The sequence below is a fragment of the Pseudomonas sp. Hz4 genome, assembly GCF_054898165.1.
On sequence record NZ_CM142719.1, the window covers coordinates 5444248 to 5557294 of the forward strand.

Consider the following 113047-nt stretch of genomic DNA (forward strand, 5'->3'; position numbering starts at 1 on the left):
CCGCGATATGGGTCCGACGAAACAGCGACGGATCCTTGGCCCGCCTGATGACGTAGTCGACCTCGGTCAGCGCGTCGATGTAAAAGTCGGCGCGGTCGTGGGTCAGCATCGACAAAATCCCGGTACGCCGCATGACTTCGTTATAGCGGCGTACGTTGGGCAGGTAATCCTGATAGTCGTAGCCGCGGACCCAGGCCAGTCGATAGTTGCCCAGGGTTTGCGGGGTCGGTGCGGGGGTGCTGGCCAGCCCTAGGGCATAGATGTGATCGGTATCGAAGTTCCAGCGCGGATAGAGCAGGTCGCTGGACTCATCATGATAGGAGCCGACACAGGCGTCGACTTCGCCGCGCTGGGCCAAGCCCATGGAGCGGACGTAGGGTTCGCTGCGGATATCCAGTTTGACCCCCGCTGGCTCAAAGACTTTGCGCAACACGTCCCAACCCAGACCGTGGCCATCGGCGGCGGTGTAGTCTTCCCAGTCTTCGCTGGCCAGATAAATCACCGACGGCGTTGTCGCCCCGTCACCCGCCTGGGCGAGCGAGCAAAACATCGTGAAAACCATCACCGCCAACCAGCGTCGAGCCATCCTTACCCCTGCTTCGCCCTTCAGGCGAAAATCCATACCAGCCCCTGCATCGCCAGCCACGCAAACACCCCGGCCAATACGTCATCGAGCATGATCCCGACGCCGCCATGCACATGCCGGTCGATCCAGCGGATCGGCCACGGCTTGAGTATGTCGAAGAAGCGGAACATCAAAAACCCAGCCAGCAACCAGTACCAACCTTGCGGCACCAGCCACAGGGTGATCCACATCCCGACCATTTCGTCCCAGACGATGCCTTCGTGGTCGTGCACTCGCAAATCGTCGGCCACTTTGCCACACAGCCAGAAACCGAACAGCATGGTGATGCCAAGCATCAGCCAGTAACCCCAGTCGGGCAACATCTGCCACAACGGGATAAAGGGTAGCGCAACTAACGAACCCCAGGTGCCCGGTGCTTTTGGCAGGGTGCCCGAGCCGAAGCCGAACGCCAGGAAATGCCACGGATTGCGCCAGACCGACGGCGGTACGAATTCCGCAGGGACCTGTTTGGGATGATCTGTCACGGTGTCTCCCGAAAATGTTGATAGCCCCGGGCTTGCGGGGTGATGTCTTGCCCAACGGCGTCCAGCAGCACCACGCCCTGCCCCGTCACAACACGCCCGACCACATGGATCGGCCAGCCGTCGCTCAACAATTGCGCTAACTCGACGCAAGGCAAGGTAAAGGCCAGCACGTAATCATCACCGCCGCTCAGGGCCGCTACTTCTGCACCCGATTGACCGAGGAAGGCGACTAAAGCCTTCGACAATGGCAGCGTGTCCCGTTCAATCTGAATGCCGACCTTCGACGCGAGGGCAATATGCCCGCAGTCCGCGAGCAGGCCGTCGGAGATGTCCAGCGCCGAGGTGGCTTTCCCGCGCAGTGCCATTCCCAGCTCAAGCTGCGGCTGCGGCGACCAGTAATGCGCCAGCAGCGGATCGGCGATGGCAGCTTCAGCCGTTCGCTGGCCGAGCACCAACGGCAATGCCCCCGCCGCGTTGCCAAGCTCACCGCCAACGCACAGCAAGTCGCCTGGCTGCGCGCCGCTGCGGGTCAACGCCTTGCCCGCCGGCACACGACCGAACACGGTCATGGTCAGGCTCAACGGCCCACGGCTGGTATCACCGCCCACCAGCGCCACACCGCAACTCTGCGCCATGGTGTTCAAACCACGGGCATAGGCATCCAGCCAATCGGCAGTCACCGTCGGCAACGTCAGGGCAAGGGTAAAGGCAACGGGGGTGGCGCCCATGGCAGCCAGATCACTGACGGCCACCGCCAGCGAGCGCTGACCGAGCAGAAAGGGGTCGCAAGGGTCTGCGAAATGCACACCGGCCACGAGTGTGTCGGTGGAAATCGCCAACTGCTCCCCGGGGGGAACAGCCAGCAAGGCGCAGTCATCGCCGATTCCGAGGGCAACACCTTCGCCGCCCTGCGCACAAGGCGCGGCGGCGAAGAAGTTGCGGATCAGCTCAAACTCGCCCATCGCAGATTCAAGCGCGAATCAGCGCTTGAACGCCTTCACTTCAGCTTCACGCAGACGCGGGGCCAGCTTGTCGAGCACACCGTTGACGAACTTGTGGCCGTCGGTGGACCCGAAGACTTTCGCCAGCTCGATACCTTCGTTGATCACAACGCGGTACGGCACGTCGACGCGCTTGAGCAGTTCCCAGGTCGACAGGCGCAGAACGGCCAGTTCAACCGGGTCCAGCTCTTCGATCGTGATGTCCAGGCACGGCGTCAGTGCCGCGTCGATCTCAGGCTTGTGAGCCGGAACGCCGTGCAGGATGTCGTGAAAGTAAGCGGCATCGACATCGCTGAAATCGTTATCGACCCGGAACTGCGCTTCGATCTCGTTCAGCGACTGCTTGGCCATGTGCCATTGGTACAGCGCCTGAGTCGCGAGCTGACGGGCTTCGCGACGCTTGACGCTTTTCGATGGCTTGCCGGCATCCGCAGGCTTTGGATCGCGCGGGTTGAAACGATCACTTTCGTCGCTAATCACTTGGCCTCCAACTGCGCCAGCAGGCTGACCATTTCCAGAGCGGACAGGGCAGCTTCAGCACCTTTGTTGCCGGCCTTGGTGCCGGAACGTTCGATGGCTTGCTCGATGGAATCAACGGTCAGCACGCCGAAAGCGACCGGTACGCCGAACTCCATGGACACCTGGGCCAGGCCCTTGGTGCATTCGCCAGCCACGTATTCGAAATGCGGAGTGCCGCCACGAATGACCGCGCCCAAGGCGATGATTGCTGCGTATTCGCCCTTCTGAGCGACTTTCTGCGCAACCAGCGGGATTTCGAAGGCGCCAGGCGCGCGGATGATGGTGATGTCGCTTTCGCTCACGCCGTGGCGAACCAGGGCATCAACTGCACCGCTGACCAGGCTTTCAACAACGAAGCTGTTGAAACGGCCTACTACCAAAGCGTAGCGGCCTTTAGGGGCGATGAAGGTACCTTCGATGGTCTTCAGGGTCATTCGTTAGATCTCTTAAAGAGCCGGGACGCGTTTTCTACGCGTCCCTCAGTGATGTGTTAACCGCGAATCAAAGACTGGAAACAACCGGTCATTATTCGGAGGGCACGTATTCTACAACTTCCAGATCGAAACCGGATATCGCATTAAATTTCATTGGCGCACTCATCAGGCGCATTTTGCGCACGCCCAGGTCCCGGAGGATCTGCGAACCGGCACCGACGATGCTGTAAGTGGTCGGTTTTTTCGCCGGTACGTGCTCCGCGGTTTCGCGGAGGTGCGCCAGCAACACGTCGCCATCGAGCGGGTGACCGAGCAACAGCACCACGCCGCTGCCAGCCTCGGCCACCGCGGCCATGGCGGCGCGCAGGCTCCAGCGGCCAGGCTGCTTGACCATCAACAGGTCGCGCAGCGGATCCATGTTGTGCACCCGAACCAGGGTCGGCTCCTCCGCGCACACAGTGCCCAGGGTCAGGGCCATGTGCACGTCGCCTTCCACGGAATCACGATAGGTCACCAGGTTGAATTGGCCCAGTTCGCTGTCCAGCGGCTGCTCGGCAATCCGCTGAACGGTACGTTCGTGGATCATCCGGTAGTGAATCAGGTCGGCGATGGTGCCGATCTTGATGTTGTGCTCGGCAGCAAAAGCTTCCAGTTCCGTGCGGCGGGACATGGTGCCGTCATCGTTCATCACTTCGCAGATCACGCCGCTCGGCTCGAAACCGGCCATGCGCGCCAGGTCGCACGCCGCTTCGGTGTGGCCGGCGCGAGCCAGCGTACCGCCAGCCTGGGCCATCAGCGGAAAGATGTGGCCGGGGCTGACGATGTCTTCAGCCTTGGCGTCTTTCGCGGCAGCGGCTTGCACGGTGCGCGCACGGTCGGCAGCGGAGATACCGGTGGTCACGCCGGTGGCCGCTTCGATGGACACGGTGAACTTAGTGCCGAAACCGGAACCGTTGCGCGGTGCCATCAAGGGCAGCTTCAGCAGTTCGCAGCGCTCGCGGCTCATCGGCATGCAGATCAGGCCACGGGCGTGCTTGGCCATGAAATTGATGTGTTCTGGCTGGCAGCACTCGGCGGCCATGATCAGGTCGCCTTCGTTCTCGCGGTCTTCGTCATCCATGAGGATGACCATCTTGCCTTGGCGGATGTCTTCAACCAGTTCTTCGATGCTATTGAGCGCCACAAGGCACCCCCCTTCTTTCATAAATTGAGTTTCAGGAATTGAGGTAGCCGTTCTCGGCCAGAAAGCTTTCAGTGATGTTTCCGGACGGCCTTTGAGAAGCGTCAGACTCTGCGGCCTTGTCGCCTAGTAACAGGCGTTCCAGATAACGTGCCAGCAAGTCAACTTCGAGGTTCACCCGGCGACCTGGCTGATAAGACGCCATGATGGTTTCGCTCAGGGTGTGCGGAATGATCGTCAGCAAGAACTCGGCGCCATCGACCGCGTTCACGGTCAGGCTGGTGCCGTCGACGGTGATCGAGCCTTTATGGGCGATGTATTTGGCCAGCTCTTTCGGCGCGCGGATGCGGAACTCCACAGCGCGAGCATTCTCGGTACGGGCAACCACTTCGCCCACGCCATCGACGTGCCCGCTGACCAGATGCCCGCCGAGGCGAGTGGTCGGGGTCAAGGCTTTTTCCAGGTTGACCGGGCTGCCGCTTTTCAGATCATTCATGGCGGTGCAGTCGAGGGTTTCGCGACTGACGTCCGCCGCAAAGCCGTTGCCTGGCAGCTCCACCGCGGTCAGGCACACGCCGTTGACCGCGATGCTATCGCCCAGTTTGACGTCGCTCAGGTCGAGCTTGCCGGTTTCTACGTGTACCCGCACATCTCCGCCTTTTGGGGTCAATGCACGAATACTGCCGATGGATTCGATGATGCCGGTAAACATGGAGTCCTCCTCGAGAACAGGGCCGTCGCGTGGCGCAGGCCCGCAATTATACGCTCGCCGCTGGCGAAGGAATGGCGATGACTCGCCAGTCATCGCCAACCGCGCGGATTTCAGTGATTTTGAGCTCGGGCGCGTCTTTCATCTGCGCCAGCGGCCAGTCCAGCAGCGGCCGTGCCGAGGACCCGAGAAACTTGCCGGCGATGAAAATCTGGAACTCGTCCACCAGCCCTTGCTGAGCAAAAGCCCCAGCCAGACGCGGGCCAGCCTCGACCAACACTTCGTTGACCCCACGATTGGCAAGTTCGACCAGCAGTTTGCGCAGGTCGACCAAACCATCCTCGCCCGCCACGATCAAGCACTCCGGGCCATTGGCGTATTGCTCTTCGATCGCCATACACGTGGCGACCAGCGCCGGGCCGGCCTTGAAGAATGGCGCATCCAGCGGCACTCGCAGACGGCCGTCGATCAGCACACGCAGCGGCAGGCGGCTCATGGCCAGGGCCGTTTGTTCAGGGTCCAGGTTTAGCTCATCGGCACGCACGGTCAAACGGGCATTGTCCGCCAGCACCGTGTCGGCGCCGGTCAGCACCACGCTGGCCTGTGCACGCAGGCGTTGTACCGCCGAACGCGCCGCCGGACCGGTGATCCATTGGCTCTCGCCGCTTTCCATCGCCGTGCGACCGTCGAGGCTCATGGCCAATTTGACCCGCACAAACGGCAAGCCGTGTTCCATGCGTTTCAGGAAGCCTTCATTGAGCTTGCGCGCTTCGCCTTCCAGCACACCGCTTTCGGTAGCGATGCCGGCCTGGGCCAGACGCTGCATGCCACGACCGGCAACCGACGGGTTCGGGTCTTGCATCGCCGCGACTACCCGAGCCACACCCGCATGTACCAGCGCATCGGCGCAGGGCGGCGTACGCCCGTGGTGACTGCAAGGTTCGAGGGTCACGTAAGCGGTGGCGCCTCGAGCCTGATCGCCGGCGGCGCGCAGGGCGTGGACTTCGGCGTGGGGTTCGCCGGTGCGCACGTGCCAGCCTTCGCCGACAATCTGCCCGTCCCGCACGATCACGCAGCCCACCCGAGGGTTGGGGTGTGTCGTGTAATGACCTTTGCGCGCCAGTTCCAGGGCGCGAGCCATGTAATGGGCGTCGAGGATGGCTTGTTCTACGGAGGTGGTCATTCTTTCACCGGCTCACGGGCCAGGCGATCGATCTCTTCGCGGAACTCATTGAGGTCCTGGAAGCGGCGATACACCGAAGCAAAGCGAATGTAGGCGACTTCGTCGAGCTTTTGCAGCTCGGCCATCACCAGTTCACCGACGACAAGGGATTTAACCTCTCGCTCACCGGTGGCGCGCAGTTTGTGTTTGATGTGCACCAACGACGATTCCAGGCGCTCGACACTCACCGGGCGCTTCTCCAGCGCACGCTGCATGCCGGCGCGGAGTTTTTCTTCGTCGAACGGCTGACGGCTGCCGTCGGTTTTGATCAGGCGCGGCAACACCAGTTCGGCAGTCTCGAACGTCGTGAAACGCTCGCCGCAGGCCAGGCATTCACGCCGGCGGCGTACCTGTTCGCCCTCGGCGACCAGACGCGAGTCGATGACCTTGGTGTCGTTGGCACCGCAGAAGGGACAGTGCATGGTGGCAGGCAACAAAAAAAGGGAGGGCCATGGTAGCGCATCCCGGTGGCAAGACAAGCCATAGGGTTTACGGTATACAGACGGGTTATAGAGCTAGATCCATGGATTTCACCTTGCTGGAGCCGAAAATGTCCCTAAGACCGCTCGTTTTGCTCAGTCTTTTCAGCCTGCTGGTGGCCTGCAGCAGCGATGCGCCCAAGTCCCAGCCACCGACGCCAGGCCCCGCGCCGCAACAGGCGCAGAAGAAAGCCAAGGAGTCAGCCAACCTCGGCCCGCTGCCCGCTTATCAGCGTGAATTGAGCGGCACCTTGCAAGGCGTGCCGGCCGGCGCCGAAGTCGAACTGGCGCTGCTGGTGATCGACGACAAGGATCGTCCGCAACAATTGCTGGCCAGTTCCAGCCTGATCGGCACCAACCAAATTCTGCCGTTTCACTTGCGTTTCAACCCGGAATCCTTTCCGGCCGGTGCCCGAGTTGAACTGCGTGGCCGCGCCAGCCAGTCCGGCCAACTGATTCTGCATCTGCCGTCACAGGTCATCACGCAGCCAACCACGCAAGTAATGGGTCAGCTGCAATTCGTCAAAGCGCCATGATTGCACCGCTCGACCTGCAACAGGCGCTAGGTGAACTGCTCGGTGACGCACAACTGGTTGCCTGTGAATTGCCGGAGACCGACCTGAAGCTGTGGCTGATCGACGGCGACAACATGGACCGCGTGTTCAGCCCCGAAGAAACCCGGCGCATTCTCCATGAGCCGCCCTATTGGAGTTTCTGCTGGGCCAGTGGTCTGGCAATCGCCCGCTACCTCGCCGAATTCCCTGAGTGGGTCAAAGGCAAACGGGTGCTGGATTTCGGCGCCGGTTCCGGGGTGGCGGGGATTGCGGCAGTCAAGGCCGGAGCGCTGGAGGTGGTGGCGTGTGACCTGGACCCGCTGGCGATTGCCGCGTGTCGGGCGAATGCCGAACTCAATGACGTACACCTCAGCTACTCGATGGACTTTTTCGCCGAGGTGGACCGGTTTGATCTGATTCTGGTTGCCGACGTGCTGTACGACCGGGCGAATCTGCCGTTGCTCGACGAATTCCTCAGTCGCGGCCGGGAAGCGTTGGTGGCGGATTCACGGGTTCGGGATTTTCGTCATCCGTTGTATCGGCGCATTGAAGTGCTCGAGGCCATGACCTTGCCCGATCTGGCCGAGCCCGAAGAGTTTCGGCACGTGAGCCTCTACCACGCCACACGGACATGACCGTTCCCACGCGCAGCAAAGGAATGCAGCCCGGGACGCTCCGCGTCCCAAAGCGGACGCAGAGCGTCCATTGAGGCATTCCCACGCAGAGCGTGGGAACGATCGGTACTCTGGCTTCCGGCCACCCCCGCCACGCCGTATAGTTGCTCCATTCACGTTTTTACGAGATCCCCCATGAGTCAGCAAACGCCGTACATCTTCGACGCCACGACTGCCGATTTCGAGCAGTCGGTGATCGAGAACTCTTTCCACAAACCGGTGCTGGTGGATTTCTGGGCCGAATGGTGTGCGCCGTGCAAGGCGTTGATGCCGATGCTGCAAACCATCGCCGAGAGTTATCAGGGCGAGTTGCTGCTGGCCAAGGTCAACTGCGACGTCGAGCCGGACATCGTCTCGCGCTTCGGCATTCGCAGCCTGCCGACTGTTGTGCTGTTCAAGGACGGTCAACCGGTGGATGGTTTCGCCGATGCACAGCCAGAATCCGCTGTGCGCGCGATGCTTGAGCCCCACGTGCAAATGCCGCCGCCAGCCGCTGCCGACCCGTTCGAACAGGCTCAGGCGCTGTTTGATGACAATCGCTTCGCCGACGCCGAAGCCTCACTGAAAGTGCTGCTGGGCGAAGACAACACCCATGCCAAGGCGCTAATTCTCTACGCCCGCTGCCTCACCGAACGCGGCGAGCTGGGCGAAGCGCAAACCGTGCTCGACGCGGTCAAGAGCGATGAGCACAAGGCCTCCCTGGCCGGCGCCAAGGCGCAGATCCAGTTTCTCGGCCAAGCCAAGGATTTGCCGGATGCGGCAGACCTGAAAGCGCGCCTGGCGAAAAATCCGCAGGACGATGAAGCGGTTTATCAATTGGCGATCCAGCAATTGGCGCGTCAACAGTACGATGCGGCGCTGGATGCGTTGCTCAAGCTGTTCGTGCGCAATCGCAGCTACAGCGAAGGCTTGCCGCACAAGACCTTGCTGCAGGTGTTCGAACTGTTGGGCAACGATCACCCGCTGGTGACCACTTATCGTCGCAAGTTGTTTGCTGCGCTTTACTAAGCGTTTTCGATCCAGCTATAGAGCGGCGTATCTGCGCCGCTCGTCACCTTCACATCAGAGCAGTGGCGCAAACGCACCAGTAACCGCTTGCCTGACGCCGCGCTGCCGGTCAATCCTTCTAACTGATCGAGCAAATCCGGACCGCTCAATTGCCCGGCCTTGCGCAGCAAATCCTTCGCGATCTGCCACAGCGCATCATCCTGATTGATAGGTTTTGCCGGCGCCGCACTGGCCTCGGTCTGCTCCACTTTTAACTGCGCGCCGAGCCGTGCCCAATCACCGTCATCCATCTCCAGCGTCAAATCCACCGGCCAGTCGCCGATGCTTCCGCGAATTCGCAACATAAGTTTGCTCCTGCACAATTCTTCACTTGCATGCTCCCATGGGACTTGTGCAACGCCAAGTAGCCGGTCAAACTCTCCGCACTTACGTTATAAGATTACATAACAAACTATTCATTTTACTTTTGGAGACCCGCCATGCGCCGCCTGCTTCTCGCTCTGCCGTTTGCCTTGTTGCCGCTGGCCGTCGCCCACGCCGCAGATGAACATGATCATGAGCACGGCAGCCTCGGTGCCCACGAACATGGCGTCGGTCGCCTGAACGCAGCGCTGGACGGTCAGACCCTGGAGCTGGAACTGGAAAGCCCGGCGATGAACCTGGTGGGCTTTGAACACGTCGCCACCACCGACGCCGACAAAGCCAAGGTTGCCGCCGTCCGCGCACAGCTTGAAAAACCGCTGGTGCTGTTCAACCTGCCGAAAGCCGCCGGTTGCGTGGTCGCGACACAGGAACTGGAAAGCCCGCTGTTCGGCGACAAGCCGGATGCCGATGATGATCACGACGAAGAGGCCAAGGATGGTCACCACGACCACAGCGAAATCCACGCCCATTATCAATTCAGCTGCTCGGCACCCGGCGCGTTGAAGACGCTGGACCTGGCGAACATCTTCAACACGTTCCCGGCGACCCAGAAAATTCAGCTACAACTGATCAGCCCGAGCGGCCAGCAAGGCGTAGAGGTGACGGCCAAGGCGGCCGCCCTGAAATTCTAAATTCATCCCACAGGGTTCACCTATCACCTGACCGGTTTCACATGACCCAAGCACTCATCGAACTGTCCGACCTGAGCTTCAGCTGGCCCGGTCATCCGCCGCTGCTGGATATCCCGGCGTTTCGCCTTATGCCTGGTGAAACCCTGTTCCTCAAAGGCCCCAGCGGCAGTGGCAAGACCACCCTGCTCGGCCTGCTTGGCGGTGTGCAGAAGCCCGATCGCGGCAGCATTCGGCTGCTCGGCCAGGAACTGACCGAGTTCGGTGCGGGTGCCCGCGATCGCTTGCGCGTCGATCACACCGGCTACATCTTCCAGCAGTTCAACCTGCTGCCGTTTCTCTCGGTGCGCGAGAACGTTAAGTTGCCCTGCCACTTTTCCAAACTGCGCGCTGAACGGGCGATCCAGCGCCACGGCAGCGTCGATCAGGCGGCGGCCACCCTCCTCGCCCACTTGGGTTTGAAGGATCAAAACCTGCTCGGCCGCCGCGCCGATTCGCTTTCCATCGGCCAGCAACAACGGGTGGCCGCTGCGCGTGCGTTGATCGGTCAGCCGGAATTGGTCATCGCCGACGAACCGACTTCGGCCCTGGATTACGACGCTCGCGAGAATTTCATTCGTTTGCTGTTCGCCGAATGCCGCGAAGCCGGGTCAAGCCTGCTGTTCGTCAGCCATGACCAGAGCCTCGCGCCGCTGTTCGATCGCCACCTGTCGCTGGCCGATCTCAATCGCGCCGCCACGCCGCTGGAGGTTTGAGATGTATCTGTTTCGTCTAGCCATGGCCAGCCTGGCTAACCGTCGCTTCACCGCGATCCTCACCGCGTTTGCCATCGCCCTGTCGGTCTGCCTGCTGCTAGCCGTGGAGCGCGTGCGCACCGAAGCCAAGGCCAGTTTCGCCAGCACCATTAGCGGCACCGACCTGATTGTCGGCGCCCGCTCCGGCTCGGTGAACCTACTGCTGTACTCGGTGTTTCGCATCGGCAATGCCACCAACAACATTCGTTGGGACAGCTTCGAGCACTTCGCCAACCACCCGAAAGTGAAGTGGGCGATCCCGATGTCCCTCGGCGACTCCCATCGCGGTTATCGGGTGATGGGTACCACCGAGGCGTACTTCGAGCACTATCAATACGGCCATCAACAGCACCTGGAACTGGCCGACGGCCGGGCCTTCGCCACCGACCCATTTGAAGTGGTACTCGGCGCCGAAGTGGCCGACGCGCTGCACTACAAACTCGGTGACAAACTGGTGCTGGCCCACGGCGTGGCGGTGATCAGCCTGGTCAAGCACGACGACAAGCCGTTCACTGTGGTCGGTATTCTCAAACGCACCGGCACCCCGGTGGACCGCACGTTGCACATCAGTCTGGGTGGGATGGAAGCCATCCACGTCGATTGGCACAACGGTGTGCCGGCGCGCGGCAACGGTCGGATCAGGGCCGATCAGGCACGCAACATGGACCTGACGCCGCAAGCGATCACGGCGTTCATGCTCGGCCTCAACAGCAAGATTTCGACCTTCGCGCTACAGCGTGAGATCAATGAATTCCGTGGCGAGCCGATGCTGGCGATCCTGCCGGGCGTGGCGCTGCAAGAACTGTGGAGTTTGATGAGCACCGCGGAAAAAGCCTTGTTCGTGGTCTCGCTGTTCGTGGTGCTGACCGGGTTGATCGGCATGCTCACGGCGATCCTCACCAGCCTCAACGAACGACGTCGGGAGATGGCGATTCTGCGTTCGGTGGGTGCCAGGCCATGGCACATCGCGACCTTGCTGGTGCTGGAGGCGTTTGCCTTGGCGCTGTCCGGGGTAATCGCCGGTGTAGCGCTGCTTTACGTGTGCATTGCCGTGGCTCAGGGCTACGTGCAGGCGAATTACGGCTTGTACTTGCCGCTGGCCTGGCCGAGCGAATATGAATGGACGCTGCTCGGTGGCATCCTGATCGCCGCGTTGCTGATGGGCAGCGTGCCGGCCTGGCGCGCGTACCGCCAATCCTTGGCCGATGGCCTGTCGATCCGTTTATGAGGACGTTGAACATGCCCCGCGCTGTGCTTGCGCTGTTGATGCTGGTCGCCTTGCCCTTATGGGCGGGCGAGCCGAAGGACCTGACCTGGTCGGAAATGATCCCGCCGGACGCCGCGCCGGAAGTGCCGAACATGACGCCGCTGCACGACCTGTCGCAGATGGGCAGCGCATTGGCCGCCGAGTCGGCACCCGCGGCCAAGCAAGACATGCCGAATGCACCGGTGGTGAACAATCTCGACGGCCAGAACATTCGGTTGCCGGGTTACATCGTGCCGCTGGAAGTGAGTGAAGAAGGTCGCACCACGGAATTTCTGCTGGTGCCGTATTTCGGCGCCTGCATTCACGTGCCGCCACCGCCGTCGAACCAGATCGTGCACGTCAAAAGCGAGGTGGGTGTAAAGCTCGATGAGTTGTATCAGCCGTACTGGATCGAGGGTGCGCTGCAGGTCAAGGCATCCAGCAGTGAATTGGCCGATGCGGGGTATCAGATGGAAGCGGACAAGATTTATGTGTATGAGCTGCCGGAGTGAATGACGCCCCTATCACTGTTTCATTGAGCTGAATCAAAAGGCCGCACCAGACGGCTCCGTACCATTGGACATCGAATATTTTTAACGTCCTTTGGAGCCCTCCATGCACAAGTTCAAGCTCTGCGCTTCGCTGATTGCCCTCGCGCTCGCAGCACCGTTAGCCTACGCCCACGAAGCTGGCGACATCCTCGTTCGCGCCGGTGCGATCACCGTTAACCCGAAAGCCGACAGCTCCAGCGTCAAGGTTGATCAGGGCCCGCTGAAGGGTGCCGATCTGGGTGGCAAGGCCACCATGAGCAGCGACACGCAACTGGGTTTGAACTTCGCCTACATGGTCACCAACAACTGGGGGATCGAGCTACTGGCGGCGTCGCCGTTCGAGCATGACGTGAAGATCAAAGGCACCGCCCTGGGCGCAGCCAACGGCAAACTCGGCAGCCTGAAACACCTGCCACCGACGCTGAGCGTTGTGTACTACCCACTAGACGCGAAGTCCGCATTCCAGCCGTATGTCGGCGCCGGTATCAACTACACCTGGATCTATGACGAGCACGTCGGCAGCGAAGCCAGCGCCAACGGCTTCAGCAACTTCAAGGCGGATAACTCCTGGGGCATGGCGTTCCAGGTAGGCGCCGACTACATGATTACCGACAACATCATGATCAACGCCCAGGTGCGCTACATCGACATCGACACCACCGCGACGGTGGAAAACAACGCAGTGGCGCAGGGCACCCGCGCCAAGGTCGATGTGGACGTTGACCCGTTCATCTACATGGTGGGCCTGGGTTACAAGTTCTAAACCCGCCACACAAAAAAAGGCGCCTCGAAAGGCGCCTTTTTTGATCGTTCCCACGCGCAGCAAAGGAATGCAGCCCGGGACGCTCCGCGTCACATGCCGAAGCGGACGCGGAGCGTCCTGTGAGGCATTCCCACGCAGAGCGTGGGAACGATCTATCGCCCCAGCAACCGCGCCAGGCCGACACGCATCGGTGTCTGCTCTGGGTAGGTAAAGCGCTCCAGCAAACGCTGATTGTTCGCTCGCGAGTGACGGATGTCACCGGCGCGCGCCGGGGCATAGCTCACCGGTGGCAATTGACCGACCACCGTTTCAAGGGCTTCAAGCATTTGCTTGAGGGTCGTGGCCTGGTTCCAGCCGACGTTGACCGCGCCGACTTCGACCTGCGGTTTCTCGATGGCCTGCACCAGCAAGTCGACCAGGTCTTCGACGTAGACGAAATCGCGAGTCTGCTCACCGTCACCGAACACAGTGATCGGCAGGCCCTTCTGCGCGCGCTCGCTGAAAATGCTGATCACCCCGGAGTACGGCGAGGACGGATCCTGGCGCGGGCCGAAGATGTTGAAAAAGCGGAACACCACCGGCTCCAGACCATGCTGGCGACGGTAAAAATCGAAGTAATGCTCACTCGCCAATTTGTCCGAAGCGTAGGGCGTCAACGGCGCCTTGGGCGTGTCTTCGTCGATCGACTCGCCTTCGCCATTGTTGCCGTAGACCGCTGCACTGGACGCGAACAGCACCCGTTTGACACCGACCTGGCGCATGGCTTCGCAGACATTCAGCGAGCCAATGAAATTGCTCTGGTGAGTCTTCACCGGATCATCCACCGACGCCTGCACCGACGCCACCGCAGCCAGGTGCGCCACAGCGCTGCAACCGACCATCGCCCGAGCCACCAGTGCGGCATCGGCGACATCGCCGACGATCAGTTCGACGCCGGGATTGTCCAGCGGCAAGTTGCTGCGTTTGCCCGTGGAGAGGTCATCAAGAATGCGCACAGAATGGCCCTTGGCGAGCAAGGCATCGGTGAGGTGCGAGCCGATGAAACCGGCACCGCCGGTGATTAAAACAGGGCCGTCAGCCATGGCGATAAAACCTATCCAGTAAGCCCGGGAGTGCCGCACGCCAAGCGCGGGGCTTGATCCCGAAAGTGTGCAGAATTTTCTTGCAGGCCAGCACCGCGTGTTGCGGCTCTTCGGCGGCGTCCGGTCGCGCGGCGTGAGCCTGGGCGGTTGGCGCTTCGATGGCCAGCGGATGCAAGGCGCGTGCTTCGGTGAGGATCGCCTGACCCAAGGCCAGCGGCGTGGTCGCCTCATGCCCGGCGTAATGGTAGGTGCCCCACAGCGGCGCTGAGCAATCGAGTTGCTTGAGCACCGAGATGATCACCCGGGCGGCGTCATCCACCGGCGTCGGATTGCCCCGACGGTCGTCGGCCATCAACAGTTCTTCAGGGAGTTCGGCGCGGCCGAGGAAACGCCCAAGGGTACCGTCGGGGCTGTCATCCAGCAGCCAGCCGAATCGCAGCAGCACATGTTGCGGGCAGGTGGCACGTACGCTTTGTTCGATTCGCCACAAGGCCTGACCACGCAGGCCCAGGGGCACCGGTTCGTCTTTTTCGCTGTAGGCCGTCGCCCGGGAGCCGTCGAATACTCGATAACTCGACGGTTGCAGCAGAACGATGTTGTGATGCTGGCACAGTTCGGCCAGACGCTCGATCGCCCGCTCCTGCCCGGCCAGACGCTGCTCGCTGACCGTCTCCGCCTGAAACCAGTCGAAGTAATAGGCGAGGTTGATCAACGCGTCCGGACGGGTGTCGTCGAGCAGTTGCGTCAGGGTCGCGGCATCCCAGCCGTCTTGCGGTGGGCGGGGGGCGAGGAAGCCGATGTCTTCCTCCGCACCGAGGCGAATCAGCGCCTGCCCAAGGGCATTTCCGCCGCCCAGTAACATAAGGCGCATTCGCATAAAGTCAGCAGGCCCAGTCTGATTGAAACAATGGCTTTATCGACACCGCTCGCGGGCGATGCCGTCGATAGTTGCCGGAATCCTTGCATTTTGCGGGTTTAGTGCGCAACCGTCATCCGTAAAGTGTAGATACCTTGGATCTGCGGCGCTGCTACTGGCCTCATCGCGAGCAAGCTCGCTCCCACACTGGATTTGTGTGCGCCGCAGATCCCGTGTGGGAGCGAGCTTGCTCGCGATGAGGCCCTCAGCAACGACACAGATCCCGAGCGGTACTTGCAACTTCCCCCACTCGCCCGCATAAATCAGGACATGAATCTGCCATTCCCAACGGACAGCGCCCTGGCAGGCTTCCACCCCGCCGTCAGCGCCTGGTTCAGCAGCACCTTCCCGACGGTCACCGCCGCCCAGGCCCGGGCGTGGCCGTTGATCCGCCAGCACCGTTCGACCCTGATCGCCGCACCCACGGGCTCTGGCAAAACCCTCACTGCGTTCCTCGCGGTCATCGACGACCTGGTCCACCGCGGATTGGCCAACGGCGGCCATCTGCCGGATGAAACCCTGGTGGTTTACGTTTCACCGCTCAAGGCCCTGTCCAACGACATCCAGATCAACCTGCAAAACCCGCTGGCCGGCATCACCGAGCAGTTACGCGCGATGGGCCTGCCCGAACTGCAGATCAACACCGCCGTGCGCACCGGCGATACGCCGCAAAAAGACCGCTCGGCGATGCGCAAGAACGCGCCGCATATTCTGGTGACCACCCCGGAATCCCTTTACGTGCTGCTCGGTTCCGACTCCGGCCGACAAATGCTCAGTACCGCCCGCACGGTGATCGTCGACGAAATTCACGCGATCGCCGCCAGCAAGCGCGGCAGCCACCTGGCCCTGAGCCTCGAGCGACTGCAAGCGTTGTGCGCGCAACCACTGATGCGGATTGGCCTGTCTGCCACGCAAAAACCCATCGAAGCCGTGTCGCGCTTTCTGGTCGGCCGCGACCGCCCCTGCGAAATCATCGATATCGGCCATGCCCGCCCACGCGATCTGGGCATCGAAGTGCCGCCCGTGCCGTTGTCGGCAGTCATGGCCAATGACGTCTGGGAACTGGTCTACGACCGCCTCGCCGCCCTCGCCCGCGAACACCGCACCACCCTGGTTTTCGTCAACACCCGGCGCCTCGCCGAACGCCTGAGTCGACACTTGAGCGAGCGTCTCGGCAAGGACGCGGTGGCCGCCCACCACGGCAGTCTGGCCAAAGAATTTCGTCTCGACGCCGAGCAAAGGCTCAAGCGCGGCGAACTGCAAGTGCTGATCGCCACGGCGTCTCTGGAACTGGGCATCGACATCGGCGACGTCGACCTGGTCTGCCAGATTGCCTCGCCGCGTTCGATTGCCGGTTTTCTGCAACGGGTCGGCCGTTCCGGGCACCAGGTCGGCGGCACGCCCAAGGGCCGCTTGTTCGCCACCACCCGCGACGACCTGATCGAATGCGCCGCCCTGCTCGACTGCGTGCGTCGCGGCGAACTCGACACTTTGCAGATTCCGAAGGCGCCACTGGACGTACTCGCCCAGCAAATCATCGCCGAGGTGAGCTGCCAGGAATGGCAAGAACAGGCGTTGCTGGAGATGTTTCGTAAAGCCTCGCCGTATGCCCAATTCGACGAAACACATTATCAGGCACTGCTGCAGATGCTCGCCGAGGGTTACAACGGTCGCGTGGGCATCCGCAGCGCTTACTTGCACCGTGACGCCGTGACCCGCACCCTGCGCGGCCGAAGGGGCGCCAAACTGACCGCGGTGACCAGCGGCGGGACGATCCCGGACAACGCCGACTACAGCGTGGTGCTGGAACCCCAAGGGCTGAACATCGGCAGCGTCAACGAGGACTTTGCGGTGGAAAGCATCGCCGGCGACGTCTTCCAATTGGGCAACACTTCGTACCGAATCCTGCGCGTTGAAACCGGCAAGGTCCGGGTCGAAGACGCTCAGGGACAACCGCCGACCATTCCATTCTGGCTCGGTGAGGCCCCAGGCCGCAGTGCTGAACTGTCGTTTGCCGTGGCCCGCCTGCAAGCGCAACTCGATGAGCTGCTGGGTGCCACACCCGGTCATTTGCAGCTGGCGATCGACTGGCTGACCGACACCCTCGGCCTGAACCTGGCCAGTGCCGAACAACTGGTCGATTACCTGGCCCGTGCGCGCCTGACCCTCGGCGCCCTGCCGTCACAAGACACGTTGCTGATGGAGCGGTTTTTCGACGAATCCGGCGGCACGCAACTGATCATCCACACGCCGTTCGGCAGCCGTATCAACCGCGCATGGGGACTGGCCCTGCGCAAGCGTTTCTGTCGCACCTTCAACTTCGAACTGCAGGCTGCCGCCAGCGAAGACGCCATCGTCCTGTCGCTGTCCACCAGCCACAGCTTTGAACTCGATGATGTCTGGCGCTATCTGCACAGCAACAGCGCCGAGCACACCCTGATTCAAGCCGTGCTCGAGGCGCCGCTGTTCGGTGTGCGCTGGCGCTGGAATGCCGGGGTGGCGTTGGCGCTGCCGCGTTATACGGGCGGGCGCAAAGTCGCGCCGCAGATCCAGCGAATGAAAAGCGAAGACCTGATCGCCAGCGTGTTTCCCGACCAGATTGCTTGCGTGGAAAACCTCGCGGGCGAACGGGAAATTCCTGACCATCCACTGGTGGAACAAACCCTCGACGATTGCCTGCACGAGGCCATGGACAGCGAAGGTTGGCTGGCGTTGTTGCGGCGCATGGAACGTGGCGACATCCGCCTGATCAGTCGCGATTTACCAGCGCCCTCGCCGCTGGCTGCGGAAATTCTCAGCGCCCGGCCTTACACCTTTCTCGACGATGCACCGCTGGAAGAACGCCGCACTCAAGCGGTACTCAACCGTCGCTGGAGCGATCCGCAGTCCACCGACGACCTCGGCGCGCTGGATGCGCAAGCCATTCAAGCCGTGCGCGAGGAAGCCTGGCCAACGCCGACCGGCGTCGATGAAATGCATGAGGCGTTGATGAGCCTCGCGTGCATCAGCGACGTCGAGGCGCAGGCCAATCCAGACTGGCTCGATTGGCTGAACACCCTGGCTGACAGCGGTCGCGCCAGCCGCCTGCCAATCAATGCAGGGCAAGCGCTATGGTTGGCACTGGAGCGACTGACCTGCCTGCAGGCGATGTATCCTCAGGCGATTTTGCAGCCACCGATGGAGGCGTTGCCGGGGTTCGATGAAGTCTGGGCGCCGGACGAAGCGGTGCTCGAAGTGCTTCGTGCGCGGCTCAGTGCGTTCGGTCCGTTACCGCTGAAATCAATTGCCGAACCGCTCGCAATACCGGCGACTCAAGTCACCCAGGCATTGGCGCAACTGGAACGCGAAGGCTATGTGCTGCGTGGCCAATTCACGCCCGGCACGGGCGAGGAAGAATGGTGCGAACGGCACCTGCTGGCGCGGATTCACCGCTACACCGTCAAGCGTCTGCGGCGGGAAATCGAGCCCGTGGCGTTGCAAGACTTCATGCGTTTCCTGTTCGACTGGCAGCATCTGTCCGCCGCGACCCAGGGTCAGGGCAGCGCAGTATTGCCCGCGATAGTCGGTCAGTTCGAAGGCTATCCCGCCGCTGCTTCAGCCTGGGACAGCGACCTCCTGCCAGCGCGGATCAAAGGCTATTCGGCGAGTTGGCTGGATGACCTGTGCCGTAGCGGCAAATGGGTGTGGACTCGCTTGACCGCGCGCAACAAGAGCGCCAGCACGGCGTTGCGCAGCACGCCGATTCTGCTGTTGCCCCGCAGTCAGGTCGGGTTGTGGAGCGGGTTGACCGAGCAGACGCCGGCCAGCGAACTGTCGCCCAAGACACAAAAAGTTTATGAAGCACTCAGCCAACACGGCGCGCTGTTTTTCGACGAGCTGATTCACGAGGCTCATCTGCTGCGCTCGGAACTGGAAACCGCCTTGCAGGAATTGGTCGGCGCCGGGTTGGTGAATGCCGACAGCTTCGCCGGCCTGCGAGCGCTGATCACCCCGGCCAGCAAGCGACAGAATCGCAGCAGCCGACGCGGGCGCGGAGCGTTTGTCGGCGGGATGGACGATGCCGGGCGCTGGGCGCTGTTGCGGCGCGGGGCGCCTGCGCCGGTTGTGGATAACCAGCGCCCGGCGCCCACGCCGACCGATACCCTTGAACATATCGCCATGACCTTGCTCCGGCGCTACGGCGTGGTGTTCTGGCGTGTGCTGGAACGTGAAGCGGATTGGTTGCCGAGCTGGCGAGAATTGCTACGCACTTTCCATCGGCTGGAAGCTCGAGGCGAGATTCGCGGCGGGCGGTTTGTCAGTGGCTTGGCCGGTGAACAATTTGCGTTGCCCGAGGCCATTCCTTTACTGCGCGAGGTGCGGCGACGGCCGCATGACGGGAGTTTGATTGCCGTGTGCGGGGTTGATCCGCTGAACCTCGCCGGGACGCTTCTGCCGGGAACAAAAGTGCCGGCATTGGCGAGTAATCGATTGGTGTATCGCGATGGATTGCCCGCCGGTGCCGAGATTGCCGGCAAGCAGATTTTCTGGCTGGAGTTGGATCAGCAGACCAGTGCTGAGGTCCATAGCAAACTGATCCAGCATTGATGTTGTCGGCACCGGCCTCATCGCGAGCAAGCTCGCTCCCACAGGTTTTTCTGCGAATACAAAACCGAAGAACACTAGAGATCATTGTGGGAGCGAGCTTGCTCGCGATGAGGCCATCAGCCCCAATACAAATCATTGAGTACGCGGCTGATCCGGCAGCAACACCGATGAATGCTGCGATGCAAGCCCATCGCTTTGCGGCAGCTCCGCAGCCTGCCTGGACATCAAAACCTGCTGTGGATACGTCTGCGCGAAATGCACCCACGGGCTGTTATCCACAAGTTTTTTCAAACGCTGGTTGAACGCCCGACTCACTGCGTATTGCCCGCCCGACACCGTGCGGAACTGTGCCGTCAGCACCACGCCGTTGAGGTCCATCTTGTCGACACCAAACACATCCAGCGGCCCTTGCAGGTTGTACTTGAGGAACGCATCGTCGCGGATGGAATCGCCGGCCTCGCGGATCAACTCGATAGCCTTGTCGACATCGGTGTCGTAGGTGAACTGCACCGAGAAAAACGCATAGGCGAATTGCCGCGACTGATTGGTCACAGCCTTGATCTGACCGAATGGCACCGAGTGCACAAACCCCTTGCCGTCGCGCAGGCGCAAGGTGCGGATGGTCAGGCCTTCGACGGTGCCGGCGTGGCCAGAGTCGAGCACCACCCAATCGCCAATCGACAACGTGTCTTCGATGATGATGAACAACCCGGTGATCACGTCCTGCACCAGTTGCTGGGAACCGAAACCGATGGCCAGCCCCACGACACCGGCACCGGCCAAAAAGGGTGCAACGTTGATTCCCAGGTTAGCCATGGTGGTGATGGCGCAGATCACCACCAGGATGATTTTGATCGCGTTGCGCAGCAGCGGCAGGATGGTTTTGGTTCGGGTACTGGGTTGGCGCGCCGAGCGTTTGTTAACGGGTGGTTTCAGGGCTTCCTGAATCGCCGTGTCCAACACCACCCAGCCCATCCAGGTCACCAGGAAAATCAAACCGATACGGCTCAGGGAATCGCTGATCGCCCGGCCAACCGAATTGCTCACCGCAAACTCGAACAGCGACACGCCCCAGATGCGCCCCAGGACATCAATGAACACAATCGCCAGGGCGATCCGCAGCAACGCGTGCGAAAGGCTCAGAAAGCGCTCTTTGTAGGCACTGCTGCGGCGCACGGCCAACTCACTGCGCGACTTGAACAGGTGATGCAGCGACGTGCTGAGAAACACCGTCGCAATCAGCAACACCGTGGTAAACAGCGCACAACGCAGTACTTTCTGGTTGTCATCGCCAATGCCGATCAGGTTGATCACTGACACCAGCACCATCAACAGAATCGGCCAGTACCAGAGCCCGGAAAAGATCCGCAGCATTTCACGCAAGGCCGGCTGACTGAGGCGCTGGGCCAACGGCAAAATGCGGATCAGATGGGCGACCGGACGGCGCATTTTGATCACCAGAAAACCAAAGGTGATCGAGGCCGCCACCCCGGTGAACACCGCAACACTGCTGGTGAGATTGCCGCCGAGCAGGCGGGCGATCTGCGGACTGGTCAAGCCGTCGCTCAAGGCCACGAGAAAGCCCATCAAAAAGAGCGGTCGTGGGCTGTGCTGACGAATAATCTGCACCGCCCGGCGCTTATGACCGGCGTTGAACAGCACCACCAGCGACAACAGCAACGACGCGGCGAAAATGCCGCTGCTGGTGGCATAAGCGAAACACAATGCCAGCGCCCGGCCGGCGGACACTTGCAAGAAGTGGCTGACGTAGAGTGTCAGCGGCAGGCTGACCACCGCCGGAACCGTGTAGGGCAACACATAACCGAGTAACGCCTGACCGCGCTCGCGAGTGAGTAGCACGCGGTTCTGGCACAAACGTGTGGCGAGCAGCCCTCCCAGCAGCCAGAGCAGCGCAAAGACGCCCATCCACACACAGGACAACAGCAGGAAATCCCCCGCCACGCTCCAGCTTGAACGGGCCGATGGATGATTGACCAGTCGATCCACCTCCACCGCCGCCCGGTCTGCACGCAGACGCCAGGCGTCGAGCAGGTCCTCGTTGAGATCGAGTTTGCCCTGGACTTCCTCAATGCTCGAACTGATGGCACCCAGCAAACCACCCTGTACCAGCGGTTCGGGGTGTGCCAGTGGTGTCGCAGCGGTGGCCGCCGCCGGCACACCCGGTAGTGCGGCAGCCTCCAGCTCGTTGCTGCCCAGAATCGACAACGCCCCCAGTAGTATCGCGGTCTTGAACTTGAACAAACGCGGCGCTCCTGCAAAAGGGTCTGTAAGGAACTGATCGGGAAAGTGTAGGCAAGTTCGGTTTCCGATCGTTCCCACGCTGAGCGTGGGCACGATCTTTGCGCGTGAGGCATATCAAATGCCAATCTCGCTATTTTTTCGCATAACCCAAACCCGGACACTGCGCTCCATCAATCAATCCAGCTGCTTTAACCATCCGTACTCCCGTCGAAACTTTCTCGCACGCCCCGCAGTCATCAAAAGACAGGGGCAGTCCGAAGACCATTAGACGGGAGGCGATATGGCGGCGATTCACATCGGTATTTCAGGCTGGCGCTACACGCCCTGGCGGGGGGATTTCTACCCGAAGGGGCTGACTCACAAGCGTGAATTGCAATTCGCCTCACGGGCGGTGAACAGCATTGAAATCAATGGATCGTTTTACGCCCTGCAACGGCCCGAACGCTACGCCCAGTGGTACACAGAAACCCCAGAGGGCTTCGTCTTCAGCGTCAAAGCCCCGCGTTTTATCACCCACATCAGACGTCTGCGTGACATCCACAAACCTTTGGCGAATTTCTTCGCCTCCGGCGTGCTGGAACTCAAGGACAAACTCGGCCCGATCCTCTGGCAATTCCCGCCCAATTTCAAATTCGATGCCGAGCTGTTCGAAACCTTTCTCGAGCAGTTGCCCCACAACACCGAAGAGGCCGCCGCCCTCGCCCATCAACACGAATCGCGCCTGAACGGTCGCGCCAGCATGAAGGCCTACGGGAAAAAGCCTTTGCGCCATGCCGTGGAAATCAGAAACGAGAGCTTCGTCGATCCGGCATTCATCCGCCTGCTCAAACGCTACAACGCTGCGCTCGTCATCGCCGACACCGCCGGAAAATGGCCATACCGCGAAGACCTCACCAGCGACTTCGTCTACCTGCGCCTGCACGGTGCCGAAGAACTCTATGCCAGCGGTTACACCCCCGAGGCGCTGAAACGCTGGGGTGACCGGATCGATGCCTGGCACCACGGCCAGCAACCGCCCGACCCGCAGCTGATCGCGCCCCGGCAAAAGCCCAAAGCACGCAAGTCCCGTGAGGTGTTCTGCTATTTCGACAACGACGTCAAAGTCCGCGCACCCTTCGATGCCCGCCGCTTGCTGGAGCGCTTTCATTTGGATAAAGACCTCGCCACCCGTCCCGGTGAACTGGCCGCCGAAGGAGTGCTGTCATGAGCATTCCCGAACCGGTCGGCACCACCGACGAACAGCGACCCATCATCACCGCCGTGCGCCGTTTCACCGTGCTGACGGTCAACACGCATAAGGGGTTCACCGCACTCAACCGGCGTTTCATCCTGCCCGAGTTGCGCGAAGCGGTGCGCAGCGTGTCCGCCGACGTGGTGTTTTTGCAGGAAGTCCACGGCACCCATGAGCATCATCCCCAGCGCTACAACAATTGGCCGCCGATACCGCAATACGAATTCCTCGCCGACACCCTGTGGCCGCAGTTCGCCTATGGACGCAACGCGGTCTATCCGGCAGGCGATCACGGCAATGCGCTGCTGTCGAAATTCCAGATCATTCGCCACGACAACCTCGACGTGTCCATCAGCGGTCACGAGAACCGCGGCATCCTGCATTGCGTGCTGCGCCTGCCCGGTGATGGCCAGGAAGTGCATGCCATTTGTGTGCATTTGGGCCTTCGCGAAACCCACCGGACCGAACAACTCCAGTTGCTGGCCCAGCGCCTCGAAGAACTGCCGCGCGATGCCCCGGTGATTGTTGCCGGTGACTTCAACGACTGGCGCCAGCGTGCCGATGCACTGCTCACACCCTGCGGTTTACGGGAAGTTTTCGCCGAACTCCACGGCAAACCGGCGCGCAGTTTTCCAGCGCGACTGCCAGCGTTGCGTCTTGACCGCATCTACGTGCGCAACCTCAAGGCCAGTCATCCGCAAGTGCTAGCCGCGCGGCCCTGGTCACACCTTTCCGACCATGCACCGCTATCGGTGGAGATCGAACTATGAGCAGCCCATCGATGGATAAAACCAATGTGGAGCACTTATCCACAACTCCGCCGATCCGTGAACCGAGCGTGGTCGACGTCGAATATGGCTGGCAAGGCAACAACCGCGTAGAGCTGCTGGAAAACGGCGAAGGGTATTTCCCTCGGGTGTTCGAGGCCTTGCGTCAGGCGAAAACTGAAATCCTGTTGGAAACCTTCATCCTGTTTGAAGACAAGGTGGGCAATGAACTGCAGCAGATCCTGATCGAGGCGGCTCAACGCGGCGTGCGGATTACCGTCAGCCTCGACGGCTTTGGCTGTGGCGAGCTGAGCACCGGGTTCCTCGCCGCCCTGAGCGAGGCCGGCGCACGCATCCAGATTTTCGACCCGGCACCGAAACATCTGGGCATCCGCACCAACTGGTTCCGCCGCCTGCACCGCAAGATCGTGGTGGTCGATGGCACGATTGCGTTCATCGGCGGCATCAACTTTTCCGCCGACCATTTGGCTGACTTCGGCCCTGAGGCCAAACAGGATTACTCCGTTGAAGTACAAGGCCCGGCGGTGGCCGACATTCATCACTTTGCCCTGCTGCAATGCGGACGCCCAGCTCGCGCCAAATACTGGTGGCAACGGCGCAGGCAACGGCGCTCGGAACTGGCGTTCAGCGATCATGACGGCCAGGTTCGCCTGGTGTACCGCGACAACGGCGAGCATCGGAGCGACATCGAAGAGGTTTACCGCCAGGTGCTGCGCAGTGCCCAGCGCCGAGTCGTGATCGCCAACGCCTACTTCTTTCCGGGCTATCGCCTGCTGCGCGAGATCCGCGACGCGGCGCGCCGTGGCGTCGATGTGCGGCTGATCCTGCAGGGTCAGCCCGATATGCTGGTGGCCAAACTCGCCGCGCGCATGACTTATGACTACCTGCTCAAATCCGGCGTGCAGATTTACGAATATTGCGACCGTCCGCTGCACGGCAAGGTCGCGCTGGTGGATGAGGATTGGAGCACGGTCGGTTCGAGCAACCTCGACCCATTGAGCCTGTCAATGAACCTGGAAGCCAATGTGTTGATCCGCGATCGCGCCTTCAACCGCGACCTGTTCAAACGCCTCGAAGACCTGAGTAACAACCATTGCAAGGCCATGTCCGCCGACAAAACCCCGCGCGGACGGATCTGGCACATGACCGTCGGCTTTCTGGTATTTCACTTTTTGCGGCATTTCCCAGCCTGGGCCGGTTGGCTGCCGGCGCATAAACCACGCCTGAAGCCGTTCATCCATCCGGCCGGGAGCGACCACCATGAACCGCGCTGACGCACACCCGACGGCCCACGCCGACAGCCCGAGCAAATCTCGCTGGAGCCGCTGGAAACGGCCGCTGACGATGCTGTTTTTTTTGGCGCTGATCGTGCTGATTACGATGCTCGCCCAGCGCATCGAATGGAACGAAGTGTTCGACACCCTGGCCGATTTCAAGGTACGCACGCTGATCATCGCGGCCGGTCTGACCCTGGTGAGTTTTCTGGTCTACGCCTGTTTCGATCTGATTGGTCGTACTTATATTCGCCAGGACCTGACGTGGAAGCAGATCCTGCCAGTGGGGATTATCAGTTATGCCTTCAACCTCAACCTGAGCGCCTGGGTCGGCGGCATTGCCATGCGTTATCGACTGTATTCGCGCCTCGGGGTGAGCAAGGGCAACATCGCGAAAATTCTCGGGTTGAGCCTGGCGACCAACTGGTTCGGTTACATGGTGATTGCCGGTGCGGTGTTCAGCAGCGGACTGGTGCGAATGCCACCAGGCTGGAAGCTGAGCACAGGCGCATTGCAAGGTGTGGGCGTGTTGTTGTTGCTGGTGAGCGCGGGTTATCTGGCGGCGTGTCAGTTTTCCAAGCGTCGGGAATGGTCGATACGCGGGGTGGAAATCAACCTGCCGTCCCTGCGCATGGCGGTGCTGCAACTGGCCCTCGGGGCGCTGAATTGGTCGCTGATGGCGGCGGTGATTTTCACCTTGCTACCGAGCAAGCTGGATTATCCGCTGGTGCTCGGGGTGTTGCTGATCAGCGCGATTGCCGGGGTCATCACGCACATTCCCGCCGGGCTCGGCGTGCTTGAAGCGGTGTTCGTGGCGCTGCTGCAACATGAAGCGTCCCGAGGGAGCCTGGTGGGCGGATTGCTGGCTTATCGAGCGATCTATTTCATCCTGCCGCTCCTGATTACCCTGGTGATGTACCTGATCGTGGAGGCCAAGGCCAAGTCATTGCGGATCGAGAAGAAACCGAGGCACTAACAGCCGCAATTTTACGATGACTGGATAATGCTCAACCGCTCGCCCACCACCATCTCGGTGATCCAGTCCACCAGGATCGAGGTGTACGCCTGTTGCGAAACAGGTTCGCTCAAGGCGTGGTCGGCTCCGTCAATAATCCGGTGGGTCAACGAGTGAGTCTGCTGACAGGCCGCGCGGTAACTCATGATGGTGGCGTGGGGCACATAGTCGTCGGTCTCTGATTCGACCAGCAGCACATCCCCGGTGAACTGCGAACAGGCATGCAGCGCACGATTGCTGTCGGCGCGGACTAATGTGCGGCGGTAATCACGTAAGTCGAGCTTATCCAGGTCACGTTTGGGTGTGTGCCATTGATCATCGCGATACAGCGCCGGCGCCCGCAGCGCCAGCCAGCGCACCGGACGCAATGACGTCAGGATCGAAGCCAGATAACCGCCATAACTGGTGCCGACCACGGCAATCGCCGATGTATCGAGCGCTGGGTGCGCGAGCAAGCGGTCATACGCCGCCAGCAAGTCGCGCAGGTTGTCTTCACGCGTCACTCGACTCAGCGCAATTCCCGTCCCGCCGGTGTGCCCGCGCAAGTCGAACGTCAGGCACACGCAACCCAAACCCGCGATGCCTTTGGCCCTTAGCAGGTCCCGCTCCTGACTGCCGCCCCAGCCGTGCACAAAGAGCACGCCGGGAACTTTTGATTTGGGGCTGAGAAAAGTCCCGATCATCTGTTCATCGTCGATGTCGATTTGAATGGTTTCGCTTCTAGCCGTCATAGGATTTAACCGTTACGTACTTGAGAAGAAAGTCACTGTTTTGCGCCGGCCCGCGATACACCTCGATGGCGTCCGTCGGCAGCGGCTGGTCGATGTAGGTCTCGACCGAAGACACGCGAATCGCGCGCATCCCGGGGTCGTTGACGAAGCTCTGCAAGGCGGCGACTTCGGCACTGCTGGCACCGCCCATCCGCCAGGACTGCTCGAGCACGCCACTGCGCTGTTTGCCGTTACTGTCCACACCTTGGGCGATGTCGTAGTTGCGCCGCGAGGCGTAGAAACCGGGATAAGCCTCATCCGCGGCGCTGTCGAACACTTGTGCCTGCCGGATCGCCAGCCGCACATCGTCCGGCAGGTCCAGTTCGAGCAAATCGTCGTAATACCCCTGCACCACCAGCAGGTTGGAGCCTCCATAAACCTGCTCGCCCTGACCGTCTTTGGTCAAGTACTGATCACCGCAATAACTCAGCACCTTGTCGCCGATAAAGGTCTGACCGACGCTGTGGGTGATCACTTGGTCCAGGTCCTGTTCCAGCACCACGCCTTCGGTGAACAGCGTTTCGGCGTCGGATCTGGCGAGGATGGCATCGAACTGGTCGAGGCTTTTGATCACTTCCTGACCGCGTCCGGCGCAGGCATGAATAGGCTTGATGCGGATCGGACCGCTGTAAAGCAGATGCTCTGCCGCAGGGCGCGCATCCTCCAGGGAAAAGACGCTGAGGCCATCGAGCACCACGCTGCGCACACGTTCGGAAAACAACGGCGACCAGCCTTCCGGAGCGTGAGCATTTTTGTTGCATAACCCGTGACTGATGGCTTTGGTGCAGATGAAGTCATGGTCGACGTAACCGCCCCACAAATCCTCCGGCCCTTTGACCCCTAATTGCCGGGCGGCAGCGGCGCCAACAAGTGTCTGGGTCGGCAATAGATAAAGGTCTCGACCGTTATGCAGTCCGGGGTCGTAACTGCCACCGTATTTAAGCCCAAGAATCTGCGCCAGCCAACGCGCCAGTGCGCGATTGGTTTCCACTTCATGCAACGGAGCCTCGGGGCGCACGGAATGAGCGACCACTAGTTTCTTGCGATTTGCTGGGGTCATGCGTCCCCCTTCAATTTGCGCTTGATGAATGTAGTGGAAGGGGTGCAGAGATCAGGCCAAGGGGGGACGAAGACAAACGGCTTTCAAGTCAGCCAGTTGCGAAAAACATGATGGCACCGTGCCTGTTTGATTCTGCACGACAAGGGTTTGAACGCCGGCATTTTGCACGACTGGAACTCACCCCTGACTCGCTCCCACCCCAAACCGTGTCCGGTAATCACTCGGCGCCAACCCGGTAATTTTCTTGAACGTCGCCCGAAAGGCACTCGGATCCTGATAACCCACCGTCCAGGCAATGTGATCGATAGTGCCGTTGGTGAACTCGAGCATTTCCCGAGCCTTCCCGACCCGCAGGTGCTGACAATATTCGGTGGGTTTGAGCCCGGTTGCCGTGCGAAATCGACGCAGAAAAGTGCGCTCTTCCAGCCCTGCCCGCTCGGCCATCATCATCAGCGACACATCGGTCGCTCCGGTGCTTTGCAGCCAATGCTGGACCTTGAGAATCGAGGCATCGCCATGGCTGAGTATCGGTGAAAAGTTGCTGCCGCACTCGCTCGCGCTGTCGCTGTGTTCCACCACCAGAAACCGCGCGGTGCTGGTGGCGATGCTCGGCCCCAACAGACGGTTGACCAGACGCAAGCCCAGTTCGGACCAGGCCATCAGCCCGGCGGTGGTGATCAGATCGCCGTCGTCAACAATGGGGGTGTCGGCCTTGAGCTTGATCGCCGGATAACGCTCGGCGAAAGCGTTGGCCGAGGTCCAGTGGGTGGTGGCGCTACGACCGTCGAGCAGGCCGCTTTCGGCCAACAAAATCGACCCCACGCACACCCCGCCGAGTGTCGCGCCATTCGCGTGCTGCTGACGCATCCAACGGATCAACCCCTGCGGTGCCTGGCCTGGGGAAAAACCGCCAATCGACGGCGGGATCAACACCGCCACCAACGTGCCGTCCGGAGCGGGATGACTGTCGTAGACCCGCTCGGGCATCTGATCGCCATCGGCCTGCCAATGGCTGACCCGCAGCAATGGCAATTGCGCAGCCTGATGTTCGCTGGCAATCCGGTTCGCCACCCCGAACAAGTCCGTCAATCCATGCACCGCCGCCATCTGCGCGCCGGGATAGATCAAAACGCCCAGCTCGGCGATTGCCCTTTCTGCGTCCATTGTCAGTTTTCCCCCTTCTATTGTCGGTGCGGCCAATCCTCGGACGGCCTGCTAAACCCAATACTTCATTCCACACCCAACAAGCACTTCGAGGAACAGTCATGGCCAAGCAAGCACTCATCGTAGTCGATATCCAAAACGACTACTTCCCTCAAGGCAAGTGGCCGCTGGTCGGTGCCGACGCCGCCGCGGACAACGCCGTACGGTTGATCAAAGCCTTCCGCGATGCGGGTGATTCGGTGGTGCACATCCGCCACGAATTCACCTCCGACGAAGCGCCCTTTTTTACGCCGGGCTCCGAGGGCGCGAAGCTGCACCCCAGAGTCCTCAACCGCGCCGACGAGCCGGTGGTGCTCAAGCATTTTGTGAACTCGTTCCGCGAAACCGAACTGGAAGCCATCCTCGATGAGCAAGGCATCGAAAACCTGGTGGTCATCGGCAGCATGAGCCACATGTGCGTCGATGGCATCACCCGCGCCGCCGCCGATCTTGGCTACACCGTCACGGTGATCCACGACGCCTGTGCTTCCCGTGACCTGGAGTTCAACGGTGTCACAGTTCCAGCGGCCCATGTCCACGCGGCGTTCATGTCGGCCTTGGGTTTTGCCTATGCCAGTGTGGTGTCCTCCGACGAATTCCTCGCGGCCAGCCGCTAACGCCCTCCCCTGAAACAACTCGATAAACAAAAGGCCCGCCGCGCGTTCGCATTGCGGGCCTTTGCGTTTCCGGTCGCTAAAAAATCCCACGCGTGAGCTATTGAGAGGCGCAAAAAATCACTGTAGTGTTTCTCACGCGTGAGATTTCACAACGGAGTCACCAGTATGAAAAGCCGCTCTCCATCAGGTCCGCCTGCCGAGCCTGAGACCGATACAGCGAGCAGCAAGGGAGAGCGCTCGAGACCGTCCGCGAAAAAACCGTCGAGCTTCTACATGAAGCAGATGCGCGCGGGCCTGGGTGCCGCCGGTTATGTGAAACACGAGACTTGGGTGCTTCCCGAAAACCGAAGCCTGCTCAAGCAGATGGAGAAACAGCTTCGCCAACCGATTCTGGCTGGCTCATTCATGTCGGAGAATTACATGAGCGCAGGTACTAACTGGAACATCGATCGCCTCTTCAGCGCCCTGCAGGCCCTGAAGGAAGTGGTTTCGAACGACATCACGCTTTCTCTCGTACAAGGCTCCGAGTCCAGCATCAAGCTGGAAATGAACGATTTCGGTGGCTTGCCGATTTACATCGCGGTGGTGGGTGAACAGATCATCGTCGATACCGTTCTGGTCGACGTCGAGTCCATCAACGACGTACCGGCCTTCAATGACGCCGTCCTGCGCAGTCGGGAAATATTCCCGCTGTCCTCGATCGGTATCGAGTACATGCCGAACGGGCAGATTGTTTACAACATGTTCGGCGCCCTGAGCTCCGACTCCAGCCTGACGAACATCGTGACCGAGGTGAAAACCCTCGTCGACAACGTCCAGCGCGCAAGCGAAGCCTTCGAACGTTTCTTCAATTAATTATTCGGGAACAGGAAATATCCAATGACTCAGTCCATCTGGAGCAAATTGTTCACCGCGCTGCGCGGCGGTGCCACCGAAGTCGGCGAGTCCATCGTCGACCAACAGGCCCTGCGCATCCTCGACCAGGAAATCCGCGATGCTGACAGCGCCCTGGCCAATGCCAAGCGTGAGTTGGTCACCATCATGGCCAAGCACAAGCTGTCGGCTGATCGTGTGGCTGAGCACAACGCCAAGATCAAGGACCTCGAATCCAAGGCCATGGCCGCGATCCAGGCCAACCGCGAAGACCTGGCGTTGGAAGTGGCCGAAGCCATTTCGACCCTGACCAATGAGCTTGATGTCGAGCAAAAGCAGGCCACCGAATTCGGCGGTTACGCGGACAACATGCGCAAAGACATCACCAAGGCCGAAAGCCGCATCAAAAGCCTGCGCCAGCAAGTGGACATGGCCAAGGCCCGCGATAGCGTACAGAAAGCCCAGGTCAGCGCTTCGATCGCCAGTGGTGGCGCGAACGGCAAGCTGGAAACCGCCGTCGGTACACTGAACCGCCTGCAGGCCAAGCAGCAGCAACGCGCCGCTGAACTGGAAGCCCATGAACAACTGGCCGATGCATCGACCGGCACCGATCTGGAGCGCAAACTGCGCGAAGCGGGCATTACCCCGGATTCGGGCAGCGCCAACGCAATCCTGGATCGCCTGAAGAAAAAATCAGCCGAGTAACCGGGCCGGGCGCAAGCTGAACAGGAAGGGCATTCATTGCCCTTCCTTTTTTTGTCGAGTAGAGGTCAAGGATGGATGCCCTGAAGGGTTTCAAGACAATTGCCGGCCTGGCAATCCTCATGGTCGCGCTGCAAGTACTCAACACCGCGACCGGCTACAGCCTTGTTGCATTTGGCCTGGTCCCGAGGACATCGCACGGTCTGCTCGGCATCATTACCTCGCCTTTTCTGCACGCGTCCTTTGCGCACCTGAGCGCCAACCTGATTCCCTTTTTGATCCTCGGCACGTTGGTCATTGTCGATGGGCTCAATCGCTTCATCGCCGTGAGCGCGATCATCATTGGCCTGGGCGGCTTGCTGGTCTGGCTGTTCGGGTTTTCCGGGATGCACATCGGTGCCAGCGGATGGGTGTTCGGGCTGTGGGCGTACATTCTGTCGCGCGCCTGGTTCCAGCACAGTTGGGGTAACCTGATCACGGCCGCGGTCGTCGCCCTGCTGTATGGCGGCCTGGTGTTTGGCTTCCTTCCACGCCAGGGGGTTTCCTTCGAAGGCCATATCGCCGGGGCATTCGCCGGATTTATTGCAGCCAAGGTACTTCTCTCGACGCCCGGCAACAGGTTTAATGCCGCCCGGTAAAGGCAATTGAACGTTCAGGGGTTCGGGCCTGCGCATTGCCAGGAACGAGTCATCCCACGGAGTCAGGGACGTCATGTCTATTTTTCTTTTGTTACGCGTGTATGCCTCGTCCTTCTTCCACCGTTTCGGCTGGGCGGGACTGACGATTGCCTTGGGCATCCACCTGAGCACGGCCTGGCTCGGCCTGGTGCTTCTGGGCGAACAACACCTCACCGCCCCCGCCACATTTACCTATTTCTACCTCACCACCACGCTGACGGTCGGTTACGGCGATCTTGCGCCCCAAACGTCGGCGGGACGGGTTTTCGTGGCCACCTGGGTCATGCTCGGGGGCATTGCGCTGCTGACGGCAGCCATCGGCAAAACCCCAGCAGCGTCATTGATGTATGGAGAAAAGGCATGAAGGGCAAAGGTGATTTCACCGGCAAGACCGGCCACACGGTGCTCATCGGCTGGGCGGGATCGTCCAGCGAGCGGGTCATCGAGTTGTTGCTTCAGGATGAAACCTCCAATGACAACCTGATCGTCATTTGCGATTGCGACCTTGAAGAAAACCTGCACAGATGAAAGAGCATCACAACGCGACCCTTATCGGCTACCGCGCCAAAGGCGCCCGACACCCTTCGATCAACCCGCCCGGCGCCACTCGCGTTGAGGGCGATGAACTCTTCTACATCGCCTCCACTCGCCTCAAGGAAATCTCCAATGGGATGGTTTAAACAGTTGATGGGGCTTGAGGCCCCGAAAGCGAATCCGGACTCAAAATGGACTGCCAACGAAACCCCGCCCGCCATCGGTCCGCTGGGCCTGGCATTGGGCAAAGGGGTGATGTTCGACACCACCCTGAAATTGCTGCTCGACGAAAAAACCAGCGTGATCATTCCCGGCTCCCAGCAGATCTGGAGCAACGGCACCGTTGACCTCGGGCAATCGACCTGGCTGTCGCGTTATTACATGAATGACGAAGACTACTGGCTGCAAGTGCACACCACCGGCGCCATCGCCGGGCAGGTCGAGTCAGTGATCCTGTTCAACTACCTCAGTTACGTGACCATCAGCAGCGAGGCGGAGTTGAGTCGGTTGGCCGGCCCGCAAAGCCTTATCGGTCTGCCGACCTACACCCACAACGGCGTCGAATACACCCGCGAATGGGGCACCGAGGATGGCCAGACAGAATTGGTAGCGTTGAGCGAATACCTGAAAAACCCGGATGAGTCCTACAGCATTGAACACCGTTCGATGCTGTACGCCCGTGAAACCGGCCTGACCGATCGCCGTGAATTCTTGCTGTTTTCCGTCGAAGAAGATGCCGAAGGCGCCATCAGCCTGAGCACGTCGCTGGGCATTTCGCTGTACACCACCGACCTGAACATTCTTTAAATAAGGAAGAAGTCCATGCTAGAAGCGCTCTCCATCTCCCTGAACAAAGCCGCCGTGTTCGGGTTTGTTGCGTACATCCTCGGCGCCGCCGTGCTGTTCGCGCTGTTCCAGTTCATCTACACCCGAATCACTCCGCACAAGGAGTTTGAACTGATCCGTTCGGGCAACGTCGCGGCCGCAATCGCTTTGGGCGGTGCGCTCATCGGTTTCGCGATACCGGCCAGCAATGTGATTGCCTACTCGATCAGCCTGCTCGACTTTGTCGTCTGGTCGCTGATCGCCGCCGTCGTGCAATTGATGGCGTTCCTGGTGACTAGCCTGGTCTTGAAAGGCACGTCGGAACGTATCAAGAAAGGTGAAATCGCGGCGGGTGTCTATGTCGCGGCCGTGGCCATCAGCGTCGGCATGTTGAACGCCGCCTGTATGACCCCTACCCCGAACTGATCGCGCAGGGAGCTCCCGATGAAACGAAGCAAGTACGTTCAACTGTCGCTGGCCGCCTCGGTCGCCATGGCGATATCCGGCTGCGGGCCGACGGAAAAAACCTACCCGGTGCAGAAGAAGTACAACTTCCAGTCCGTCCAGCAATGTGCCGATGAAAAACTCCCGGTAGACGTCTGCTCTGACGCCTACATGGCTGCCATGACGGAGCATCGGCGCATTGCGCCGGTCTACGACAATCAGGCCGATTGCGACGCGGACTTTGTCGCAGACTGGTGCCAGCAAGATTCCACCGGCAAGTTCATCCCGAAACTGGGCGGTTTCGAACTGACCGCCGATGGCGAAGTGACGCAGTCCCAAGTGGACGCGGCCAAGGCCCAACTGCCCGCCTCGGAAGCGAACAGTGGTGGCTCCGGATTCTCCGGCACCAGCCTGCTGACCGGTTTGCTGATCGGCAACATGCTGAGCAACAACCGCAACAGCTTTTACTCGCAACCGGTGTATCGCTACCGCGATGACCGCGGCGGTTACTCGTCTTCCACGCTCAGCCAGCGGATAGCCAAGGGCTCGACCTTTACCAAGTCCAATCAGGCGAGGTACGGCAGCAGCAACTACGCCGATTCGATTCGTTCCGCCAGCAAGCCGGTGTCGGTTGCCTCGTCCACCGCCCGTGGCGGTTTCGGCAGCAAAGCCAGCGCACGCAGTGGCTGGGGCGGCGGCGGTTCGAGCAGTTAAGGAAACCGGGCCATGAAAAAGATTCTCTGCGCAGAACGTCATGACTGGAAACAGACCGCCGACAGTCTCGGATTTCTGTTCCACACCATCGACGATGAACCCTATTGGGACGAGAGCGCGTATTACCAGTTCACGCTCAAGCAGATCGAAAGCGATCTCGAAGACCCGACCACCGACATTCATGAGATGTGCATGGACCTGGTAGCCCGGGTGGTTCAGAGCGAAGAGTTGCTGGAGCGCCTGAGCATTCCTGCGCCGTTCTTCGACATGATTCGGACTTCATGGCTCGAAGGCCACCCGCACCTCTATGGGCGCATGGACTTCTCGTATAACGGCACCGGACCGGCAAAATTGCTGGAACTCAACTACGACACGCCGACCAGCCTCTATGAAGCGGCAGCGTTTCAGTGGGGCTGGCTGGAGCAATGCATCGAACGCGGCTTGTTGCCCAAGCATGCCGACCAGTTCAACAGCATTGACACCAAACTGCATCAGGCCTTCGCCCAGCTACAGCTAAAACAGCCTTTCTATTTCGCCTCGATGAAAGACTCGGTCGAGGACAAGGGCACCACCGATTACCTGCGCCTGATCGCCGAAAAAGTCGGAATAGAGTCACGCCACATCGACATCGAAGACATCGGCCTCACCGCTGACGGACGTTTCGTCGACCTCGAAAATCGCTGGATTCCTCACCTGTTCAAACTGCATGCGTGGGAGTTCATCTTCCACGAGCCCTTCGGTGCAGCGATTGCCCAGAGCGATACGCAGTTTTTCGAGCCCGCTTGGAAATCCATCATTTCCAACAAAGGCATCCTGCCGCTGCTATGGGAGTCCAACAAAGGACACCCGAACCTGCTCGCCGCCCACCTGGATACCCATCCGAACACAGCGGTGCCCAAGGGCTGGGTGCGCAAACCGTTCTTCTCGCGGGAAGGCGCCAACATCGAGTTGCAAACCGCTGAGGGCCTGATCGTAAAAGAGGACGGCCCCTACACCGACGCGCCGTTTATCCTTCAGGAATTCGCACCGTTGCCGCAGTTTGGCGACAGCTACACGCTGGTGGGCTCGTGGGTGATTGGCGACCAAGCGGCCGGCATTGGCGTGCGGGAAGACAACAGTTTGATCACCAAGGATTCGAGCCGGTTTCTGCCGCATCTGATCCTCGAGTGACAAATCCTTCGCCCACAAAAAAGGCCCGGCGCTGTTAGCGACGGGCCTTTTTGTTTAGATCGGGTGAATCCTAGAACGGAATATCGTCATCAAAGCTGTCGAAATCCGGAGCCGGTTGTGGAGCTGCCTGCTGTGGAGCTGGAGCCTGGCGCGACGACTGCTGCGGTGCCGACTGCTGAGGACGCGGAGCCTGTTGGCGTGGAGCCGGGGCGGACTGCTGGTAGTTATTGCCCCCGCCTTGTTGGTCGCCCTGCTGTGGACGGCCGCCCAGCAGTTGCATGGTGCCTTGCATGTCGACCACGATTTCAGTGGTGTAACGCTTGATACCGTCTTTTTCCCACTCGCGGGTCTGCAGCTTGCCTTCGATGTAGACCTGCGAACCTTTACGCAGGTACTCGCCGGCGATTTCGGCAACCTTGCCGAACATCGACACACGGTGCCATTCGGTCTTCTCGACCTTCTGACCGGTTTGCTTGTCGGTCCACTGTTCGCTGGTCGCCAGACTCAGGTTGGTCACGGCGTTACCGTTAGGCAAGTAGCGAACTTCGGGATCCTGGCCGCAAGTGCCGACCAATATGACTTTGTTAACCCCACGGGCCATAACGTTCTCCTAGGCTACGCACGCTGCCCCGGCCGGGTTGTTCACCAGGCGCTCAAGGGTGGTGCGATCCAATAGTTCGGTGTCCAATTTGATGTAAATCGCCGCTTCATCTGCGACGATCACTGCATCTGTTACCCCTACAACGGCCTTCAGGCGCTCGACCAGACCCGCTTCACGGATCGCCTCGGGCGACAACGGCAAGCGCAGGCTCGTCACGTAGGGAGGTTCGCGCATGGTAACAGCAAAGGCCAGCCAGAGGGCAGCCAGACCGGCGCATCCCAGGAACACAACCGACAAACCGCCATGCTGGAACAACCAGCCGCCGAGGATGCCGCCCAATGCCGAACCGAGGAACTGGCTGGTGGAATAAACCCCCATCGCCGTGCCCTTGCCGCCTGCCGGTGAAACCTTGCTGATCAGCGATGGCAACGAAGCTTCCAGCAGATTGAACGCGGTGAAAAACACCACCGTACCTATCACCAGAGCCCGCAAGCTATCGCCGAACTGCCAGAAGAATAGCTCAGTGAGCATGAGCGTCACGACGGCGCCGAGTAAAACTCGTTTCATTTTGCGTTTCTTCTCGCCGTAGATAATGAACGGGATCATGGCGAAGAAGGATATCAACAGCGCGACCAGGTACACCCACCAGTGCTGCTCTTTAGGCAGCCCGGCTTTTTCGACCAGCGCCAAAGGCAACGCAACGAAGCTCGACATCAACATCGCGTGCAACACAAAAATGCCCAAGTCCAGACGCAGCAGGTCCGGATGCTTGAGTGTCGGTATCAGCGCCTGGCGCGCGACGCCGGATTCGCGATGCTGCAACGGGCCGTTGGCTCGCGGCACCATGAACATCACGATCACGATGCCGAACAGCGCCATGCCGCCCGTGGCGAGGAACAACCCGGACAGGCCGAAAGCGCGGGTCAGCAACGGGCCTACAACCATGGCGACAGCGAATGACAGACCAATCGTCATGCCGATCATGGCCATGGCTTTGGTCCGATGCTGTTCGCGGGTCAGGTCTGACAGCAACGCCATCACCGCCGCGGAAATCGCCCCGGCACCTTGCAGGATCCGTCCGGCGATCACGCCCCAGATCGAGTCGGCATTGGCCGCCAGCACGCTACCGAGAGCGAAGATGATCAACCCCAGGTAAATCACCGGACGACGGCCGATGCGGTCGGAAATGAAGCCAAAAGGAATCTGAAAGATCGCCTGGGTCAGGCCATAAGCGCCAATCGCCAGCCCGATGAGGGCCGGGGTCGCTCCTGCCAGATCCATCCCATAAGTCGCCAATACCGGCAACACCATGAACATGCCAAGCATACGGAAGGCGAACACCAGGGCCAGACCGCTTGCTGCGCGGGTCTCACTGCCACTCATGCGTTCGCTGTGGGGATCGTGCATGGAAAAACCTCATGTGAACCGGCGGCGATTCTACCAGTCCCATCGATTGACGGGGTATATCGCGACGCTTTGACGCGCTCTGCTGACAGCGTCTTCATGTAAGGCTGCAACCCGCTCATTTGATAGTGTGCATCCATCCAGTATTTGGCCGTATACTCCTACGTTTTCGACGCCCGCCGAGCGAGGCCACTTTGGACAAGATCCTGATTCGTGGGGCCCGAACCCACAACCTGAAGAACATCGACCTGACCCTGCCACGGGACAAACTGATCGTCATCACCGGCCTGTCCGGATCCGGCAAATCGTCCCTGGCATTCGACACGCTGTATGCCGAAGGCCAGCGCCGTTACGTCGAATCGCTGTCGGCCTACGCCCGGCAGTTCCTGTCGATGATGGAAAAACCTGACGTCGACACCATCGAAGGTTTGTCGCCAGCCATTTCCATCGAACAGAAGTCGACCTCGCACAACCCGCGTTCGACGGTCGGCACCATCACCGAAATCTACGATTATCTGCGCCTGCTTTACGCTCGCGTGGGCATTCCGCGCTGCCCGGATCACGATATTCCGCTGGAAGCCCAGACCGTCAGCCAGATGGTCGACCTGGTCCTGGCTCAACCGGAGGGTAGCAAGCTTATGCTGTTAGCGCCGGTGATCCGCGAGCGTAAAGGCGAGCACCTCTCGGTTTTTGAAGAATTGCGTGCCCAGGGTTTTGTGCGGGCCCGGGTCAACGGCAGGCTCTGCGAGCTGGACGAGTTGCCGAAGCTGGATAAACAAAAGAAGCATTCGATCGATGTGGTGGTCGACCGCTTCAAGGTCCGCGCCGACTTGCAACAGCGCCTGGCCGAGTCGTTCGAGACCGCCTTGAAGCTGGCGGACGGCATTGCCCTGGTCGCACCTATGGACGACGAGCCCGGCGAAGAGATTATCTTCTCCGCGCGCTTCGCCTGCCCGATTTGCGGCCACGCCATCAGCGAGCTGGAACCCAAGCTGTTCTCTTTCAACAACCCGGCCGGCGCTTGCCCGACCTGCGATGGCCTGGGCGTTAAGCAATTCTTCGACATCAAGCGATTGGTGAATGGCGAACTGACGCTGGCGGAAGGCGCGATTCGCGGCTGGGACCGGCGCAACGTCTATTACTTCCAGATGCTCGGGTCGCTGGCCTCACACTACACGTTCAGCCTCGAAGTACCGTTCAACGATCTGCCGGCCGATCAGCAGAAGTACATCCTGCACGGCAGCGGTTCGCAGAACGTCGACTTCAAGTACCTCAACGACCGTGGCGACATCGTCAAACGCTCGCACCCGTTCGAAGGCATCGTGCCGAACCTGGAACGTCGCTACCGCGAAACCGAGTCAGCCTCGGTGCGCGAAGAGCTGGCCAAGTTCCTCAGCACCCAGCATTGCCCGGATTGTCGTGGCACGCGCCTGCGTCGTGAAGCACGGCATGTGTGGGTTGGCGAGAAGACGCTGCCAGCGGTGACCAATCTTCCGATTGGCGACGCCTGCGAATACTTTGGCGTGCTGAAGCTGACTGGCCGTCGCGGCGAAATTGCCGACAAGATTCTCAAGGAAATCCGTGAGCGTCTGCAGTTCCTGGTCAACGTTGGCCTCGACTATTTGTCGCTGGATCGCAGTGCGGACACGTTGTCCGGCGGTGAAGCTCAGCGTATTCGCCTGGCCAGTCAGATTGGCGCGGGCCTGGTTGGCGTTCTGTACATCCTCGACGAACCGTCGATTGGCCTGCACCAACGGGACAACGATCGCCTGCTCGGCACGCTCAAGCACCTGCGTGACATCGGCAACACGGTGATCGTGGTCGAGCACGACGAAGATGCAATTCGTCTGGCCGACTACGTGGTGGATATCGGGCCAGGCGCAGGTATACACGGCGGACATATCGTCGCCGAAGGTACGCCGGCCGAGGTTATGGCTCATCCCGATTCGCTGACCGGCAAGTACTTGTCGGGCCGGGTGAAAATTGCAGTCCCCGCCAAACGCACACCGAGGAACAAGAAGCTGTCGCTGTCCCTCAAGGGCGCTCGCGGCAACAACTTGCGCAATGTCGACCTGGACATTCCAATCGGCTTGCTGACTTGCGTCACCGGTGTGTCTGGCTCTGGCAAATCGACGCTGATTAACAATACGCTGTTTCCTTTGAGCGCCACGGCACTCAATGGTGCAACGACGCTTGAAGCGGCTGCTCACGACAGCATTAAAGGTCTGGAGCATCTGGATAAGGTTGTCGACATCGATCAGAGTCCGATCGGACGCACGCCACGCTCAAACCCGGCGACGTATACCGGGCTGTTCACACCGATTCGCGAACTGTTCGCCGGTGTGCCGGAGTCCCGCTCGCGCGGTTATGGTCCTGGACGCTTCTCCTTCAACGTAAAGGGCGGACGTTGCGAAGCTTGTCAGGGCGATGGCCTGATCAAGGTGGAAATGCACTTCCTGCCGGATATCTATGTCCCGTGCGACGTCTGCAAGAGCAAGCGCTACAACCGCGAGACTCTGGAGATCAAGTACAAGGGCAAGAACATCCACGAAACCCTCGAGATGACGATCGAGGAGGCGCGCGTGTTTTTCGATGCGGTTCCGGCCCTGGCGCGCAAGCTTCAGACGTTGATGGATGTCGGCCTGTCGTACATCAAGCTCGGGCAGTCAGCGACCACGCTGTCGGGTGGTGAAGCCCAGCGGGTGAAGCTGTCCCGCGAACTGTCCAAACGCGATACTGGCAAGACGCTGTATATCCTCGATGAGCCAACGACCGGCCTGCACTTCGCGGATATCCAGCAATTGCTCGACGTGCTGCACCGCCTGCGCGATCACGGCAATACCGTGGTAGTGATCGAACACAACCTGGACGTTATCAAGACGGCTGACTGGTTGGTGGATCTTGGGCCGGAAGGCGGTTCCAAGGGCGGCCAGATCATTGCTGTCGGTACGCCGGAAGAAGTGGCGGAGATGAAGCAGTCTCACACAGGCTTCTACCTCAAGCCGCTACTGGCTCGCGACAAAGCCTGAATCAGGTCCACGAAAAAGCCCCTGTCACTTCATCGGTGACAGGGGCTTTTTTTGTAGACGGCGGAATCAGAACTGCGATTGCAGGTAATTCTCCAGACCGATCAACTTGATCAGACCCAGCTGCTTCTCGAGCCAGTAGGTGTGATCTTCTTCAGTGTCGTTCAGCTGAATACGCAGCATCTCGCGGCTGACATAGTCTTTGTGAAGCTCGCAGAGCTCGATGCCCTTGCAGAGTGCGGCGCGGACTTTGTATTCCAGTCGCAGGTCGGCAGCGAGCATATCAGGCACTGTGGTGCCGACATCCAGGTCGTCCGGCCGCATGCGCGGAGTGCCTTCGAGCATGAGAATCCGGCGCATCAGGGCGTCAGCGTGCTGCGCCTCTTCTTCCATTTCGTGGTTGATACGTTCGTAGAGCTCGGTGAAACCCCAGTCCTCGTACATCCGTGAATGGATGAAATATTGATCACGCGCCGCCAGCTCGCCGGTCAGCAACGTGTTGAGGTAATCGATTACGTCTGGGTGACCTTGCATCGCCCTACATCTCCCTGCTTGAAAGTCTGTAGTTTGAACCAAGCAGACTGTTTGGTCACTCCGCTTGCGCGATATAAGCGAAGATATTCTGAGAAAAGTGGTTTAAATAACGCAAAAACCGCCCAAATGAGGGCGGTTCTACTTCTCGTTTAGACTTCGTTAAGCTGTACGCCCAACGCCGTTGCGATTGCTTCTCCATACGCCGGGTCGGCCCTGAAGAAATGCTGTAATTGACGATCAATCACGTCGCCGGAAACGCCGCCCATGGCGCCGGCAATGTTGTTGACCAGCAGGGCTTTCTGCTCATCACTCATCAGACGGAACAGTGCACCGGCGTGGCTGTAATAGTCGGTATCTTCGCGATGATCGTAACGATCAGCCGCGCCGCTCAGGGCCAGCGCTGGCTCTGCATAGCGAGGCGCTTGTTTCGGCGACTCAACGTAGCTGTTCGGCTCATAGTTAGGTGTCGCACCACCGTTGCTGCCAAACGCCATCGAACCATCGCGCTGATAGCTGTTCACCAAGCTGCGAGGTGCGTTCACCGGCAATTGCTGGTGGTTGGTGCCAATACGGTAGCGGTGAGCATCGGCGTAAGCGAACACTCGACCCTGCAGCATGCGGTCAGGCGACAAACCGACACCCGGGACCATGTTGCTCGGACCGAACGCCGCTTGCTCGACTTCAGCAAAGTAATTCTGCGGGTTGCGATTAAGCTGCAACTCGCCCACTTCGATCAGCGGAAACTCTTTCTGCGACCAGGTCTTGGTCACGTCAAACGGGTTCTCGTAGTGCGCCGCGGCCTGATCCTCGGTCATGATCTGGATGCACACGCGCCATTTCGGGAAATCACCGCGCTCGATTGCGCCGAACAGATCACGCTGCGCATAATCCGGGTCGGTCCCGGCCAAGCGTGCCGCTTCTGCCGGTGCCAGGTTTTTGATCCCTTGCTTGGTCTTGTAGTGCCACTTCACCCAGTGACGCTCGCCATTGGCGCTGATCAGGCTGTAGGTATGGCTGCCGAAGCCGTGCATGTGGCGGTAGCCATCAGGAATGCCGCGATCCGAGAACAGAATGGTGACCTGGTGCAACGCCTCAGGCGAATGCGACCAGAAGTCCCACATCATTTGCGCGCTTTTCAGATTGCTTTGCGGCAGACGTTTTTGGGTGTGAATAAAGTCCGGGAATTTCAAAGGATCGCGGATGAAGAATACTGGCGTGTTGTTGCCGACGATGTCCCAATTACCTTCTTCGGTGTAGAACTTCAGGGCAAAGCCACGTGGATCGCGCTCGGTGTCAGCCGAACCGCGTTCGCCGCCGACGGTGGAAAACCGCAGGAACGTTGGCGTTTGCTTACCGACGGATTCAAACAGTTTGGCGCTGGTGTACTCGGTGATGTCACGAGTCACGGTGAACGTACCGTAAGCACCTGAGCCTTTGGCGTGTACACGACGTTCAGGGATGTTTTCACGATTGAAGTGGGCAAGCTTCTCGATCAGGTGGAAGTCGTCGAGCAGCAGTGGGCCACGAGGGCCGGCGGAGCGCGAATTCTGGTTGTCGGGGACAGGAGCGCCACTGGCGGTGGTAAGCATTCTATTTTGGCTCATGCGATCTCTTCCTCTGTCAGTCTTTAACTGCCGGCTAATCGGCTGAGAGGGAGTATTGATCATGAACGTTACAGCTACTAATTCATTAGCTTGCAGCTATCGATAGATAATTACTAATTACGTTTCTGAGATGCATCGATGCCGATGCTTTTCGAGCGCGCACAAAAAACCGGGCACTAGGCCCGGTTTTTCGTATCTGACGTCTTACTCAGCGGATACAGCTTCACCACCGGCAGGACGATCAACCAACTCGACGTACGCCATAGGCGCGTTGTCGCCAGTGCGGAAACCGCACTTGAGGATGCGCAGGTAGCCACCCTCACGGGTAGCGTAACGCTTGCCCAGGTCGTTGAAGAGCTTACCAACGATAGCTTTCGAACGAGTACGGTCGAAAACCAGACGGCGGTTAGCCAGGCTGTCTGTCTTGGCCAAAGTGATCAGCGGCTCAGCAACGCGACGCAGTTCTTTAGCTTTCGGCAGTGTAGTTTTGATCAGCTCGTGCTCGAACAGCGACACTGCCATGTTTTGAAACATGGCCTTGCGGTGCGAGCTAGTGCGGCTCAGGTGACGACCACTTTTACGATGACGCATGGTTCATTCCTTACCAAACACAACGTTCGGTGATTACGACGATCAGGCAGTCGCCTTGTCGTCCTTCTTAAGACTTGCAGGCGGCCAGTTGTCGAGGCGCATGCCGAGGGACAGACCGCGGGAGGCCAGAACGTCCTTGATTTCAGTCAAGGATTTCTTGCCAAGGTTCGGAGTCTTCAACAGCTCTACTTCGGTACGCTGAATCAGGTCACCGATGTAGTAGATGTTTTCCGCCTTAAGGCAGTTAGCCGAACGTACAGTCAGTTCCAGATCGTCAACCGGGCGAAGCAGGATCGGATCGATCTCGTCTTCCTGCTCGACAACCACTGGCTCACTGTCACCTTTGAGGTCGACGAACGCAGCCAACTGCTGTTGCAGAATGGTTGCAGCACGGCGAATAGCCTCTTCAGGATCCAGGGTACCGTTGGTTTCCAGATCAATAACCAGCTTGTCCAGGTTAGTACGCTGCTCGACACGGGCGTTTTCCACCACGTATGCGATACGGCGAACCGGGCTGAACGAAGAGTCAAGCTGCAAGCGACCGATGCTGCGGCTTTCGTCTTCATCGCTCTGACGCGAGTCTGCCGGTTCATAACCACGACCACGAGCTACGGTGAGCTTCATGTTCAGGGCGCCGTTAGACGCCAGGTTAGCGATTACGTGATCGGGGTTAACGATCTCGACATCATGATCCAGCTGAATATCGGCAGCGGTAACCACCCCCGAACCCTTCTTCGACAAGGTCAGCGTAACTTCGTCACGACCGTGCAGCTTGATAGCCAGACCTTTAAGGTTCAACAGGATTTCAATTACGTCTTCCTGTACGCCTTCGATGGCGCTGTACTCATGGAGTACACCGTCAATCTCGGCCTCGACTACTGCACAGCCGGGCATTGAGGACAACAGGATGCGGCGCAGCGCGTTGCCCAGGGTGTGGCCGAAACCACGCTCGAGAGGCTCGAGAGTGATCTTGGCGCGGGTTGGACTGACAACCTGCACATCAATATGGCGGGGTGTCAGGAACTCATTTACCGAAATCTGCATGGATGCACCTATTTTCTAGCCCTTACTTGGAGTAGAGCTCGACAATCAGGCTTTCGTTGATGTCGGCGGACAGATCACTGCGAGCTGGAACGTTCTTGAAAACGCCCGACTTCTTCTCAGTGTCTACTTCTACCCATTCTACGCGGCCACGTTGGGCACACAGATCGAGAGCTTGGACAATGCGAAGTTGGTTCTTTGCTTTCTCGCGAATCGCGACCACGTCACCAGCACGAACCTGGTACGACGGCACGTTTACGGTCTGACCGTTAACGCTTACGGATTTGTGCGATACCAGCTGACGGGATTCGGCACGAGTAGAGCCAAAACCCATACGGTATACAACGTTGTCCAGACGGCATTCGAGCAGTTGCAGCAGGTTTTCACCGGTTGCACCTTTCTTGCCAGCTGCTTCTTTGTAGTAGCCGCTGAATTGACGCTCGAGAACGCCGTAGATACGACGGACCTTCTGCTTTTCACGCAGTTGGGTGCCGTAATCGGACTGGCGACCGCGGCGTTGGCCGTGGATACCAGGTGCTGCTTCAATGTTGCACTTCGATTCGATCGCGCGCACGCCGCTCTTCAGAAAGAGATCGGTGCCTTCGCGACGAGCGAGTTTGCATTTTGGACCAATGTAACGAGCCATTCTTTACAATCTCCTGGATTACACGCGGCGCTTCTTCGGCGGACGGCACCCGTTGTGCGGGATTGGCGTCACGTCGGTGATGCTGGCGATCTTGTAGCCACAGCCGTTCAAAGCGCGGACTGCAGATTCACGACCTGGGCCTGGACCTTTGACGTTGACGTCGAGGTTTTTCAGACCGTATTCCAGCGCAGCTTGACCAGCACGTTCAGCAGCTACTTGAGCAGCAAACGGCGTGGACTTGCGGGAACCGCGGAAACCCGAACCACCGGAGGTAGCCCAGGAAAGAGCGTTGCCTTGACGGTCGGTGATGGTCACGATTGTGTTGTTAAAAGAAGCATGGATGTGGGCAATGCCATCAACCACTGTCTTTTTAACTTTTTTACGAGGACGAGCAGCAGGTTTAGCCATGATTAATTTCCTGTCGATTCGCTGGGGCGATTACTTGCGGATCGGCTTACGCGGACCTTTACGGGTACGCGCGTTAGTCTTGGTACGCTGACCGCGCACTGGAAGACCACGACGATGACGCAGACCGCGATAGCAACCGAGGTCCATCAAACGCTTGATTTTCATGTTGATTTCGCGACGCAGGTCACCTTCAGTGGTGAACTTCGCCACTTCGCCACGCAGCTGTTCAATCTGCTCGTCGCTCAGATCTTTGATCTTTGCGGCTGGGTTTACCCCAGTCACTGCACAAATCTTCTGCGCAGTAGTGCGACCAACACCATAGATGTAGGTCAGCGAGATAACAGTATGCTTGTTATCTGGAATGTTAACGCCTGCAATACGGGCCATTCAGTGGGACTCCAATTGACAGCTACCTACGCCCCGGAAGCCAAGAAATAGGGCGCGAGATAATATCGCTGTAATAACAAATAATCAACCCGGCAGCGCACTAGCTGCCGGGCTTGAAGCACAATCACACTCAGCCTTGGCGCTGTTTGTGACGCGGTTCCGCGCTGCAAATTACTCGAACAACACCTTCGCGGCGAATAATTTTGCAGTTACGGCACAGCTTTTTCACCGATGCACGAACTTTCATCACCAACTCCTCGAACCTTATGGGTACTCAGCGCAACATGCCGCTGCCGTAACCCTTCAGGTTGGCTTTCTTCATCAGGGATTCGTACTGGTGCGAAACGAGGTGCGATTGTACTTGGGACATGAAGTCCATCACAACCACGACGACGATCAGCAACGAGGTCCCGCCAAGGTAGAACGGAACGTTTGCTGCAACCACCAGGAACTGGGGCAACAGGCACACGGCCGTCATATATAGAGCACCGAACAAGGTCAAACGAGTCAGCACGCCATCAATATAGCGCGCAGACTGCTCACCTGGACGGATACCCGGAATAAAGGCACCGGACTTCTTCAGGTTTTCCGCTACGTCTTTCGGATTGAACATCAACGCCGTATAGAAGAAGCAGAAGAAAATAATCCCTGCACTAAACAGCAGAATATTCAACGGCTGACCAGGAGCGATCGACTGCGAGATGTCCTGCAGCCAGCCCATACCTTCAGACTGACCAAACCAGGTCCCCAACGAAGCCGGGAACAGCAAAATGCTGCTCGCGAAAATGGCTGGAATAACACCAGCCATGTTCACTTTCAACGGCAAGTGGCTGGTCTGCGCAGCGAAGACCTTGCGGCCCTGCTGGCGCTTGGCGTAATGAACAGCAATACGACGCTGACCACGCTCAATGAACACCACGAAACCGATAATCGCTACTGCCAACAAACCGATGGCAACCAAGGCGAAAATATTGATATCACCCTGACGCGCAGACTCGAAAGACTGCCCAATCGCCCTCGGAAGACCGGCGACGATACCTGCGAAAATCAACATCGAGATACCGTTGCCAACACCACGTTCAGTAATCTGCTCACCCAGCCACATCATGAACATCGCACCAGCCACAAAAGTGGATACCGCGACGAAATGGAAGCCAAAGTCACCAGTGAACGAAACGCCTTGCCCTGCCAGACCAATGGACATGCCAATTGCCTGAACGAGAGCGAGAACGACAGTGCCGTAGCGGGTGTACTGGGCAATCTTGCGACGCCCAGCTTCACCTTCCTTCTTCAACTGCTCCAGCTGCGGGCTCACGGCGGTCATCAGCTGCATGATGATCGATGCCGAAATGTACGGCATGATCCCCAGTGCAAAGATACTCATCCGCTCCAGCGCGCCGCCGGAAAACATGTTGAACAAGCTAAGAATGGTCCCCTCATTCTGTCGAAACAGGTCCGCGAGTCGGTCCGGGTTGATACCTGGAACCGGGATGTGTGCGCCTATTCGGTAGACGATAATCGCCAGGAACAGAAAACGCAGACGAGCCCAGAGTTCAGACATACCGCCTTTGCCGAGCGCAGAGAGAGCACCTTGCTTAGCCATTTATTCCTCGAACTTGCCGCCAGCTGCTTCGATAGCCGCACGCGCACCTTTGGTGGCGCCGATTCCCTTTCCGATGGTAACAGCGCGAGTAACTTCGCCGGACAGCATGATTTTCACACGCTGTACGTTGACGTTGATCACGTTGGCATCTTTAAGGGACTGCACGGTGACGATGTCGCCTTCCACTTTAGCCAGCTCGGACAGACGCACTTCTGCGCGGTCCATGGCCTTCAAGGAAACGAAACCGAACTTTGGCAGGCGACGATGCAGCGGCTGTTGACCGCCTTCAAAGCCTGGAGCAATGGTGCCACCGGAGCGGGAGGACTGACCTTTGTGGCCACGGCCACCGGTCTTGCCCAAACCACTACCGATACCACGGCCCGGACGATGCTTTTCGCGACGGGAACCCGGCGCTGGACTCAGATCATTGAGTTTCATCGATTAACCCTCGACACGCAGCATGTAGTAAGCCTTGTTGATCATCCCGCGATTCTCGGGAGTATCAAGTACTTCTACAGTGTGACCGATGCGACGCAGACCCAGACCCTTAACACACAGTTTGTGGTTAGGGATGCGGCCGGTCATGCTTTTGATCAGCGTAACTTTAACGGTAGCCATGATCAGAAGATCTCCTTGACGCTTTTGCCACGCTTGGCGGCAATAGATTCAGGAGACTGCATAGCTTTCAAACCTTTGAAAGTGGCGTGAACCACGTTTACCGGGTTAGTCGAGCCGTAGCACTTGGCCAGAACGTTCTGAACACCAGCAACTTCGAGGACAGCACGCATAGCGCCGCCAGCGATGATACCGGTACCTTCAGAAGCAGGCTGCATGTACACCTTCGAAGCGCCATGGGCGGACTTCATTGCGTACTGCAGAGTGGTGCCGTTCAGGTCAACTTGGATCATGTTGCGGCGAGCAGCTTCCATTGCCTTCTGGATCGCAGCAGGCACTTCACGCGACTTGCCACGGCCGAAGCCAACGCGCCCTTTACCATCACCAACCACGGTCAACGCGGTGAAAGTGAAGATACGGCCGCCTTTAACGGTTTTGGCTACGCGGTTAACTTGAACCAGCTTCTCGATGTAGCCTTCGTCGCGCTTTTGGTCGTTATTTGACATAACTTAGAACTCCAGCCCAGCTTCACGAGCAGCATCAGCCAGCGCCTTAACGCGACCGTGGTACTTGAAGCCAGAGCGGTCGAAAGCCACCTGCGAGACGCCAGCGGCTTTTGCACGCGTAGCGACCAGCTGGCCAACCTTAGTGGCCGCGTCGATGTTGCCAGTGGCGCCATCACGCAGTTCTTTATCCAAAGTCGAGGCACTTGCCAGGACTTTGTTGCCGTCGGCCGAAATGACCTGGGCGTAGATGTGCTGCGACGAGCGGAACACGCAGAGACGCACGACTTCGAGTTCGTGCATTTTCAGGCGTGCTTTGCGAGCGCGACGCAGTCGAGTAACTTTTTTGTCGGTCATTTGCTATGCCCTACTTCTTCTTGGCTTCTTTACGACGGACGACTTCGTCCGCGTAGCGCACACCTTTGCCTTTGTACGGCTCTGGTGGACGGAAGTCGCGGATCTCGGCGGCCACTTGACCTACCAGCTGCTTATCGATGCCCTTGATGAGGATATCGGTCTGGCTAGGAGTCTCAGCGGTGATGCCTTCCGGCAGTTCATAATCCACTGGGTGCGAGAAGCCAAGAGCCAGGTTCAGCACTGTGCCTTTTGCTTGCGCTTTGTAACCAACACCGACCAGCTGGAGCTTGCGCTCGAAGCCTTGGCTTACGCCTTGGACCATGTTGTTTACCAACGCACGAGTGGTACCAGCCATTGCGCGAGTTTGTTGATCGCCATTGCGAGCAGCGAAACGCAGCTCACCAGCTTCTTCAACAATCTCAACGGACGAATGGATGTTCAGTTCGAGAGTGCCCTTGGCACCCTTCACCGAAAGCTGTTGGCCTGCGAATTTTACTTCGACACCGGCTGGCAGCTTAACGGGGTTCTTAGCGACGCGTGACATGCTTATCCCCCCTTAGAACACAGTGCAAAGAACTTCGCCGCCGACACCGGCAGCGCGCGCAGCACGATCCGTCATCACACCTTTGTTGGTGGAGACGATAGACACACCGAGACCGCCACGAACTTTTGGCAGATCATCGACGGACTTGTACTGACGCAGGCCTGGACGGCTAACGCGCTTCACTTCCTCGATGACCGGACGGCCTTCGAAGTACTTCAGCTCGATGGACAGCAGTGGTTTGATTTCGCTGCTGATCTGATAACCCGCAATGTAACCTTCGTCCTTCAGGACTTTGGCAACAGCTACCTTCAACGTAGAAGATGGCATGCTTACGACGGACTTTTCAGCCATCTGGGCATTACGGATTCGAGTTAGCATGTCCGCTAACGGGTCCTGCATACTCATGGGCTAGACGCTCCTAATACAAAAAAATTAGCCTTGCGGCTACTACTTGTCGCCGAGTGCATCCGTGCGAAAAAAGCACGGGCTCAGGCGAGCCGGGTATTCTAGACACACCCCACAAATGAATCAAGCCCCAATAGGGGCTTGATTCAAGTTCAAGGTCACCGGCGGTCAGGATCTTGCGATTCGGACCACCGAGACTTTGATAGTGCTTACCAGCTGGCTTTAACCAGACCAGGTACGTCACCACGCATTGCAGCTTCACGCAGTTTGTTACGGCCGAGGCCGAACTTGCGGTAAACGCCGTGTGGACGACCGGTCAGGCGGCAGCGGTTACGCATGCGCGAAGCGCTTGCATCACGTGGCTGCTTCTGCAGAGCTACTGTAGCTTCCCACCGCGCTTCTGGACTTGCGTTCAGATCAACGATGATAGCTTTCAGTGCTGCACGCTTTTTGGCGTACTTGGCAACCGTGAGCTGACGCTTCAGCTCGCGGTTTTTCATGCTCATCTTGGCCATTTTCCTACTCCAATCAGTTGCGGAACGGGAATTTGAAAGCACGCAGCAGCGCGCGACCTTCATCATCGTTCTTGGCAGTGGTGGTCAGGGTAATGTCCAGACCGCGGAGAGCATCGATCTTGTCGTAGTCGATTTCCGGGAAGATGATCTGCTCTTTAACGCCCATGCTGTAGTTACCACGACCATCGAAGGACTTGGCATTCAGGCCGCGGAAGTCGCGGACCCGAGGCAGGGAGATCGACAGCAGACGATCCAGGAATTCGTACATACGCTCACGGCGCAGAGTCACTTTGACGCCGATCGGCCAACCTTCACGGACTTTAAAGCCAGCGATGGATTTCCGAGCGTAGGTCACAACGACTTTCTGGCCGGTGATCTTTTCCAGGTCAGCAACAGCGTGTTCGATGACTTTTTTGTCGCCGACCGCTTCGCCCAGACCCATGTTCAGGGTGATTTTGGTAACGCGTGGAACTTCCATCACATTCGAAAGCTTAAGTTCTTCCTTAAGTTTCGGTGCGATTTCCTTCCAGTAAATCTCTTTTAGTCGTGCCATGGTCTTCTACCTAGCAGTGTTCAAGCATCAACCGCTTTTTGGGTCGACTTGAAGACACGAATTTTCTTGCCGTCTTCTACTTTGAAACCAACGCGATCAGCCTTGTTGGTTTCGCCGTTGAAAATGGCAACGTTGGAAGCGTGCAGTGGCGCTTCTTTCTCGACGATACCGCCTTGTACGCCCGACGCAGGGTTTGGCTTGGTATGACGCTTAACCAGGTTCAGACCACCAACGACCAGACGGTCATCAGCGAGAACCTTAAGCACCTTACCGCGCTTACCTTTGTCTTTGCCGGCGATCACGATGATCTCGTCGTCACGACGAATCTTTTGCATGTCGGATCTCCTTACAGCACTTCTGGGGCGAGCGAGACGATCTTCATGAACTTCTCAGTACGAAGTTCACGGGTCACTGGCCCAAAGATACGGGTGCCGATCGGCTCTTGCTTGTTGTTCAGAAGAACAGCAGCGTTGCCATCAAAGCGGATAATGGAGCCATCAGCACGGCGAACGCCGTGGCGAGTGCGGACTACAACAGCAGTCATCACTTGGCCTTTTTTCACTTTACCGCGAGGAATTGCTTCCTTCACGGTAACTTTGATGATGTCACCGATACCAGCGTAACGACGATGGGAGCCACCCAGCACCTTGATGCACATAACACGGCGAGCGCCGCTGTTATCGGCCACATCGAGCATGGATTGAGTCTGAATCATATAATTTCTCCGACCCCTAGTCCTTAGACTTCCACAGCGCGTTCGAGAACATCAACCAGCGCCCAAGACTTGGTCTTGGCCAAAGGACGAATTTCACGAATAGTGACTTTGTCGCCGATGTGGCACTGATTGGTTTCGTCGTGCGCGTGCAGCTTAGTCGAACGCTTAACGTATTTACCGTAGATCGGGTGCTTTACGCGACGCTCGATCAGAACGGTGATGGTTTTGTCCATCTTGTCGCTGACAACACGGCCAGTCAGCGTACGGACAGTTTTTTCGGCTTCAGCCATGATTACTTACCTGCCTGCTGGTTAAGCACAGTCTTCACGCGAGCGATGTCACGTTTAACTTGCGAGAGCAGATGAGACTGCCCCAACTGGCCAGTTGCTTTCTGCATACGCAGATTGAACTGGTCGCGCAGCAGGCCGAGCAGTTGCTCGTTCAGCTGCTGTGCGGATTTTTCACGAAGTTCATTCGCTTTCATCACATCACCGTCCGTTTAACAAAGGCGGTGGCGAGCGGCAGCTTTGCAGCAGCCAGGGCAAAAGCCTCACGCGCCAGCTCTTCAGTAACACCCTCGATTTCATACAGGACTTTGCCTGGCTGAATCTGGGCAACCCAGTATTCGACGTTACCCTTACCTTTACCCATCCGAACTTCGAGTGGCTTTTTGGTTACAGGCTTGTCCGGGAATACACGGATCCAGATCTTGCCGCCACGTTTAACGTGACGGGTCAGTGCACGACGCGCTGACTCGATCTGACGAGCGGTGAGACGACCACGAGCTACAGACTTCAGCGCATATTCGCCGAAGCTGACTTTGCTACCGCGCTGAGCCAAGCCACGGTTGTGGCCAGTCATCTGCTTGCGGAACTTCGTACGCTTTGGTTGCAACATTTGGCGTACCCCTTACTTAGCAGCTTTTTTACGAGGCGCTGGTGCTTGTGGTTTCAGTTCTTCTTGGCGACCACCAATTACTTCGCCTTTGAAGATCCAAACCTTTACACCGATCACACCATAAGTGGTGTGAGCTTCGTAGTTGGCATAGTCGATGTCGGCACGCAGGGTGTGCAGTGGCACACGCCCTTCGCGATACCATTCAGTACGTGCGATTTCAGCACCGCCGAGACGACCGCTCACTTGGATTTTGATGCCTTTGGCACCAATGCGCATGGCGTTCTGAACAGCGCGCTTCATAGCGCGACGGAACATTACGCGACGCTCCAGCTGCTGAGCTACGCTCTGCGCAACCAGCATACCGTCGAGTTCCGGCTTACGGATCTCTTCGATATTGATGTGCACAGGCACACCCATTTGCTTGGTCAGGTCCTGACGCAGTTTCTCAACATCTTCACCTTTCTTCCCGATAACGATACCTGGACGAGCGGTGTGGATGGTGATACGTGCAGTCTGAGCCGGACGATGGATATCGATACGGCTTACGGACGCGCTTTTTAGTTTGTCTTGGAGATACTCGCGCACCTTCAGATCAGCGAACAAATAGTCCGCATAAGTCCGACCGTCTGCGTACCAGACGGAGGTGTGCTCCTTGACGATTCCCAGGCGAATGCCAATGGGATGTACTTTCTGACCCATCTCTTCGACTCCGTTACTTGTCAGCAACCTTGACAGTGATATGGCAAGACCGCTTGACGATGCGATCAGCACGGCCTTTGGCACGTGGCATGATTCGCTTCAGCGAACGCCCTTCGTTGACGAAAACGGTGCTGACTTTAAGGTCATCAACGTCTGCGCCTTCGTTATGCTCGGCGTTGGCTACGGCCGACTCCAGCACTTTCTTGATGATCTCGGCGGCTTTCTTACTGCTGAAAGCCAACAGGTTGAGCGCTTCGCCCACCTTCTTCCCGCGGATCTGGTCGGCGACCAAGCGGGCTTTCTGGGCGGAGATTCGAGCGCCCGACAACTTAGCGGCTACTTCCATCGTTCCTTACCCCTTAACGCTTGGCTTTCTTGTCTGCCACGTGCCCACGATATGTGCGGGTACCGGCAAACTCGCCTAGTTTGTGGCCGACCATGTCTTCGTTCACGAGAACTGGAACATGTTGACGACCGTTATGCACTGCAATGGTCAAACCGACCATTTGTGGCAGGATCATGGAACGGCGCGACCAGGTTTTAACTGGTTTGCGATCGTTCTTTTCCGCCGCCACTTCGATCTTCTTCAGTAGGTGAAGATCAATAAAAGGACCTTTTTTCAGAGAACGTGGCACTGTCGTATCCCTCTATTTACTTGCGACGACGGACGATCATTTTGTCGGTACGCTTATTACCACGAGTCTTCGCGCCCTTAGTCGGGAAGCCCCATGGCGATACCGGATGACGACCACCAGAGGTACGACCTTCACCACCACCATGTGGGTGGTCAACCGGGTTCATGGCAACACCACGAACGGTTGGGCGAACGCCACGCCAGCGTTTGGCACCAGCTTTACCCAGCGAACGCAGGCTGTGCTCGGAGTTCGAGACTTCACCCAGGGTCGCGCGGCATTCAGCCAGCACTTTACGCATCTCACCAGAACGCAGACGCAGGGTCACGTAGACACCTTCACGAGCGATCAGCTGAGCCGAAGCACCAGCGGAACGAGCGATTTGCGCGCCTTTACCTGGCTTCAATTCGATGCCGTGTACGGTGCTACCAACTGGAATGTTACGCAGTTGCAGAGCGTTGCCCGGCTTGATCGGTGCCAGAGCACCTGCGATCAGCTGGTCGCCAGCACTCACGCCTTTAGGGGCGATGATGTAGCGACGCTCGCCATCTGCGTACAGCAGCAGAGCGATGTGAGCAGTACGGTTTGGATCGTATTCAATACGCTCGACAGTGGCAGAGATGCCATCTTTGTCATTGCGACGGAAATCGACCAGACGATAATGCTGCTTATGGCCACCACCGATGTGACGAGTGGTAATACGACCATTGTTGTTACGACCACCAGTCTTCGATTTTTTCTCGAGCAGCGGTGCGTGAGGAGCGCCTTTATGCAGCTCCTGGTTGACCACCTTGACCACAAAACGGCGGCCAGGGGAAGTCGGTTTGCATTTAACGATTGCCATGATGCACCCCTTCCTTACTCAGCACTGCTGCTGAAATCGAGATCTTGGCCTGGCTGAAGGGAGATAACTGCCTTCTTCCAGTCATTACGCTTGCCCAGACCGCGAGCAGTGCGCTTGCTCTTACCCAGAACATTCAGGGTAGTAACACGCTCTACTTTCACGCTGAACAGGCTTTCGACGGCCTTCTTGATTTCCAGCTTGGTTGCGTCAGTTGCAACCTTGAAAACGAACTGGCCTTTTTTGTCAGCCAGAACCGTAGCCTTCTCGGAAACGTGCGGGCCAAGCAGAACTTTAAATACGCGTTCCTGGTTCATCCCAGCAGCTCCTCGAATTTCTTCACGGCCGACACGGTGATCAACACCTTGTCGTATGCGATCAGACTAACTGGATCGGAACCTTGCACGTCACGTACATCAACGTGTGGCAGGTTGCGAGCAGCCAGGTACAGGTTCTGATCAACCACTTCAGACACGATCAAGACGTCAGTCAGGCCCATGCCGGTCAGTTTGTTCAGCAGATCTTTGGTCTTCGGTGCATCAACAGCGAAGTCCTGAACCACAACCAGACGATCAGTACGCACCAGCTCAGCAAGGATGGAACGCATTGCTGCGCGATACATCTTCTTGTTCAGCTTCTGGGTGTGATCCTGAGGACGAGCTGCGAAAGTGGTACCGCCGCCACGCCAGATTGGGCTACGGATAGTACCGGCACGAGCACGGCCAGTACCTTTCTGACGCCATGGGCGCTTACCGCCACCACGAACGTCGGAACGGGTCTTTTGCTGCTTGCTACCTTGACGGCCGCCGGCCATGTAGGCCACGACTGCTTGGTGAACCAGCGTCTCGTTGAATTCGCCGCCAAATGTCAGTTCGGAAACTTCGATCGCTTGAGCGTCATTTACATTTAATTGCATGTCAGCTTCCCCTTAACCGCGAGCCTTGGCTGCTGGACGTACAACCAAGTTGCCGCCAGTAGCGCCAGGAACAGCACCCTTGACCAACAACAGATTGCGTTCAGCGTCCACGCGCACTACTTCGAGGGACTGCACGGTCACGCGCTCAGCGCCCATATGACCGGACATTTTTTTGCCCTTGAATACACGACCAGGAGTCTGGCACTGGCCGATAGAGCCTGGAACGCGGTGGGACACGGAGTTACCGTGGGTATTATCTTGCCCGCGGAAGTTCCAACGCTTGATCGTACCCTGGAAGCCTTTACCTTTGGACTGACCGGTTACATCAACCAGTTGACCAGCGGCGAAGATTTCAGCGTTGATCAGATCGCCGGCCTGGTACTCGCCTTCTTCAAGGCGGAATTCCATTACGGTACGACCAGCGGCAACGTTCGCCTTAGCGAAGTGGCCAGCTTGAGCAGCTGTAACACGCGAAGCACGACGCTCGCCTACAGTGACTTGCACTGCACGATAGCCATCGGTCTCTTCAGTTTTAAACTGGGTGACGCGATTCGGCTCGATCTCAATGACCGTGACCGGAATGGAGACACCTTCTTCGGTGAAAATACGGGTCATACCGCATTTACGACCGACTACACCAATAGTCATGTTGTAAACCTCATGAGTGTACGGGGCTTTCACCCGCTATGGCCGCCCATTTCAGAGCGTTACACGACTAAGACCGAGTCTTAGCCGAGGCTGATCTGCACTTCCACACCGGCCGCAAGATCAAGCTTCATAAGCGCATCAACGGTTTTATCCGTTGGCTGGACGATGTCCAGAACGCGCTTATGAGTACGGATCTCGTACTGGTCACGCGCGTCTTTGTTGACGTGCGGGGAGACCAGAACGGTGAACCGCTCTTTACGGGTAGGCAGTGGAATTGGACCACGCACTTGAGCACCAGTACGTTTCGCGGTTTCCACGATTTCCTGGGTGGATTGGTCGATCAGGCGATGGTCAAAAGCCTTCAACCTGATACGGATTTGCTGATTTTGCATTGGATTTCAGACTCCGGCTGCTATTCCCACCGAGCGCAATACGCCCGTTAAAAGGAGGCGCAATTCTATAGACGGGCCAACCGAGTGTCAACCCAATAAAAAAGCCCCCGCAAGCGGGGGCTTTTTCATCAATCAACGCTTAGGCGATGATTTTGGCTACGACGCCAGCGCCGACGGTACGACCGCCTTCACGAATAGCGAAACGCAGACCATCTTCCATTGCGATGGTTTTGATCAGGGTGACAACCATTTTGATGTTGTCGCCCGGCATTACCATTTCAACGCCTTCCGGCAGTTCGCAGTTACCGGTCACGTCAGTGGTCCGGAAGTAGAACTGTGGACGGTAGCCTTTGAAGAACGGAGTGTGGCGACCGCCTTCTTCTTTGCTCAACACATACACTTCAGCTTCGAAGGTCGTGTGCGGCTTGACCGAACCTGGCTTGACCAGAACCTGGCCACGCTCAACGTCGTCACGCTTGGTGCCGCGCAGCAGCACGCCGCAGTTCTCGCCAGCACGACCTTCGTCGAGCAGCTTACGGAACATCTCAACACCGGTGCAGGTGGTGACAACAGTGTCACGCAGACCAACGATTTCCAGCGAATCCTGAACCTTGACGATACCGCGCTCGATACGGCCAGTTACAACAGTACCGCGACCGGAGATCGAGAATACGTCTTCGATTGGCATCAGGAACGGCTTGTCGATAACACGAATTGGATCTGGGATGTAGCTGTCCAGAGTCTCAACCAGTTTACGAACGGCAGTGGTGCCCATTTCGTTGTCGTCTTGGCCGTTCAGAGCCATCAGAGCGGAACCGATGATGATCGGAGTGTCGTCGCCAGGGAAGTCGTAAGTGCTCAACAGATCGCGCACTTCCATCTCTACCAGTTCCAGCAGCTCAGCGTCGTCAACCATGTCAGCCTTGTTCAGGAAGACAACGATGTACGGAACGCCAACCTGACGGGACAACAGGATGTGCTCACGGGTTTGTGGCATCGGACCATCAGCGGCCGAGCAAACCAGAATAGCGCCGTCCATCTGAGCAGCACCGGTGATCATGTTCTTCACATAGTCAGCGTGACCTGGGCAGTCAACGTGAGCGTAGTGACGGATCAACGAGTTGTATTCAACGTGCGCAGTGTTGATGGTGATACCACGAGCCTTTTCTTCCGGAGCGCTGTCGATTTTGTCGAAAGCAACAGCGGCCGAACCGAAAACTTCGGAGCAGACACGAGTCAGAGCAGCAGTCAGCGTGGTTTTACCGTGGTCAACGTGACCGATGGTGCCAACGTTAACGTGCGGGAGGTCACGTACAAATTTTTCTTTAGCCACGACAATTAACTCCTAGCCTAAAGGGGCTGATTCAGCCTTGTTTTTTGGTAACGGTTTCGACGATATGCGACGGAGCCGTATTGTATTTTTTGAATTCCATAGAGTAGCTTGCGCGACCTTGGGACATGGAGCGAACGTCGGTTGCGTAACCGAACATCTCACCCAACGGAACCTCAGCACGAATCACTTTGCCGGAAACCGTGTCTTCCATACCCAGGATCATGCCGCGACGACGGTTAAGGTCGCCCATCACGTCACCCATATAGTCTTCAGGCGTAACAACCTCTACCGCCATGATCGGCTCAAGCAACTCACCACCGCCCTTCTGGGCCAGTTGCTTGGTCGCCATGGAAGCGGCCACCTTAAACGCCATCTCGTTGGAGTCGACGTCGTGGTAAGAACCGTCAAACACGGTAGCCTTCAGGCCGATCAGCGGATAGCCGGCGACAACGCCGTTCTTCATCTGCTCTTCGATACCCTTCTGGATAGCCGGGATGTATTCCTTAGGAACCACACCACCCACTACTTCGTTCACGAATTGCAGCCCTTCCTGACCTTCGTCAGCAGGCGCAAAACGAATCCAGCAGTGACCAAACTGGCCACGACCGCCGGATTGACGAACGAACTTACCTTCGATTTCACAGTTCTTCGTGATGCGCTCACGATAGGAAACCTGAGGCTTACCGATGTTGGCTTCGACGTTGAACTCACGGCGCATCCGGTCAACCAGGATGTCCAGGTGCAACTCGCCCATGCCGGAGATGATCGTTTGACCAGTCTCTTCATCAGTCTTGACGCGGAAAGATGGATCTTCCTGAGCGAGTTTGCCCAGAGCGACACCCATTTTTTCCTGGTCGTCCTTGGTCTTAGGCTCTACGGCAACCGAAATAACCGGCTCCGGGAAGTCCATACGAACCAGGATGATTGGCTTGTCACCATTGCACAAAGTTTCGCCAGTGGTGACGTCCTTCATGCCGATCAAGGCCGCGATGTCACCAGCGCGCACTTCCTTGATTTCTTCACGGGCGTTTGCGTGCATTTGCACCATACGACCCACGCGCTCTTTCTTGCCTTTGACCGAGTTGATCACGCCGTCGCCGGAGTTCAACACGCCCGAGTAAACACGGACGAAGGTCAAGGTACCCACGAATGGGTCGGTGGCAATTTTGAATGCCAGAGCGGAGAACGGTTCGCTGTCATCTGCATGACGCTCCAGCTCGATAGTCTCGTCATCCGGGTCAGTACCCTTGATGGCAGGAATATCAACAGGTGCAGGCAGGTAATCGATAACGGCGTCGAGAACCAGGGGAACACCCTTGTTCTTGAAGGAAGAACCGCAAACAGCCAGAACGATCTCACCAGCGATAGTACGCTGACGCAGAGCGGCCTTGATTTCCTCGTTGGTGATTTCTTCACCTTCGAGGTACTTGTTCATCAGCTCATCGCTGGATTCGGCCGCTGCCTGCACCATGTTGTCACGCCACTCGTCAGCCAATTCCTGCAATTCAGCAGGGATAGGCTCGCGACGAGGAACCATGCCTTTGTCAGCATCATTCCAGTAGACAGCTTCCATGGACATCAGATCGATCTGACCCTGGAAGTTGTCTTCGGAACCGATAGCCAACTGGATTGGCACCGGGGTGTGACCCAGACGCTTTTTGATCTGTTCGATCACGCGCAGGAAGTTCGCACCAGCACGGTCCATCTTGTTTACGTAAACAAGACGTGGAACGCCGTACTTGTTGGCCTGACGCCAAACGGTTTCCGACTGAGGCTCAACGCCCGAGGTACCACAAAACACAACGACCGCGCCGTCGAGAACACGCAGGGAACGCTCAACTTCAATGGTGAAGTCAACGTGGCCCGGGGTGTCGATGACGTTGAAGCGGTATTGGTCTTTGTGCTGCTTCTCGGAACCCTGCCAGAAGGCGGTAATAGCAGCAGAAGTAATGGTAATACCACGCTCCTGCTCCTGAACCATCCAGTCTGTGGTCGCGGCGCCGTCATGCACCTCGCCCATCTTGTGACTTTTGCCAGTGTAAAAAAGGACGCGCTCAGTGGTGGTGGTTTTACCAGCATCCACGTGAGCAACGATACCAATGTTACGGTAGCGATTAATCGGTGTTGTACGAGCCATAAAGCCCTCGCAAAATTAGTGACGCTAAAATTAGAAGCGGTAGTGCGAGAAAGCTTTGTTAGCTTCAGCCATACGGTGCACGTCTTCACGCTTCTTAACTGCAGCACCTTTACCTTCAGCAGCGTCCAACAATTCGCCAGCCAAACGCAGGGCCATAGACTTCTCGCCGCGCTTACGGGCGAAGTCTACCAACCAGCGCATTGCCAGAGCGTTACGACGGGACGGACGAACTTCGACCGGAACCTGGTAAGTAGCACCGCCTACACGGCGCGACTTTACTTCGACCAGCGGAGCGATGGCGTCGAGAGCTTTCTCGAAGATTTCCAGGGGATCGCTGTTCTTGCGTTCTTTAACCTTGTCCAGCGCGCCATAAACGATACGCTCGGCAACGGCTTTCTTGCCGCTTTCCATAACGTGGTTCATGAACTTGGCCAGGATTTGGCTTCCGTATTTTGGATCGTCAAGCACTTCGCGCTTGGCTGCTACGCGTCTTCTTGGCATGGATAAGCCCTCAAACGGTCTTCAGGTTCGCTCGGAATCGGTCCCCTTTCGGGACGCCTCCGACCTTACTCTTATCGACTCAGAAAAATAGAAAATCAGTTTTTACAAAAAGCCACTACTACTTAGGCTTCTTGGTACCGTACTTCGAGCGACCCTGGTTACGACCTTTAACGCCGGAAGTATCCAAAGAACCGCGCACGGTGTGATAACGAACACCTGGCAAGTCTTTTACACGACCGCCGCGGATCAGTACCACGCTGTGCTCTTGCAGGTTGTGGCCTTCACCGCCGATGTACGAGGAAACCTCGAAACCGTTGGTCAGACGCACACGGCATACTTTACGCAGTGCCGAGTTAGGTTTTTTCGGCGTGGTGGTATACACACGGGTGCATACGCCACGACGTTGCGGGCAGTTCTGCAGCGCAGGCACGTCGGATTTCTCGACGATACGCTTACGCGGCTGACGTACCAGCTGGTTGATAGTTGCCATCTACTAGCTCCACTGTTGTCTTGCGACGCTATTGTCTTGCAAGAAAAGCAAAATGGCAGGAACGAATTCCCGCCAAATTTAGGGGTACAAGAGTCTAAAGAGGATCTTGCCCCCAGTCAAGGCAAGGCCCCAACCTCCCCGCTTATCCAATCTCGACAAATTGTCTCGATTCGATTAGCGGAGAGGCCGGGGCCCCACGCTTATTTACTGCAGAACTCAGTTACCGCTCGAGTTCAGTGCTTCGGTCAGTGCAGCTTCCACTTCACTGGCGCTTACGCGCAACGGTTTGTCCGCTTCACGGCGACGCTTGCGCTCGCTGTGATAAGCCAGACCGGTACCGGCCGGGATCAGACGACCCACGACTACGTTTTCTTTCAGGCCGCGCAGGTAATCGCGCTTGCCGGTTACCGCCGCCTCGGTCAGTACGCGAGTGGTTTCCTGGAAGGAAGCCGCCGAGATGAACGATTCGGTGGACAACGACGCCTTGGTGATACCCAACAGCACGCGAGTGAACTTGGAAACGAATTTCTCGTCGCCCGCCAGACGCTCGTTCTCTACCAGAACGTGAGTCAATTCCATCTGGTCGCCCTTGATGAAAGTGGAATCGCCGGATTCAGCGATTTCAACTTTACGCAGCATCTGACGCAGGATGGTCTCGATGTGCTTGTCGTTGATTTTCACGCCCTGCAGACGATAAACGTCCTGGATCTCGTTCACGATGTACTTGGCCAGCGCACTCACACCCAGCAGACGCAGGATGTCGTGTGGATCGCTTGGGCCGTCGGAGATAACTTCGCCGCGGTTTACCTGTTCGCCTTCGAAGACGTTCAGGTGACGCCACTTCGGAATCAGTTCTTCGTACGGATCGCTACCGTCGTTCGGGGTAATGACCAGACGGCGCTTGCCTTTGGTCTCTTTACCGAACGCGATGGTGCCGCTGACTTCAGCCAGAATCGAGGCTTCTTTCGGACGACGGGCTTCGAACAAGTCGGCAACACGCGGCAGACCACCGGTAATGTCGCGAGTTTTCGAAGTTTCTTGCGGGATACGAGCGATAACATCACCGATCGCGATTTTCGCACCGTCCGCCACGCCGACCAGGGCGTTGGCAGGCAGGAAGTACTGAGCAATTACGTCGGTACCCGGCAGCAAGAGATCCTTGCCGTTGTCATCAACCATCTTCACAGCAGGACGGATATCTTTACCGGCAGCTGGACGGTCTTTGGCGTCGAGTACTTCAATGTTGGTCATACCGGTCAATTCGTCAGTCTGACGCTTGATCGTGATGCCTTCTTCCATGCCCACGTAGGTCACGGTACCTTTCATTTCGGTAACGATTGGGTGAGTGTGCGGATCCCACTTGGCCACGATTGCGCCAGCGTCGACCTTGTCACCTTCCTTAACCGAAATCACAGCACCGTACGGCAGCTTGTAACGCTCACGCTCACGACCGAAGTCATCAGCGATTGCCAGCTCACCGGAACGGGACACAGCAACCAGGCAACCATCCACTCGCTCAACGTGCTTCAGGTTATGCAGACGGACGGTACCGCCATTCTTCACCTGAACGCTGTCTGCAGCAGAGGTCCGGCTTGCCGCACCACCGATGTGGAACGTACGCATGGTCAGCTGGGTACCCGGCTCACCGATGGACTGGGCAGCGATAACGCCGACCGCTTCACCGATGTTCACCTGGTGACCACGAGCCAAGTCACGGCCGTAGCACTTGGCGCAAATGCCGTAGCGCGTTTCACAGCTGATAGGCGAACGCACGATCACTTCATCGATGCTGTTCAGCTCGATGAACTCAACCCACTTCTCGTCTACCAGCGTGCCTGCGGGAACGATGATTTCTTCGGTCCCCGGCTTGTACACGTCACGAGCAATAACACGACCCAATACGCGCTCACCCAACGGCTCAACAACGTCACCGCCTTCAATGTGCGGAGTCATTACCAGGCCATGTTCGGTGCCGCAATCGATCTCGGTCACAACCAGATCCTGCGCCACGTCCACCAGACGACGAGTCAGGTAACCGGAGTTCGCAGTTTTCAACGCGGTATCCGCCAAACCTTTACGAGCACCGTGAGTGGAGATGAAGTACTGAAGTACGCTCAAACCTTCACGGAAGTTCGCAGTAATCGGCGTTTCAATGATGGAACCGTCCGGCTTGGCCATCAGGCCACGCATACCGGCGAGCTGACGGATCTGCGCAGCAGAACCCCGTGCGCCCGAGTCGGCCATCATGTACATCGAGTTGAAGGACTCTTGGTCGACTTCGACGCCATGACGGTCGATGACTTTCTCTTTCGAGAGGTTGGCCATCATCGCCTTGGAAACTTCGTCGTTCGCCTTGGACCAAAGGTCGATCACTTTGTTGTACTTCTCGCCCTGGGTTACCAGGCCGGAGGCGTACTGACTTTCGATCTCTTTCACTTCATCAGTGGCAGCACTGATGATGCGGGCTTTTTCATCAGGGATAACGAAGTCGTTAACACCGATGGAAACGCCGGAAATGGTCGAATAGGCAAAACCGGTGTACATCAACTGGTCAGCGAAGATCACGGTCTCTTTCAAACCAACCACGCGGTAGCATTGGTTGATCAGCTTGGAGATCGCCTTTTTCTTCATCGGCTGGTTGACGACGTCGTACGACAGGCCAGGTGGAACAACCTGGAACAACAGCGCACGGCCGACAGTGGTGTCGACGATACGGGTGTTCTTGACGCTGCCACCATCACGATCGTTGACGGTTTCGTTGATCCGCACTTTGACCTTGGCGTGCAGTGCGGCTTCGCCGGCACGGAACACACGGTCAACTTCCTGCAGGTCCGCGAACACACGACCTTCGCCCTTGGCGTTGATCGCTTCACGAGTCATGTAGTACAGACCCAATACAACGTCCTGCGACGGAACGATGATTGGCTCACCGTTGGCTGGCGACAGAATGTTGTTGGTCGACATCATCAACGCACGCGCTTCCAACTGGGCTTCCAGTGTCAGCGGCACGTGCACGGCCATTTGGTCGCCGTCGAAGTCGGCGTTGTACGCAGCACAGACCAGAGGGTGCAGCTGGATAGCCTTACCTTCGATCAGTACTGGTTCAAACGCCTGGATACCCAGACGGTGAAGGGTCGGTGCACGGTTGAGGAGAACCGGGTGTTCGCGAATGACTTCAGCGAGAACGTCCCAAACTTCCGGCAGCTCGCGCTCGACCATCTTCTTGGCAGCTTTGATGGTGGTAGCGAGACCACGCATTTCCAGCTTGCCGAAAATGAACGGCTTGAACAGCTCGAGAGCCATTTTCTTCGGCAGACCGCACTGGTGCAGACGCAGGGTCGGACCTACGGTAATTACCGAACGGCCGGAGTAGTCAACACGCTTACCGAGCAAGTTCTGACGGAAACGACCTTGTTTACCCTTGATCATGTCAGCCAGGGATTTCAGAGGACGCTTGTTGGAACCGGTGATAGCGCGGCCACGACGACCGTTGTCGAGCAGTGCGTCGACGGCTTCCTGCAACATACGCTTTTCGTTGCGCACGATGATGTCCGGAGCGGACAGATCAAGCAGGCGCTTCAAGCGGTTGTTACGGTTGATCACTCGACGATACAGATCGTTGAGGTCGGAAGTCGCGAAGCGACCGCCATCCAGCGGGACCAATGGACGCAGATCTGGCGGCAGAACCGGCAGAACGGTCAGCACCATCCACTCTGGAAGGTTGCCGGAACCCTGGAAGGCTTCCATCAACTTCAGACGCTTGGACAACTTCTTGATTTTGGTTTCGGAGTTGGTTTGCGGAATTTCTTCGCGCAGACGGCCAATCTCGTGTTCCAGATCGATAGCGTGCAGCAGTTCGCGGACAGCTTCGGCACCCATGCGGGCATCGAAATCGTCGCCGAACTCTTCCAGCGCTTCGAAGTACTGCTCGTCGTTGAGCAGTTGACCTTTTTCAAGGGTGGTCATGCCTGGATCGATAACGACATAGCTCTCGAAGTAGAGAACGCGTTCGATATCACGCAGGGTCATGTCCATCAGCAAACCGATACGCGACGGCAGCGATTTCAGGAACCAGATGTGGGCAACTGGCGAGGCCAGTTCGATGTGCGCCATGCGCTCACGACGAACTTTAGCCAGCGCAACTTCAACGCCGCACTTCTCGCAGATCACACCACGGTGCTTCAAGCGCTTGTACTTACCGCACAGGCACTCGTAATCCTTTACCGGGCCAAAGATCTTGGCGCAGAACAGGCCGTCACGCTCAGGTTTGAACGTACGGTAGTTGATGGTTTCCGGCTTTTTAACTTCACCGAAGGACCACGAACGGATCATCTCAGGCGATGCCAACCCAATACGGATGGCGTCGAACTCTTCGACTTGACCCTGGTTTTTCAGCAAATTCAGTAGGTCTTTCAAGGCCTTTCCTCCTGGCGGAGCAGAGAGCGGGCAATCCTGCCCCGCTCTCGATTCGCGTCACGTGTTATTCGGTTTCCAGATCGATATCGATGCCGAGGGAACGAATTTCCTTGATCAATACGTTGAAGGACTCGGGCATGCCCGGCTCCATACGGTGATCGCCGTCCACGATGTTTTTGTACATCTTGGTCCGGCCGTTCACATCGTCCGACTTCACTGTGAGCATTTCTTGCAGAGTGTAAGCAGCACCGTATGCTTCCAGTGCCCAGACCTCCATCTCCCCGAAACGCTGACCACCGAACTGTGCCTTACCACCCAGCGGCTGCTGGGTAACCAGGCTGTACGAACCGGTAGAACGAGCGTGCATCTTGTCGTCTACCAAGTGGTTCAGCTTCAGCATGTACATGTAGCCAACAGTAACCGGGCGCTCGAACTTGTTGCCGGTACGGCCGTCAGTCAGCTGCATCTGGCCGCTTTCTGGCAGATCTGCCAGTTTCAGCATGGCCTTGATTTCGCTTTCCTTGGCGCCGTCGAACACTGGAGTGGCCATTGGCACGCCGCCACGCAGGTTCTTCGCCAGATCCAGAATTTCCTGGTCGGAGAAGCTATCCAGATCTTCGTTACGACCGCCGATCTGGTTGTAGATCTCGTCGAGGAATTTACGAAGCTCAGCGACTTTGCGCTGCTCTTCGATCATCCGGTTGATCTTCTCGCCCAAGCCTTTAGCCGCGAGGCCCAGGTGGGTTTCAAGGATCTGACCAACGTTCATACGCGAAGGTACGCCCAACGGGTTGAGGACGACGTCGACCGGGGTGCCATTGGCATCGTGCGGCATGTCTTCAACCGGCATGATCACAGAGACCACACCTTTGTTACCGTGACGACCTGCCATCTTGTCGCCCGGCTGGATGCGGCGACGGATTGCCAGGTAAACCTTGACGATTTTCAGCACGCCTGGAGCCAGGTCATCGCCCTGCTGCAGTTTGCGCTTCTTGTCTTCGAACTTGTCGTCCAGCAGACGGCGGCGATCAACGATGTAGGCCTGAGCCTTCTCGAGCTGCTCATTCAGAGCATCTTCAGCCATGCGCAGTTTGAACCACTGACCATGCTCAAGACCGTCGAGAACTTCGTCGGTGATTTCCTGACCTTTCTTCAGACCGGCGCCACCTTCGGCTTTGCGGCCGACCAGAGCGGAACGCAGACGTTCGAAAGTGGCGCCTTCAACGATACGGAACTCTTCGTTCAGATCCTTGCGGATCTCGTCGAGTTGAGTCTTCTCGATGGACAGAGCACGAGCATCACGCTCGACGCCGTCACGGGTGAAGACCTGTACGTCGATGACAGTGCCCTTGGTGCCGGTAGGCACGCGCAGGGAGGTGTCTTTAACGTCGCTGGCTTTTTCACCGAAGATGGCACGCAACAGCTTCTCTTCCGGAGTCAGCTGGGTCTCGCCTTTCGGAGTGACTTTACCGACCAGAATGTCGCCTGCGCCAACTTCGGCACCTACATAAACGATACCGGCTTCGTCCAGCTTGTTCAGCGCAGCTTCACCCACGTTCGGGATGTCTGCAGTGATTTCCTCTGGCCCAAGCTTGGTGTCACGTGCCACACAGGTCAGTTCCTGAATGTGGATCGTGGTAAAGCGATCTTCTTGAACAACTCGTTCCGACAGGCAGATGGAGTCTTCGAAGTTGTAACCGTTCCAGGCCATGAACGCGATGCGCATGTTCTGACCCAGTGCCAGTTCACCCATGTCGGTGGACGGGCCGTCAGCCATGATGTCGCTGCGCTGAACCCGATCACCTTTACGCACCAGCGGACGCTGGTTGATGCAGGTGTTCTGGTTGGAGCGGGTGTATTTGGTCAGGTTGTAGATGTCGACACCAGCTTCGCCGGTTTCAACTTCGTCATCAGCAACACGAACCACGATACGGCTGGCATCAACGGAGTCGATCACGCCGCCACGACGAGCCACGACGCAAACGCCGGAGTCACGAGCTACGTTACGCTCCATGCCGGTACCGACCAGCGGCTTGTCAGCGCGCAGGGTTGGTACAGCTTGACGCTGCATGTTCGAACCCATCAACGCACGGTTGGCGTCATCGTGCTCCAGGAACGGGATCAACGACGCTGCAACCGAAACTACCTGCTTCGGAGAAACGTCCATCAAGGTGACGTCTTCCGGCGCCTTGACGGTGAACTCGTTCAAGTGACGAACAGCTACCAGCTCGTCGATCAGCATTTTCTTGTCGTTCATCGTGGCCGAAGCCTGAGCGATCACGTGATCAGCTTCTTCGATGGCGGACAGGAACACGATCTCGTCGGTGACCAGAGCATCTTTCACCACACGGTACGGGCTTTCGAGGAAGCCGTACTGGTTGGTGCGCGCATAGGCGGCCAAGGAGTTGATCAGGCCAATGTTCGGACCTTCCGGCGTTTCAATCGGGCATACACGACCGTAGTGAGTCGGGTGTACGTCACGAACTTCAAAGCCGGCACGCTCACGAGTCAAACCGCCAGGGCCGAGTGCAGATACACGACGCTTGTGGGTGATCTCAGACAGCGGGTTGTTCTGGTCCATGAACTGGGAAAGCTGGCTGGAACCGAAGAACTCTTTCACTGCCGCAGCCACTGGCTTGGCGTTGATCAAGTCTTGCGGCATCAAGCCTTCGCTTTCAGCCATCGACAGACGCTCTTTGACCGCACGCTCAACACGTACCAGGCCAACGCGGAACTGGTTCTCGGCCATTTCGCCTACGCAGCGAACACGACGGTTACCCAGGTGGTCGATGTCATCGACGATGCCTTTACCGTTACGGATGTCGACCAGAGTCTTCAAGACCGCGACGATGTCTTCTTTGCACAACACGCCCGAACCTTCGATCTCGGTACGACCGATACGACGGTTGAACTTCATCCGGCCGACCGCAGACAGATCATAGCGCTCAGGGCTGAAGAACAGGTTGTTGAACAGAGTCTCGGCAGCGTCTTTGGTTGGCGGCTCGCCCGGACGCATCATGCGATAGATCTCGACCAGCGCTTCCAATTGGTTGCTGGTGGAATCGATCTTCAGAGTGTCGGAGACGAACGGACCGCAGTCGATATCGTTGGTGTACAGAGTTTCGATGCGAACAATCTGGGATTTGGCGATTTTGGCCAGGATCTCGGTGTTCAGCTCGGTGTTGCACTCTGCCAGGATTTCGCCGGTTGCCGGATGCACGATGACCTTGGCGGTAGTGCGACCCAGGACGTAGTCCAGAGGCACTTGCAGCTCTTTGATCCCGGCTTTTTCCAGTTGGTTGATATGGCGAGCAGTGATACGACGACCCTGCTCGACAATAACCTTGCCTTTGTCATCCAGGATATCGATGGCAGCGATTTCACCACGCAGGCGCTGAGGCACCAGTTCCAGATTGAGGTTTTCACCCTGCACATGGAAGACGTTGGTGGTGTAGAAAGCGTCGAGCACTTCTTCAGTGGTATAGCCGAGCGCGCGCAGCAGTACCGATGCAGGCAGCTTACGACGACGGTCGATACGCACGAATACGCAGTCTTTCGGGTCGAACTCGAAGTCCAGCCACGAACCGCGATAAGGAATGATGCGCGCGGAGTACAGCAGTTTGCCGGAGCTGTGCGTCTTGCCACGGTCGTGGTCGAAGAACACGCCCGGGGAACGGTGCAACTGGGAAACGATTACACGCTCGGTACCGTTGATTACGAAGGTACCGTTCTCAGTCATCAGGGGGATTTCACCCATGTAGACTTCTTGCTCTTTGATGTCCTTGATCGCTTTGTTCGACGATTCTTTGTCGAAAATGATCAGGCGCACTTTTACCCGCAAAGGGACGGCGTAAGTTACACCGCGCAATACGCATTCTTTGACATCAAATGCCGGTTCGCCCAGGCGATAACCGACGTACTCCAGCGCAGCATTGCCGGAGTAGCTGATGATCGGGAAAACAGATTTGAAGGCCGCATGCAGGCCCACGTCGCGGAACTGATCTTTAGTCGCTCCCGCTTGCAAGAATTCACGATACGAATCCAGCTGGATGGCCAGGAGGTAAGGCACATCCATGACGTCCGGCAACTTGCTAAAGTCCTTGCGGATACGTTTTTTCTCAGTATATGAGTAAGCCATCAGCGTTCCCCAGCTTGGTCACCTGCTTGTTTGGCCCCTCCCGACGGGAGCAGCCAGAAAATCGTGCAAACCCCATGGTTTGCGCCACCGCATCGGTGGTTACAGCTCGTTACCAGCACCGACCCAGTCGGCTGCCAATAACGGAAAAAGGCCGGTGGCAAGAGCCACCAGCCATCAGCCTTTCGCTTAACGCTCGGGCTGGAGACGCAAAGTCGATGCTTACTTCAGCTCGACTTTAGCGCCTGCTTCTTCCAAGACAGCCTTGGCTTTGTCAGCTGCGTCTTTAGAAACAGCTTCCAGAACCATGCCTGGGCAGCCGTCAACTACAGCCTTGGCTTCTTTCAAGCCCAGACCGGTCAGCTCACGTACAGCCTTGATCACGTTAACTTTCTTCTCGCCAGTCTCAACCAGATTGACGTTGAATTCAGTTTGCTCTTCAGCAACAGCAGCAACAGCAGCTGGACCAGCGGAAGCAGCGGCAGCGGAAACGCCGAACTTCTCTTCCATTGCTTTGATCAGTTCAACGATTTCCAGAACGGATTTTTCGCCGATTGCTTCGATGATTTGGTCGTTAGTCAGAGACATGACTATAAATTCCTGTATTGGGGTGACAGCCTACGCGGCCATCGAAATAAACAATAAACGCTGAAAGGAGTCGCTCAGCCTTAGGCTGCAACAGCTTCTTTCTGGTCGCGAAGGGCCGCCAGAGTACGAGCCAATTTGCTGGTTGCGCCTTGAATCACGCTCATCAGCTGAGAAATTGCTTCGTCACGGGTCGGCAGGCTTGCCAGTACGTCGATCTGATTAGCTGCGAGGTACTTGCCCTCGAACGCAGCTGCCTTGATCTCGAACTTATCCTGACCTTTGGCGAATTCCTTGAACAAACGGGCAGCAGCGCCAGGATGTTCGTTGGAGAACGCGATCAAGGTCGGGCCGGTGAACACGTCGTTGAGAACACTGTATTCAGTGTCAGCAACAGCGCGCTTGAGCAGGGTGTTACGTACAACACGTACGTATACGCCAGCTTCACGAGCCTCTTTACGGAGTCCGGTCATCGCGCTTACTGTTACGCCACGGGCATCAGCCACGACAGCGGACAGAGCGACTTTGGCAGCCTCGTTGACTTCAGCGACGATGGCCTTCTTGTCTTCGAGTTTAATTGCCACGGGTTTAACTCCTGCTTGTTACCGTTTCATCCAGCCGAAGCCGAATGTCGTTTTGGTGTCTGATTCGGTAAGGAACCGGGAGCACCATCTGCGTAGGCTTGAGGTTTAAGACTTGCGTCGCCTACGGTCTTGGATAGCCCCCGCCAGGCAGGGACCCCAATCTTTCAATTGGCGCAATCGCTTGCGCCAATTTTTGTCTTACGCTTCCAGCGAACCTTGGTCGATGACCAGGCCCGGGCCCATGGTGGTGCTCAGGGTGATGCGTTTGACATAAATGCCTTTCGAGGAAGCCGGCTTGATACGCTTCAGATCAGAGATCAGGGCTTCAACGTTTTCCTTCAGCTTGACGGCATCAAAGCCGACTTTGCCAACGGAGGTGTGAATGATGCCGTTTTTGTCGGTGCGATAACGAACCTGACCAGCCTTGGCGTTTTTAACCGCAGTAGCTACGTCCGGGGTTACGGTGCCGACTTTAGGGTTAGGCATCAGGCCACGTGGACCGAGGATCTGACCCAACTGACCGACAACGCGCATTGCATCCGGAGATGCGATAACTACGTCGAAGTTCAGGTTGCCGGCTTTCATTTCGGCAGCCAGGTCGTCCATACCTACACGGTCAGCGCCGGCAGCCAGAGCGGCCTCGGCAGCTGGACCCTGGGTGAACACAGCAACGCGAACGGTCTTGCCAGTGCCGTGTGGCAGCACAGTAGCGCTACGAACGACCTGGTCGGATTTACGCGGGTCAACACCCAGATTTACAGCAACGTCGAACGACTCGCTGAACTTGACAGTCGACAGCTCAGCCAGCAGAGCAGCAGCGTCTACAAAGTTGTAGGACTTGCCTGCTTCGATTTTGCCGGCGATAGCCTTTTGGCGCTTGGTCAGCTTAGCCATTACACACCCTCCACGTTAAGGCCCATGCTACGAGCAGAACCGGCGATAGTACGCACGGCTGCGTCCATATCAGCTGCAGTCAGATCCGCGTTTTTGGTTTTCGCGATTTCTTCCAGCTGAGCACGAGTCACAGTGCCAACCTTAACGGTGTTCGGACGAGCGGAACCGCTAGTCAGACCAGCAGCCTTCTTCAGCAGAACCGAAGCAGGGGTAGACTTGGTTTCGAAAGTGAAGCTACGGTCGCTATAGACAGTGATGATTACTGGAGTCGGCAGACCTGGCTCAATACCCTGAGTACGGGCGTTGAAAGCCTTGCAGAATTCCATGATATTCACGCCGTGCTGACCCAGTGCAGGACCAACAGGTGGGCTTGGGTTAGCCTGAGCGGCTTTCACTTGTAGCTTGATGTAAGCGGTAATCTTCTTGGCCATGAGGCACTCCAATTACGGGTTCGAACGCCTCGAAAGGCTCCCCGGTTACTTGCGCGTTTATCCCAGTGACGACAAAACCCCACAGCCTAGGGCTGCGGGGTTGGGATGCTTGCTCAGCTAGACCTTTTCGACCTGGCTGAACTCTAACTCTACCGGAGTAGAGCGACCGAAAATGAGCACCGCCACTTGGATCCGGCTCTTTTCGTAGTTAACCTCTTCGACCGTGCCAGTAAAGTCGGCAAACGGTCCGTCGTTGACACGTACCGACTCACCTGGCTCGAACAACGTCTTCGGCTTCGGCTTGTCGCTACCATCAGCAACGCGACGCAGAATCGCTTCTGCCTCTTTATCTGTGATTGCCGCGGGCTTATCAGCGGTACCGCCAATGAAACCCATCACCCGAGGAGTATCCTTGACCAAGTGCCAAGTACCCTCATTCATATCCATCTGAACCAGCACATAACCTGGGAAGAACTTGCGCTCGCTTTTGCGTTTCTGGCCATTACGCATTTCAACCACTTCTTCAGTGGGAACCAGAATTTCGCCAAAGCCATCTTCCATGCCAGCCAGCTTTACGCGCTCTACCAACGAGCGCATGACATGCTTCTCGTAACCGGAGTAAGCATGCACAACGTACCAACGCTTAGCCACGGGACACCCTTAGCCGACAATCAAGGAAACAAGCCAGCCGAGCAGGGAATCAAGCCCCCACAACAGCAACGCCATAACCAGAACAACAGCCACAACAATCAACGTGGTCTGCGTGGTTTCTTGGCGAGTTGGCCATACGACTTTACGAATCTCGGTGCGTGCTTCCTTAACCAGTACAAAGAAAGACTTGCCCTTGACTGTTTGCAGGCCTACAAAGGCAGCTACAGCAGCAATGACAAGCAAAGCAAGTACGCGGTACAGGATCGGCGAAGCAGAGTAATACTGATTGCCAACAACGCCAACAACCACCAAAGCGACTACTACTAGCCACTTGAGCAGATCGAAGCGAGAGCCTTGAGCTTCAGCTTTAGGAGTCATCTATGAAGATCCTGTGAAAAGAAAGCCAGACACACCAAGTGAATCTGGCAGGTCAGGAGGGAATCGAACCCCCAACCTACGGTTTTGGAGACCGTCGCTCTGCCAATTGAGCTACTGACCTAAAACAAAATCAGGCCGACCATTATGCCGGCCCGAAAAAGACATTACAACAACTTACTCGATAACCTTAGCCACGACACCAGCACCGACGGTACGACCGCCTTCACGGATAGCGAAACGCAGACCATCTTCCATTGCGATGGTTTTGATCAGAGTGACGGTCATTTGGACGTTGTCACCTGGCATCACCATTTCAACACCTTCTGGCAGCTCGCAGTTACCAGTCACATCAGTAGTACGAAAGTAGAACTGTGGACGGTAGCCCTTGAAGAATGGCGTATGACGACCACCTTCTTCCTTGCTCAGAACGTAAACCTCAGCAGTGAACTTGGTATGCGGCTTGACGGTGCCTGGCTTGACCAGAACTTGGCCACGCTCAACATCGTCACGCTTGGTACCGCGCAGCAAAACGCCGCAGTTCTCACCAGCACGACCTTCGTCGAGCAGCTTGCGAAACATCTCAACACCAGTGCAAGTAGTTTTGACAGTGTCACGAAGACCCACAATCTCAACTTCTTCTTGAATGCGGACAATGCCACGCTCAACACGACCAGTCACAACAGTACCGCGACCGGAGATCGAGAATACGTCCTCGATCGGCATCAGGAACGGCTTATCAATAGCGCGTTCAGGCTGCGGAATGTAGCTATCCAGAGTCTCGACCAACTTCTTGACGGCAGTGGTACCCATCTCGTTATCGTCTTGACCGTTCAGCGCCATCAGCGCCGAACCAATGATGATCGGAGTGTCATCACCTGGGAAATCGTACGTGCTCAGCAGGTCGCGCACTTCCATCTCAACCAGCTCCAGCAACTCAGCGTCGTCAACCATATCAGCCTTGTTCAGGAAGACAACGATGTACGGAACGCCAACCTGGCGCGACAGCAGGATATGCTCACGGGTTTGCGGCATCGGACCATCAGCGGCCGAGCAAACCAGAATCGCACCATCCATCTGCGCAGCACCGGTAATCATGTTTTTTACGTAGTCAGCGTGACCAGGACAGTCAACGTGTGCGTAGTGACGCACGGCCGAATCGTATTCAACGTGAGCGGTGTTGATGGTAATGCCACGAGCTTTTTCTTCAGGGGCGCTATCGATCTTGTCGAAGTCGACCCTTGCCGAACCGAAAACCTCGGAGCAGACACGGGTCAAAGCAGCAGTCAAAGTGGTTTTACCGTGGTCGACGTGACCAATGGTACCAACGTTGACATGCGGCTTATTACGCTCGAACTTTTCCTTAGCCATCGAAATCACCCCTAGCAGAAGAACTAAGCAGGCCAAACAAACCATTAAAACAAAGGCAGATATTTTCATATCTGCCTTGTCATATGGAGCTCTTGAGCGGATTCGAACCGCTGACCTCACCCTTACCAAGGGTGTGCTCTACCAACTGAGCTACAAGAGCGTAACACTTTGCAGGATCTGTAAACTTGGAGCGGGTAGCGGGAATCGAACCCGCATCATCAGCTTGGAAGGCTGAGGTTCTACCACTAAACTATACCCGCGGAGCTTGCAGCTCTCGCTAAAAATGGTGGAGGGGGAAGGATTCGAACCTTCGAAGTCGTAGACGTCAGATTTACAGTCTGATCCCTTTGGCCGCTCGGGAACCCCTCCTAAGCGAGCCGGCATTCTATATCATGCCAGCCTTCTGTCAAGCATTTTCTCATTAAAAACCTGAGGTTAGCTGCGTTGACATCGCTTCGCACCGTTAACCGCTAAAGGTCTTCACTGCGAAGCGGGCGCCATTCTATGCAAACTATTCGGCGGGTGCAACCCCCTCGCACGGCATTATTTTATGTTTTAACTCATTGAATTCTCTAGAAAGGTTTTTCAGCTGCGAGTCATCCAGCCAACGCCGGCTTTCTGGTGCCACACGCACCCAGTAACCATCAGACTCGGCGGGGGGCCTCAGCAAGGACTCAAACTTGATTTCCATGCCACTCAATCGCCGCTCAACCGCCTGAGCCGCCTCCTGACGAGTAAAACCGCCAAGATAGAGGCATCCATCGCCTGCCTGGGCAGGCTTTCCTTTATCACGAGCCGCGCCATTCGCCTCACTCAACAAGCGAATGTCCTGCTGCGACCCCCGATACAAACTCAAAGGGGTTACATCCTTTGCACGCAGAGGAGCCTCTTGTTGGTGCCAGATGTAATAGAACACGTTGAGAACAAGCAGCAACAGAAACAACCAACGCATAGAAACCTCAGGACAAGGGGCATGCCATAGCCAAGCCTACAAACACCAGATCGGGAACCATCCTGGCCTCAGGCACGATTTCGGAAACCAAGTTTGCATCTCCTCCAGTAAGGAACACAGCAAAATCATCCCCCCAATAGCTACGCGCCAACTCTAGCTGTGTCAGGACAAAACCTCTCAGCATCAACGAGCATCCCCGCTCGACTGCCTCGACAGTTGTACGACCAGGAATAAGACTTTCCAGAGCGCGCTCGGCGGCTAGATCCCCATAACGAATTCTACGGGTATGGGTACGCAACTGGTTTCGCATCAGCGGCATACCCGGGCATATAAATCCTCCGAGATGCTCGCCATCCCTGGCGATAAAGTCCGCAGTAACAGCCGTACCAAAATCAAGCACAAGGCACGAGCCCGAGGCCAGATGAAATCCCCCAAGCATCGCCAGCCAACGGTCGAGCCCTAACCGCTCGAACTCGTCATAGCCATTACGAACCCCCGACATTTCGCGGGACGGTGCAGCACATACCACCGACACACGATAAGCTTCTGTCAGTAGCGAAATCAGTGCATTGGTTTCTTCGGCGGTCCTGACACTGACCAGCCGACAAAACTTGAGAGCGAGCCCCTTGAGCGTTTTCAAGCTCTCCAGCAAAGCGAGATCTGAATCAACGACGCCCTCGCCAACCACCCGCCGAACATCCGCATCGAGCACACGCCACTTGATGAAACTGTTTCCGCAGTCGAGCTCAAGAATCATCACGCAACCTCAGACTGAGCTCACCACCACTAAAGACTTTTTCCACACCACCCACCTTCAAGCGCAGAGCACCCTGACTATCAATACCCAGCACTTCGCCATCTATTTGGTTAACACCGGCAATCAACGACACGGCCCGCCCCTGCCAGAGATGATTTTGCTCCCACTCTGCCTGGATAGCTGAAAATCCGTCGACTTGATGACGACACAGATACTCCTGGAGCATCGCGCCTAACTCGCCCACCAAGTGATTTCGGTCAAACACCTTACCCGACTCGAGCCGCATGGACGTCCACTGCTGATCTACCTCATCGGTAATCTGCATGTTCACATTAATTCCCACACCCAGAACAACGTGACACACATCGGCAGGATCCCCCACCAGCTCGAGCAGTATCCCGGCAATCTTTTTCTGACCGACCAGAACATCGTTGGGCCACTTCAATCCAGCCCCCGAAACACCGAGTTTTCGCAATGCCTGCATCACGGCGAGCCCAACAACAAGACTCAAGCCTTCCAGCTGACGCATTCCACCTTCAATACGCAGCACAAGGCTGTAATAGATGTTTTCCGCAAATGGGCTCGCCCACTTTCGCCCACGCCGCCCGCGACCTGCTGTTTGCCGCTCAGCAAGCACCAGAAACGGTGCAGCCTGACCTCGCTCTATTGCACGCAGAGCCTCGGCATTAGTGGAGTCGATTGAATCGAAGACCAGGACGGGCCAATCACAAGAAGGTGCTTGCCCTCTTATCTCTACAGGATCAAGCAGCGTCAACGGTGCAGCCAGCTGATAGCCGCGACCCCGCACCTTATGGATGGATAGTCCCAGATCAGCCTCTAAATGCTGAAGCTGCTTCCAAACGGCACTACGACTGACACCCAAGGCAACGCCCAGAGCCTGACCCGAATGGAATCGGCCATCTTTAAGAAGCTTTAACAACGTCAGCATGCAAGTCTCGCCTCACAATGAGGCCAGCATGATAGCCATGCCCCGCGCTATTGCATAGAAACTCAACAGGTCAGTTTTCCTGCGGACAAAACAAAACCCCTACCTGCATACGCAGATAGGGGTTTCGGAATTTAATCTTGACGATGACCTACTCTCACATGGGGAAACCCCACACTACCATCGGCGATGCATCGTTTCACTGCTGAGTTCGGGATGGGATCAGGTGGTTCCAATGCTCTATGGTCGTCAAGAAATTCGGTAGCCAGGTCGTGGGCCTTTGCAGGTTCACGCTCCAGCGAATGGGTAAGTGATAGATTTGTGTGTTGCATTGCGAATTTTCGACTGTGTCGTCTTCACACACCGCAATCTGGTGCTCTTTCGCTTTTCAGCTCGAAGCCTGCAAATTGCTTGGGTGTTATATGGTCAAGCCTCACGGGCAATTAGTATTGGTTAGCTCAACGCCTCACAGCGCTTACACACCCAACCTATCAACGTCGTAGTCTTCGACGGCCCTTCAGGGGACTCAAGGTCCCAGTGAGATCTCATCTTGAGGCTAGTTTCCCGCTTAGATGCTTTCAGCGGTTATCTATTCCGAACATAGCTACCCGGCAATGCCACTGGCGTGACAACCGGAACACCAGAGGTTCGTCCACTCCGGTCCTCTCGTACTAGGAGCAGCCCCTCTCAAATCTCAAACGTCCACGGCAGATAGGGACCGAACTGTCTCACGACGTTCTAAACCCAGCTCGCGTACCACTTTAAATGGCGAACAGCCATACCCTTGGGACCGGCTTCAGCCCCAGGATGTGATGAGCCGACATCGAGGTGCCAAACACCGCCGTCGATATGAACTCTTGGGCGGTATCAGCCTGTTATCCCCGGAGTACCTTTTATCCGTTGAGCGATGGCCCTTCCATACAGAACCACCGGATCACTAAGACCTACTTTCGTACCTGCTCGACGTGTCTGTCTCGCAGTCAAGCGCGCTTTTGCCTTTATACTCTACGACCGATTTCCGACCGGTCTGAGCGCACCTTCGTACTCCTCCGTTACTCTTTAGGAGGAGACCGCCCCAGTCAAACTACCCACCATACACTGTCCTCGATCCGGATAACGGACCTGAGTTAGAACCTCAAAGTTGCCAGGGTGGTATTTCAAGGTTGGCTCCACGCGAACTGGCGTCCACGCTTCAAAGCCTCCCACCTATCCTACACAAGCAAATTCAAAGTCCAGTGCAAAGCTATAGTAAAGGTTCACGGGGTCTTTCCGTCTAGCCGCGGATACACTGCATCTTCACAGCGATTTCAATTTCACTGAGTCTCGGGTGGAGACAGCGCCGCCATCGTTACGCCATTCGTGCAGGTCGGAACTTACCCGACAAGGAATTTCGCTACCTTAGGACCGTTATAGTTACGGCCGCCGTTTACCGGGGCTTCGATCAAGAGCTTCGCGTTAGCTAACCCCATCAATTAACCTTCCGGCACCGGGCAGGCGTCACACCCTATACGTCCACTTTCGTGTTTGCAGAGTGCTGTGTTTTTAATAAACAGTCGCAGCGGCCTGGTATCTTCGACCGGCATGGGCTTACGCAGTAAATGCTTCACCCTCACCGGCGCACCTTCTCCCGAAGTTACGGTGCCATTTTGCCTAGTTCCTTCACCCGAGTTCTCTCAAGCGCCTTGGTATTCTCTACCCAACCACCTGTGTCGGTTTGGGGTACGGTTCCTGGTTACCTGAAGCTTAGAAGCTTTTCTTGGAAGCATGGCATCAACCACTTCGTCACCCAAAGGGTAACTCGTCATCAGCTCTCGGCCTTAAGATCCCGGATTTACCTAAGATCTCAGCCTACCACCTTAAACTTGGACAACCAACGCCAAGCTGGCCTAGCCTTCTCCGTCCCTCCATCGCAATAACCAGAAGTACAGGAATATTAACCTGTTTTCCATCGACTACGCTTTTCAGCCTCGCCTTAGGGACCGACTAACCCTGCGTCGATTAACGTTGCGCAGGAAACCTTGGTCTTTCGGCGTGGGTGTTTTTCACACCCATTGTCGTTACTCATGTCAGCATTCGCACTTCTGATACCTCCAGCAAGCTTCTCAACTCACCTTCACAGGCTTACAGAACGCTCCTCTACCGCATCACCTAAGTGATACCCGTAGCTTCGGTGTATGGTTTGAGCCCCGTTACATCTTCCGCGCAGGCCGACTCGACTAGTGAGCTATTACGCTTTCTTTAAAGGGTGGCTGCTTCTAAGCCAACCTCCTAGCTGTCTAAGCCTTCCCACATCGTTTCCCACTTAACCATAACTTTGGGACCTTAGCTGACGGTCTGGGTTGTTTCCCTTTTCACGACGGACGTTAGCACCCGCCGTGTGTCTCCCATGCTCGGCACTTGTAGGTATTCGGAGTTTGCATCGGTTTGGTAAGTCGGGATGACCCCCTAGCCGAAACAGTGCTCTACCCCCTACAGTGATACATGAGGCGCTACCTAAATAGCTTTCGAGGAGAACCAGCTATCTCCGAGCTTGATTAGCCTTTCACTCCGATCCACAGGTCATCCGCTAACTTTTCAACGGTAGTCGGTTCGGTCCTCCAGTTAGTGTTACCCAACCTTCAACCTGCCCATGGATAGATCGCCCGGTTTCGGGTCTATTCCCAGCGACTAGACGCCCTATTAAGACTCGCTTTCGCTACGCCTCCCCTATTCGGTTAAGCTCGCCACTGAAAATAAGTCGCTGACCCATTATACAAAAGGTACGCAGTCACCCAACAAAGTGGGCTCCCACTGCTTGTACGCATACGGTTTCAGGATCTATTTCACTCCCCTCTCCGGGGTTCTTTTCGCCTTTCCCTCACGGTACTAGTTCACTATCGGTCAGTCAGTAGTATTTAGCCTTGGAGGATGGTCCCCCCATATTCAGACAAAGTTTCTCGTGCTCCGTCCTACTCGATTTCATGACTAAGAGATTTTCGCGTACAGGGCTATCACCCACTATGGCCGTACTTTCCAGAACGTTCCGCTAATCTCAAAGCCACTTAAGGGCTAGTCCCCGTTCGCTCGCCACTACTAAGGGAATCTCGGTTGATTTCTTTTCCTCAGGGTACTTAGATGTTTCAGTTCCCCTGGTTCGCCTCTTAAGCCTATGTATTCAGCTTAAGATAACCATCTTATGATGGCTGGGTTCCCCCATTCAGACATCTCCGGATCAAAGTCTGTTTGCCGACTCCCCGAAGCTTTTCGCAGGCTACCACGTCTTTCATCGCCTCTGACTGCCAAGGCATCCACCGTATGCGCTTCTTCACTTGACCATATAACCCCAAGCAATCTGGTTATACTGTGAAGACGACATTCGCCGAAAATTCGCATTCTTACTCATTAAGAGCAACTCACAAATTTTACCTTAGCCTGTAACAACACCAGTGAAAGTGTTGCCCAGTCTATCTTTCTATCACATACCCAAATTTTTAAAGAACGATCTAGCCAAAGACTAGAAATCAACATTCACCATCGTCACGATGGAATGCTCATTTCTAAGCTTTCAACAACAGAAGCAGTTAGTGGTGGAGCCAAACGGGATCGAACCGTTGACCTCCTGCGTGCAAGGCAGGCGCTCTCCCAGCTGAGCTATGGCCCCGTATTTCTACAGGCGTTTCCCACACAAAATTGGTGGGTCTGGGCAGATTCGAACTGCCGACCTCACCCTTATCAGGGGTGCGCTCTAACCAACTGAGCTACAGACCCAATTTCGAGCTATAAGGCCGACCTCACCCTGCTCTCTACCACCGAGCATCGGGTGCGCTCTAACCAACCAAGCTACAACCCCTTAGGGCTGCTTCTTATCGTCTTCTTCAATGAATCAAGCAATTCGTGTGGGAACTTATGGAGCAGCTGATGTCGTCGATTAAGGAGGTGATCCAGCCGCAGGTTCCCCTACGGCTACCTTGTTACGACTTCACCCCAGTCATGAATCACACCGTGGTAACCGTCCTCCCGAAGGTTAGACTAGCTACTTCTGGTGCAACCCACTCCCATGGTGTGACGGGCGGTGTGTACAAGGCCCGGGAACGTATTCACCGCGACATTCTGATTCGCGATTACTAGCGATTCCGACTTCACGCAGTCGAGTTGCAGACTGCGATCCGGACTACGATCGGTTTTCTGGGATTAGCTCCACCTCGCGGCTTGGCAACCCTCTGTACCGACCATTGTAGCACGTGTGTAGCCCAGGCCGTAAGGGCCATGATGACTTGACGTCATCCCCACCTTCCTCCGGTTTGTCACCGGCAGTCTCCTTAGAGTGCCCACCATGACGTGCTGGTAACTAAGGACAAGGGTTGCGCTCGTTACGGGACTTAACCCAACATCTCACGACACGAGCTGACGACAGCCATGCAGCACCTGTCTCAATGTTCCCGAAGGCACTCCGCTATCTCTAGCAGATTCATTGGATGTCAAGGCCTGGTAAGGTTCTTCGCGTTGCTTCGAATTAAACCACATGCTCCACCGCTTGTGCGGGCCCCCGTCAATTCATTTGAGTTTTAACCTTGCGGCCGTACTCCCCAGGCGGTCAACTTAATGCGTTAGCTGCGCCACTAAGAGCTCAAGGCTCCCAACGGCTAGTTGACATCGTTTACGGCGTGGACTACCAGGGTATCTAATCCTGTTTGCTCCCCACGCTTTCGCACCTCAGTGTCAGTATCAGTCCAGGTGGTCGCCTTCGCCACTGGTGTTCCTTCCTATATCTACGCATTTCACCGCTACACAGGAAATTCCACCACCCTCTACCATACTCTAGCTCGACAGTTTTGAATGCAGTTCCCAGGTTGAGCCCGGGGATTTCACATCCAACTTAACGAACCACCTACGCGCGCTTTACGCCCAGTAATTCCGATTAACGCTTGCACCCTCTGTATTACCGCGGCTGCTGGCACAGAGTTAGCCGGTGCTTATTCTGTCGGTAACGTCAAAACACTTACGTATTAGGTAAATGCCCTTCCTCCCAACTTAAAGTGCTTTACAATCCGAAGACCTTCTTCACACACGCGGCATGGCTGGATCAGGCTTTCGCCCATTGTCCAATATTCCCCACTGCTGCCTCCCGTAGGAGTCTGGACCGTGTCTCAGTTCCAGTGTGACTGATCATCCTCTCAGACCAGTTACGGATCGTCGCCTTGGTGAGCCATTACCTCACCAACTAGCTAATCCGACCTAGGCTCATCTGATAGCGCAAGGCCCGAAGGTCCCCTGCTTTCTCCCGTAGGACGTATGCGGTATTAGCGTCCGTTTCCGAGCGTTATCCCCCACTACCAGGCAGATTCCTAGGCATTACTCACCCGTCCGCCGCTCGCCACCAGGTACAAGTACCCGTGCTGCCGCTCGACTTGCATGTGTTAGGCCTGCCGCCAGCGTTCAATCTGAGCCATGATCAAACTCTTCAGTTCAAACATCTTTGGGTTTTTAAGAAACCCTAAACTTGGCTCAGCAATCGTTGGTTACATCTTTGATTTCTCGCGGAGTAACTTGTGATGCTGATAATCTTGTTGACTATCAGTCTGACCCCACAAGCACCCACACGAATTGCTTGATTCAGTTGTTAAAGAGCGGTTGGTTAAGAACTTTCGTCTCAACCGAGGCGCGCATTCTACAGCAGCGCCTGTTACTGTCAAGCGGTTATTTTAAGAAGTTTTCAAAGTTTCCTCTGCAACTTCAACCACTTGCGCTTTCGATCTCTCGTTAGCGGGAGGCGAATTCTACAGCGTTACTCGCTGCTGTCAACACCTCTTTTACACCGCTTTCGACCGAGAAGATCGAACCGTTAAAAGAGCCAAACAACCCCGCTCTTTCAACTCCTTCTGGGCTTCGATGAACTGAAGCAACTCGCTGTCGAAAACTGCGTAACTCTTTGTTTACCAAGGAGTTTTCCGTTTCGACTGCGCCGGAAGTGGGGCGAATTATAGACTTCCAGAATCTGCCGTCAACCCCTGATTTCAGCTTTATTCAGATTTGAGCGTAATACGTGCAAATGCCTTCTTCCCAGCCTGGCAAACATGGGTAGCACCCAGTACGTATATAAAGGTGCGATCAACAACCTCACCATCTATACGTACACCACCTGAACCCAAAAGGTCGCGCGCAACCGCCGAGTTCTTCACCAACCCTGCTTTATTAAGGACGGCTGCGATCGGCATATCTTCGGCGGCAGTCAATTCGATCTCTGGAAGATCATCCGGCAGCTCGCCTTCCTTCATACGGTTACCCGCCGCACGGTGAGCATTGGTCGCAGCCTCCTCACCATGGAAACGCGCGACGATCTCTTCAGCCAACTTGATCTTGATGTCGCGCGGATTTGCACCCGTCTCAACATCCGCACGGAACGCATTGATCTCATCCATGGAGCGGAAGCTGAGCAATTCGAAGTAGCGCCACATCAGCGCATCTGGAATGGAAACCAGTTTGCTGTACATCACACCCGGCGCTTCCTGAATACCCACGTAGTTGCCCAAGGACTTGGACATCTTCTTAACGCCATCCAGACCTTCGAGCAGCGGCATGGTCAGAATGCACTGAGCCTCTTGACCATATCCACGCTGCAGTTCACGCCCCATCAACAGGTTGAACTTCTGATCGGTACCACCCAGCTCGACATCCGCTCGCAAAGCGACCGAGTCATACCCCTGAACCAGAGGATAGAGAAACTCGTGAATGGCGATTGGCTGATTGGTTGTGTAGCGCTTGTCGAAGTCGTCGCGCTCGAGCATGCGAGCCACAGTGTACCGGGAGGTCAGACGAATGAAGTCGGCCGGCCCCATCTGATCCATCCAGGTGGAGTTGAACGCAACTTCCGTTTTCGCCGGATCAAGAATCTTGAAGACCTGGGTCTTGTAGGTCTCGGCATTCTCGAGAACCTGCTCACGGGTAAGCGGAGGACGTGTTGCACTCTTGCCGCTCGGATCACCGATCGTCCCGGTGAAGTCACCTATAAGGAAGATGACTTGGTGACCCAGCTCCTGGAACTGACGCAGCTTATTAATAAGCACGGTATGACCCAGGTGCAAATCCGGCGCGGTCGGATCGAAGCCAGCCTTAATACGTAGGGGCTGGCCACGCTTGAGCTTTTCGATCAGCTCGGACTCGACCAACAGTTCTTCCGCACCACGTTTGATCAGCGCTAGCTGCTCTTCAACCGACTTCATAACAGACCCGCAAGGCTCGAATTCAAAGGGAACCAACCATACAAGATCGCGCGTCAAATACAAGTTTTGCCCGGCGCACGGACGCCAATCCACGAACAGAGCGTTCGCGGACTTGCTTCAGCGATGATTTGGTTATATTTTATACAGTTATTTCATCTTCATCATGTCATTCATCTTTTCCAATTCATCTTTTTTCAAAGTCAAAAATTACCTATGACCAAAGAATCGTCTAAAGCGCCGCCGCTTTACCCGAAGACCCACCTGCTCGCAGCAAGTGGCATCGCCGCCCTTCTGAGCCTGGCGCTTCTGGTATTCCCTTCCAGTGATGTTGAAGCCAAAAAGACGACCCTGAGTCTTGAACTGGAAAGCTCTGCTGAACAACTGATACAAGATCAAGACGCTGCCGAGGCCGTCCAGGCCACAAATGAGCCAGCAGCTTCCCCTTTCGCGCAGATTGAAAACAGCACAGAAGAACCCCAGGAAACCGCTCAGGCCGTACCGGCGCCGGCATCCACGCCCGCCCCTGTGATCGAAGAAAAAAAGTCTCCAAACCATAGGGAAGTGATCGTTTCTAAAGGCGATACGCTCTCCACACTGTTCGAAAAAGTCGGCCTTCCGGCAACTTCGGTGCATGAGGTGCTGGCCAGCGACAAACAGGCCAAGCAGTTCAGCCAACTCAAACATGGCCAGAAACTTGAATTCGAACTAAGCCCCGACGGCCAGCTGACCAACTTGCACAGCAAGGTCAGCGACGTCGAAAGCATCACCCTGACCAAGAATGACAAGGGTTATGCATTCAACCGCATTACCGCCAAGCCTACCGTGCGCTCCGCCTACGTTCATGGCGTGATCAACAGTTCGCTGTCGCAATCCGCTGCACGTGCAGGCCTGTCCCACAGCCTGACCATGGACATGGCCAGCGTGTTTGGCTATGACGTCGACTTCGCCCAGGATATTCGCCAGGGTGACGAGTTCGATGTCATCTACGAACAGAAAGTCGTCAACGGCAAGGCTGTCGGCAATGGCCCGATCCTTTCCGCGCGCTTCACCAACCGCGGCAAGACCTACACCGCGGTGCGTTACATCAATAAACAAGGGAACAGCAGCTACTACACCGCTGACGGCAACAGCATGCGCAAGGCGTTTATCCGTACGCCGGTGGATTTCGCCCGCATCAGTTCGAAATTCTCCATGGGCCGCAAGCACCCAATCCTGAACAAGATCCGCGCCCACAAAGGCGTCGACTATGCAGCGCCGCGTGGCACCCCAATCAAGGCAGCCGGTGACGGCAAAGTGTTGCTGGCCGGACGCCGCGGTGGCTACGGCAACACCGTGATCATCCAGCACGGAAATACCTACCGCACGCTGTACGGGCACATGCAAGGCTTCGCCAAAGGCGTCAAGACTGGCGGCAGCGTCAAGCAAGGCCAAGTGATCGGCTACATCGGCACCACCGGACTCTCCACCGGCCCGCACTTGCACTACGAGTTCCAGGTCAATGGTGTACACGTCGATCCATTGGGCCAGAAGGTAGCGATGGCCGATCCGATCTCCAAAGCTGAACGCGCACGGTTCCTCGCGCAGAGCCAACCGCTGATGGCGCGTATGGATCAAGAGAAGTCCACGCAGCTGGCTTCGAGCAAGCGCTAAACCATGACGTTCTATATAGGTGTGATGTCCGGGACCAGCCTCGACGGCCTGGATATTGCGCTGGTTGAGCTAGCCCCGGCGATCAAGCTGATCGCCACGCACTACATTCCCATGCCTGATTCCCTACGCACCGAGCTGCTTGGCTTGTGCAGTAGTGGCCCGGACGAGATTGCCCGCTCCGCCATTGCCCAGCAGAACTGGGTGAAGCTGGCAGCACAGGGCATTCACACCCTCCTTGATCAACAAAACCTGAAGCCCGAAGACATTCGTGCAATCGGCAGCCACGGTCAGACCATTCGCCACGAACCCGCGCGCGGCTTCACAGTGCAAATCGGCAACCCTGCGCTACTGACGGAGTTGACCGGCATCACCGTGGTCAGCGACTTCCGCAGCCGCGATGTGGCCGCCGGCGGGCAAGGCGCGCCACTGGTTCCAGCCTTCCACGAAGCGTTGTTCGAAGAACAGCCTGGTAATCGTGCGGTATTGAACGTCGGCGGTTTCAGCAACCTAAGCCTGATCGAGCCCGGTAAACCGGTAGCCGGTTTCGACTGTGGTCCCGGCAATGTTCTGCAGGATGCGTGGATTCGCCAGCAACGCGGCGACAACTTTGATCGCGACGGCCAATGGGCTGCCAGCGGCATGGTCGAACCGATTCTTTTGAAAGAATTGCTATGTGATCCGTTCTTCGTGACCAAAGGCCCGAAAAGCACCGGGCGCGAAGTATTCAACCTGCCATGGCTGACACAGCACCTGTCACAGCTGCCGACCTTTGCCACCGAAGACGTGCAGGCAACCCTGCTCGAACTGACCGCCCTGACCATCGTCGAATCACTGCAAAGCGCCCAATCAGACACCCAGGAACTGCTTGTCTGCGGCGGCGGTGCGCACAACACCACGTTGATGAACCGCTTGGCCAGCTTGCTGCCGAACGCCAAGGTCAGCAGCACCGCGGCTTACGGTGTAGACCCGGACTGGGTCGAAGCCATGGCCTTCGCCTGGCTGGCCCATTGCTGCCTGGAAGGCATCGCCGCCAATCGTCCGAGCGTCACCGGCGCCCGTGGCCTGCGCATACTCGGCGCCATCTATCCTGCCTGACCATCCATACCAAATCCCGCACAGCAAAACGCCGCAGAGCCCTGAGGCCATGCGGCGCTTGTTGATGCGGTGAATTGCGCTCAGATCGAGAACGAAGAGCCGCAGCCACACGTGGTGCTGGCGTTCGGGTTCTTGATGACGAAGCGCGAACCTTCCAGACCTTCCTGATAATCCACCTCGGCACCTGCCAGGTATTGGAAGCTCATAGGATCGACCACCAGACTCACACCTTCGCGTTCGACAATGGTGTCGTCATCGGCCACTTCTTCATCGAAGGTGAAGCCGTACTGAAAACCTGAACAACCACCGCCCGTAACGAATACGCGCAGCTTCAAGCGATCATTCCCCTCTTCATCGACCAGGCTCTTCACCTTGTGCGCGGCACCGTGGGTGAATTGCAAAGCCATGGGGGTGAAGGATTCGACGCTCATGCTAACTATCTCCCGGCGTTACGCCGCCATAATGCGTGATGAAGCGCATTATCCGCTTCTCCTAGAAAATTGGTCAACTATTGTTACGGTATATCAATCAACACATTTGCCCGCCCGAAATGCAAAAAGGCCCGTCAGACGGGCCTTTTTGCTGAGCGGGATAAACCTTACGGCAGCATACCTGCGTGGGACAGACCCAAGCGCTCATCCAGACCGAACAGAATATTCAAGTTCTGCACCGCCTGACCCGACGCGCCTTTGACCAGGTTGTCGATCACCGACAACACCACCACCAGATCACCGTCCTGCGGACGATGCACGGCAATACGGCAAACGTTGGCACCGCGCACGCTGCGGGTTTCCGGATGACTGCCGGCCGGCATGACATCGACGAACGGTTCGTTGGCATAACGCTTTTCAAACAACGCCTGCAGATCCACCGAGCGATCCACGACAGTCGCGTAGAGCGTCGAGTGGATGCCTCGAATCATAGGCGTCAGGTGCGGAACGAAGGTCAGACCGACGTCCTTGCCCGCTGCGCGACGCAGACCCTGGCGAATTTCCGGCAAGTGACGATGCCCTTTGACGGCGTAGGCCTTCATGCTTTCCGACGTCTCGGCGTACAGCGAACCTACAGATGCACCACGACCGGCACCGCTGACGCCGGATTTGCAGTCAGCAATCAAGCGGGTGGTATCGGCCAGACCTGCCTCAAGCAATGGCAGGAAACCCAATTGCGTAGCAGTCGGGTAGCAACCCGGGACGGCGATCAGGCGAGCCTGCTTGATTTGCTCGCGATTGACTTCCGGCAAGCCATAGACCGCCTCTTCCAGCAGTTCCGGTGCGCCGTGAGGCTGACCATACCACTTGGCCCACTCTTCGGCGTCTTGCAGACGGAAGTCCGCCGACAGGTCGATGACCTTGGTTCCCGCTGCCAACAGTTCACCGGCCAGGGCATGGGCAACACCGTGAGGCGTAGCGAAGAACACCACGTCACAAGCGCCCAGCGTCTTGATGTCCGGAACGCTGAACGCCAGGCCATCGTAATGACCGCGCAGGTTCGGATACATATCAGCCACGGCCAGACCGGCCTCGGATCGGGAAGTGATGACTGCCACTTCAGCTTGCGGGTGCTGCGCCAACAGACGCAGCAGTTCGACACCGGTGTAACCCGTGCCGCCGACGATACCGACCTTGACCATAAACCTGCCCTCAACGAACCCACTGGAAAGCCGTCGATAATAGGGGCCGCACGGCTCTGCGACAACCGTCAAGGTGACGTGCGGGCGCTCTACCCTCTACTATCTTCGCTACCGTAAACCTGGGAATAACTAAAAATGCTTTATCTGTGGCTCAAAGCGCTTCACATCGTCAGCATGGTCTGCTGGTTTGCCGGCCTGTTTTACCTGCCGCGCCTGTTCGTTTATCACGCCCAAAGCGAAGACACCATCAGCAAAGAACGCTTCAGCATCATGGAGCGCAAGCTGTACCGAGGCATCATGGGGCCGGCGATGATCGCCACCCTGATTTTCGGCATTGCACTGATCGCTTTGAACCCCAGCATATTTAGTCAGGGTGCATGGATGCACGCGAAGTTGACCCTGGTGGTGATCCTGATCGGCTACCACCACATGTGCGGCGCCCAGGTGAAACGTTTTGCCCGTGGCGAGAACACCCGCAGCCATGTCTTTTATCGCTGGTTCAATGAGGTGCCGGTTCTGATATTGCTGGCTATTGTAATTCTGGTTGTCGTTCGGCCGTTCTAACTCCAATAAGCACAACTCACCGGGGTACTTCCAATGTCGCTGCCCGCTCTGCTCGAACAACGTTTGCGCCTGCCTGTGGTGGCAGCGCCGATGTTCCTGATCTCCAACCCTCAACTGGTACTCGCCTGCTGCCGTAATGGCGTGGTGGGCAGCTTCCCCGCGCTGAACCAACGCAAGAGCAGTGGCTTTAAGGCCTGGCTGGAAGAGATCGAAGCAGGGTTGGCAACATTGGAGAATCCGGCGCCTTATGCGGTGAACCTGATCGTCCACAACAGCAACCCGCGGCTGCAAGCGGATCTTGAGATCTGTATCGAGCACAAAGTGCCGATCGTGATCACCAGCCTCGGCGCCGTGAAAGAACTGGTCGATGCCGTGCATAGCTATGGCGGTCTGGTGTTTCATGACGTGACGACTCGTCGCCATGCAGAGAAAGCCGCCGAGGCCGGGGTCGACGGCCTGATCGCCGTGGCAGCAGGCGCCGGTGGGCACGCCGGGACCTGGAGCCCGTTCTCGCTGATTGCCGAGATACGCCAATTCTTCGACAAGACGTTGCTGCTGGCCGGTTGCCTGAACCACGGCCACGAGATTCTCGCTGCACAATTGCTCGGTGCGGATCTGGCCTACTTCGGTACGCGATTTATCGGTACCACCGAAAGTCATGCGTCTGACGCCTATAAACAGATGCTGCTGACTTCCAGAGCGGCGGACATCGTCCATACTCCAGCGGTGTCGGGAGTACCGGCGAGCTTTATGCGTCAAAGCCTAGAAGCTGCGGGTTTCGACATGGCAGCGTTGCAAGGTAAGGGGGAGGTGAACTTCGGCTCCAAACTCAAGCCTATAAGCGATGAAGCCAAAGCCTGGAAAACCGTTTGGTCCGCAGGCCAAGGGGTCGGCGAAATCGATGACCTGCCAAGTGTTGATCAATTGATCGCTCGCCTTGATGCTGAGTACCGCAAAGCACTGGAGCTGGCGGCGGCGCTGCCCAAACGCTGGCCACGCTGACAGGAAAACTGGGCCAGTCAATTCCGGCTGGCCTTACACTCCACGCGCAATACTCCCTAACATTCGCGACAAGGATGCCTCGCAATGAGCGAAAACCGTTTCAAGATCGTATTCGACGGCGCTCTGCTGCCAGGTGTTGACGTCACCACCGCCAAGCTCAATCTCGCCGATCTGTTCAAAAGCGATGTGACTGCCATCGAGCGGCTGTTCAGTGGCAAGCCGGTTGCACTCAAACGCGACCTGTCACAGACCGACGCTCAGACTTATCTCCAGGCGCTGACCAAAACCGGCATCGATGCCCGGATCGAATCCGAACCATCGATAGAGCTGAACCTGTCTGACATTCATGAACACACCCCTGCCGTCGCAGCAGATCCCGAATCCCCTTATGCACCACCCCGGGCGACCGTCGGCGAAGCCTTGCCCGAATTTGCCCCACTCAAGGCATTCAGTTTCGAAGGACGCATCGGCCGCTTGCGTTACCTGGCCTGGACGATGGCCCTGACACTCGTAACCCTTGGCGTCGGCGCTGTGCTGGCTGTTTTCGGCCTGGCCCTCATCAGTACGGACTCGAGCGCTGGCTTGATTCTCGGTGGCTTGCTGGCCGTTGTTCTCTTCGTGGCGCTCGCGTTCGTCAGCATCCAGTTCAGTGTCCAGCGTCTACACGATATCGGCTGGTCTGGCTGGCTTTGGCTGCTGACCCTTGTGCCGTTCGTGGGCAGCATCTTTCCGTTCGTGATGATGATTGCACCGGGTAACAACACCGCCAATCAATACGGCGCGCCACCACCGCCCAACAGCGCCGCGGTCAAGGTCCTGTCTTCACTCTGGCTGGTGTTTATCGCGATCCTGTTCATCGGCGGACTGACCGGAGGCCTTACTACCCTTCAGAATGAGTACGAAAGCGCTACCCAGAGCAGCTATGAAAGTGACTCGGTGATCACCGAAGAGATCGAAAATCAGACCGCTGTGGAAGCAGAGCCGGCGCCAAATTCAGCCGACGATGCAGCCGAAGAAGCCCAGCCCCCTGTAGACTCTGCGAAAGAATGAACAGCGCTCCCCGCCCGTGACACCTGCGTCGCCGGCGCGGAGCTGTTGCGATGGAGAAATGCATGACCCGTTACGCTCTGATCACTGGCGCTTCCAGCGGCATCGGCCTGGCGATGGCCGAAGCGCTGGCCCGGCGCGGCCGCAGCCTGATTCTGGTGGCCCGCCAGCGTGATCAGCTGGAAAGTATTGCGATTGAACTGACGCAACGTTTTGGCGTGGAAGTGTTGTTCCGAGCCTGTGACCTCGGCGAGCCGCTACGGCTGTCCGGATTTCTGCTGGAGCTGGAGGAAGGTGACCGACAGATCGATTTGCTGGTCAACTGCGCCGGCATCGGCACTTGCGGCCCTTTCCTGGCTCAGGACTGGATGACCGAGCAGGATCTGATCGAAGTGAACATCCTCGCGCTCACTCGCCTGTGTCACGCGATCGGCAACAGCATGGCGCTGCAGGGCGGCGGGCAGATTTTGAATGTCGCCTCGGTTGCGGCGTTCCATCCCGGCCCATGGATGAGTACTTACTACGCCAGCAAGGCTTATGTGCTGCACTTTTCCGAAGGGTTGCGCGTCGAACTGAAAAAATGTGCGGTCAAAGTGTCGGTGCTCTGCCCCGGCCCTACCCGCACGGCGTTTTTTCGCACCGCGCAATTGGACACCGCCAAACTGGTCGACAGCAAAATGCTGATGAGCCCCGAGGAAGTCGCGCTCTATACCGTGCGGGCTCTGGAGAAAAATCGCGCCATCATTATTCCGGGTCGACGCAACCGCTGGCGCGCCTTCCTGCCGCGGCTCGGCTCACGCTGGCTGACCCGGACAATCGCAGGCATGGTCAACAAGGCTTACTGCCCGCGCTGATCGCCCCTCAAGGTAAAAGACTGGGCTCTGACATAACCCATGGTTACACTCAGGCCAGCCCAAACAACGGAGAAAACAGCTGTGGATACTCTGTTCACCAAGATCATCAACCGGGAAATCCCGGCCAAGATCATCTACGAGGACGACCAGGTACTGGCCTTCCACGACATCGCCCCACAGGCACCGGTGCATTTTCTGGTGATCCCGAAAAAAGCGGTGCGCACGCTTAACGACCTGACCGAGGACGACAAGGCACTGGCTGGGCACATTCTGTTCACCGCCCAGCGTCTGGCCCTGGAACTGGGCTGTGAAGAGGGTTTCCGCGTGGTCATGAACTGCAATCCACTGGGTGGGCAGACTGTCTATCACATCCATATGCATGTACTGGGTCAGCGCCAGATGCACTGGCCGCCGGGCTGATTCATTACCCGCCCTTGTAGGAGCACAGCTTGCTGGCGATGGCGTCATTGAAATCGCCATCGCCAGCAAGCTGTGCTCCTACAGAAGCCTGCATCACAATGACCCAACGCAAACCTTCGCCGGCCGATTGGGTTAAACTGGCCGCCGAGATTCTTCCCGGAGGTCAGCATGACTACCCAACGTCACTACTCGCCGATTGACCGTCTTCTGCTGCAAGCCGATGCCGCGATGCGTACCTTGCTACCCTTCAGTGGCCAGCCGTACCGTCCTTCGCCCGCTATCGTGCAGCCGGATGCGCAAATGAGCGACGAAGACACCCGGCACGTCGCCGGCCTGATGCGCATCAACCATACCGGCGAAGTCTGTGCCCAGGCGCTGTATCAGGGTCAGGCCCTGACCGCCAAGCTGCCGCAAGTGCGCGCAGCCATGGAACATGCCGCCGAAGAAGAAATCGACCACCTGGTCTGGTGCGAACAACGCATAAAACAGTTAGGCAGCCACACCAGCATTCTCAATCCGCTGTTCTATGGCATGTCGTTCGGGATCGGCGCGGTAGCAGGGTTGATCAGCGATAAAGTCAGCCTGGGTTTCGTTGCGGCTACCGAGCATCAGGTCTGCAAACACCTGAACGAACACCTTGAGCAACTGCCGGCCGAGGACGAAAAGTCCCGGGCGATCCTCGAGCAGATGCGCATTGATGAAGAACATCACGCCGAAAGCGCGCTGGAGGCAGGGGGTTTCCGCTTCCCGGCACCGGTGAAGTTCGGCATGAGCCTGATGGCCAAGGTCATGACCAAGAGTACTTACCGGATCTGATAGCTGCATTGCTCTTGAGAACCTCTTCGCGAGCCGGCTCGCTCCCACAATGGCTCTGCGTCAGCAATAAAAAAGGCGACTACCGCAAAGTAGTCGCCTTTTTTGTGATGTTTGTCCGTCCTGAATAAGGTTTACACCTGTTTCAGGACTAGACAGTTGAATGTCGATTCAACCGAGTTCGATGATCTCGTAGTCATGGGTAATTTCCACGCCAGCCGCGCCGAGCATGATCGACGCCGAGCAATACTTCTCGGCAGACAGCTCGATAGCGCGTTTGACCTGGGCTTCTTTCAGCCCGCGGCCCTTGACCACGAAGTGCATGTGGATCTTGGTGAAAACCTTCGGATCTTCGGTGGCGCGCTCGGCTTCGAGGAAGGCTTCGCAGCTTTCAACAGCCTGACGGGACTTCTTGAGGATGCTGACCACATCAAAATTGCTGCAACCGCCAACACCCAGCAGGAGCATTTCCATCGGCCGGACACCCAGGTTACGACCGCCGGCATCAGGCGGACCGTCCATGACCACGACATGACCGCTGCCGGATTCACCGAGGAACATGGCTTCGCCAGCCCATTGGATGCGTGCCTTCATCGCCAAGACTCCACTGTATAAAAAAGGGTCGCCAGCTTAGCACAGGGGCCTTGATTGACAGCGCTCGCCTTCGTAGGACATAACCTTCTGCGTCGTAAGGTAAATGCTCGAATATTGCGGGAAGTGTCTGTTAAGCTGGCGCCAATTCGCTGGCGCATAGTCAGCCATGTAGCAACCTCCGCAACTCATAAGAAAACCAAACACACCGTGAAGTCTTTTCGGGATACAACCATGGTTGCTATTACCCCAACACCCAAAATCAAGAACCTCGACAAGCTGTTGATGCACTGCCAGCGCCGTCGCTATGCGGCCAAGAGCAACATCATTTGTGCCGGCGACCGCTCGGACACGCTGTTCTTCATCATCAAAGGGTCAGTCACCATCCTGATCGAGGATGACGACGGCCGCGAAATGATCATCGCTTATCTGAATTCCGGGGACTTTTTCGGCGAGTTGGGGCTGTTCGAACAGGCCGGCCTGGAACAGGAACGCAGCGCCTGGGTGCGCGCCAAGATCGAATGCGAAGTCGCGGAGATCAGCTACGCAAAATTCCGCGAGCTGTCCCAGCAGGATCCGGACATTCTTTACGTGCTCAGCGGACAAATCGCACAGCGTCTGCGCAACACCACGCGAAAAGTCGGTGATCTGGCGTTCTTCGACGTCACCGGTCGCGTTGCGCGCTGCCTGCTGGAACTCTGCAAACAGCCGGATGCGATGACTCACCCGGACGGCATGCAGATCAAGGTGACCCGCCAGGAGATCGGGCGGATTGTCGGTTGTTCGCGTGAGATGGTCGGTCGCGTACTCAAGGATCTGGAAGAGCGCAACCTGGTGGACGTCAAAGGCAAGACCATGGTGGTCTTCGGTACGCGCTAGGCCCTGAACATGTCTGCCAGCAACTGGCGGTACAACGTGTCGAGCCGCTCCAACGCCTCAGGCGCTGCATATTTTTCATACAGGGCGATGTGGCTCTCGGCACGCACTCGCTGCTCCAGGCCACAGGCTTCATTGAAACGGTTGACCGCCGCCACCATCGACTCACGCTCGTTATCGAGCAACAAAGCACCGTGCACCAACCCTACCGGACGCGTACCGCCCTTGCTCTGACGCCAGCGCTGCGCGGTGCCAACCATCTTGCGCCCATCGAGATTGACGTTGAATCGGCCATCGCAAAACGCGCCATCAACTTCGCCCAGGGACGAAACGCCGCCCATCTCATCAAGCAGCTGACAAATCGGGTCGCAGAGTCGGCGATAAGCGGTTTCGATCCGGTTCTGGTCACCCTCGTTACGCGGTGGCGCGTAGACCAGCGCGATATTGATGGTAGAAGCCGATTGCGGCACTGGTTCACCGCCGGTTTCACGCAATAACACCGGCCAACCCGCCGCAGCCGATACCTCGCACGCGGCCTCGAACCCAGGCAGACGATTCAACCGTCGCGGCATGACCAGCGCCCGATCACTGGGTTGCCAGGACAGCAGACCAAACTCCGAATCGCCGGTGCACACATGGGCCAACAGATCCTGTTCGGCGAGCAAGCCGGCTTCGACGGTCAGAGAGATTGGCTGAGGCATGGATAACTCCGTAAGACATGAAGTCTTTGGGGTACTTGATGGCCTCTTCGCGGGCAAGCCCGCTCCCACAGGAGATCGGGTTGCCTGCGAAGATGTTTTCAGTCGAGGGTCAAGCCGCTGACCGGACCGCCGCGCTCTGGAAAGAACAGACGCTGCAGTTCGGTGCCCGGGCTTTCGGCGCGCATGAACGCTTCGCCAACCAGGAACGCATACACGTCGCTGATTTCCATCAGCTCAACATCGGCCCGGTTGAGAATGCCACTTTCGGTGATCAGCAAGCGATCACGTGGGATACGTGGCAACAGGTCGAGGGTGGTTTCCAGACTGACATCGAAGGTATGCAGGTTGCGGTTGTTGACACCCACCAGCGGAGTGTCGAGGGTTTTCAAGGCCCGCTCCAGCTCGTCGCCGTCGTGGACTTCTACCAACACATCGAGGCCGACGCTTTTGGCCACGGCCGCCAGCTCAGCCATTTTCACGTCGTCCAGTGCGGAGACGATCAGCAGCACGCAGTCGGCGCCCAACGCTCGGGCTTCAATGATCTGGTACGGATCGATCATGAAGTCCTTGCGGATCACCGGCAGTTTGCATGCCGCCCGCGCCTGTTGCAGATACGCATCGGCGCCCTGGAAGTAATCGATATCGGTGAGCACCGACAGACAGGTCGCGCCGCCCTTCTCGTAACTCTTGGCAATGTCGGCGGGAACGAAGTTCTCGCGGATTACGCCTTTGCTGGGTGAGGCTTTCTTGATTTCTGCAATGACCGCTGGCTGCTTGAGCTTGGCCTGAGCCATCAATGCCTGGGCAAAACCACGGGGTGCATCGGCCGCCTTGGCCAGACTTTCCAACTGCGCCAGGCTTACGCGAGCGCTACGCTCGGCAACCTCCTGGACTTTGCGGGCCAGAATGTTTTCCAGAACCGTCGGTACACTCATCCCTCATTCTCCACTCTGAATACCGCGGTAAATGCACCCAACTCCTCCAGTTTTTCCCGAGCGAGGCCTGTGTGCAGCGCATCGTGCGCCAGGGCAACGCCTTCTTTCAAACTGCGGGCATGGTCGGCGGCGTATAGCGCGGCACCGGCATTGAGCATGATCATTTGCGCGGCTTTCTGACCGTTCTCGGTCTTGCGCTTGCCCAGGGCATCGCGAATCAGCTCCAGGGAGGCCGCCGGGCTATCCACGGCCAGACCATGCAGGCTCTGGCTCTTCATGCCCAAGTCTTCTGGCTCGACCCAGTACTCGGTGATCTGGTCATCCTTCAATTCCGCCACAAAGGTTGGCGCCGCCAGACTGAATTCGTCCAGGCCATCCTTCGAGTGCACTACCAACACGTGTTTGCTGCCCAGACGCTGCAAGACTTCGGCCAACGGCCGGCACAACGCCTGATTGAACACGCCCACCACCTGATGCTTCACGCCGGCCGGATTCGTAAGCGGGCCGAGCATGTTGAACAGGGTACGCAGGCCCAGCTCCCGGCGCGGGCCGGCGGCGTGCTTCATGGCACTGTGGTGGGTCTGGGCGAACATGAAACCAATGCCGACGTTATCGATGCAGCGTGCTACCTGAACCGATGTCAGGTTCAGGTAGATACCGGCCGCTTCCAGCAGATCGGCGCTGCCGCTTTTGCCCGAGACCGCACGGTTACCGTGTTTGGCGACGGTGCAACCGGCCGCGGCGACTACGAACGAGGAAGCGGTCGATACGTTGAAGATATTGGCACCGTCACCACCGGTACCGACCACATCGACGACGCCATCGAGGGTCTTGAGTTCGACCTTGTCCGCCAGCTCGCGCATGACCGACACGGCGCCGACGATCTCGTCGATGCTTTCGCTCTTCATGCGCATGGCCATCATGAACGCGCCGATCTGCGCATCCGTGCATTGACCGGTCATGATTTCGCGCATGACATCGCGCATCTCATCGGTACTGAGGTCGAGCTGTTCGACGATACGGCTCAGGGCTGTCTTGATATTCATGAAAAGTCCTTAGCGCGTGCCGCCGGTTTGTTTGAGGAAGTTAGCGAACAGCTCGTGGCCCTGTTCGGTGAGGATCGACTCAGGGTGAAACTGCACGCCTTCGATGTTCAGTGTCTTGTGGCGCAGCCCCATGATCTCGTCAACCGAGCCGTCTTCGAGCTGGGTCCACGCGGTCAGCTCAAGGCAATCGGGCAGGGTTTCGCGTTTGACGATCAGTGAATGATAGCGGGTGACCGTCAGCGGATGGTTCAGGCCTTCGAAAACGCCCTTGTCCTCGTGAAACACCGGGCTGGTCTTGCCGTGCATCACTTGGCGGGCGCGAACCACATCGCCGCCAAACGCCTGGCCGATAGACTGATGGCCCAGGCAGACGCCGAGAATCGGCAGTTTTCCACCAAAATGCTTGATTACGTCAATCGAGACGCCTGCTTCGTTCGGGGTGCAAGGACCGGGGGAGACGACGATCCGCTCAGGGTTGAGGGCTTCGATTTCAGCGATGGTGAGCTCATCGTTGCGCACGACTTTGACCTGGGAGCCGAGCTCACCAAGGTACTGCACAACGTTGTAGGTAAAAGAGTCGTAGTTATCGATCATCAGCAACATGGCGTTATGAACCTCTTGAATTCACTGACTTTAATACAGCCTTCGAATGAGTTACCCGCAGCGTCCTGCGCTTTGTCAGTCGCTGGAATCGCGCAGCAAAACGGTTTGTCTTTCGGGTAAAGAAGGCAAAGCGGTAAAGATCCGGCCGGGCCGGCAGAAGGATTCAGGCGCGCCAACGCCAACGGGCGTGTGCCTTGATGACTTGATCCAGAAGTTTGCTGACGATCAACACGGGGAAGGTCTCATTTATACGTCTCGGCACAGTAACTTAGCTGGGCAGAGCGCGCAATATGGCGCGATCGAAGCGCATGAAACAATCGACGGGTTCGCGCCAAACGGCAACAGGCTCTATAGTTTTTGGCACGGTCGTTTTGCTCACTAAAACAATAACAAACGGACTTGCTCATGATCAGACAGACGTTGTTTGTACCGCTTGCCGGCTGCTTGCTCGCTATGGCCTGCACCCAGGCGATCGCGGCGCCCAACCCTTACTCGAACTTCATCGTCTTCGGTGACAGCCTCAACGATGCAGGACAGTTTACCGACACGGGCGGCCCCGCCGGTGCCACCCTGCGCTTCACTAACCGGACCGGGCCGATCTATCTGAATGGCAGTGGCGAAGTCTATTCCGCCAACTCGACGCAACTGCTGGGCGCAAGACTTGGGTTTTCACCAGACCAGACGGCCGCTTCGACCTCGGCGGCGCGTGCCAACCAGGGACTGCCGGACGGCAATAACTGGGCGGTTGGCGGCTACCGCACCGACCAGATCCTCAACTCGATCACCACTGCCTCCGCCACCGGTGAACGCGCCCGTTTGGGCTATCTGCCGGCAAACAATTTGCGCGCCGACCCGAACGCGCTGTATTACCTCTCCGGGGGTGGTAACGATTTTCTTCAGGGGCGTGTTCAAAGTGCCGCTCAGGCGAATGCCGCTGCCGATCGACTGGCCAACAGCGTCCAGGTTCTGCAAACCGCCGGCGCCAGGTACATCATGGTCTGGTTGTTGCCCGACCTGGGTTTGACGCCCGCCCTCAATGGCACTCCCCTACAACCAGCAACCTCATTGCTGAGCGGCGCGTTCAACCGGCAGTTGGTCACCCGTCTCGCGGGGATTGATGCCGAAATCATCCCGTTGAATATTCCATTGCTGTTGCAGGAAACCTTCGCTGACCCGGCGCGATTCGGTCTGGCCACCAACCAGAATCTGACCGCCACCTGCTTCAGCGGTAACGGCTGTACCGAAAACGCTACGTATGGCATCAACAGTGGCACCCCGGATCCAAGCAAGCTGATCTATAACGATGGCGTTCACCCGACCGAAACCGGGCAAAAGCTGATTTCCGACTACGCCTATTCCCTGTTGGCAGCGCCTTGGGAACTGACGCTGCTGCCGGAAATGGCCCACGCCACCTTACGTGCTCATCAGGACGAAATGCGCAGCCAATGGCAATCGGACTGGGAGAACTGGCAGGCGGTCGGCCAATGGCGCGCCATTGTCGCTGGCGGTGGTCAGCATCTCGATGTCGACAGCCAAAGCAGCGGCGCCAACGCTGATGGCAGTGGTTACAGCTTGAATATCGGTGGCAGCTATCGTCTCAATGAAGCCTGGCGTGTGGGCGTAGCGGCCGGGTTCTATCGGCAGAATCTTGAAGCAGGCAATAATGATTCGGACTACAAACTCAACAGCTACCTGGCCACCGCTTTTGCCCAGTTCCAACAGAACCGCTGGTGGGCTGATGCCGCGTTGACCGGCGGCAAGCTGGATTACGACAACCTCAAACGCAAATTCGACCTGGGCGCCAGCGAAGGGGCGGAAAAAGGCGATACCGATGGCTATCTCTGGGCCTTCAGCACACGCGTTGGCTACGACATTGCGCAGCCGGGCAGCGAGTGGCACCTGTCGCCGTTCGTCAGCGCCGATTACGCGAAAGTGGAAGTCGACGGCTATTCGGAAAACAGCAACCGCTCCACGGCACTGACCTTTGATGACCAGAAACGCGACTCGAAACGACTGGGCGTAGGTTTGCAAGGCAAGTACCAAATCACCCGACAAACTCAAGTGTTCGGCGAATACGCGCACGAGCGTGAGTATGAGGATGACGTCCAGAAGGTGAATATCGCCCTCAACAGCCTGCCATCCCTGGACTTCAAGCTTGATGGCTATACACCGCAAAGCCACTTGAATCGCGTGAGCCTGGGGGTCAGCCACAAGTTGACGGCCGACCTGGCGCTGCGTGGCGGTTACACGTTCCGCAAGGATGATGACTTCACCCAGCAAGGGGTGACCGTCGGGGTCAGTCTGGATTTCTGATAACCGACATCGACCTGCGGGAGCGAGCCTGCTCGCGAAGGCGGCATTTCATTCAACATTTAAGGTGAATGACACTCCGCTTTCGCGAACAGGCTCGCTCCCACAGGGATGGGTTACTCCGGGGTTTGTTCCGCCAGGGCCACCGCACGGAACATCGCGCGGCGCTTGTTCAGCGTTTCTTCCCATTCCAGCGCCGGCACCGAGTCGGCAACGATGCCGCCACCGGCCTGCACGTGCAGTTCGCCGTTCTTGATCACAGCGGTGCGGATCGCGATCGCAGTGTCCATGTTGCCGTTCCAGGCGAAGTAACCGACCGCGCCGCCATAGACGCCACGCTTGACCGGTTCCAGTTCGTCGATGATTTCCATCGCGCGGATTTTCGGTGCGCCAGACAAGGTGCCCGCCGGCAGAATCGCCCGCAGTGCGTCCATCGCCGTCAGCCCAGCCTTCAGTTGACCGGTGACGTTGGAAACGATGTGCATCACGTTGGAATAACGCTCGATGACCATCTTCTCGGTGAGTTTCACCGAACCGATCTCCGAGACCCGACCCGTGTCGTTACGGCCCAGGTCGATCAGCATCAAGTGCTCGGCAATTTCCTTGTCGTCGGACAGCAGGTCTTTTTCCAGCGCCAGGTCAGCCTCTTCGTTGGCCCCGCGTGGGCGAGTGCCGGCAATCGGGCGCACGGTGATCAGGTTGTCTTCGACCCGCACCAGCACTTCAGGCGAACTGCCGACGACGTGGAAGTCGCCGAAGTTGAAGAAGTACATATAAGGCGTCGGGTTGAAGCAACGCAGCGCCCGGTACAGATCAATCGGCGCGGCCTTGAAATCAATCGACATGCGCTGGGACGGCACGACCTGCATGCAGTCACCGGCCAGGATGTATTCCTTGATGGTATCGACGGCTTTTTCGTAATCGTTTTGGGTGAAGCTCGAACGAAAGACCGGATCAGCAGACTGTTGTTTGCTGAAATCCAGGCCACGACGCGGGGTGATCGGTTGACGGAGTTTTTCCAGCAGCTCTTCCAGTCGTGCCTGACCTTGCTCGAAGGCATCTGCTTGCGACGGATCGGCCAGAACAATCGCGTGCATCTTGCCGGCGAGGTTGTCGAACACCACCACCGCGTCGGACACCATCAGCAGAATGTCCGGCACGCCCAATGGATCCGGGTTCGGGCATTTGCCTAGACGCTTTTCTACATACCGCACGCAGTCGTAACCGAAGTAACCCACCAGACCGCCATTGAAGCGCGGCAGGCCAGGGATGGTCGGCACGTTGTAGCGAGCTTTGAATTCTTCGACAAAGGCCAGCGGATCTTCAGCCTCATGACTTTCGATCTCGACGCCATCGTGGGTCACGCTGACGTGATGGTCGTGAACCCGCAGCACGGTGCGGCACGGCAGGCCGATGATCGAGTAACGGCCCCACTTCTCCCCGCCCTGCACCGATTCCAGCAGGTAGGTGTTGGGCTCGTCAGCCAATTTCAGGTAGATCGACAGCGGCGTGTCGAAGTCGGCCAGGGTTTCGCAGGCCAGTGGTATGCGGTTGTAGCCGGCAGCGGCCAAACGCAGGAATTCTTCGCGGATCATGGGGTAGCCTCGTGGCTTGAGGGTCTAACAGTCAAGTATGCAAACGCGCCGGTAGGCCGGCGAGGAACAAGTCAGGCGCGCCAACGCCAGCGGGCCAGGGCCTTGATGACTTTCATCCAGAGTTTGCGAGTGACCACCACGATGGCGTTTCCAGAAGGGGGTTGAACAGCGTTGGGCAACGTTATCTCAGCGGCCGGATCCAGGCAACCGCGAATTAACTTGCGCAGATCGTCGATCACCAGCGACGGCGACTCTTCGGCAATGGGCCGGCCGTGGTTATAGCCGTAACTGAGCGCCACGCATTTAACCCCCGCCGCTTTCGCCGCCAGCACATCGCTGCGCGAGTCGCCGACAAATAACGATTGAGACGCGGGAATGCTGGCCATTTTCATCACAAAAAACAGCGCCGCCGGGTCGGGCTTCTTCTGCGGCAGTGTGTCGCCGCCGATGATCCATTTGAAGTAACGACCGATTTTCATCTGATCCAGCAGCGGCGCAACGAAACGCTCCGGCTTGTTGGTGATCAGCGCCATCACTACACCCTGCTTGTGCAGCCATTTCAGGGTGTCGCGCACGCCGGGGTAAACCACCGTCAGCGCGTGACCGTCCTCATAAAAGCCGTTGAACAACGCCAGGGCACGCTCGGCTTCGACCTCATCGACACCCTCGGCGTCGATGTGGTTGGCCAAGGCCCGGCGCACCAGTACGTGCACGCCGTTGCCCACCCACTCACGCACCGATGCGGTACCAGCAGGTTGACGCCCGAGTTTGAGCAGCATGTTATCCACAGCCGCTGCGAGGTCGGGGACCGAATCGACCAGCGTGCCATCCAGATCGAACATCACCAACCGCGGCAGAGACCCCGGGAACAGCTGCTCAAAGCCACTCATGGGCGGGCCAGCGCCAGTTCGCAACGCATCTTTTCAATCACCTCTTGGTAGTTCGGTGCATTGAAGATCGCCGAGCCGGCGACAAAGGTGTCGGCGCCCGCAGCGGCGATTTCACGAATGTTGTTGACGTTCACGCCGCCGTCGATTTCCAGGCGGATGTCACGGCCGGAGGCATCGATCAGCGCCCGCGCTTCACGCAGCTTGTCGAGGGTGCCGGGGATGAACTTCTGCCCACCGAAGCCAGGGTTGACGCTCATCAGCAGGATCATGTCGACCTTGTCCATCACGTACTTGAGCACGTCCAGCGGGGTCGCCGGATTGAACACCAGGCCCGACTTGCAGCCACCTTCGCGGATCAGTTGCAGGGAACGGTCAACATGCTGGCTGGCTTCCGGATGGAAGGTAATGTACGTCGCGCCGGCCTCGATGAAGTCACCGACGATGCGGTCCACCGGGCTGACCATCAGGTGCGCGTCGATCGGCGCGGTCACGCCGTACTTACGCAGTGCGGCGCAGACCATCGGGCCGATGGTCAGGTTCGGCACGTAATGGTTGTCCATGACATCGAAGTGGACGAAGTCGGCACCGGCGGCCAGGACGTTGTCCACCTCTTCACCCAGGCGGGCGAAGTCGGCGGAGAGAATCGACGGAGCAATGACGAAGGGCTGCATGACGCACCTTTTTTGAGCAGAATCACGATGGCGCGCATTGTATACCGCATGCTTTGGCGCGCGCACCGTGACGCGATAATCAGTAAGCCGCCCTATAGATTTTCTCGATATCGACGGCGCTCAATTTGCGCGGATTGTTGCGCATCAGACGCTCAATTCCCGCCGCCTCCACGGCCATGGCCGGTAGAGCGTCCTCGGGAACACCGAAGCTGCGCAAGCCCGGCGGGATTTCCACCGCGGCGCACAGCTCGGTCATCGCCTCCACGGCTTTGTCGGCCGCGTCATTGACGCTCAGATGAGCGGTCTTCACCCCCATGGCCTCGGCAATATCCTGCATGCGCTCCACGCAGGCGATTTTGTTCCAGGTCATGACATACGGCAGCAGCAAGGCATTGCTGACCCCATGGGCGATGTTGAACCGCCCGCCCAGCGGATACGCCAGCGCATGCACCGCGCCGACCCCGGCATTACCGAACGCCATACCGGCCATCAGGCTGGCGGTGGCCATGTCTTCGCGGGCCTGGAGGTTGGACGGATTGGCGTAGGCCTTGGGCAGCGCCTTGGCGATGAGCTTGATGGCGCCGATGGCCAGCGCGTCGGTAATCGGTGAGGCGTTCAGCGACAGATAGGATTCGATGGCGTGCACCAGTGCATCGACGCCACTGGCGGCAGTGACACTGCGCGGGCAGGTCAGGGTCATTTGTGGGCTGACCAGCGCCACGTCCGGTAATAGATAGTCGCTGACAATGCCTTTCTTCAGCTGCGCAGCCTTGTCGGAGAGGATCGCCACGTTGGTGACTTCCGAGCCGGTGCCGGCGGTGGTCGGGATGGCGATCAGCGGCGGGCCTTTGCGCGGCACCTGTTCGATGCCGAACAGATCCTCCAGCGCCCCGTGATAACCGGCGTAGGCCGCGACACTTTTAGCGATGTCGATGGCACTGCCGCCGCCCAGGCCGATCAATCCGTCGTGCCCGCCCTCGCGGTAGACCCGCATGCAGTCTTCGACGATGGCGATTTCCGGGTCTGGCAGCACACGGTCGAAAATTTCGTAGGTTCGGTCGCCCAGCTGCGCCAGCGCCAGCTCGACCGTGCCGGACTTGACCAGTGCTGCATCGGTGACGATCAGCGGGTTGTCGATGTCCAGGCGTGTCAGTTCAGCCGCCAGTTGCTCGATGGCACCGGCGCCGGTGATCAGTTTGTGAGCGATTTTGAAAGAGGAAAGACTCATGTGCGCAGCCTCTTATAGATAGGGGAGCTGGGCACAAGAGTAGCTGGGGATTTGGGATTGTCTGCTATTCAGGCCGTGAATGAACCATACCCGTAGCATGATCGTTCCCACGCTCCGCGTGGGGATGCAGCCAGAGACGCTCTGCGTCCCAAGAGCGGACGCGGAGCGTCCGGTGAGGCATTCCCACGCAGAGCGTGGGAACGATCATTGCGTACAGGTCAGACCTGGGCGGTGCGCAGTTTCTCGCTGCGCCCACGCAGCCATTCCAGCGTCAGCAGCAGGATCACCGAGAAGGCGATCAGCAGCGTCGCAGCCGCTGCAATGGTCGGGCTGAGGTTTTCACGGATGCCGCTGAACATCTGCCGTGGCAAGGTCGCTTGTTCGGGGCCTGCGAGGAACAGCGTCACCACCACTTCATCGAACGAGGTCGCAAAGGCGAACAGCGCACCGGAAATTACACCGGGTGCAATCAACGGCAAGGTCACCCGACGGAACGCCGTCAGGGGCGAAGCGCCAAGGCTCGCAGCAGCGCGCACCAGGTTGTGGTTAAACCCCTGCAACGTCGCCGACACCGTGATGATCACAAACGGCACACCCAACACCGCATGCACCACGATCAGCGAGAAAAAGCTGTTGCCCAATCCCAGCGGGGCGAAGAACAGATAACTCGCCACACCAATGATCACCACTGGCACCACCATCGGCGAAATCACCAGCGCCATCACCAGCGCCTTGCCGCGGAAGTCGCCCCGCGTCAGGCCAATCGCCGCCAGCGTGCCGAAGATCATCGCCAGCACGGTCGCCGCCGGGGCGACGATGACGCTGTTCCTCAACGCGCGCATCCATTCCGCTGAGGCGAAAAAGTCCTGATACCACTGCAGCGAGAAGCCTTGCAGCGGATAGACCAGGAAACTGCCCGAGTTGAACGACAGCGGAATGATCACCAGCACCGGCAGAATCAGGAACAACAAAATCAAGCCGCAGAGAATCCGCAAGCTGTAGAACCACACCCGCTCAATGGGCGACATATAAGGACTCAGCATTTCGTTCTCCCCTTAGCTCAGGCGCAGGCGACTGGCGCCCACCAGCCAGCTGTAAATCAGATAAAGCACCACGGTCGCCAACAGCAGCAGCCCACCGAGTGCGGTCGCCATGCCCCAGTTGATGCTGGTGTTGGTGTAAAAGGCAACGAAGTAACTGACCATCTGATCGTTCGGGCTGCCCAGCAAGGCCGGGGTGATGTAGTAGCCGATGGCGAGGATGAACACCAACAGGCAACCGGCGCCGACACCGGCATAGGTTTGCGGGAAGTACACCCGCCAGAAACTGGCGAACGGGTGGCAGCCGAGGGAAATCGCGGCGCGCATGTAGGTTGGCGAAATGCCTTTCATCACGCTGTAGATCGGCAGAATCATGAACGGCAGCAGGATGTGCACCATGGAGATGTAAACCCCGGTGCGGTTGAACACCAGTTCCAGCGGTTTATCGATGATGCCCATGGCCATCAGACCGCTGTTGATCAGTCCGCCCGATTGCAGCAGCACGATCCACGCCGCGACCCGCACCAGGATCGAGGTCCAGAACGGCAGCAGCACCAGGATCATCAACAAGTTGCTTTGCCGCGATGGCAGATTCGCCAGCAGGTAGGCCAACGGATACGCCAGCACCAGGCAGATCACGGTGATGATCAGCCCCATCCAGAAGGTCCGGGCGAAGATGTCGAGGTAGATCGCCTGATCAGGTGTGGCCGGGGCGATTTCGCCGAGGTCGTCGATACGGTGATCGACCGCCGCCAGCAAGTAATACGGCGTAATGTTACTGGTGTTGCGGCGCACGGCTTGCCAGTAGGCCGGGTCGCCCCAGCGCTCGTCGAGACCTTCCAGCGCTTCTTTATAGGAGGCCGGTTCAGTGGCGAACGGTAAGGCACGTGCAGTTTTGGTCAGCAGGCTGCGGTAACCGGCCAACTCCATGTTCAAGCGCTTGGACAGGTCGCCCAAGGTCTGATTCTTGCGGGCCTCAGCGAGGTCTTCGCTGGCCGCCTTGTAGACCGGTTCAGCGGGCAGGCCTCGGCCATCCCAACTGGCGATGGCCGCCACGGTGCGCGGCATGCCGCCGACTACTTCCGGGTTACCGACGCTTTTGTAGAGCAGCGCCACGATGGGCACCAGAAACACCAGCAACAGAAACAACACCAATGGCGCGATCAAGGCTTGTGCTTTCCAGCGGTTGATCCGCTCGGCGTGCTTGAGCCGCTGCTTCAGGGTGGGGTCAGTGCCCGCGTTCAGGGGAATGGCGGTGGCCATGGCGTACTCCGGAAATCTTTGATCGTTACAGAGGCGGCATGCCACCTCGAACTTTGGCACTGATCGTTCCCACGCTCTGCGTGGGAATGCATCCAGTGACGCTCTGCGTCACAAGGGACGCGGAGCGTCCCGGGCGGCATTCCCACGCGGAGCGTGGGAACGATCAACTGCGGGTGTGATTACTTCGCAGCCCAGGAATTGAAGCGCTGTTCCAGTTGCTCTCCGTTGTCAGCCCAGAAGCTGACGTCGATCTGCACCTGGTTGGCGATGTTTTCCGGGGTGGTCGGCATGTCTTTCAGGACATCCTTGGCCAGCAACGGTACGGCCTGGATGTTGGCCGGGCCGTAGGCGATGTTTTCCGAGTAAGTCTTCTGCTGTTGTGGCTGCACCGAGAACGCGATGAATTTCTTCGCCGCCTCAGCACGCGCCTTGTCCAGACCTTTTGGAATGGCCCATGCGTCGAAGTCGTAGATACCACCGTTCCACACGACTTTCAGGTTGCTTTCTTTCTGCACGGCAGCGATCCGGCCGTTATAGGCCGAGCTCATGACCACGTCACCGGAAGCGAGGTACTGCGGCGGTTGCGCGCCGGCTTCCCACCACTGGATGCTTGGCTTGAGTTCATCGAGTTTTTTGAACGCGCGATCCTGACCATCCTTGCCGGCCAGCACCTTGTAGACGTCTTTTGGCGCAACACCGTCGGCCATCAGAGCGAATTCGAGGGTGTACTTGGCGCCTTTACGCAGGCCACGTTTGCCCGGGAATTTCTTGGTGTCCCAGAAATCCACCCAGCTGGTCGGTGCGGATTTCAGCTTGTCGGCGTTGTAGGCCAGCACGGTCGACCACACGAAGAAGCCCACGCCGCACGGCTGGATAGCGCCTTTTACGTAATCTTCGGATTTGCCGAACAGCGCCGGGTCGAGTTGCTCGAACATGTCTTCGTCGCAACCACGGGACAGTTCTGGCGATTCAACTTCCACCAGGTCCCAGGACACGCTCTTGGTGTCGACCATGGCTTTGACCTTGGCCATTTCGCCGTTGTACTCGCCTGCCACGATCTTGCCGTTGCCTGCCGCTTCCCACGGTGCATAGAAGGCTTTGACCTGCGCTGCCTTGTTCGCCCCGCCAAAGGACACCACGGTCAGGTCCGGGCCCGCCGCCGTTGCGTGTGCCGCACCGATCATGCCCATGACCAAAGCGGTGAATTTCAGGGATCTCAACATTTATTGTTCTCTCCACGTGCAGGGTTGGTGTTGGTGTAGCAGGGGGCGATCAGTTCGCCTCTAGAAGTGGGTCGAGCGCGCGAACGTGTTCGACCTGCCAGCCAAGCGGTACCACGTCGCCGACAGCCAGCGCGGGATCGAGCTCGGCAATCGGTTGTTTCACAAAGAAATCGGTCTTGCCGCAGACTTCCAGGCGAACCCGGACGTGGTCGCCCAGATAGATGAATTCCGCCACCCTCCCCGAGAAGCGATTGACGCAGGACTCGCTCGAACCATTGAGGCTCACGCGTTCCGGACGAATCGACAGCGTGACGGGTTCGCCGGTCTTGCCGACGTTGACTGCCAGGGCTTCAACCTTTTCACCGCGACCGAGCTCGACCACACAGCGGTCGCCGGTGTGGCTGTGCAAGCGGCCGTTGAGACGATTGTTCTCGCCGATGAAGTTGGCGACGAAGGTATTTTTCGGTTCTTCGTAGAGGCTGCGCGGTGAAGCGATCTGCTGGATCTCGCCTTGGTGGAACACCGCCACGCGGTCGGACATGGTCAAGGCTTCACCCTGGTCGTGGGTCACGTAGACCACGGTAACGCCGAGGCGCTGATGCAGATGCTTGATCTCCATCTGCATGTGTTCGCGCAGTTGTTTGTCCAGTGCGCCGAGGGGTTCGTCCATCAGCACCAGTTGCGGTTCGAACACCAATGCGCGGGCCAGGGCCACACGCTGTTGCTGACCACCGGACAGTTGCGCCGGATAGCGCTGGGCGAAGGTGTCGAGCTGAACCATGCTCAGGACGCGCTTGACCCGATCACTGACGTCGCTCTTGTTCAAGCCACGCACGGTCAACGGGAAGCCCAGGTTCTCGGCCACGGTCATGTGCGGGAACAGCGCGTAATTCTGGAACACCATGCCAATGTCGCGCTTGTGCGGCGGCACGTTGTTGATTGACCGCCCGGCCAGCAGGATTTCGCCTGCGGTCGGGGTTTCGAAACCGGCGAGCATCATCAGGCTGGTGGTCTTGCCGGAGCCGGACGGCCCGAGCAAGGTGAGAAATTCGCCTTTGCGAATATCCAGGTTGAGGTCTTTGACGATCAGGTTCTCGCCGTCGTAGCTTTTTTGCACTCCACGAAAGCTGACCAGAATATCGCTGGCCCCTGCGTTTGAATCGACCTGGCTCATACCCACACCTTTGTTGTTAATGACTGCTGTGGACTAAGCCTAGTGGACGCTGGTGACCGCGCAAATCGGGGCGCAGGAGAGAATGGCCTCAGCCGGATGGAAGGTTGGGGGTAGGGATTGCCCTACAAGGATGGCGGGGATGGATAGGGGCAGTGGCAAGCTTGACGCTGGACGTCGCAAGAACGGGCAAAAGTGGTTTCTCAGGATGTCGCAAATGGATATGCCATCGAAAACCTGTGGGAGCGAGCCGGCTCGCTCCCACAGGGGATAGCGGTGTTCTTTAGAGCAGTTTGTGCTCCATGGCGTACTTCACCAGTTCCGCCAGGGAGGTGATGTTGAGTTTCTGCATCAGCCGCGCCTTGTGGGTGCTGATGGTTTTGCTGCTCAGGGCCAGTTGCTGGGCGATGTCGTTGACGTTGGCGCCCTGGGCCAGGCGTTCGAACACCGAGAACTCGCGCTCAGACAGCAACGAGTGCAGCGGACGCGAATCGGTCAGGCCGACTTCGAAGACCATGCGGTCGGCCAGGTCCGGGTCGATGTAGCGCCCGCCCGCCGCGACCTTGCGGATCGCCGTCAGTAGCAGCGCCGGATCACTGTCCTTGGTCGCGTAGCCGGCGGCGCCGACCTTCAACGCACGGGCGGCCATTTGCGCTTCGTCATGCATCGACAACACCAGAATCGCCGGCGGATTGTTCAGCGCGCGAATCCGCGGAATCGCCTCCAGGCCGTTGACCCCGGGCATGGAGATGTCCAGCAAGACCACTTCACAGGGAACATGGCGCAAGGTCTCGAGCAACTGCTCGCCATTGCTCGCCTCCCCCACCACCAGCAAGTCCTTGGCCAAGCCGATCAACTGCTTGATGCCTTCACGGACGATGGTGTGGTCTTCAGCTACCAGTACACGGATCACTTACTTCTCCTCATCCAACGGCACTCGCACACTCAGGGTCGTGCCTTCACCCGGTTCACTTTCAAGCGAGAACTGCCCGCCCATGATCAACACTCGCTCGCGCATGCCGACCACCCCGAAGGATGTTGACCTACCGGTGGCAGGGACAAATCCTACGCCATCATCGCTGACGGTCAGGCACAACTCGTCGCCTTCCAGCACCAATGTCAGTTCGACAGTATGCGCCTGGGCGTGGCGCATGACATTGGTCAGCGCTTCCTGAAGGATTCGGAACAGGCCAATCGCCTTGGCATCACTGAGCACCGGCAGATTTTCCGGCACCTGCACCAGGCACGGAATCTGCGTGCGCGCCTCGAATCGGCGGGCCTGCCACTCGATGGCCGAGGCGATCCCGGCGTCGAGAATCGGCGGTCGCAGCGCCGTCGCCACATCCCGTACCAGTTGGAACAACTGAGCGATCAAGCGCTTCATGCTGTTCAAGCGTTCGTGCAGACCGGGGTCGAGTTGGGCATAGGACAGTTCGCACATCGACGTTTCCAGCTTCAGCACGGTGAGCATCTGACCCAGTTCGTCGTGAACTTCTCGGGCGATGCGGGCCTTTTCCTCTTCCCGCACGCTCTCCAGGTGAGCGGACAACTCGCGCAACTGCTCGCGAGAAGAGGCCAGTTCCAGTTCGATACGTTTGCTTTCGCTGATGTCCCAGACGATCCCGTCCCAGACATAGGCGCCGTCTTTGAGCCGGCGGGTTATCGCCTTGATCTCGGCCCAGCGCTGCTTGCCTGAACGGGTGAGAATCCGCCCCTGCCACGACCAGTCGCTGTCGGTATCCAGCGCATGGTCCTGGGTTTGGTGATAACTGGCCTTGTCGTCCGGGTGCACCAGGCTGCGCAGGCCTTTGTCGCGATGGGCCAGGGTGGCCGGTGAGTAACCCACCAGGCTCTCGCTGCCTTCACTGATGTAGGCAAAGTCGATCTGCCCCGTCACCGGGGCCCGCTCCAGACGAAAGACCAGTCCTGGAACGTTGGCGGCGATCCCTTGCAACCGGGCCTCGCTTTCCTGCAACGCGGCCAAGGCGCGACGGCGCTCGGTGACGTCGTTGAGGTAGACCACCAGGTATTCGCCGTCGCGAAACCGCAAAAAGCTCAGCGAAACATCCACCGGCAGATTGCTGCCATCCGCCCGCACGCAGTTGGTTTCGAAACTTTGCGGGCCTTCCTCGCTCGCCCGGGCGCGCTTCCACAGGTTCAGCCAGCGATCCATATGCAAGCCGGGCTCGAAGTCGATCAGCGGCCGATCAATGATCGCGCCCGCCGGATAACCCAGCATGGTTTCGGCCGCGCGATTGGCGTAGCGCACATGGCTGTCCCAGTTGACCCAAAGGATGCCGACGGTGCTCTGGTCGATGGAAAACTGGGTGAGACGCAAGGCTTCTTCACTGGCGGCACGCAGGGCAATGTCTTCGCGCGCTGCCCGCAAACGATTCTCAAGACTGTGCTGCTGCCGCCGCTGCCAGAACACGATGGCCATGCTGCTCAACATCAACACCGCCAACAACAGACAGAGGTTTTGCCAGAAACCCGGGGACTCGGTCAGCCGCGGGTACTTGGGTTGCAGCCATTGGTTGTGCAGTTGCTCCAGGTCCTTGGCCGGGATCGCCCGCAACGCGCTTTCGACGATGCCAGCCAGCTCCGGCCAGTCCCGGCGCGTGGCTACCCGCAACAGTTGCGGCAGGCCAATATCACCCACCACCACCAGCCCGGCGAACTCCGGTTCAGCGGACAGACGTCCCAGCTGCGCTTCGTCGACCACGGCGTAACTGGCCTGCTGACTCAATAACAGTTGCAGCGCCTGGCGTTCGACCGGTACGCCTTGAAGGTTCAGGTGCGGGTAATTGCTGCGCAGGTAATCGGCGGTGGCGCCGGGCATGCGCACGGCGACGCGGGTCTGGCTGTCGAGTTTTTCCAGCTCGACCACGCTGGTTCTTTTCTGGTCGCTGACCACCAGTTGCGGCACCCGCATATACGGGTCGGAAAACTGCC

At 57.7% G+C, this 113047-nt stretch carries 115 protein-coding genes, 6 tRNA genes, 3 rRNA genes and 1 pseudogene (2 of these 125 running past the window's edge); 34 read left to right on the forward strand and 91 right to left on the reverse strand.

What is annotated here, in order from left to right:
* The 9 genes from ACYZTR_RS25075 to nrdR all read right to left on the reverse strand — a co-directional run.
* On the reverse strand, nt 1-586 hold the 5' portion of the coding sequence (locus tag ACYZTR_RS25075) for a substrate-binding periplasmic protein (protein ID WP_461979889.1). The gene continues 152 nt to the left of window position 1, outside the view; only the first 586 of its 738 coding nucleotides appear in the window; the start codon lies at nt 584-586; the stop codon falls past the left edge of the window.
* A 20-nt stretch (nt 587-606) separates the two neighbouring features.
* Nucleotides 607-1110 carry a phosphatidylglycerophosphatase A family protein gene (locus ACYZTR_RS25080; protein ID WP_461974734.1) on the reverse strand — a complete coding sequence of 168 codons (504 nt, stop codon included), beginning with the start codon at nt 1108-1110 and terminating at the stop codon, nt 607-609.
* Nucleotides 1107-2072, reverse strand: a complete 966-nt coding sequence (thiL, locus tag ACYZTR_RS25085) for a thiamine-phosphate kinase (RefSeq protein ID WP_461974736.1) — start codon at nt 2070-2072, stop codon at nt 1107-1109. The genes ACYZTR_RS25080 and thiL overlap by 4 nt, the downstream gene beginning before the upstream one ends.
* Before the next feature lie 18 nt (nt 2073-2090).
* Nucleotides 2091-2591, reverse strand: coding sequence for a transcription antitermination factor NusB (nusB, locus tag ACYZTR_RS25090; RefSeq protein WP_008153530.1), 501 nt, complete (start codon nt 2589-2591; stop codon nt 2091-2093).
* Nucleotides 2588-3064 carry a 6,7-dimethyl-8-ribityllumazine synthase gene (gene ribH / locus ACYZTR_RS25095; RefSeq protein ID WP_003185938.1) on the reverse strand — a complete coding sequence of 159 codons (477 nt, stop codon included), beginning with the start codon at nt 3062-3064 and terminating at the stop codon, nt 2588-2590. The genes nusB and ribH overlap by 4 nt, the downstream gene beginning before the upstream one ends.
* A 91-nt stretch (nt 3065-3155) precedes the next feature.
* Complete coding sequence (gene ribBA / locus ACYZTR_RS25100; RefSeq protein ID WP_461974739.1) at nt 3156-4247, reverse strand: bifunctional 3,4-dihydroxy-2-butanone-4-phosphate synthase/GTP cyclohydrolase II; 1092 nt, start codon at nt 4245-4247, stop codon at nt 3156-3158.
* Between the two features lie 31 nt (nt 4248-4278).
* Nucleotides 4279-4956 (reverse strand): riboflavin synthase, encoded by a 678-nt coding sequence (locus ACYZTR_RS25105; protein ID WP_461974741.1) that lies wholly within the window; start codon nt 4954-4956, stop codon nt 4279-4281.
* A gap of 46 nt (nt 4957-5002) precedes the next feature.
* Nucleotides 5003-6136, reverse strand: coding sequence for a bifunctional diaminohydroxyphosphoribosylaminopyrimidine deaminase/5-amino-6-(5-phosphoribosylamino)uracil reductase RibD (ribD, locus tag ACYZTR_RS25110; protein ID WP_461974743.1), 1134 nt, complete (start codon nt 6134-6136; stop codon nt 5003-5005).
* Nucleotides 6133-6597, reverse strand: coding sequence for a transcriptional regulator NrdR (nrdR, locus tag ACYZTR_RS25115; RefSeq protein ID WP_003228656.1), 465 nt, complete (start codon nt 6595-6597; stop codon nt 6133-6135). Before nrdR ends, ribD begins: the two co-directional genes overlap by 4 nt.
* A gap of 128 nt (nt 6598-6725) precedes the next feature.
* Here nrdR and ACYZTR_RS25120 point away from each other — a divergent pair, with 128 nt between their 5' ends.
* The 3 genes from ACYZTR_RS25120 (at nt 6726) to trxA (ending at nt 8890) form a co-directional block, all read left to right on the forward strand.
* Complete coding sequence (locus ACYZTR_RS25120) at nt 6726-7190, forward strand: YbaY family lipoprotein (RefSeq protein ID WP_461974746.1); 465 nt, start codon at nt 6726-6728, stop codon at nt 7188-7190.
* Nucleotides 7187-7843, forward strand: a complete 657-nt coding sequence (locus ACYZTR_RS25125; RefSeq protein WP_461974748.1) for a class I SAM-dependent methyltransferase — start codon at nt 7187-7189, stop codon at nt 7841-7843. Before ACYZTR_RS25120 ends, ACYZTR_RS25125 begins: the two co-directional genes overlap by 4 nt.
* Before the next feature lie 174 nt (nt 7844-8017).
* A complete protein-coding gene (gene trxA / locus ACYZTR_RS25130) occupies nt 8018-8890 on the forward strand; it encodes a thioredoxin (RefSeq protein ID WP_461974750.1) in 873 nt (290 codons plus the stop codon).
* Here trxA and ACYZTR_RS25135 read toward each other — a convergent pair.
* The gene (locus ACYZTR_RS25135; protein ID WP_461974752.1) at nt 8887-9234 is read right to left on the reverse strand and encodes a hypothetical protein; all 348 of its coding nucleotides are present in this window, start codon (nt 9232-9234) and stop codon (nt 8887-8889) included. The two genes, trxA and ACYZTR_RS25135, sit on opposite strands and share 4 nt — an antisense overlap.
* A gap of 135 nt (nt 9235-9369) precedes the next feature.
* Between ACYZTR_RS25135 and ACYZTR_RS25140 the strand changes: the two genes are divergently transcribed.
* From ACYZTR_RS25140 to ACYZTR_RS25160, 5 genes are all read left to right on the forward strand, one after another.
* Nucleotides 9370-9945 (forward strand): DUF2796 domain-containing protein, encoded by a 576-nt coding sequence (locus ACYZTR_RS25140; protein ID WP_461974754.1) that lies wholly within the window; start codon nt 9370-9372, stop codon nt 9943-9945.
* Between the two features lie 41 nt (nt 9946-9986).
* The gene (locus ACYZTR_RS25145; RefSeq protein ID WP_461974756.1) at nt 9987-10697 is read left to right on the forward strand and encodes an ABC transporter ATP-binding protein; all 711 of its coding nucleotides are present in this window, start codon (nt 9987-9989) and stop codon (nt 10695-10697) included.
* Between the two features lies 1 nt (nt 10698).
* Nucleotides 10699-11964 (forward strand): ABC transporter permease, encoded by a 1266-nt coding sequence (locus tag ACYZTR_RS25150; RefSeq protein ID WP_461974758.1) that lies wholly within the window; start codon nt 10699-10701, stop codon nt 11962-11964.
* Between the two features lie 11 nt (nt 11965-11975).
* Entirely contained in the window at nt 11976-12494 is a 519-nt protein-coding gene (locus tag ACYZTR_RS25155; protein ID WP_461974760.1) for a DUF3299 domain-containing protein, read from the forward strand.
* 103 nt (nt 12495-12597) lie between these two features.
* A complete protein-coding gene (locus tag ACYZTR_RS25160; protein ID WP_461974762.1) occupies nt 12598-13296 on the forward strand; it encodes an OmpW/AlkL family protein in 699 nt (232 codons plus the stop codon).
* A 152-nt stretch (nt 13297-13448) separates the two neighbouring features.
* Here ACYZTR_RS25160 and ACYZTR_RS25165 read toward each other — a convergent pair whose 3' ends face one another.
* Both ACYZTR_RS25165 and ACYZTR_RS25170 read right to left on the reverse strand, forming a co-directional pair.
* Nucleotides 13449-14378, reverse strand: a complete 930-nt coding sequence (locus tag ACYZTR_RS25165; RefSeq protein ID WP_461974764.1) for an NAD-dependent epimerase/dehydratase family protein — start codon at nt 14376-14378, stop codon at nt 13449-13451.
* The gene (locus ACYZTR_RS25170) at nt 14371-15255 is read right to left on the reverse strand and encodes a sugar nucleotide-binding protein (RefSeq protein ID WP_046053235.1); all 885 of its coding nucleotides are present in this window, start codon (nt 15253-15255) and stop codon (nt 14371-14373) included. Before ACYZTR_RS25170 ends, ACYZTR_RS25165 begins: the two co-directional genes overlap by 8 nt.
* A gap of 309 nt (nt 15256-15564) precedes the next feature.
* On the opposite strand from ACYZTR_RS25170, the gene ACYZTR_RS25175 reads away from it, so the two are divergent.
* On the forward strand, nt 15565-19881 hold the full coding sequence (locus ACYZTR_RS25175; protein WP_461974766.1) for an Lhr family helicase: 4317 nt from the start codon (nt 15565-15567) through the stop codon (nt 19879-19881).
* A gap of 132 nt (nt 19882-20013) precedes the next feature.
* Here ACYZTR_RS25175 and ACYZTR_RS25180 read toward each other — a convergent pair whose 3' ends face one another.
* On the reverse strand, nt 20014-22143 hold the full coding sequence (locus tag ACYZTR_RS25180) for a mechanosensitive ion channel family protein (RefSeq protein WP_461974768.1): 2130 nt from the start codon (nt 22141-22143) through the stop codon (nt 20014-20016).
* A 280-nt stretch (nt 22144-22423) separates the two neighbouring features.
* On the opposite strand from ACYZTR_RS25180, the gene ACYZTR_RS25185 reads away from it, so the two are divergent.
* The 4 genes from ACYZTR_RS25185 to ACYZTR_RS25200 are packed head-to-tail and all read left to right on the forward strand — an operon-like array spanning nt 22424 to nt 26412.
* Nucleotides 22424-23350: a DUF72 domain-containing protein gene (locus ACYZTR_RS25185; RefSeq protein WP_461974770.1), complete on the forward strand. Its 927-nt coding sequence runs from the start codon at nt 22424-22426 to the stop codon at nt 23348-23350.
* Entirely contained in the window at nt 23347-24144 is a 798-nt protein-coding gene (locus tag ACYZTR_RS25190) for an endonuclease/exonuclease/phosphatase family protein (RefSeq protein ID WP_461974772.1), read from the forward strand. Before ACYZTR_RS25185 ends, ACYZTR_RS25190 begins: the two co-directional genes overlap by 4 nt.
* Nucleotides 24141-25436 carry a cardiolipin synthase ClsB gene (gene clsB, locus ACYZTR_RS25195; RefSeq protein ID WP_461974774.1) on the forward strand — a complete coding sequence of 432 codons (1296 nt, stop codon included), beginning with the start codon at nt 24141-24143 and terminating at the stop codon, nt 25434-25436. Before ACYZTR_RS25190 ends, clsB begins: the two co-directional genes overlap by 4 nt.
* The gene (locus tag ACYZTR_RS25200) at nt 25423-26412 is read left to right on the forward strand and encodes a lysylphosphatidylglycerol synthase domain-containing protein (protein ID WP_461974776.1); all 990 of its coding nucleotides are present in this window, start codon (nt 25423-25425) and stop codon (nt 26410-26412) included. Before clsB ends, ACYZTR_RS25200 begins: the two co-directional genes overlap by 14 nt.
* 11 nt (nt 26413-26423) lie before the next feature.
* Here the strand turns inward: ACYZTR_RS25200 and ACYZTR_RS25205 are convergent, their stop codons facing one another.
* The 3 genes from ACYZTR_RS25205 to ACYZTR_RS25215 form a co-directional block, all read right to left on the reverse strand.
* On the reverse strand, nt 26424-27182 hold the full coding sequence (locus ACYZTR_RS25205) for an alpha/beta hydrolase family protein (protein WP_449645114.1): 759 nt from the start codon (nt 27180-27182) through the stop codon (nt 26424-26426).
* Nucleotides 27172-28281 carry a DUF3182 family protein gene (locus ACYZTR_RS25210; RefSeq protein ID WP_461974778.1) on the reverse strand — a complete coding sequence of 370 codons (1110 nt, stop codon included), beginning with the start codon at nt 28279-28281 and terminating at the stop codon, nt 27172-27174. Before ACYZTR_RS25210 ends, ACYZTR_RS25205 begins: the two co-directional genes overlap by 11 nt.
* A 177-nt stretch (nt 28282-28458) precedes the next feature.
* Nucleotides 28459-29445 carry a GlxA family transcriptional regulator gene (locus ACYZTR_RS25215; RefSeq protein ID WP_461974780.1) on the reverse strand — a complete coding sequence of 329 codons (987 nt, stop codon included), beginning with the start codon at nt 29443-29445 and terminating at the stop codon, nt 28459-28461.
* Between the two features lie 101 nt (nt 29446-29546).
* Here ACYZTR_RS25215 and ACYZTR_RS25220 point away from each other — a divergent pair, with 101 nt between their 5' ends.
* The 9 genes and pseudogenes from ACYZTR_RS25220 to ACYZTR_RS25260 all read left to right on the forward strand — a co-directional run bounded on the left by ACYZTR_RS25220 (nt 29547) and on the right by ACYZTR_RS25260 (nt 36040).
* Nucleotides 29547-30101 carry a cysteine hydrolase family protein gene (locus tag ACYZTR_RS25220; RefSeq protein WP_461974782.1) on the forward strand — a complete coding sequence of 185 codons (555 nt, stop codon included), beginning with the start codon at nt 29547-29549 and terminating at the stop codon, nt 30099-30101.
* Nucleotides 30102-30374: 273 nt separating this feature from the next.
* Nucleotides 30375-30956: a YjfI family protein gene (locus ACYZTR_RS25225; RefSeq protein ID WP_461974784.1), complete on the forward strand. Its 582-nt coding sequence runs from the start codon at nt 30375-30377 to the stop codon at nt 30954-30956.
* A gap of 24 nt (nt 30957-30980) precedes the next feature.
* Nucleotides 30981-31679: a PspA/IM30 family protein gene (locus ACYZTR_RS25230; RefSeq protein WP_461974786.1), complete on the forward strand. Its 699-nt coding sequence runs from the start codon at nt 30981-30983 to the stop codon at nt 31677-31679.
* A 71-nt stretch (nt 31680-31750) separates the two neighbouring features.
* Entirely contained in the window at nt 31751-32314 is a 564-nt protein-coding gene (locus tag ACYZTR_RS25235) for a rhomboid family intramembrane serine protease (protein WP_461974788.1), read from the forward strand.
* 73 nt (nt 32315-32387) lie between these two features.
* Nucleotides 32388-33033 (forward strand): annotated as a pseudogene (locus ACYZTR_RS25240) (ion channel).
* Nucleotides 33020-33694 carry a DUF2491 family protein gene (locus tag ACYZTR_RS25245; RefSeq protein WP_461974790.1) on the forward strand — a complete coding sequence of 225 codons (675 nt, stop codon included), beginning with the start codon at nt 33020-33022 and terminating at the stop codon, nt 33692-33694. The pseudogene ACYZTR_RS25240 and the gene ACYZTR_RS25245 overlap by 14 nt, the downstream one beginning before the upstream one ends.
* Before the next feature lie 15 nt (nt 33695-33709).
* Entirely contained in the window at nt 33710-34138 is a 429-nt protein-coding gene (locus tag ACYZTR_RS25250; protein WP_461974792.1) for a DUF350 domain-containing protein, read from the forward strand.
* Between the two features lie 18 nt (nt 34139-34156).
* On the forward strand, nt 34157-34870 hold the full coding sequence (locus tag ACYZTR_RS25255; RefSeq protein ID WP_461974794.1) for a DUF1190 domain-containing protein: 714 nt from the start codon (nt 34157-34159) through the stop codon (nt 34868-34870).
* A gap of 12 nt (nt 34871-34882) precedes the next feature.
* Nucleotides 34883-36040 (forward strand): glutathionylspermidine synthase family protein, encoded by a 1158-nt coding sequence (locus tag ACYZTR_RS25260; RefSeq protein WP_461974796.1) that lies wholly within the window; start codon nt 34883-34885, stop codon nt 36038-36040.
* Nucleotides 36041-36110: 70 nt separating this feature from the next.
* Here the strand turns inward: ACYZTR_RS25260 and ACYZTR_RS25265 are convergent, their stop codons facing one another.
* Both ACYZTR_RS25265 and ACYZTR_RS25270 read right to left on the reverse strand, forming a co-directional pair.
* Nucleotides 36111-36641: a single-stranded DNA-binding protein gene (locus ACYZTR_RS25265; protein ID WP_449645104.1), complete on the reverse strand. Its 531-nt coding sequence runs from the start codon at nt 36639-36641 to the stop codon at nt 36111-36113.
* Nucleotides 36642-36650: 9 nt separating this feature from the next.
* Nucleotides 36651-38048 (reverse strand): MFS transporter, encoded by a 1398-nt coding sequence (locus ACYZTR_RS25270; RefSeq protein WP_461974798.1) that lies wholly within the window; start codon nt 38046-38048, stop codon nt 36651-36653.
* A 191-nt stretch (nt 38049-38239) separates the two neighbouring features.
* On the opposite strand from ACYZTR_RS25270, the gene uvrA reads away from it, so the two are divergent.
* Nucleotides 38240-41074, forward strand: a complete 2835-nt coding sequence (uvrA, locus tag ACYZTR_RS25275) for an excinuclease ABC subunit UvrA (protein WP_461974800.1) — start codon at nt 38240-38242, stop codon at nt 41072-41074.
* A 66-nt stretch (nt 41075-41140) separates the two neighbouring features.
* On the opposite strand, the gene bfr is transcribed toward uvrA, so the two are convergent.
* From bfr to tyrS, 56 genes are all read right to left on the reverse strand, one after another.
* Nucleotides 41141-41605, reverse strand: coding sequence for a bacterioferritin (gene bfr, locus ACYZTR_RS25280; protein WP_123365585.1), 465 nt, complete (start codon nt 41603-41605; stop codon nt 41141-41143).
* A 149-nt stretch (nt 41606-41754) separates the two neighbouring features.
* Nucleotides 41755-43209: a catalase gene (locus ACYZTR_RS25285; protein WP_461974802.1), complete on the reverse strand. Its 1455-nt coding sequence runs from the start codon at nt 43207-43209 to the stop codon at nt 41755-41757.
* A gap of 204 nt (nt 43210-43413) precedes the next feature.
* Entirely contained in the window at nt 43414-43800 is a 387-nt protein-coding gene (gene rplQ / locus ACYZTR_RS25290; protein ID WP_131062043.1) for a 50S ribosomal protein L17, read from the reverse strand.
* 42 nt (nt 43801-43842) lie between these two features.
* Nucleotides 43843-44844: a DNA-directed RNA polymerase subunit alpha gene (locus ACYZTR_RS25295; RefSeq protein WP_003186012.1), complete on the reverse strand. Its 1002-nt coding sequence runs from the start codon at nt 44842-44844 to the stop codon at nt 43843-43845.
* A gap of 22 nt (nt 44845-44866) precedes the next feature.
* On the reverse strand, nt 44867-45487 hold the full coding sequence (rpsD, locus tag ACYZTR_RS25300) for a 30S ribosomal protein S4 (protein ID WP_003210056.1): 621 nt from the start codon (nt 45485-45487) through the stop codon (nt 44867-44869).
* An 18-nt stretch (nt 45488-45505) separates the two neighbouring features.
* Nucleotides 45506-45895, reverse strand: a complete 390-nt coding sequence (rpsK, locus tag ACYZTR_RS25305) for a 30S ribosomal protein S11 (protein WP_002555466.1) — start codon at nt 45893-45895, stop codon at nt 45506-45508.
* Between the two features lie 30 nt (nt 45896-45925).
* Entirely contained in the window at nt 45926-46282 is a 357-nt protein-coding gene (gene rpsM, locus ACYZTR_RS25310; RefSeq protein WP_003186020.1) for a 30S ribosomal protein S13, read from the reverse strand.
* 130 nt (nt 46283-46412) lie between these two features.
* Complete coding sequence (gene rpmJ / locus ACYZTR_RS25315; protein WP_002555468.1) at nt 46413-46529, reverse strand: 50S ribosomal protein L36; 117 nt, start codon at nt 46527-46529, stop codon at nt 46413-46415.
* Between the two features lie 27 nt (nt 46530-46556).
* Entirely contained in the window at nt 46557-47885 is a 1329-nt protein-coding gene (gene secY / locus ACYZTR_RS25320; RefSeq protein WP_008073883.1) for a preprotein translocase subunit SecY, read from the reverse strand.
* Nucleotides 47886-48323: a 50S ribosomal protein L15 gene (gene rplO, locus ACYZTR_RS25325; RefSeq protein WP_007896782.1), complete on the reverse strand. Its 438-nt coding sequence runs from the start codon at nt 48321-48323 to the stop codon at nt 47886-47888.
* Nucleotides 48324-48326: 3 nt separating this feature from the next.
* On the reverse strand, nt 48327-48503 hold the full coding sequence (gene rpmD / locus ACYZTR_RS25330) for a 50S ribosomal protein L30 (RefSeq protein ID WP_003186033.1): 177 nt from the start codon (nt 48501-48503) through the stop codon (nt 48327-48329).
* Between the two features lie 2 nt (nt 48504-48505).
* Nucleotides 48506-49006 carry a 30S ribosomal protein S5 gene (gene rpsE, locus ACYZTR_RS25335; protein WP_003186035.1) on the reverse strand — a complete coding sequence of 167 codons (501 nt, stop codon included), beginning with the start codon at nt 49004-49006 and terminating at the stop codon, nt 48506-48508.
* Nucleotides 49007-49009: 3 nt separating this feature from the next.
* Complete coding sequence (gene rplR / locus ACYZTR_RS25340) at nt 49010-49360, reverse strand: 50S ribosomal protein L18 (RefSeq protein WP_003186037.1); 351 nt, start codon at nt 49358-49360, stop codon at nt 49010-49012.
* Between the two features lie 10 nt (nt 49361-49370).
* Nucleotides 49371-49904, reverse strand: coding sequence for a 50S ribosomal protein L6 (gene rplF, locus ACYZTR_RS25345; protein ID WP_003176412.1), 534 nt, complete (start codon nt 49902-49904; stop codon nt 49371-49373).
* 12 nt (nt 49905-49916) lie between these two features.
* The gene (gene rpsH, locus ACYZTR_RS25350) at nt 49917-50309 is read right to left on the reverse strand and encodes a 30S ribosomal protein S8 (protein WP_003186040.1); all 393 of its coding nucleotides are present in this window, start codon (nt 50307-50309) and stop codon (nt 49917-49919) included.
* Between the two features lie 209 nt (nt 50310-50518).
* Nucleotides 50519-50824: a 30S ribosomal protein S14 gene (gene rpsN / locus ACYZTR_RS25355; RefSeq protein ID WP_003176414.1), complete on the reverse strand. Its 306-nt coding sequence runs from the start codon at nt 50822-50824 to the stop codon at nt 50519-50521.
* Between the two features lie 13 nt (nt 50825-50837).
* On the reverse strand, nt 50838-51377 hold the full coding sequence (rplE, locus tag ACYZTR_RS25360) for a 50S ribosomal protein L5 (RefSeq protein ID WP_003176415.1): 540 nt from the start codon (nt 51375-51377) through the stop codon (nt 50838-50840).
* Nucleotides 51378-51397: 20 nt separating this feature from the next.
* Complete coding sequence (gene rplX, locus ACYZTR_RS25365; RefSeq protein WP_033059465.1) at nt 51398-51712, reverse strand: 50S ribosomal protein L24; 315 nt, start codon at nt 51710-51712, stop codon at nt 51398-51400.
* A gap of 11 nt (nt 51713-51723) precedes the next feature.
* Entirely contained in the window at nt 51724-52092 is a 369-nt protein-coding gene (gene rplN, locus ACYZTR_RS25370; RefSeq protein ID WP_002555479.1) for a 50S ribosomal protein L14, read from the reverse strand.
* 23 nt (nt 52093-52115) lie between these two features.
* Nucleotides 52116-52382 (reverse strand): 30S ribosomal protein S17, encoded by a 267-nt coding sequence (gene rpsQ / locus ACYZTR_RS25375; protein ID WP_283181873.1) that lies wholly within the window; start codon nt 52380-52382, stop codon nt 52116-52118.
* A gap of 2 nt (nt 52383-52384) precedes the next feature.
* Nucleotides 52385-52576 (reverse strand): 50S ribosomal protein L29, encoded by a 192-nt coding sequence (gene rpmC / locus ACYZTR_RS25380; protein ID WP_002555481.1) that lies wholly within the window; start codon nt 52574-52576, stop codon nt 52385-52387.
* Nucleotides 52576-52989, reverse strand: a complete 414-nt coding sequence (rplP, locus tag ACYZTR_RS25385; protein WP_461966594.1) for a 50S ribosomal protein L16 — start codon at nt 52987-52989, stop codon at nt 52576-52578. Before rplP ends, rpmC begins: the two co-directional genes overlap by 1 nt.
* 12 nt (nt 52990-53001) lie before the next feature.
* Entirely contained in the window at nt 53002-53688 is a 687-nt protein-coding gene (gene rpsC, locus ACYZTR_RS25390) for a 30S ribosomal protein S3 (protein WP_003176422.1), read from the reverse strand.
* Nucleotides 53689-53701: 13 nt separating this feature from the next.
* On the reverse strand, nt 53702-54034 hold the full coding sequence (gene rplV, locus ACYZTR_RS25395) for a 50S ribosomal protein L22 (RefSeq protein WP_003210077.1): 333 nt from the start codon (nt 54032-54034) through the stop codon (nt 53702-53704).
* 13 nt (nt 54035-54047) lie between these two features.
* Nucleotides 54048-54323: a 30S ribosomal protein S19 gene (rpsS, locus tag ACYZTR_RS25400; RefSeq protein WP_002555486.1), complete on the reverse strand. Its 276-nt coding sequence runs from the start codon at nt 54321-54323 to the stop codon at nt 54048-54050.
* Between the two features lie 16 nt (nt 54324-54339).
* Nucleotides 54340-55164, reverse strand: coding sequence for a 50S ribosomal protein L2 (gene rplB / locus ACYZTR_RS25405; protein ID WP_003176423.1), 825 nt, complete (start codon nt 55162-55164; stop codon nt 54340-54342).
* Nucleotides 55165-55178: 14 nt separating this feature from the next.
* The gene (gene rplW, locus ACYZTR_RS25410) at nt 55179-55478 is read right to left on the reverse strand and encodes a 50S ribosomal protein L23 (RefSeq protein ID WP_002555488.1); all 300 of its coding nucleotides are present in this window, start codon (nt 55476-55478) and stop codon (nt 55179-55181) included.
* Nucleotides 55475-56077 carry a 50S ribosomal protein L4 gene (gene rplD, locus ACYZTR_RS25415; RefSeq protein ID WP_007896707.1) on the reverse strand — a complete coding sequence of 201 codons (603 nt, stop codon included), beginning with the start codon at nt 56075-56077 and terminating at the stop codon, nt 55475-55477. The genes rplW and rplD overlap by 4 nt, the downstream gene beginning before the upstream one ends.
* 12 nt (nt 56078-56089) lie before the next feature.
* Complete coding sequence (rplC, locus tag ACYZTR_RS25420) at nt 56090-56725, reverse strand: 50S ribosomal protein L3 (protein WP_003186059.1); 636 nt, start codon at nt 56723-56725, stop codon at nt 56090-56092.
* An 80-nt stretch (nt 56726-56805) separates the two neighbouring features.
* The gene (gene rpsJ, locus ACYZTR_RS25425; RefSeq protein ID WP_003186070.1) at nt 56806-57117 is read right to left on the reverse strand and encodes a 30S ribosomal protein S10; all 312 of its coding nucleotides are present in this window, start codon (nt 57115-57117) and stop codon (nt 56806-56808) included.
* A gap of 139 nt (nt 57118-57256) precedes the next feature.
* Entirely contained in the window at nt 57257-58450 is a 1194-nt protein-coding gene (tuf, locus tag ACYZTR_RS25430; RefSeq protein WP_282379303.1) for an elongation factor Tu, read from the reverse strand.
* A 31-nt stretch (nt 58451-58481) separates the two neighbouring features.
* Nucleotides 58482-60587, reverse strand: a complete 2106-nt coding sequence (fusA, locus tag ACYZTR_RS25435) for an elongation factor G (RefSeq protein WP_461974805.1) — start codon at nt 60585-60587, stop codon at nt 58482-58484.
* Nucleotides 60588-60617: 30 nt separating this feature from the next.
* On the reverse strand, nt 60618-61088 hold the full coding sequence (gene rpsG, locus ACYZTR_RS25440) for a 30S ribosomal protein S7 (RefSeq protein WP_010490886.1): 471 nt from the start codon (nt 61086-61088) through the stop codon (nt 60618-60620).
* 118 nt (nt 61089-61206) lie between these two features.
* Nucleotides 61207-61578 (reverse strand): 30S ribosomal protein S12, encoded by a 372-nt coding sequence (rpsL, locus tag ACYZTR_RS25445; RefSeq protein WP_002555494.1) that lies wholly within the window; start codon nt 61576-61578, stop codon nt 61207-61209.
* A 216-nt stretch (nt 61579-61794) separates the two neighbouring features.
* Nucleotides 61795-65994, reverse strand: a complete 4200-nt coding sequence (gene rpoC, locus ACYZTR_RS25450) for a DNA-directed RNA polymerase subunit beta' (RefSeq protein WP_282379310.1) — start codon at nt 65992-65994, stop codon at nt 61795-61797.
* A gap of 64 nt (nt 65995-66058) precedes the next feature.
* Nucleotides 66059-70132 carry a DNA-directed RNA polymerase subunit beta gene (gene rpoB / locus ACYZTR_RS25455; protein WP_461974807.1) on the reverse strand — a complete coding sequence of 1358 codons (4074 nt, stop codon included), beginning with the start codon at nt 70130-70132 and terminating at the stop codon, nt 66059-66061.
* A 219-nt stretch (nt 70133-70351) separates the two neighbouring features.
* Nucleotides 70352-70717, reverse strand: a complete 366-nt coding sequence (gene rplL, locus ACYZTR_RS25460; protein WP_461966602.1) for a 50S ribosomal protein L7/L12 — start codon at nt 70715-70717, stop codon at nt 70352-70354.
* 80 nt (nt 70718-70797) lie between these two features.
* Nucleotides 70798-71298: a 50S ribosomal protein L10 gene (gene rplJ / locus ACYZTR_RS25465; RefSeq protein WP_095080420.1), complete on the reverse strand. Its 501-nt coding sequence runs from the start codon at nt 71296-71298 to the stop codon at nt 70798-70800.
* A gap of 198 nt (nt 71299-71496) precedes the next feature.
* Nucleotides 71497-72192 (reverse strand): 50S ribosomal protein L1, encoded by a 696-nt coding sequence (gene rplA / locus ACYZTR_RS25470; RefSeq protein ID WP_201190738.1) that lies wholly within the window; start codon nt 72190-72192, stop codon nt 71497-71499.
* Nucleotides 72192-72623: a 50S ribosomal protein L11 gene (gene rplK, locus ACYZTR_RS25475; RefSeq protein ID WP_003210097.1), complete on the reverse strand. Its 432-nt coding sequence runs from the start codon at nt 72621-72623 to the stop codon at nt 72192-72194. Before rplK ends, rplA begins: the two co-directional genes overlap by 1 nt.
* Nucleotides 72624-72740: 117 nt before the next feature.
* Nucleotides 72741-73274, reverse strand: coding sequence for a transcription termination/antitermination protein NusG (gene nusG / locus ACYZTR_RS25480; protein ID WP_282379324.1), 534 nt, complete (start codon nt 73272-73274; stop codon nt 72741-72743).
* Between the two features lie 9 nt (nt 73275-73283).
* On the reverse strand, nt 73284-73652 hold the full coding sequence (secE, locus tag ACYZTR_RS25485) for a preprotein translocase subunit SecE (RefSeq protein ID WP_007896620.1): 369 nt from the start codon (nt 73650-73652) through the stop codon (nt 73284-73286).
* A gap of 45 nt (nt 73653-73697) precedes the next feature.
* Nucleotides 73698-73773: transfer RNA gene (locus ACYZTR_RS25490), tRNA-Trp, on the reverse strand.
* Between the two features lie 53 nt (nt 73774-73826).
* A complete protein-coding gene (tuf, locus tag ACYZTR_RS25495; protein ID WP_461979890.1) occupies nt 73827-75020 on the reverse strand; it encodes an elongation factor Tu in 1194 nt (397 codons plus the stop codon).
* An 84-nt stretch (nt 75021-75104) separates the two neighbouring features.
* Nucleotides 75105-75180: transfer RNA gene (locus ACYZTR_RS25500), tRNA-Thr, on the reverse strand.
* Between the two features lie 26 nt (nt 75181-75206).
* Nucleotides 75207-75280 (reverse strand) — tRNA-Gly (locus ACYZTR_RS25505).
* A 24-nt stretch (nt 75281-75304) separates the two neighbouring features.
* A tRNA-Tyr gene (locus tag ACYZTR_RS25510) sits at nt 75305-75389 on the reverse strand.
* Between the two features lie 142 nt (nt 75390-75531).
* Entirely contained in the window at nt 75532-75972 is a 441-nt protein-coding gene (locus tag ACYZTR_RS25515; RefSeq protein ID WP_461974810.1) for a hypothetical protein, read from the reverse strand.
* 7 nt (nt 75973-75979) lie between these two features.
* Nucleotides 75980-76729, reverse strand: a complete 750-nt coding sequence (locus tag ACYZTR_RS25520; RefSeq protein ID WP_461974812.1) for a pantothenate kinase — start codon at nt 76727-76729, stop codon at nt 75980-75982.
* On the reverse strand, nt 76719-77678 hold the full coding sequence (gene birA, locus ACYZTR_RS25525) for a bifunctional biotin--[acetyl-CoA-carboxylase] ligase/biotin operon repressor BirA (RefSeq protein ID WP_461974814.1): 960 nt from the start codon (nt 77676-77678) through the stop codon (nt 76719-76721). Before birA ends, ACYZTR_RS25520 begins: the two co-directional genes overlap by 11 nt.
* A 135-nt stretch (nt 77679-77813) precedes the next feature.
* A 5S ribosomal RNA gene (gene rrf, locus ACYZTR_RS25530) occupies nt 77814-77929 on the reverse strand.
* 168 nt (nt 77930-78097) lie between these two features.
* A 23S ribosomal RNA gene (locus ACYZTR_RS25535) occupies nt 78098-80989 on the reverse strand.
* A gap of 250 nt (nt 80990-81239) precedes the next feature.
* Nucleotides 81240-81315 (reverse strand) — tRNA-Ala (locus ACYZTR_RS25540).
* A 30-nt stretch (nt 81316-81345) separates the two neighbouring features.
* A tRNA-Ile gene (locus ACYZTR_RS25545) sits at nt 81346-81422 on the reverse strand.
* 161 nt (nt 81423-81583) lie between these two features.
* Nucleotides 81584-83122 (reverse strand): 16S ribosomal RNA (locus tag ACYZTR_RS25550).
* The 16S, 23S and 5S rRNA genes sit together here with 2 tRNA genes alongside, the layout of an rRNA operon.
* Nucleotides 83123-83674: 552 nt before the next feature.
* A complete protein-coding gene (gene tyrS, locus ACYZTR_RS25555) occupies nt 83675-84874 on the reverse strand; it encodes a tyrosine--tRNA ligase (protein WP_461974816.1) in 1200 nt (399 codons plus the stop codon).
* Between the two features lie 213 nt (nt 84875-85087).
* Here tyrS and ACYZTR_RS25560 point away from each other — a divergent pair, with 213 nt between their 5' ends.
* Nucleotides 85088-86524 carry a peptidoglycan DD-metalloendopeptidase family protein gene (locus ACYZTR_RS25560; RefSeq protein ID WP_461974818.1) on the forward strand — a complete coding sequence of 479 codons (1437 nt, stop codon included), beginning with the start codon at nt 85088-85090 and terminating at the stop codon, nt 86522-86524.
* Between the two features lie 3 nt (nt 86525-86527).
* Nucleotides 86528-87619, forward strand: a complete 1092-nt coding sequence (locus tag ACYZTR_RS25565; RefSeq protein WP_461974820.1) for an anhydro-N-acetylmuramic acid kinase — start codon at nt 86528-86530, stop codon at nt 87617-87619.
* 80 nt (nt 87620-87699) lie between these two features.
* Here ACYZTR_RS25565 and erpA read toward each other — a convergent pair whose 3' ends face one another.
* Both erpA and argC read right to left on the reverse strand, forming a co-directional pair.
* Nucleotides 87700-88050 carry an iron-sulfur cluster insertion protein ErpA gene (erpA, locus tag ACYZTR_RS25570; RefSeq protein ID WP_461974822.1) on the reverse strand — a complete coding sequence of 117 codons (351 nt, stop codon included), beginning with the start codon at nt 88048-88050 and terminating at the stop codon, nt 87700-87702.
* 167 nt (nt 88051-88217) lie between these two features.
* The gene (argC, locus tag ACYZTR_RS25575; protein ID WP_461966618.1) at nt 88218-89252 is read right to left on the reverse strand and encodes an N-acetyl-gamma-glutamyl-phosphate reductase; all 1035 of its coding nucleotides are present in this window, start codon (nt 89250-89252) and stop codon (nt 88218-88220) included.
* A gap of 135 nt (nt 89253-89387) precedes the next feature.
* Between argC and hemJ the strand changes: the two genes are divergently transcribed.
* The 6 genes from hemJ (at nt 89388) to coq7 (ending at nt 93955) form a co-directional block, all read left to right on the forward strand.
* Complete coding sequence (gene hemJ / locus ACYZTR_RS25580) at nt 89388-89816, forward strand: protoporphyrinogen oxidase HemJ (protein ID WP_461974823.1); 429 nt, start codon at nt 89388-89390, stop codon at nt 89814-89816.
* A gap of 33 nt (nt 89817-89849) precedes the next feature.
* On the forward strand, nt 89850-90818 hold the full coding sequence (locus tag ACYZTR_RS25585) for an NAD(P)H-dependent flavin oxidoreductase (RefSeq protein WP_461974825.1): 969 nt from the start codon (nt 89850-89852) through the stop codon (nt 90816-90818).
* Between the two features lie 84 nt (nt 90819-90902).
* Nucleotides 90903-91868, forward strand: coding sequence for a DUF805 domain-containing protein (locus ACYZTR_RS25590; RefSeq protein ID WP_461974827.1), 966 nt, complete (start codon nt 90903-90905; stop codon nt 91866-91868).
* 62 nt (nt 91869-91930) lie between these two features.
* A complete protein-coding gene (locus ACYZTR_RS25595) occupies nt 91931-92719 on the forward strand; it encodes an SDR family NAD(P)-dependent oxidoreductase (RefSeq protein WP_282381977.1) in 789 nt (262 codons plus the stop codon).
* 81 nt (nt 92720-92800) lie between these two features.
* Nucleotides 92801-93139 carry a histidine triad nucleotide-binding protein gene (locus ACYZTR_RS25600; RefSeq protein ID WP_008147240.1) on the forward strand — a complete coding sequence of 113 codons (339 nt, stop codon included), beginning with the start codon at nt 92801-92803 and terminating at the stop codon, nt 93137-93139.
* 168 nt (nt 93140-93307) lie between these two features.
* On the forward strand, nt 93308-93955 hold the full coding sequence (gene coq7, locus ACYZTR_RS25605; RefSeq protein WP_008147238.1) for a 2-polyprenyl-3-methyl-6-methoxy-1,4-benzoquinone monooxygenase: 648 nt from the start codon (nt 93308-93310) through the stop codon (nt 93953-93955).
* 168 nt (nt 93956-94123) lie between these two features.
* Here coq7 and ACYZTR_RS25610 read toward each other — a convergent pair whose 3' ends face one another.
* Nucleotides 94124-94546, reverse strand: coding sequence for an OsmC family protein (locus ACYZTR_RS25610; RefSeq protein WP_008061600.1), 423 nt, complete (start codon nt 94544-94546; stop codon nt 94124-94126).
* A 231-nt stretch (nt 94547-94777) separates the two neighbouring features.
* On the opposite strand from ACYZTR_RS25610, the gene crp reads away from it, so the two are divergent.
* Nucleotides 94778-95422 (forward strand): cAMP-activated global transcriptional regulator CRP, encoded by a 645-nt coding sequence (crp, locus tag ACYZTR_RS25615; protein WP_008147233.1) that lies wholly within the window; start codon nt 94778-94780, stop codon nt 95420-95422.
* Here crp and ACYZTR_RS25620 read toward each other — a convergent pair.
* The 4 genes from ACYZTR_RS25620 to ACYZTR_RS25635 all read right to left on the reverse strand — a co-directional run bounded on the left by ACYZTR_RS25620 (nt 95419) and on the right by ACYZTR_RS25635 (nt 98704).
* Nucleotides 95419-96120, reverse strand: coding sequence for a lipoate--protein ligase family protein (locus ACYZTR_RS25620; RefSeq protein ID WP_461974830.1), 702 nt, complete (start codon nt 96118-96120; stop codon nt 95419-95421). The two genes, crp and ACYZTR_RS25620, sit on opposite strands and share 4 nt — an antisense overlap.
* A gap of 98 nt (nt 96121-96218) precedes the next feature.
* Complete coding sequence (trpC, locus tag ACYZTR_RS25625) at nt 96219-97055, reverse strand: indole-3-glycerol phosphate synthase TrpC (protein WP_461974832.1); 837 nt, start codon at nt 97053-97055, stop codon at nt 96219-96221.
* On the reverse strand, nt 97052-98101 hold the full coding sequence (gene trpD / locus ACYZTR_RS25630; protein WP_461974834.1) for an anthranilate phosphoribosyltransferase: 1050 nt from the start codon (nt 98099-98101) through the stop codon (nt 97052-97054). Before trpD ends, trpC begins: the two co-directional genes overlap by 4 nt.
* 9 nt (nt 98102-98110) lie before the next feature.
* Complete coding sequence (locus ACYZTR_RS25635) at nt 98111-98704, reverse strand: aminodeoxychorismate/anthranilate synthase component II (RefSeq protein WP_033056198.1); 594 nt, start codon at nt 98702-98704, stop codon at nt 98111-98113.
* A gap of 46 nt (nt 98705-98750) precedes the next feature.
* Between ACYZTR_RS25635 and ACYZTR_RS25640 the strand changes: the two genes are divergently transcribed.
* Nucleotides 98751-99086 (forward strand): hypothetical protein, encoded by a 336-nt coding sequence (locus ACYZTR_RS25640; protein ID WP_461974837.1) that lies wholly within the window; start codon nt 98751-98753, stop codon nt 99084-99086.
* A gap of 23 nt (nt 99087-99109) precedes the next feature.
* Nucleotides 99110-101017 carry an esterase EstP gene (gene estP / locus ACYZTR_RS25645; RefSeq protein ID WP_461974839.1) on the forward strand — a complete coding sequence of 636 codons (1908 nt, stop codon included), beginning with the start codon at nt 99110-99112 and terminating at the stop codon, nt 101015-101017.
* A gap of 113 nt (nt 101018-101130) precedes the next feature.
* On the opposite strand, the gene trpE is transcribed toward estP, so the two are convergent.
* The 10 genes from trpE to ACYZTR_RS25695 form a co-directional block, all read right to left on the reverse strand.
* The gene (gene trpE, locus ACYZTR_RS25650) at nt 101131-102609 is read right to left on the reverse strand and encodes an anthranilate synthase component I (RefSeq protein ID WP_461974841.1); all 1479 of its coding nucleotides are present in this window, start codon (nt 102607-102609) and stop codon (nt 101131-101133) included.
* A 71-nt stretch (nt 102610-102680) separates the two neighbouring features.
* The gene (locus tag ACYZTR_RS25655; RefSeq protein ID WP_461974843.1) at nt 102681-103499 is read right to left on the reverse strand and encodes a phosphoglycolate phosphatase; all 819 of its coding nucleotides are present in this window, start codon (nt 103497-103499) and stop codon (nt 102681-102683) included.
* A complete protein-coding gene (gene rpe, locus ACYZTR_RS25660; protein WP_461974845.1) occupies nt 103496-104170 on the reverse strand; it encodes a ribulose-phosphate 3-epimerase in 675 nt (224 codons plus the stop codon). Before rpe ends, ACYZTR_RS25655 begins: the two co-directional genes overlap by 4 nt.
* A 79-nt stretch (nt 104171-104249) precedes the next feature.
* A complete protein-coding gene (locus ACYZTR_RS25665) occupies nt 104250-105398 on the reverse strand; it encodes an iron-containing alcohol dehydrogenase (protein ID WP_461974847.1) in 1149 nt (382 codons plus the stop codon).
* Between the two features lie 218 nt (nt 105399-105616).
* Nucleotides 105617-106441, reverse strand: coding sequence for an ABC transporter permease (locus ACYZTR_RS25670; RefSeq protein WP_461974849.1), 825 nt, complete (start codon nt 106439-106441; stop codon nt 105617-105619).
* Between the two features lie 12 nt (nt 106442-106453).
* Nucleotides 106454-107701: an ABC transporter permease gene (locus ACYZTR_RS25675; RefSeq protein ID WP_131061006.1), complete on the reverse strand. Its 1248-nt coding sequence runs from the start codon at nt 107699-107701 to the stop codon at nt 106454-106456.
* 179 nt (nt 107702-107880) lie between these two features.
* A complete protein-coding gene (locus ACYZTR_RS25680) occupies nt 107881-108924 on the reverse strand; it encodes an ABC transporter substrate-binding protein (RefSeq protein ID WP_461974851.1) in 1044 nt (347 codons plus the stop codon).
* 49 nt (nt 108925-108973) lie between these two features.
* Nucleotides 108974-110098, reverse strand: a complete 1125-nt coding sequence (locus tag ACYZTR_RS25685) for an ABC transporter ATP-binding protein (RefSeq protein WP_461974853.1) — start codon at nt 110096-110098, stop codon at nt 108974-108976.
* 280 nt (nt 110099-110378) lie between these two features.
* Nucleotides 110379-111008 (reverse strand): response regulator, encoded by a 630-nt coding sequence (locus tag ACYZTR_RS25690; protein ID WP_003210977.1) that lies wholly within the window; start codon nt 111006-111008, stop codon nt 110379-110381.
* Nucleotides 111009-113047, reverse strand: partial view of a PAS domain-containing sensor histidine kinase gene (locus ACYZTR_RS25695; RefSeq protein WP_461974855.1) — the 3' portion only. Its footprint extends 361 nt past the window's final position; 2039 of the gene's 2400 nt are visible here — the last part of the coding sequence; the start codon falls outside the window, past its right edge — the gene reads right to left on this strand; its stop codon occupies nt 111009-111011.

Excerpts from the sequence above, each read along its gene's own strand:
- ACYZTR_RS25565 (WP_461974820.1), top strand. The coding sequence starts at position 86,528 with ATGACGTTCTATATAGGTGTGATGTCCGGGACCAGCCTCGACGGCCTG.
- ACYZTR_RS25205 (WP_449645114.1), bottom strand. The coding sequence starts at position 27,182 with ATGACGGCTAGAAGCGAAACCATTCAAATCGACATCGACGATGAACAG.
- ACYZTR_RS25285 (WP_461974802.1), bottom strand. The coding sequence starts at position 43,209 with ATGAGCCAAAATAGAATGCTTACCACCGCCAGTGGCGCTCCTGTCCCC.
- ACYZTR_RS25295 (WP_003186012.1), bottom strand. The coding sequence starts at position 44,844 with ATGCAGATTTCGGTAAATGAGTTCCTGACACCCCGCCATATTGATGTG.
- ACYZTR_RS25675 (WP_131061006.1), bottom strand. The coding sequence starts at position 107,701 with ATGGCCACCGCCATTCCCCTGAACGCGGGCACTGACCCCACCCTGAAG.
- rplX (WP_033059465.1), bottom strand. The coding sequence starts at position 51,712 with ATGCAAAAGATTCGTCGTGACGACGAGATCATCGTGATCGCCGGCAAA.
- rplR (WP_003186037.1), bottom strand. The coding sequence starts at position 49,360 with ATGACCGACAAAAAAGTTACTCGACTGCGTCGCGCTCGCAAAGCACGC.
- ACYZTR_RS25595 (WP_282381977.1), top strand. The coding sequence starts at position 91,931 with ATGACCCGTTACGCTCTGATCACTGGCGCTTCCAGCGGCATCGGCCTG.
- rpsC (WP_003176422.1), bottom strand. The coding sequence starts at position 53,688 with ATGGGTCAGAAAGTACATCCCATTGGCATTCGCCTGGGAATCGTCAAG.
- secE (WP_007896620.1), bottom strand. The coding sequence starts at position 73,652 with ATGACTCCTAAAGCTGAAGCTCAAGGCTCTCGCTTCGATCTGCTCAAG.
- tyrS (WP_461974816.1), bottom strand. The coding sequence starts at position 84,874 with ATGAAGTCGGTTGAAGAGCAGCTAGCGCTGATCAAACGTGGTGCGGAA.
- ACYZTR_RS25620 (WP_461974830.1), bottom strand. The coding sequence starts at position 96,120 with ATGCCTCAGCCAATCTCTCTGACCGTCGAAGCCGGCTTGCTCGCCGAA.
- rplW (WP_002555488.1), bottom strand. The coding sequence starts at position 55,478 with ATGAACCAGGAACGCGTATTTAAAGTTCTGCTTGGCCCGCACGTTTCC.
- ACYZTR_RS25560 (WP_461974818.1), top strand. The coding sequence starts at position 85,088 with ATGACCAAAGAATCGTCTAAAGCGCCGCCGCTTTACCCGAAGACCCAC.
- rpsM (WP_003186020.1), bottom strand. The coding sequence starts at position 46,282 with ATGGCCCGTATTGCAGGCGTTAACATTCCAGATAACAAGCATACTGTT.
- ACYZTR_RS25235 (WP_461974788.1), top strand. The coding sequence starts at position 31,751 with ATGGATGCCCTGAAGGGTTTCAAGACAATTGCCGGCCTGGCAATCCTC.
- ACYZTR_RS25125 (WP_461974748.1), top strand. The coding sequence starts at position 7,187 with ATGATTGCACCGCTCGACCTGCAACAGGCGCTAGGTGAACTGCTCGGT.
- rpmD (WP_003186033.1), bottom strand. The coding sequence starts at position 48,503 with ATGGCTACCGTTAAAGTTACGCTGATCAAAAGCATGACCGGCCGCATC.
- ACYZTR_RS25190 (WP_461974772.1), top strand. The coding sequence starts at position 23,347 with ATGAGCATTCCCGAACCGGTCGGCACCACCGACGAACAGCGACCCATC.
- fusA (WP_461974805.1), bottom strand. The coding sequence starts at position 60,587 with ATGGCTCGTACAACACCGATTAATCGCTACCGTAACATTGGTATCGTT.
- ACYZTR_RS25135 (WP_461974752.1), bottom strand. The coding sequence starts at position 9,234 with ATGTTGCGAATTCGCGGAAGCATCGGCGACTGGCCGGTGGATTTGACG.
- ACYZTR_RS25515 (WP_461974810.1), bottom strand. The coding sequence starts at position 75,972 with ATGCGTTGGTTGTTTCTGTTGCTGCTTGTTCTCAACGTGTTCTATTAC.
- rplD (WP_007896707.1), bottom strand. The coding sequence starts at position 56,077 with ATGCAATTAAATGTAAATGACGCTCAAGCGATCGAAGTTTCCGAACTG.
- ACYZTR_RS25155 (WP_461974760.1), top strand. The coding sequence starts at position 11,976 with ATGCCCCGCGCTGTGCTTGCGCTGTTGATGCTGGTCGCCTTGCCCTTA.
- rpsL (WP_002555494.1), bottom strand. The coding sequence starts at position 61,578 with ATGGCAACTATCAACCAGCTGGTACGTCAGCCGCGTAAGCGTATCGTC.
- ACYZTR_RS25250 (WP_461974792.1), top strand. The coding sequence starts at position 33,710 with ATGCTAGAAGCGCTCTCCATCTCCCTGAACAAAGCCGCCGTGTTCGGG.
- rpoB (WP_461974807.1), bottom strand. The coding sequence starts at position 70,132 with ATGGCTTACTCATATACTGAGAAAAAACGTATCCGCAAGGACTTTAGC.
- ribH (WP_003185938.1), bottom strand. The coding sequence starts at position 3,064 with ATGACCCTGAAGACCATCGAAGGTACCTTCATCGCCCCTAAAGGCCGC.
- rpsD (WP_003210056.1), bottom strand. The coding sequence starts at position 45,487 with ATGGCTCGTTACATTGGTCCAAAATGCAAACTCGCTCGTCGCGAAGGC.
- rplC (WP_003186059.1), bottom strand. The coding sequence starts at position 56,725 with ATGACTATTGGTGTAGTCGGTCGTAAATGCGGTATGACCCGTATTTTC.
- ACYZTR_RS25215 (WP_461974780.1), bottom strand. The coding sequence starts at position 29,445 with ATGGACGCAGAAAGGGCAATCGCCGAGCTGGGCGTTTTGATCTATCCC.
- rplO (WP_007896782.1), bottom strand. The coding sequence starts at position 48,323 with ATGAAACTCAATGATCTGAGTCCAGCGCCGGGTTCCCGTCGCGAAAAG.
- bfr (WP_123365585.1), bottom strand. The coding sequence starts at position 41,605 with ATGCAAGGTCACCCAGACGTAATCGATTACCTCAACACGTTGCTGACC.
- erpA (WP_461974822.1), bottom strand. The coding sequence starts at position 88,050 with ATGAGCGTCGAATCCTTCACCCCCATGGCTTTGCAATTCACCCACGGT.
- secY (WP_008073883.1), bottom strand. The coding sequence starts at position 47,885 with ATGGCTAAGCAAGGTGCTCTCTCTGCGCTCGGCAAAGGCGGTATGTCT.
- ACYZTR_RS25175 (WP_461974766.1), top strand. The coding sequence starts at position 15,565 with ATGAATCTGCCATTCCCAACGGACAGCGCCCTGGCAGGCTTCCACCCC.
- rpsE (WP_003186035.1), bottom strand. The coding sequence starts at position 49,006 with ATGTCAAATAACGACCAAAAGCGCGACGAAGGCTACATCGAGAAGCTG.
- rplL (WP_461966602.1), bottom strand. The coding sequence starts at position 70,717 with ATGTCTCTGACTAACGACCAAATCATCGAAGCAATCGGCGAAAAATCC.
- rpsG (WP_010490886.1), bottom strand. The coding sequence starts at position 61,088 with ATGCCAAGAAGACGCGTAGCAGCCAAGCGCGAAGTGCTTGACGATCCA.
- coq7 (WP_008147238.1), top strand. The coding sequence starts at position 93,308 with ATGACTACCCAACGTCACTACTCGCCGATTGACCGTCTTCTGCTGCAA.
- rpe (WP_461974845.1), bottom strand. The coding sequence starts at position 104,170 with ATGCAGCCCTTCGTCATTGCTCCGTCGATTCTCTCCGCCGACTTCGCC.
- ACYZTR_RS25200 (WP_461974776.1), top strand. The coding sequence starts at position 25,423 with ATGAACCGCGCTGACGCACACCCGACGGCCCACGCCGACAGCCCGAGC.
- rplQ (WP_131062043.1), bottom strand. The coding sequence starts at position 43,800 with ATGCGTCATCGTAAAAGTGGTCGTCACCTGAGCCGCACTAGCTCGCAC.
- ACYZTR_RS25270 (WP_461974798.1), bottom strand. The coding sequence starts at position 38,048 with ATGCACGATCCCCACAGCGAACGCATGAGTGGCAGTGAGACCCGCGCA.
- ACYZTR_RS25635 (WP_033056198.1), bottom strand. The coding sequence starts at position 98,704 with ATGTTGCTGATGATCGATAACTACGACTCTTTTACCTACAACGTTGTG.
- ACYZTR_RS25585 (WP_461974825.1), top strand. The coding sequence starts at position 89,850 with ATGTCGCTGCCCGCTCTGCTCGAACAACGTTTGCGCCTGCCTGTGGTG.
- ACYZTR_RS25610 (WP_008061600.1), bottom strand. The coding sequence starts at position 94,546 with ATGAAGGCACGCATCCAATGGGCTGGCGAAGCCATGTTCCTCGGTGAA.
- rpmC (WP_002555481.1), bottom strand. The coding sequence starts at position 52,576 with ATGAAAGCGAATGAACTTCGTGAAAAATCCGCACAGCAGCTGAACGAG.
- thiL (WP_461974736.1), bottom strand. The coding sequence starts at position 2,072 with ATGGGCGAGTTTGAGCTGATCCGCAACTTCTTCGCCGCCGCGCCTTGT.
- tuf (WP_461979890.1), bottom strand. The coding sequence starts at position 75,020 with ATGGCTAAGGAAAAGTTCGAGCGTAATAAGCCGCATGTCAACGTTGGT.
- ribD (WP_461974743.1), bottom strand. The coding sequence starts at position 6,136 with ATGACCACCTCCGTAGAACAAGCCATCCTCGACGCCCATTACATGGCT.
- ACYZTR_RS25655 (WP_461974843.1), bottom strand. The coding sequence starts at position 103,499 with ATGAGTGGCTTTGAGCAGCTGTTCCCGGGGTCTCTGCCGCGGTTGGTG.
- ACYZTR_RS25230 (WP_461974786.1), top strand. The coding sequence starts at position 30,981 with ATGACTCAGTCCATCTGGAGCAAATTGTTCACCGCGCTGCGCGGCGGT.
- rpsH (WP_003186040.1), bottom strand. The coding sequence starts at position 50,309 with ATGAGTATGCAGGACCCGTTAGCGGACATGCTAACTCGAATCCGTAAT.
- rplK (WP_003210097.1), bottom strand. The coding sequence starts at position 72,623 with ATGGCCAAGAAGATTACCGCTTACATCAAGCTACAAGTGAAAGCCGCT.
- rplE (WP_003176415.1), bottom strand. The coding sequence starts at position 51,377 with ATGGCACGACTAAAAGAGATTTACTGGAAGGAAATCGCACCGAAACTT.
- ACYZTR_RS25590 (WP_461974827.1), top strand. The coding sequence starts at position 90,903 with ATGAGCGAAAACCGTTTCAAGATCGTATTCGACGGCGCTCTGCTGCCA.
- rpmJ (WP_002555468.1), bottom strand. The coding sequence starts at position 46,529 with ATGAAAGTTCGTGCATCGGTGAAAAAGCTGTGCCGTAACTGCAAAATT.
- trpC (WP_461974832.1), bottom strand. The coding sequence starts at position 97,055 with ATGAGTGTACCGACGGTTCTGGAAAACATTCTGGCCCGCAAAGTCCAG.
- ACYZTR_RS25265 (WP_449645104.1), bottom strand. The coding sequence starts at position 36,641 with ATGGCCCGTGGGGTTAACAAAGTCATATTGGTCGGCACTTGCGGCCAG.
- ACYZTR_RS25520 (WP_461974812.1), bottom strand. The coding sequence starts at position 76,729 with ATGATTCTTGAGCTCGACTGCGGAAACAGTTTCATCAAGTGGCGTGTG.
- clsB (WP_461974774.1), top strand. The coding sequence starts at position 24,141 with ATGAGCAGCCCATCGATGGATAAAACCAATGTGGAGCACTTATCCACA.
- ACYZTR_RS25170 (WP_046053235.1), bottom strand. The coding sequence starts at position 15,255 with ATGCGAATGCGCCTTATGTTACTGGGCGGCGGAAATGCCCTTGGGCAG.
- trpE (WP_461974841.1), bottom strand. The coding sequence starts at position 102,609 with ATGATCCGCGAAGAATTCCTGCGTTTGGCCGCTGCCGGCTACAACCGC.
- estP (WP_461974839.1), top strand. The coding sequence starts at position 99,110 with ATGATCAGACAGACGTTGTTTGTACCGCTTGCCGGCTGCTTGCTCGCT.
- hemJ (WP_461974823.1), top strand. The coding sequence starts at position 89,388 with ATGCTTTATCTGTGGCTCAAAGCGCTTCACATCGTCAGCATGGTCTGC.
- ACYZTR_RS25140 (WP_461974754.1), top strand. The coding sequence starts at position 9,370 with ATGCGCCGCCTGCTTCTCGCTCTGCCGTTTGCCTTGTTGCCGCTGGCC.
- ACYZTR_RS25220 (WP_461974782.1), top strand. The coding sequence starts at position 29,547 with ATGGCCAAGCAAGCACTCATCGTAGTCGATATCCAAAACGACTACTTC.
- ACYZTR_RS25680 (WP_461974851.1), bottom strand. The coding sequence starts at position 108,924 with ATGTTGAGATCCCTGAAATTCACCGCTTTGGTCATGGGCATGATCGGT.
- ACYZTR_RS25150 (WP_461974758.1), top strand. The coding sequence starts at position 10,699 with ATGTATCTGTTTCGTCTAGCCATGGCCAGCCTGGCTAACCGTCGCTTC.
- ACYZTR_RS25245 (WP_461974790.1), top strand. The coding sequence starts at position 33,020 with ATGGGATGGTTTAAACAGTTGATGGGGCTTGAGGCCCCGAAAGCGAAT.
- ACYZTR_RS25225 (WP_461974784.1), top strand. The coding sequence starts at position 30,375 with ATGAAGCAGATGCGCGCGGGCCTGGGTGCCGCCGGTTATGTGAAACAC.
- ACYZTR_RS25210 (WP_461974778.1), bottom strand. The coding sequence starts at position 28,281 with ATGACCCCAGCAAATCGCAAGAAACTAGTGGTCGCTCATTCCGTGCGC.
- rplV (WP_003210077.1), bottom strand. The coding sequence starts at position 54,034 with ATGGAAGTAGCCGCTAAGTTGTCGGGCGCTCGAATCTCCGCCCAGAAA.
- ACYZTR_RS25160 (WP_461974762.1), top strand. The coding sequence starts at position 12,598 with ATGCACAAGTTCAAGCTCTGCGCTTCGCTGATTGCCCTCGCGCTCGCA.
- crp (WP_008147233.1), top strand. The coding sequence starts at position 94,778 with ATGGTTGCTATTACCCCAACACCCAAAATCAAGAACCTCGACAAGCTG.
- rplB (WP_003176423.1), bottom strand. The coding sequence starts at position 55,164 with ATGGCAATCGTTAAATGCAAACCGACTTCCCCTGGCCGCCGTTTTGTG.
- ACYZTR_RS25185 (WP_461974770.1), top strand. The coding sequence starts at position 22,424 with ATGGCGGCGATTCACATCGGTATTTCAGGCTGGCGCTACACGCCCTGG.
- ACYZTR_RS25670 (WP_461974849.1), bottom strand. The coding sequence starts at position 106,441 with ATGCTGAGTCCTTATATGTCGCCCATTGAGCGGGTGTGGTTCTACAGC.
- ACYZTR_RS25105 (WP_461974741.1), bottom strand. The coding sequence starts at position 4,956 with ATGTTTACCGGCATCATCGAATCCATCGGCAGTATTCGTGCATTGACC.
- rplA (WP_201190738.1), bottom strand. The coding sequence starts at position 72,192 with ATGGCTAAGCTGACCAAGCGCCAAAAGGCTATCGCCGGCAAAATCGAA.
- birA (WP_461974814.1), bottom strand. The coding sequence starts at position 77,678 with ATGCTGACGTTGTTAAAGCTTCTTAAAGATGGCCGATTCCATTCGGGT.
- rpsQ (WP_283181873.1), bottom strand. The coding sequence starts at position 52,382 with ATGGCTGAAGCCGAAAAAACTGTCCGTACGCTGACTGGCCGTGTTGTC.
- ACYZTR_RS25260 (WP_461974796.1), top strand. The coding sequence starts at position 34,883 with ATGAAAAAGATTCTCTGCGCAGAACGTCATGACTGGAAACAGACCGCC.
- trxA (WP_461974750.1), top strand. The coding sequence starts at position 8,018 with ATGAGTCAGCAAACGCCGTACATCTTCGACGCCACGACTGCCGATTTC.
- ACYZTR_RS25255 (WP_461974794.1), top strand. The coding sequence starts at position 34,157 with ATGAAACGAAGCAAGTACGTTCAACTGTCGCTGGCCGCCTCGGTCGCC.
- ACYZTR_RS25120 (WP_461974746.1), top strand. The coding sequence starts at position 6,726 with ATGTCCCTAAGACCGCTCGTTTTGCTCAGTCTTTTCAGCCTGCTGGTG.
- trpD (WP_461974834.1), bottom strand. The coding sequence starts at position 98,101 with ATGAATATCAAGACAGCCCTGAGCCGTATCGTCGAACAGCTCGACCTC.
- nrdR (WP_003228656.1), bottom strand. The coding sequence starts at position 6,597 with ATGCACTGTCCCTTCTGCGGTGCCAACGACACCAAGGTCATCGACTCG.
- rpsK (WP_002555466.1), bottom strand. The coding sequence starts at position 45,895 with ATGGCTAAACCTGCTGCTCGTCCTCGTAAAAAAGTTAAAAAGACAGTG.
- rplN (WP_002555479.1), bottom strand. The coding sequence starts at position 52,092 with ATGATTCAGACTCAATCCATGCTCGATGTGGCCGATAACAGCGGCGCT.
- argC (WP_461966618.1), bottom strand. The coding sequence starts at position 89,252 with ATGGTCAAGGTCGGTATCGTCGGCGGCACGGGTTACACCGGTGTCGAA.
- ACYZTR_RS25685 (WP_461974853.1), bottom strand. The coding sequence starts at position 110,098 with ATGAGCCAGGTCGATTCAAACGCAGGGGCCAGCGATATTCTGGTCAGC.
- rpsJ (WP_003186070.1), bottom strand. The coding sequence starts at position 57,117 with ATGCAAAATCAGCAAATCCGTATCAGGTTGAAGGCTTTTGACCATCGC.
- ACYZTR_RS25145 (WP_461974756.1), top strand. The coding sequence starts at position 9,987 with ATGACCCAAGCACTCATCGAACTGTCCGACCTGAGCTTCAGCTGGCCC.
- ACYZTR_RS25165 (WP_461974764.1), bottom strand. The coding sequence starts at position 14,378 with ATGGCTGACGGCCCTGTTTTAATCACCGGCGGTGCCGGTTTCATCGGC.
- rplF (WP_003176412.1), bottom strand. The coding sequence starts at position 49,904 with ATGTCACGCGTCGCTAAGAACCCCGTTAAGCTGCCAGCCGGTGTCGAA.
- ACYZTR_RS25640 (WP_461974837.1), top strand. The coding sequence starts at position 98,751 with ATGAGTTACCCGCAGCGTCCTGCGCTTTGTCAGTCGCTGGAATCGCGC.
- rpsN (WP_003176414.1), bottom strand. The coding sequence starts at position 50,824 with ATGGCCAAGATGAGCATGAAAAACCGCGAGCTGAAGCGTCAGCTCACG.
- ACYZTR_RS25665 (WP_461974847.1), bottom strand. The coding sequence starts at position 105,398 with ATGAGTCTTTCCTCTTTCAAAATCGCTCACAAACTGATCACCGGCGCC.
- rplP (WP_461966594.1), bottom strand. The coding sequence starts at position 52,989 with ATGTTGCAACCAAAGCGTACGAAGTTCCGCAAGCAGATGACTGGCCAC.